This is a genomic window from Telluria sp. ZB2R32 (assembly GCF_059685715.1).
Window position 1 is genome coordinate 57672 of the sequence record NZ_JCASIG010000009.1, and the last position, 114277, is coordinate 171948.

Consider the following 114277-nt stretch of genomic DNA (forward strand, 5'->3'; position numbering starts at 1 on the left):
TCCGGCCCGCCCCGAACTGGTGCCGCCGCGCCTGGTCGGGCGCCGCTCGATGGCGACGCTGGAAGGCCGCGCCATGCTGGTGCACGCGCTGGCCCACATCGAATTCAATGCGATGAACCTGGCGCTCGATGCGCTGTGGCGCTTCCCCGGCATGCCCGCCGCCTATTACGCCGACTGGCTGCAGGTCTCGAACGAGGAGGCCTACCACTTCTCGCTGCTGGCCCGGCACCTGGCCACGCTCGGCTATGCCTACGGCGACTTCGCCGGCCACGACAGCCTGTGGGAGATGGTCGAGAAGACCAGGGGCGACGTGCTGGCGCGCATGGCCCTGGTGCCGCGCACGCTGGAAGCGCGCGGGCTGGACGCGATTCCACCCCTGCGCGCCAAGCTGGCCCAGGCCGGCGACGCGGCGGTGGCCGCCATCCTCGACATCATCCTGCGCGACGAGGTCGGGCACGTCGAGATCGGCAATCGCTGGTACGGTTTCCTGTGCACGGCGCGCGGCCTGCCGCTGCGCGCCACCTACGACGAGCTGGTCGTACGCTACAAGGCGCCGGTCCTGAAAGGCCCGTTCAACCTGGAAGCACGCCGGCGCGCCGGTTTTACGGAAGAGGAACTGGCCCGCTTCGCGTGATGCGGTGCTCGGCAGCTGCGCGATACGTGATAAGGTCACCACGAACCGACGATGGCGGCACTGCCATCGTTTCACCGACCAGACCGAAAGGAGTCCCCATGCGTTTTCTGATTGCCCTCATTCTTCCGTGGCTCACCTTCTTCACAATCGGCCGCCCGATGGCCGGCATCATCTGCCTCATCCTGCAGGTGACCCTGATCGGCTGGCTGCCCGCCGCCATCTGGGCCGTGTACGCGCTGAGCCAGTACAACACCGACAAGAAGATCAAGGAAGCCGGGCTGCACCGGGGTTGACGCGGCGCGTGCCCGTCCATTCGCTGATCCAGTACATCAATCCCGCCGCCGGGAAAGCCATCCCGGCCAGCAGCGCCGCCTTCCAGCCATGGTGCGCAAGCACCCAGCCGCCCAGCGCCGAACCGAGCGCGCCGCCGGCAAAGAAGAGGGCGAAGAAGATCCCGTTCAGGCGGCTGCGCACCTCCGCGCCAAGAGCAAAGATGGCGCGCTGGCCCAGCACCAGGTTCGCTGCCACGCCCATGTCGAGCACGATCGACGCGATCACCAGCAGGCCGAGCGCCACATTGCGCGACTCCGGGCTCACCAGCGGCAGCGCGAAGCCGGCCACGCCCAGCAGCAGGGCGGCGGCGGTGGCGACCAGCGTATGGCCGCGGTCGGCCAAGCGTCCGGCGATCGGCGAGGCCACCGCGCCGGCCATGCCGACCAGGGCAAAGATGGCGATGCCGGTCTGCGACAGCCCGAACAGCGGGCCGGCCAGCACCAGCGGCGTCACGGTCCAGAACAGGCTGAACGACGCGAACATGGCGGCGTGGTAGGCCGCGCGCCGGCGCAGCACCGGCGTGGTGGCGAGCAGCTGCCACATCGAGCCGATCAGGCGGGCGTAGGGCAGGGCCGAATCGGGCCGGCGCTGCGGCAGGCGCGCGCGCAGCACGAAGGCGAGGGCGGCGATTGCCAGCGCCGCACCGCCGTACACGGCATGCCAGCCCAGGTGGTCGGCCACCAGGCTCGCCGCCGGGCGCGCCAGCATGATCCCCAGCAGCAGCCCGCTGACGACCTTGCCGACGGTCTGGCCGCGGGTCGCTTCTTTCGACAGGTGCGCCGCGAACGGCACCAGCACCTGGGCCGCGACCGAGCCGAGTCCGATGCCGAGCGAGGTCGCCAGGAACAGCCAGGCGCTCGAACTGAACGCGGCGGCGGCCAGCATGGCGGACGTCGCCAGCAACAGGACGAACACCAGCTTGCGGTTTTCGAGCAGGTCGCCGAGCGGCACGATGAACAGCAGGCCGAGCGCGTAGCCGACCTGGGTCAGCGTGACGATCAGGCCGGCCGCATCGAGCGAGAGGCCGGTGCTGGCCGCGATCGGGCCGACCAGGGTTTGGGCATAGTACAGGCTGGCGACGATGAGGCCGGCGGCAAGGGCCAGCAGGCGGGTCATGCCGGGCGAGATATCGGTAGTGGGCGTCATGGCGATTCCTTGTTCGTATGCGGCCATTCTAGAGCAGGCGATTGGAAAGATAATTACTCCGAATCCTGCTATACAATTCACTTTTCATGAACAATCCAGGGCGCCGATGGACCGCATCAAAGCCATGCAGACCTTTGTCCGTATCGTCGAGGCCGGCAGTTTTACGCGCGCGGCCGAAACGCTCGACCTGCCGCGCGCCTCGCTGACGGCCACCATGCAGAACCTGGAAGCCTGGCTCGGCACCCAGCTGCTGCTGCGCACGACGCGTTCGATTTCGCTCACCACCGATGGCGCCGCGTATTACGCGCAGTGCGTGGAGATCCTGGCGGCGGTCGAGGCGGCCGAGGCGCCGTACCGCGGCAGCGCCGGCAGTCCCCAGGGACGTTTGCGCGTGGCGCTGCCGGGCGCCGTCGGCCGCCGGGTGGTGGTGCCGCGCATCGGCGAGTTTCACGCCCAGTACCCCGGCATCGAACTGGTGGTGTCCCTCAGCGACCGCGTCGCCGACCTGACGCGCGAAGGCATCGATTGCGCGCTGCGCGTGGGCGAACTCGACGATTCGGCCCTGATCGGGCGCCAGGTCGGCAGCATGTCGTTCGTGACCTGCGCGGCGCCGGCTTACCTCGCGCGCCACGGGACGCCTTCCAGTCTCGACGACCTCGAGCGGCATACCAGCGTTGTTCACTTCTCGGGACGTACCGGTCGCCCCTTCGACTGGGATTTCATCGTCGACGGCCAGCCGGTGCGGCGGCGCCTGGCGGGTGCGATCGCCGTCAACGACGCCGACGCCTATGTCAGCTGCGGCCTGCAGGGCCTGGGGCTGATCCAGGCCGCGGCATACATGGTGCAAGCGTACCTGGCGAGCGGCGCGCTGGTCGCGGTGCTGGCACACTTGCCGTCCGTGCCGATGCCGGTGTCGCTGGTCTACCCGCAAGGCCGCATCGCCAACCCGCGGTTGCGCGTGTTCGTGCAGTGGGTCGAGGCGCTGTTCGCGCTCGAACCGCACCTGGCCAGGCAACCCCCCTTTTTGGAGAATCCATGAACCCGCACATCCAGAGCGTCCCTTTAGAAAAAGCTTATCGACTACTGAACCATGGCCCGACGGTGCTGGTGTCGAGCCGTTTCGACGGCGTCGACAACGTCATGGCCGCCGCCTGGGCCTGCGCGCTCGACTTCGCGCCGCCCAAGCTGACCGTGGTGCTCGACAAGGCCGTCAAGACGCGGGAACTGGTCGAGGCCAGCGGCCGCTTCGTGGTGCAGGTGCCGACCGTGGCGCTGCTCGACTTGACCAACGAAGTGGGCAACCGCAGCCTGGCCGGGCATCCGGACAAGCTGGTCGAGGCCGGTGTCGAACTGCTGCGCCTTGCGGGCGATACGCTGCCGTTCGTGGCCGGCTGCGCGGCCTGGCTCGAATGCCGACTGGTACCGGAGCCGCACAATCAGTCCAGCTACGACCTGTTCATCGGCGAAGTCGTGGCCGCCTGGGCCGACGAGCGGGTGTTCCGCGACGGGCACTGGCATTTCGAAGACGCGGGTCCGGAGTGGCGCAGCATCCACCACGTGGCCGGCGGCCACTTCTATGCGATCGGCGAACCGATGCATGCCCGCAGGGCCGACGAATAAGCCGTTCGAAAATTTCGATGATAGGTCTGCAAACTACTCGCTTTTTGTTCGCCAGGCAGGCGCGCATAATGCAACACATGCACAACACGGCACGGCCAGATTGAACAGGAGCCCAGGTTCGAATCGTTCGAACAGCCGAGAACAAAAGGAGCGCATGATGTTGAAAGTACGTAAAAGCGAAGACCGCGGCGTCGCCAATTTCGGTTGGCTCGATTCGAAACACACCTTTTCGTTCGGCCACTACCAGGATCCGGCGCACATGGGCGTCGGGCCGCTGCGCGTCATCAACGAGGACCGCGTGTCCGCCGGCCGCGGCTTCGATTCGCACGGCCACCGCGACATGGAAATCATCTCGTACGTGCTCGACGGCGCGCTGGAACACAAGGACAGCATGGGCAACGGTTCCGTGCTGCGCTACGGCGACGTGCAGCGCATGAGTGCCGGTAAAGGCGTGGTGCACAGCGAATTCAATCATTCGAAAACCGAGCCGGTGCACTTCCTGCAGATCTGGATCCAGCCAGACGAGATCGGCGCCCCGGCCGGCTACGAAGAAAAGCACTTCGACGCCGCCTCGAAAACCGGCCGCCTGCGCGTGGTGGCATCCAAGGATGGACGCGAAGGTTCGGTCTCGATCCGCCAGGATGCCTCGATCTACGCGGCGATCCTGGACGGCGACGATGCGGTCAGCTTCCCGCTGCAACAGGGCCGTATCGGCTACGTCCACGTGGCGCGCGGTGCGTTGAACGTGAACGGCGTGGCCCTGAAGGCGGGCGATGCGGTGCGCATCGACGACGAGGCACGGGTCAGCCTCGATGGCGCGGCGGACGCGGAAGTGCTGTTGTTCGACCTGCCGCGCTAACAAGCTGGTGGGCGCAGCCCACCCTACGGACCATAGCTTTCTTGGGTCAACGATAACTGGCGCAAATCGTAGGGTGGACTCCGTCCACGCGGATGTACGGCCGCACGCCGCAACGCCTGTAAGCATGTTTCGATATGCGAACGCAGTACCGCGTGGGCGGAGCCCACCCTACGAGTGTGTGAAAAAATCGCCATGGCGGCGTTGCGCCGCCTTGCCCTGACAATCTTTTCACACACGCTACGGACAGTGGCATTTTTCGGCTAAGGACGGCATGGCCGTGGATGCGTCGGTTCGTTCGATGACCCACAGGGCCGCGTTATCGACATGGCCATTTCCGCTGTCCTTCCCGGGACTGCACACAACAATCTTCCCCTGGCCCGGCCATTTTTTTGCCCGCCTCGCCCGGCAGCGCCGATATCCGGCTAAAATCCCCGGTTTGAAATTGTTTGAAGGCAAGACGCAGCAGCCGGTTTTCGGCTGGCAGGCCGCGAGGATGCGTGCCGCGCCTGCCTGATACAGCCGACCTCTGCCACTACCCACATGCACAGTCACCGCACCCCGCCGCTGCGCCGCTGGACCCGGACCACCGTCGTCTCCTTACTGGCCGCGCTGGCCGTGCTGGCCGCGTTCGCGGCCGAAGCCGCGCGCTGGATGCGTGCGCCGGCGCCGCCGTCGCTGCTGTCGGCCGCCGCGGCCGATGCGCACGGGCAGGCGCGGCTGGTCGAACTGTCGAGTTCGCTGATTCCGATGCCGGCCAACACGCCGTCGGCGCACGCCAGTTCGCTCGCCACCGCCAACGGCGCCTTGCTCGCCTTCTGGTGGGCCGGCAGCCGCGAGAGCGGTCCGGATGTGAAGGTGTACGCCTCGCGCTCGCGCAACGGCAAGTGGAGCGCGCCCTGGGTCGTGGCCAGCCGCGAATCGCTGGGACGCGCACTCGGCTTCGGCGTGCGCCGCATCGGCAACCCGGTCGCCTGGACCGCGCCCGACGGCGCCGTCCACCTGTACGTCGTCGCCACCGGCCTGGGCGGATGGGCGGCGTCGCGCATCGCGCACATGGTGTCGGCGGACGATGGCGCCACCTTCGCCGTGCGCAGGCTGTTGCCGCTGTCGCCGCTGTTCAATACCAGCACGCTGGTGCGCACGGCGCCGGTCGCGGTCGCCGACGGCGGCTGGTGGCTGCCGGTGTATTTCGAACTCGGCATCAAGTACCCGATGGCGATGGCCTTCGATGCGCAGGGCGAACCGACCCGCGTCGTGCGCATCGGCGCGCGCATGTCGACGCTGCAGCCGACCATCGTGCCGGTGTCGCGCACCGAAGTGCGCGCCTGGATGCGCGACGCCAGCGACGAACAGCGGGTGCAGCACGCGCGCAGCGGCGACGGCGGCGCCAGCTGGGAAGACTTGCCGGCGCTCGACCTGCCCAACCACAGCACTTCGCTGGCGGCGCTGCGCCTGGCCAATGGCGACATCCTGATGCTGCATAATCACGTCGCCGTCAACGGCTCGGACCGCAGCATGCTGCGCCTGTCGATCTCGACCGACGGCCAGGTCTGGCGCACGGTCGCCGACGTCGCCAGCGGCAAGGCCGGCGACGAGTTCTCGTATCCGACCATGCACCAGGTCGGCGACAAGCTGCACATCACCTATACCCATCAGCGCGAAGCGATCGCGCACCACGCTTACCAGATCCAGATCGGGAAGGATACCTGATGACCCTGCCGGAATTCGCATTGCAAGCCGCCTATGGCCGGCTGGCCTGGGCGATCGTGCTCGCCGCCGCGCTGGCGGCGCTGTTGCCTCCGGCATGGCGCCGGCGGCGCGCGGCGATTGCCGCTGTGCTGGGCGGCGCCGGCCTGCTGCTGGCAGTCACGGGCGAGGGCAGCGTGGCTTATTGGCTCGGCCTGAGCTTCCAGTATCCGAGCGGCCTGCTGACCTTGCTGTGCCTGTTCAGCCTGCATGCGCGCTGGCGCGGGACGGCGCCCGGCGCCCTGGTGCCACGCGTGCTGGTGGCGCCGCTTGCGCTGGCCGGCGCCGTGCTCTATCTCGACGCCATGGGCGTACTCGCGCTCGGAATGTATTACGCCGGTTTCGGCCCGCTGGCGGCGCCGGTCCTGGCCCTGTGCGGCGCGGTTGCCTGTGCGCTGGCGCTCGTGCGCGGCCGCGGCGGGCGCCAGCACGCCGCGCTGCTGGGCGCGCTCGTGCTGTTCAGCCTGCTGCGCCTGCCGAGCGGCAACCTGTGGGATGCCGTGCTCGATCCGCTGCTGTGGGCCTGGGCAGTGGGCGCGGCGTTGCGCCAGGGCTTGCGCCGGCTGGCGCGCAGAAGGGCGCAGAATGCCGGTGCGCTACGCCCTGGCGGCGACCTGGCGAAAGAGGTGGCGGTAGCGCAGGTGGCGGCCCCGGCCGAATCGTTTTCATTAAGTAAGGAGTAATGCGTGACAAATAACAAATGGCAGACCCATCCGGTCATCCTGATGGCGATCGCCATCAATGTCTTTATCCTGGGCCTGGCCGTCGCCTGGTCCGGTCCCGACGCCAGGGCGCTGTGGCGCCTGCTCGGCGAAGACGGCATCGTCGAATGGATGCAGTTCCTGTGCTTCGCCGTGATCGCCGTGATGCTCGGCTTCGTGTTCGTCGAACGCCTGAAGCAGCCGGGAAGCTCGAAGTTCGAGCTGCTGGCCCTTGGCGGCCTGTCGGCCTTGGTGGCGCTGGCCGCGCTCGAGGAAGTCAGCTGGTTCCAGCGCGTGCTGGGGATCACCTCGCCCGAGTTCTTCGTCCAGAACAACCGCCAGGCCGAAACCAACCTGCACAACCTGGCGCTCGGCAGCGGGAGCCTGCACAAGACCGTGCTGCTCAAGCTGATCCTGATCGCGGGCCTGACCCACAACCTGGTGCTGCCCTTCCTGGCGCGCACCCGTCCCGGCCTCAAGCGCTGGATCGAATCGATGGGCCTGTACCTGCCGCCGCTGGGCGCGTCGGTCATCTACATCGTGCTGGTGGCGCTGTCGCACCTGCTGATCGAACATCCGCGCAAGGGCGAACTGGGCGAGATGTTCGGCGCCGTGCACTACCTGGCGACCGTGTTCTATGCCTATTACATCGGCCGCAACTACGAGAAGCCGGCCCTGTTTGCGGACGGTGAGACCAGCCGCCGCCTGTCGACCCTGTTCGCGGCGGCGATGGCTTTCCTGCTGCTGGTGTCCTGGCTGCTGGCTGCCGGCGTGGGTGCGACCGGCGCCTGAACGGTGCGAACCGACGCATAAAAAAAACCGGACTGCGCGAGCAGCCCGGTTTTTTTACGTCGGAACCGAATGAAGCTTAGAACTTGAAGGCGACGCCAGCGACGATCTTGGTGATCTCGGTGTCAGGCTTTTGCACTTCCAGGCGGCCGCTGACGACCGGCGAGAAGGCATAGCCCAGGCCGAGGCCGTACAGGGCGTTGTTGCTGTGGTCCTTGACCTTGTAGCCGAATTGCTTGTACTCGCCTTCGACGCGGTTGTAGCCGATGCGGCCGTACATGTCGAAGCCGCCGCTCAGCGGCACGGAGCCGACCAGCGAGATCGCGGTCTGGTCCAGGGTAACGTCGGCGCCGTCGATCTCGCTGTCGACCAGGCGGTTGAAGCCGGCTTCGACGGCGACGTTCGGATTGATCTTGTAGCCGATAAAGGCGCCGTAGCCGCCCTTGTCGTCGAAACCGGTGACCTTGGTCGAGGAGACGTCGACGCCGGCGTAGAACGGGGTTGGCTCGGCGGCGAAGGCGGCCGATGCGGCGGCGACGAGGGCGGTTGCGACTGCGATTTTCTTGAACATGGTAGTACCTTTTCTTGCGATAAATAAAGGCAGCCGAAACGCCATGTTTCGGCTGGGGCCATATTATCGCACGAACGTACTATTCCTTGCTTGGCAGCATGTCAATCGACGCTGCTAGGCTGCAGGCAGCGGCGCCTCGGGCGCGACCAGGCCCTCGGCTACCAGCTCCTGCCAGAACGCCGCCGGGATCGTCATCTCCATCAGCGTGGCATTGCGGCGCAGGTGCTGCGGGCTGCTGGCGCCGGGGATGGTCGCCGACACCACCGGGTGCGCCGCGCCGAACTGCAGTGCGGCGGCGGCCAGGTCGACGCCGTGGCGCGCCGCCACCTGGCGCAGGCGTTCGCGCTGCTGGTGCTTTTCCTGGCTGGCGGGCGCGTAGTCGTAATGGTCGCCGCCGGCCAGGAAGCCCGAGTTGAACGGCCCGCCCAGCACCACGCTGGCGCCGCGCCCGGCGCACAGGGGGAACAGTTCGGCCAGCGCCGTCGTCTCCATCAGCGTGTAGCGTCCGGCAAGCAGGAACACGTCGGGGTCGGAAGCCTCCAGTGCGCGCAGGCAGGGCTCGATGGTGTTGACGCCCATGCCCCAGCCCTTGATGACGCCTTGCTCGCGCAATTTGACCAGTCCCTCGAAGGCGCCGCCGGGGCCGGCGGCGATGCGCATGTAGCGCTCGTAATCGTCGCGGCCGAAGGCGTCGGGCGACAGGTCGTGCACGTAGACGATGTCGACGTGGCCGAGGGCGAGCCGCTGCAGGCTGTCCTCGACCGCACGGCGCGCGCCGTCGCTCGTGTAGTCGATCACGCGCCGGAACGGCAGCGCCGAGACGAAGGGCGCCGCGATTTCGCCGACCGGATCGGGCACCAGCAGGCGCCCGACCTTGGTCGAGAGCGTGTAGCTGTCGCGCGCGCGGCGGCGCAGCGCCTGCCCGAAGCGGTGTTCGGACAGGCCGGCGCCGTAGTGCGGCGCGGTGTCGAAGTAGCGGATGCCGGCATCCCAGGCGGCGTCGACCGTGGTGTGCGCCGCTTCGTCGCTGGTGGTCTTGTACATGTCGCCGAGGCCGGTGCCGCCAAGGCCCAGGCGCGTGATCGGTCGGTAACGCTGGTTCACGATGCGTCCTTTTTTGTCATGGAAGAGCGTCCATGATGCCCGCGGCAGTGGTGGGGCGGGCGCACGCTTGCTTTGACGAAAAAAAAGGCGCTGTCACCGTTCGCTATGGATGAGGATTGAACTGCTGAGCTGCCTGGCGGTCGAACCCGTATCGCCAACGATATGGATCTGCCATGAAAGCGCCAGGGTTCAAGAAGTGGTTTGCGGCATTGCCGACACTGAATCAGCCGCAGCGACTACGGGTACTCGATGCCTTGCGGCCGGCAGCCGGATTGCAGCAACTGCTCGCACTGATCGAACAATTGCGCGGACCCGGGCGCCGCTGCCCGCATTGCCGCTGTCCCGGCTGGCACCGCCATGGCCACGCGAACGGCCTGCAGCGCTATCGCTGCCGCGGGTGCCGGCGCACCTTCAACGACCTCACCGGCACGCCGCTGGCACGGCTGAGGTTGCGCGCCAAATGGCTCGATTACCTCGATGCGCTGCGCGCGTCGCGCCCGGTGCGCGCAGCGGCAGAGCAAACGGAGGTGCACCGCAATACCGCATTCAGATGGCGCCACCGGTTTCTCGACCGGGTCAAGGACGACCGGCCGGTGTGCCTGAACGGCATCGTCGAGGCCGACGAAATGTTTCTACGCGAGTCGCAGAAGGGATCGCGCAAGCTCGACCGGGCGCCGCGCAAGCGTGGCGGCGAGGCGGCAGAGCGCGGCATCTCGCGCGAACTCGACTGCATCCTGGTGGCGCGCGACCGCAGCGGCCAGACCATCGACGCCGTGACCGGGCGCGGCGCCTTGTGCAAGGCGCAACTCGAGCACCACTTGCTGCCCCACCTCGACCGGCAAGTGCTATTGGTTACCGACGCGCATGCGGCCTACCGCGCGTTTGCGCGTGCGCACGGCATTGCGCACCAGGCCGTCAACCTGCGCGCCGGCGAACGCGTCCGCCGCGAGGCCGCGGGCGCCATTCACGTGCAGAACGTGAATGCCTGGCATCGCCGCTTTCGCGAATGGCTGGCGCGGTTTCACGGGGTCGCGTCGCGTTATCTGCCGAATTACCTGGGCTGGCGCCGCGCGCTCGATGGTGGAAAGGTCACTTCCGCCGATCAATTGCTGCGTCTGACCATCGGCCCCATCAACAGCGAACGGTGACAGCGCCAAAAAAAACCGGGATGCGGCCGCATCCCGGTTCCGGTCTTGCCTCTGCGGCGCTTAGAAACGGAAGGCGACGCCGGCCAGCACGCGGGTCACGTCGCTCTCCGGCTTCTGCACTTCCACGCGGCCATGCACGACCGGCGTGAAGGTATAGCCCAGGCCGAGGCCGTACAGGGCATGCGAATCGTGTTCCTTGGCGCTGAAGCCGGCCACGCTGGCTTCGGCTTCCAGACGGTTGTAGCCGAGGCGGCCGTACACGTCGAAGCCATTCGACAGTGGCAGGCTGCCGATCAGCGACAGGTCGATCTGGTCGAGCGTCAGGTCGGTGCGCACGCCGGCGTAACGCACTTCGGTATCGGCCAGGCGGTGGTAGCCGCCTTCGATGGCAACGCCGGGAGTGAACTTGTAGCCGAAGAAGACGCCATAGCTGCCTTCGCGGTCTGCGCCCTTGATCTTGGTCGAGCCGGCGTCGATACCGGCGTAGAACGGCATCTGCTGCTGGGCGAGTGCGGCGGAGGAAGCGGCGAAGGCAGCGACTGCGACGGCCGCGGCGGCGATTTTCTTGAACATGACTGGGCTCTCTCTGTAGTGATACCGATGGTGGATGAGGGAGGCCGACAGCGGAAGCGTCGGCCGGCGCGGATTATCGCACGCTTTCCAGAACGACATCTTGACGCGGGGTTCGGGTGTGGCGCGGCGCCGACAGCGGCTTGAAAGAGTGGCCCGGAGGCGAAAAAAAGCCCGGCGCCGCGCATGCGCGCAAGGCCGGGCCGGTGCTTCAGGTCGACAGCTTAGTGTGCAGCGGCTTTCGCGGCGCGGCGGCGGCGGCCGTAGCCCATCGCCAGGGCGCCGACGCCCAGCAGCAGGGCGCTTGCCGGTTCCGGCACGTCGGTGCCTGGGCCCGGATCGACCGGCACTTCGACGTCGGGTTCGAAGGCGATGGTGATGGTGCCGAAGTTCCAGCGGCCATCCGGATCCACAGCGCCGTCGTCAAAGTCGTCATAGAACTCGACGCGCAGGATGCCGTCGGCGCCGACGTTGAACGACAGGCCTTCGTCGGCCAGGATCGTGCTCGCGTCGTACTGCGCCGTGCCTGCGAACGCATCTTCGAAGCCTGGGGTGAACAGCACGCCGTCAGTGACGCCCGAGTCGGTGATCGCAAACGCGATTTCCGACAGCCAGCTTGGGCTGAAGGCAGTCACGTTGACCGAATAGCTGACGTTGGTGATGGTGGCGTTCGCGCCGACGTTGTACTCGTACACGGTATTACGCGAGTCGCCGAATTCGCCGATGCTCTGGACGCCGGCGACATTGATGACGACTGGCGCAGCGAATACAGAGGTGCAGGCAAGGAACGACAGGCTGGCAAGCATTTTGGACATCGATTTCAGCGTCATGAAAATCTCCGGTTAGTGTGGACCCTACTATGAGCAACAAGCGTGCCAAGTTGTAAGTGTTATCCTACGTCATTGATTCCAATAAGAAAAATTGATATGCCTCAATACGAGTTGTAACTGTATGTAAGATTTATCGACAGAATCAGTCGGTATTCAAATGGAATACTTGGTATTGATTGCAGTACCTGAAACGAACAAAGGCGCCAGCGGCGCCTTTGCGATACGTGGTACGACGAGTGCGTCAGATGTGCAGTGCGTGTCCGAGCGCGCGCAGCGCCGCTTCCTGCACCGCTTCGCCCAGCGTCGGATGCGCGTGGATAGTGCCGCCGACGTCTTCCAGGCGCGCGCCCAGTTCGATCGAGTGGCTGAACGCCGTCGACAGTTCCGACACGCCGCGTCCGACCGCCTGCCAGCCGAGGATCAGGTGGTTGTCGCGCCGCGCCACCACGCGCACGAAACCGTCGGTCGACTCGATCGTCATTGCGCGCCCGTTCGCCGCGAACGGGAAGTTGGCGCTGATGGCGTCGATGCCGGCGGCGTCCGCCTCGCTCGGCACCATGCCGACCACGACCACTTCCGGATCGGTGAAGCAGACCGCCGGCATGGCGGCCGGCTGGAAGTGGCGCCGTTTGCCGGAGATAATCTCGGCCACCATCTCACCCTGGGCCATCGCCCGGTGCGCCAGCATCGGTTCGCCGGCCAGGTCGCCGATCGCCCAGACGTTGCGCATCGAGGTGCGGCACTGGTCGTCGATTTTCACTGCGCGCCCATTCATGTCGAGCTGCAGCGATTCGAGGCCCCAGCCGCCGGCGCGCGGACGGCGGCCGACCGCCACCAGCACGCGGTCGGCCGACAGGACGATCTCTTCGCCATTGGCTTCCTTGACGCGCACGCCGTCGCCGGCGGCGTTCAGGCCGAGCACCGAGGAACCGAGGCGCAGGTCGATGCCGAGGCGCTTCAACGCTGCGCCGACCGGCTTGGTCAGTTCGGCGTCATAGGCCGGCAGGATGCGATCCGCCGCTTCGATCACCGTGACTTCGGCGCCCAGCTTGCGGTAGGCCGTGCCCAGTTCCAGGCCGATGTAGCCGGCGCCGACCACCACCAGCTGCTTGGGGATGGTTTGCGGCGACAGCGCCTCGGTCGAGGACACCACCATGCCGCCGAAGGGCATGAAGGGCAGTTCCACCGCTTCCGAGCCGGCCGCGAGCAGCAGGTGTTCGCAGCGGATGCGCTGCAGCGCGCCGTCCGCGCCTTTGACTTCGACCGTCTTGCCGTCGAGGATGCGGGCGAAGCCGTTGATGACCTGGACGTCGTTCTTCTTCAGCAGCGCGCCGACGCCGCCGGTCAGCCGCTTGACGATGCCGTCCTTCCAGCCGACCGTGCGGGTGACGTCGATCGAGGGCGCGGCGGCCGAGATGCCGAGCGCCGAGCCGCTGGCGTAGTGGTTCGCCTTCTCGAATTCCTCGGCCGCGTGGATCAGGGCTTTGGAAGGGATGCAGCCGATGTTCAGGCAGGTGCCGCCCAGCTGGCCGGCCTCGACCAGGATGGTCGGGATGCCGAGCTGGCCGGCGCGGATGGCGGCGACATAGCCGCCGGGGCCGCCGCCGATGACGAGCAAAGTAGTTGTCAGTTGGTTCATCGGCTTACTCCACGAACAGGGTTGCCGGGCACTCGAGGTAGCCGCGGATGGTCTGGATGAATTCGGCCGCGACCATGCCGTCGATCACGCGATGGTCGAACGAGGACGACAGGTTCATGGTCTTGCGTGCCACCATGGCGCCATTCAGGATGACCGGCTTGTCGATGATGCGGTTGACGCCGACGATCGCCACTTCCGGCCGGTTGATGACCGGTGTGGTGACGATGCCGCCCAGCGCGCCCAGGCTGGTGATGGTGATGGTCGAGCCGCTGAGCTCTTCGCGCAGCGCCTTGCCGCTGCGCGCGGCTTCGGCCAGGCGCGCCACCTCGGCGGCGGCCGACCACGGATCGCGCGCTTCGGCATTCTTCACCACCGGCACCATCAGCCCGGCGTCGGTCTGGGCGGCGATGCCCAGGTGGACCGGGTTGTAGGTGGTGACGATGTTCGCCTCGTCGTCGAAACGGGCGTTCACCGACGGGTACTTGCGGATCGCCAGCACCACGGCGCGCATGATCAGCGGCAGCAGCGTCAGTTTCGGACGCTGGCCGGCGTAGCGGCTATTCAGCTGCACGCGCAGCGCTTCGAGTTCGGTGACGTCGATTTCCTCGACATAGGTGAAATGCGGGATGCGGCGCTTGGCTTCCGCCATTTTCTCGGCGATCTTGCGGCGCATGCCGATCAGCGGCATCGCCTGTTCGCCCTCCAGCACCGCATAGCGGCGGTCGCCCTCGGCGGCTTTCTGCTGGCCGCGCGAGACGTGGGCGTCGAGGTCGGCATGGCTGATGCGCCCGGCCGGGCCGGAGCCGGTCACGTATTGCAGCTCGATGCCCATGTCCCAGGCGCGCTGGCGCACGGCGGGCGCGGCCAGCGGCTTTTCGCCGGGCGCGCGGCCGTGGTGGGCCGGGGCCGCGGCATAGGCTTGCGCGGCGTGCGACGGTTGCGCCGGCGCGGCCTTGGCGGGCGCGGGCGCCGCTGCGGTCTGCGCGCTGGTCACGCTCGTGACCACCGTTTCCGGCTGCGCCACCGTGATCGGGATGAACTCGTCGACCGTGCCGCCGCCACCGGCGCGCGCTGCCGTGGTGCCGGCGCTTTCCGCTGCGGCCACGGCTTCGTTGCGTACTGCCTGCGCCGGCGTCTTGGCGTCGACCTTGAAGTTACCTGCGCCTTCGACTTCGAGGCGGATTAGTTCCGCGCCCACGGCCATCGCTTCGCCCAGCTTGCCGCCCAGCGAAGTGACGGTGCCGTTCACCGGCGAGGGAATCTCGACGGTGGCCTTGTCGGTCATGACGTCGGCCAGCACCTGGTCTTCCTTGACCGTGTCGCCCGGCTTGACGTGCCAGGCCACGACCTCGACTTCGGCGATGCCTTCGCCCAGGTCCGGCATCTTGATGACATGAATACCCATTTACTTCGCCTCCATCGCACGTTTGAACGCGGCGCCGACACGGTCGGGCCCCGGGAAATACGCCCATTCCTGCGCGTGCGGATACGGGGTGTCCCATCCGGCGACGCGCTCGATCGGCGCTTCCAGGTGATAGAAGCAATGTTCCTGCACGAGCGACGCGAGTTCCGCGCCGAAACCGCTGGTGCGCGTCGCTTCATGCACGACGACGCAGCGGCCGGTCTTTTTCACCGATTCGACGATGGTGTCGAGGTCGAGCGGCCACAGGGTGCGCAGGTCGATGATCTCGGCGTCGATGCCGGTTTCCAGCGCCGCCGCTTCCGAGACCCAGACCATGGTGCCGTAGGTGATCACGGTGAGGTCGGCGCCGGGGCGGAAGATCGCGGCCTTGTCCAGCGGGACCGTGTAATAGCCTTCCGGGACCTGGCCCATCGGGTGCTTGCCCCAGGACGTGACCGGACGGTCGTGGTGGCCGTCGAAGGGGCCGTTGTACAGGCGCTTCGGTTCCAGGAAGATCACCGGATCGTCGTTCTCGATCGAGGCGATGAGCAGACCTTTCGCGTCGTAGGGGTTCGACGGCATCACGGTGCGCAGGCCGCAGACGTGGGTGAACATCGCTTCCGGGCTCTGGCTGTGGGTCTGGCCGCCATAGATGCCGCCGCCGCAGGGCATGCGGATCGTCAGCGGGGCGGTGAAGTCGCCGGCCGAGCGGTAGCGCAGGCGCGCCGCTTCGGAGACGATCTGGTCGGACGCCGGATAGAAGTAATCGGCGAACTGGATCTCGATCACCGGACGCAGGCCATACGCGCCCATGCCGACCGCGGTACCGACGATGCCGCCTTCGGAAATCGGCGCGTCGAACACGCGGCTCTTGCCGTACTTCGTTTGCAGGCCGTCGGTGGCGCGGAACACGCCGCCGAAATAGCCGACGTCCTGGCCATAGACGACGACATTGTCGTCGCGGCCCAGCATGACGTCCATGGCCGAGCGCAGCGCCTGGATCATCGTCATCTGGGTCATTGTCGTACCCTCGGCCGGGTCTTTCCCCGCCGGGTTTGCATCGTTCTCGTCGCGCGCCATCTCACACTCCCAATTGTTGACGTTGGCGGCGCAGGTGCTCGGGCATGTCTTTATAGACATCCTCGAACATCGACGCCGCGCTCGGGACGCGGCCGTCGGCCAGCGTGCCGTATTGTTCCGCTTCGCGTTGCGCGGCCAGGACTTCGGCTTCCAGGTCGCCCTGGACGCGCGCATGCTCGTCGTCGGACCAGGCACCGATCTTGGTCAGGTGCTGGCGCAGGCGCGCGATCGGGTCGCCCAGCGGGAAGCGGGTCCAGTCGTCGGCCGGGCGGTAGCGCGACGGATCGTCGGAGGTGGAGTGCGGGCCGGCGCGGTAGGTCACCCATTCGATCAGCGTCGGTCCGAGGTTGCGCCGGGCGCGCTCGGCGGCCCAGCAGGAAGCGGCGTACACGGCCAGGAAGTCGTTGCCGTCCACGCGCAGGGATGCAATGCCTGACCCGACGCCGCGTGCGGCGAAGGTCACGCTCTCGCCGCCGGCAATCGCCTGGAAGGTCGAGATCGCCCACTGGTTGTTGACGACGTTGATGATGCAGGGCGCGCGGTACACGTGCGCGAAGGTGAGCGCGGTATGGAAATCGCTTTCCGCGGTGGCGCCGTCGCCGATCCAGGCCGAGGCGATTTTTGTGTCGCCCTTGATCGCCGAGGCCATGGCCCAGCCGACCGCCTGCGGCACTTGCGTGGCGAGGTTACCGGAGATGCTGAAAAAGCCTTTTTCCTTGACCGAGTACATGACCGGCAACTGGCGGCCCTTCATCGGGTCGCGCTCGTTCGAGAGCAGCTGGCAGATCATGTCGACCATCGGGTATTCGCGCGCCATCAGGAGGCTTTGCTGGCGATAGGTCGGGAAGCACATGTCGCCGTCCTTCAGCGCCAGCGCGTGCGCGGTGCCGATGGCTTCCTCGCCGAGCGAGGTCATGTAGAACGACATCTTCTTCTGGCGCTGGCCGATGACCATGCGCGCATCGAAGATGCGGGTCTTCATCATCGTGCGCAGGCCGAAGCGCAGCTTGTCGACGTCGATCTGCGGCGCCCACGGACCGACGGCATTGCCGTCGTCGTCGAGCACGCGGATCAGGCTGGAGACGAGGTCGGCGGTGTCGCCGAACTGGACGTCCACTTCAGGCCGCCGGACGGCGCCGGCGGGACTCATTTGTAGGTATGAAAAATCGGTCTTGCAACCCGGACGGCCGGTCGGCTCCGGAACATGCAGCGACAGAGGGGTACCCTGGCTCATAATGCGCGTTTCCTTTGTAAGGTGATGTGCGGCAGGATGAGATGATAAATCGTGCAAGAGCATGCACGGGCATTGCAGAGAAGTATTTTCGTGCTGCGGTGCGGCATTTTAGTGGGTGCCGGCGCGGGTGCGGATGGTCCGAAGTCGCGTAGCACGCGTGGACGGAGTCCACCCTACGGTGATGTAGGGTGGACTCTGCCCATGCGGTGATACCTGCCGCTCGCGGACCGTGCCGGGGCTGGCGCCCGCTGGCTGCGACGATGTGGGGAACGTCAGCGCCCGGCGCCCGCAGTCCACCCACCCCCCAGCGCCCGATACAAGCCAATCAGGTTTTCCATCTGTGTGCGCTGCAGCGTAATCAGGTTCAACTCCACCTGGTATAAATTGCGCTGGGCATCGAGTTGCTCGAGGTAGGAGGCATAGCCGGCCTGGTAACGGTCGGTCGCATAGCCGAGCGAGCGCGTCAGGATTTCGCGCCGCTGCACGGCGTGGCTCACCTGTTCGGCCAGCCGCGGCACCCCGGCCAGCGCATTCTCCACCTCGGAAAACGCCGTCAGCACCGTGCGCCGGTAGGCGAACGCCGCCTGGTCGCGCTGCGAGGCGGCCGCTTCGACCTGGGCAGTCAGGCGCCCGCCGGAAAACAGCGGCGCCAGCACGCTGCCGCCCAGGCTCCAGACCGTGACCGGATCGTAGTCGAGCGCATTCACGAACAGGCTGCCCAGCTGGGCGCTGAGCGAAACCTGCGGCAGGAAGGCCTGGCGGCGAATGGCGAGATTGACGTCGGCGGCGGCCAGCAGCAGTTCGCGCTGGAAGATGTCGGGACGGCGCGCCAGCAGTTGCGAGGGCAGCACGCCGGGCACCGGCGGCAGGCGCAGGGCATCGAAACCGGCGCCGTGCTTCGTCTTGTCCAATACGTCGCCGGGCAACTCGCCGGCCAGCAGGCGCAGCGCGTTTTCCTGGCGCCGCACCGCCAGTTCGAGTTCGGGAATCGCGCCCAGCACCGACTGGTATTCCGACTGCGCCTGGGTCAGCTGCAACTGCGAGATATAGCCGACCCGGGCCTGGTCCTGGGCCAGGCGCAGCGCTTCGGCGCGCGAGGCCACCGTTTCGCGCGTGATGAACAGTTGGGCGTCGAGGGCGAGCAGGACGACGTAGTTCTGGGCGGTGGAGGCGGCCACCGACAGCGCCGCCGCATCGCGCTCGGCCTGGGTCGCCTGGTATTGCAGGTTGGCGGCGCGGATCTGGTTGCGGATGCGGCCGAACAGGTCGAGTTCCCAGCTGGCCTGCAGGTTCGGCTGGATGACTTTGCTGTTGCTGATCCCGGTCGCTTCCAGCGCGCGCCCGGTTTGCAGGCCGAGCGCGCCGTTCACGGCCGGCAGGCGTGCGCTTTCCGCCAGTTCGGCCTGGGCGCGCGCTTCGTCGATGCGCGCCACGGCGATCAGGACGTCGCTGTTGCGCGCCAGCGCCGTTTCGACCAGGCTGGCCAGGGCCGGGTCGCCGAACGCGCGCCACCAGTGCGGGTCGATCGCGGCCGCGCCGGCCACCGGCTCGCGCCAGGCGGCGGGCGCCGCGACCTGCGCCGCCGCCGGTGCGGCGCGGTAGGCCGGCAGGCAGCCCGACAGTGTAGCAGCGCCGACGGCCGCAAGCGCGGCGTTGAACGGACGCCGCCTCACCGGGCAACCCCGCGGGCAACCCCACCCGCAGTGCCGTTGGCACTTGCGCCTTCACGCGCCGCCGCGCCCGTGTCGACTTCCGCCGTCACCGACATGCCGGGCCGCAGGCGCTTTGCCAGTTCCTGGTTGGCGTCGATGGCGATCCGGATCGGCAGGCGCTGCACGACCTTGGTGAAATTGCCGGAGGCGTTGTCGGGCCGCAGCACCGAGAATTCGGAACCGGTGGCCGGCGCGATCTGCTCGACGTGGCCGGTGAGGGTGGCGCCTTCGAAGGCGTCGACCGCCAGCGTGGCCGGCTGGCCGACGCGCATGCGCCAGGTCTGGCCTTCCTTGAAGTTGGCGACCACCCACAAGGTGTCCGGCACCAGGAACAGCAGCTGCGAGCCGGCCGTCACGTACTGGCCGGGGCGCACCGTCGATTCGCTCACCTGGCCGTCGCGCGGCGCCCGGATCACGGTGTTGGCCAGGTCGATCTTCGCCAGTGCCACCTGGGCCTCGGCCATGCGCACCTGCGCTTCCAGGCCGCCGCGCGAGACCGTCGTGCCTTTCACGCGCTGCTGCGAAATTTCGATCTCGGCCTGGGCTTTCAGGACGTTGGCCGCGGCCAGGCGCGCCGACGTGCGCACGCGGTCGCGTTCGCTCAGCGACACCGAGCCGCGTTCGGCCAGCTCGTCGACGCGCGCCTGCTCGGCGCGGGCGCGCGCCGCCTCGGCCTGCGCCGCGACCAGGTTGGCGCGCGCGGAACCGACGGTGGCCGTGTTCTGGGCCTGGGTCTGCTCGGCATTGTTCAGCTGGGCGGTGGCATTCGCGACCTGGCCCTCGGCCGCGCGTACCCGCTCGGCATAGATACGGTCGTCGATCCGCAGCAGTTCCTGGCCGGCTTTCACGTACTGGAAGTCCCTGACCAGCACCTCGGTCACGTAGCCGTTGACCTGGGGCGCGAGCACGGTGATCGCGCCGCGCACGTAGGCATTGTCGGTACTCACGCGCGTGCTGTTGAAGGGACCCAGGCGCCAGGCCCACAGGATGAGGGCGATGCCGACGGCGGCGACCACGACCATGATGCCGATCGAGGCCGGCGTGGCCTTGATCTTCTTCGGCGGCGGCGCAGGCTGGGCCGCGGCCGGCGCCGGCTGCGCCACCGGTGGCGTTGGCGAAGGATTCGTTGTTGCGGCCGGTGGCGCTGCGTCGTCCGCGTCGCCGGGCGCCGGCGGATTCGCTTCGAGGGCTGCGGTTTCTTCGGGGGTGGGTGGTCGTGGAGCATTCATACGGTTTCAAGCCTTCGGTTTAAAGCCTTGTTAGCTGCTGATGGCGAGGGCGGCGGCGCGCCGGTCGCGGATCGCGGCGCGCACCGCCACGAACAGGGACCAGAACAGGAACAGCAGGGCCAGCACCCCGGAAAGGGCAAAGACATCGTTAAAGGCGCGCACGTTCGCTTCGCGCCGCGTGATCTGGGCCAGCAAAGCCGCGCCCTGCGCCGCGCGCAGCGCCGGGTCGGCGATCGTGCCGCGGTAGATCCCTGCCTGCAGCTGCAGTCGCTGGGCGACGAGTGGATCGGCGGGATTGAGTTGCGAGACCAGGCTGGTGGAATACACCTGTTCGCGGTGCAGCTGGTAGGTGCCGAGCAGGGCCGAACCGGTCATCGCGCCCAGCGTCTGCGTCATCGACAGCACCACCGTGAATGTGATCACATAGTTGGCGCCGAATTTCAGGGCCTGGGTGATCCCCAGCAGCACCAGCGGGCCGAGGAACATGCCGCCGCCGACGGCGACCAGGAACTGGCTGAAGAAGAAATCCTGCGGCCGGTCCAGGCTGGTGCGGCCATAGTCGATGGCGGCGGCGGCGCCGAACAGGATGATGGCGACGATGATCTGCGGGATCAGCGTCTTCGGGCTGAAGGTAAGCGAGCTGGCGGCGATGCCGAAGACGGTGCCGGCCAGGATCACGGCGAACAGGGGCTGCATCTGGTCCGGGCCCATGCCGAGCGCGCGCAGGAAGCCGACCGCGCCGAAGGTCTGCTCGGAAGTGAGGAAGCGGATCAGGAAGGCGCCGACGATAAAGCGCAGCATGGTGGGCGTGGCCAGCCAGCGCGTCTGGATCAGCGGGTTCTCGCGGTGGTGTTCGAGGAAGAAGGCGGCGCCCAGCAGCACCAGGGCCCCGATCAGCAGCCAGGCCAGCCAGGGTTCGTCGAACCACCACTGCGAATAGCCCTGCGCCAGCACGGCCACCAGCATCGCGGCGCCCGGCGCCATCAGGGCGAACGTGATGAAGTCGCGCTTCTCGAACACCTTGATGTGCATGCCGGGCGGGAGTTTCAGCACCACCACGGCGGCGAGCGAACACAGCGCCAGGCCTGCCTCGAACAGGTACAGGTTGTGCCACTGGCCGTAGACCAGCAGCGTCGGCGAGAGCAGCCAGGCCAGCGGCGTGGCCAGCTGCGGGATGCCGACCCCGATCACCACCATCTTGCCGGTGTAGGCGCGCGGCGCCGCCTGCAGCATGTAGAGCATCGACAGCGTGGTGGCCGCCGCGCCGGCAAAGCCGCTCACCGCGCGCACGGCAACGGCCATGGTAAAGCCGCCGACCAGCAGGTGCAGCACGGTGACGGCGGCGTACAGCGCCAGCCCGATCTCGGTGAACAGGCGCATGCCGTACTGCTGGCGGAATTTGAACACCAGCAGGTTGACCGTGATGTTCACCATCACGTAGGCCGCCGGCAGCCAGGTCGCTTCCGATGGGGTCAGGCCGAGCTGGCCCTGGATGGTGGGCAGGTTGGCCGACACCAGCGCGTTACCGAGGCCGCCGGTGATACCGACCAGCAGGGCCACCAGCGCATACGCCAAGCGCACGCCCGGCGAGTGGTAGGGCATCGAGGGCGAGCCGGGCAGGCCGGGTTTTTCGTGTTCCTCCCAATCCGGTGTCGGTTTGAGCAGCTGGACCATTCAGCGTCCCCGCAGCGGCGCCGCTGCGCCGATGCCGTCCTGCAGGAGTTCGAGCGCGCGCCGCACCAGCGTGCGGCGCTGGGCCGGCGTGGCCCCGCGCAATGCGGCGCCGAGCATGCCGCAGACCAGCACCAGGTCGGCCGGGCGCAGGTCGGCGCGGCAGGTTTTACGGGTGAGCGCCGCGGCGAGCGGCGCGCGGAACAGCTTCGCCAGACGCTCGCGCGCCGTCTTCGCGGCCGGATGGCCGGGTTCGAGCGCGCGCCAGTAGTCGGCCAGCGCCGGCGCGCCGACCAGGTCCAGGCCGACCTGCTCGACCAGCGCGAACAGGTCCTGGCCCTTGGCCGCGCTTTCCAGGCCGGCGAGGGCGCGTTCGAACAAGGCCTCGACCAGGGCCGCGCGGTCGGGAAAATTGCGGTACAGCGTCGCGCGCCCGACGCCGGCGCGCGTCACCACCAGGTCGAGCGGGGCCGTGACGCCGCGTTCGGCGAAGACGGCATCGGCGGCATCGAGAATCTGGTCGCGCCGCAGCGCGGCGTCGGAGCGCAATAGGGTCATGGTTGTGGACACCGTTGTCCGGTTGGATTGAACCATGATACTGCGATGCGCCACGAGCGAGCGCACGGACGGGGAGGGGGAGCGATTGGTCAGCGTCTCCGGTGCAGGGAGACGTGCGTAACGCGTGGACTCAGGAGTCCACCCTACGAATTTCGTATGATCTTACCGCTAGCGCCACCCGTAGGATGGGCACTCGTGCCCTGCCCTGTCGGGCAGGGCGCTCCGCGGGCGGGCAGCATGCTGCCCGAATTCCCCGCTACGCCCCATGCGGATCAAACGAACCAATGGCGCCACACGCAACAGCGCCCCGAACGTCAGCGCCCCAAGCGCCGCTGCCGCAGAGCATACCCCACGCACAACACCAGCAGCCACACTGGAATCAGGTACACCGACACCCGCAGCCCCGGCGTCATGTACATCACCACCGTGATCCCCGCCAAAAAGGCGAGGCACAGCCAGTTCGACAGCGGATGGAACAGGCTCGGAAACTGCGTGCGCGTCCCGGCCCTGGCCTTGCGGAAGCGCAGGTGCACGATCGAGATCGTGGCCCAGTTGATGATCAGGCCCGACACCGCCAGCCCCATCATCATCCCGAAGGCTTCGCGCGGCAGGAAGTAGTTGACCGCGATGCAGGCCGCCGTCACCAGCGAGGACACGCCCAGCGCCGCCAGCGGCACGCCCTTGCGGGTGACGTGCATCAGGAAGCGCGGCGCGTTGCCCTGCGCGGCCAGGCCGTAGAGCATGCGCGTGTTGGCGTAGACGCCGCTGTTGTAGACCGACAGCGCGGCCGTCAGCACGACGATGTTGAGTACGGTGGCCACCGCCGGGCTGTCGAGCGCCGCGAAGATCAGTACGAACGGGCTGCCGCCGCTGGCCACTTTCTGCCACGGGAACAGCGAGAGCAGGACGAACAGGGCGCCGATGTAGAAGATCAGCACGCGCCACAGCGCCTGGTTGGTCGCGCGCGGGATCGAGCGCGCCGGGTCGTCGGCTTCGGCGGCGGTGATGCCGATCAGTTCCAGGCCGCCGAAGGAAAACATAATGACGGCCATCGCCATCACCATGCCGCCGACGCCGTTCGGGAAGAAACCGCCATGCTGCCACAGGTTGGCCACGCCCGCTTCCGGCCCGGCCGTGCCGGAGATGAGCAGATAACCGCCGAACAGGATCATGCCGATCACGGCGACCACCTTGATTACCGCGAACCAGAATTCGAGCTCGCCGAAGGCCTTGACGTTGAGCAGGCTGAAGGAGTTGATGATGACGAAGAAGACCAGCGCCGAGACCCAGGTCGGCACCTCGGGGAACCAGTACTGGACGTAGATCCCGGCGCCCGACAGCTCGGCCATCGTCACCAGGATGTACATCACCCAGTAATTCCAGCCGGCGATGTAGCCGGCCATGTGGCCGCCGTATTTGTCGGCGAAATAGCTGACCGAGCCGGCGACCGGCTCCTCGACCACCAGTTCGGCCAGCTGGCGCATGATCAAAAAGGCGACCACGCCGGCGATGCCGTAGCCGAGCAGCACCGACGGTCCGGCCATCTGGATGGTTTGCGCAATGCCGAGGAAAAGCCCGGTGCCGATGGCGCCGCCGAGGGCGATCAGCTGGATGTGCCGGCTCTTGAGGCCGCGATGGAGTTGTTGCGTCGGTTCTAACATGTGCCGCTGGCCCGGTGTGCAAAAGTCGATGATTCTAATGCATCCGGGCTGTAGGGTGGGCTGCGCTCATGCGGCACGACTGTCAAGACACGCGGCCGGAGCTTCATCGCCGCGCACGGTTTCGCGCAGCCCGACGCCAACCGGGCAGTTGTAGGGTGGGCTCCGCCCACGCGGTACGGCGTTTGCATGCCTGCGGCTCGTGGCTCATCGCTGCCGACGGTCGGGCGCAGACGGTATGCCAATGGATGCGTACGACCGCGTGGGCGGAGCCCACCCTACGTGTCGCGCGATGCATGCGGCGCGGCACGATGCCGGCCGGGCCGTACCCGGTCTGTGGCTCATCGCCGACAACGGTCGGGCGCAGCGCGGGCCGACCGGGCAGTTGTAGGGTGGGCTCCGCCCATGCGGTACGGCGCCGGGACGTACGCGGCCTGTGGTGCGGCCCGTCGACGCTCAGGCAGGCTTGTCCCGGCGCGCGCCCAGCCGCTCAAACAGGGAAAACGAGCCCATCCCGGCCACCATCGCCGCCACGAACAGCAGCGGTTCGACCAGTCCCGTGCCGAGCGAGGCCAGCGCCGGCCCCGGACAGAATCCGGCCAGGCCCCAGCCGGCGCCGAAGACCACGCTGCCCAGCACCAGGCGGCGGTCGATCGCGCCGCCGGCCGGCAGGCGCATCGGCGTTCCCAGCAGCGCCGTGCGGCGAGACCGGGCGAGGCGAAAACCAATCGCCGCGACCAGCGTGGCGCAACCCATCGTGCACAGCAGCGACGGGTCCCAGGCGCCGGCCAGGTCGAGAAAGGCAAGCACCTTGCCCGGATCGGTGAGCCCGGACAGGATCAGCCCGATCCCGAACAGCAGGCCGATGGCAAAGGCGGCGGCGAGAACCATGACCTGTCCTCAGCCGCCCGCATGGCGCAGCAGGTACACGGTGACGAAGCCGACCGCCACGAAGGTGCAGGTGGCCACGATCGAACGCGGCGACAGCCGCGCCATCCCGCACACGCCATGGCCGCTGGTGCAGCCGCTGCCGTAGCGGGTGCCGATGCCGACCAGCAGGCCCGCCGCGGCCAGCATGCCGTGGCCGGCCTCGATGTGGGGGATGGGCAGCGGCCGCACGGCTGCCCATAGGATCGGCGCCAGCACCAGGCCGAGCAGGAACAGCGCACGCCAGGCGGCGTCGCCGCGGGTGGGCGGCAGCAGCCCGCCGAGGATGCCGCTGATGCCGGCGATGCGGCCGTTGAAAAGGATCAGCAGCGCGGCGGCCAGGCCGATCAGCATGCCGCCGCCGAGCGATGTCCAGGGCGTGAAGTGGATCCAGTCGATGGTCATGGGAGCCTCCTCGCCCTTTGACCGCGCGCGCGAGTCCGAGGTGCCGCCCGAGGTGAAGCAACTTAGCGCGCGGCGCGCAGCCGCTCCACCTGCTCGTCCACGGCGGCACGCGAGAGTTCTCCCATGTGGCGTCCCGCCAGCATGCCGTGGCGGTCATAGAACAGCGTGGTCGGATAGCCGACGGCGTCCATCGCGCGCGCCGCCGCGCGCGTCCCGTCGAGCAGGACATTCTGCGGCGCCAGGCCGGCCTCGACCAGGTAGCGCCGCACGGTGGCGGCATCCTCGCCCGCATTGACGAAGACAAAGGCGACGTCGGAATTGGCCGCCTGCGCTGCCGCGAGGGCCGGCATCTCGCGCCGGCAGGGCGGGCACCAGGTCGCCCACAGGTTGACGACCACCGGGCGCCCCTTGAAGCGCTCGAGCGCTACGGCGCCGCCATCGAGCTGTTGCAGGGTGAGCGCGGGTAAAGAGACATTGTCCGGCTGGCTGGAATGGATGGCGACCGTGGCGCCGCCCCAGACCAGCAGGCCGGCCAACGCCGAGGTGACGAGGGAGCGCCGCAGCCCCGGGTGGCGCCGCAACTGTTCGAGGCCGACCGCGCATGCCGCCAGCAGGCCGGCCGTGGCGACGAAGCCGCCATCGCGGATGTCGAGCATGCCGAGCGGCGCCGCCGCATAGCTGTCCCAGTGCTTGACCACGAAGGCGGCGCGCGCCGCGAGGAAGCCCCACAACGTCATCTGCCACAGCGCGTTGGAGGCATCGACGCCGCGCCGCCGCTGCCACAGCCAGGCGACGCCGTTCGCGCCCAGCAGCGCGGCGAGCGGCGCCAGCACGCGCAGCGGCAGGACCAGCGGTCCGAGGTTGATGGCGTCCATACTCTCCCGTGTTTGGCCAACTGACTCTAAAGCAAGGAGATTAACTCAACAATATTAACGGGAGATTAAGAGTTGGAAAGTCGTTGTTCCTAACATACTACTGTCGTGAGGAAGTACAGCAATTCGCTGAGCTATGTCGAGATAGTGGCTCAGACAGCGCGACCTCCAGACAGAAGCCGTCAATGCAGTAAGAACCTAGCAACCTGCATGGGTATTTTTCTTGTCAAAAATTTGTCGCTAATCAAGAATGTAGCTACACTCGTTGAAAGAAAAAATTAACGCATGGGTAAGCGCCATCGTATTTCCGCTTGAGGTCGGCGCTCGGTTGCTGTTCAATCTATTTACTGGTCTTCGATGGCTCACCTTCAACTCAAAAATGTTTTGATTTACAACTTGGCAATCGGTCCGAAAAAGGTCTGCGCCTATACGCCCTCGTTGGCAGGGCCAAGCCTGACTTCAACCGCCAAGATTTATATGATTGTAGCCCCCGGGTTTGATGGCACGATTTACTATGTCGGCCAGACCTCCCAGTCAATTCCAGCAAGATTTGCAGATGGTTTTCGTGAGGGGAATTACCAATGGGCCCGGGAGGGAGAAAGTTATACCTTGTTTGTTTGGGATGTGCAGGAACATGCCGATGGTACACTCGACCTCCAGGCAATTGAAGCTGAGCTTGTATTTGCAGTTCGTATAGCTCAACGTGCTTGGCCGAAGCACCAGGCCGGTATCTATTTCCGCCATCTCGTCGATCAAAAGGGCCATCAGACGGCCCCTTATCTGGCGATTGCGATGATCGCACAGTATTATGATAATTTGCTGTATAGGCGCGATGCTGCTGGTCAGCCGGAACTTGGGATAGGGCGCGAGAAAGAATCGTTAATGGAGACACTGAGAACGTTGATCTTGCCTGGAACTTGAGCGATTCAGCAGTCCAGCTTGACGTCGTCCAGATACCGTGGGCAGACAAATCCGCGTAGTTTACTCAGTTGTCTGAAACGACATTCAAACTGCGCTGTCGCGTACGTCGTCTCCATCCGCCGGCTCCGGCGCCGGCGGCACGTAGGTCACCAGCAGCTGGTCGATGCGGTTGCCGTCCATGTCCATCACCTCGAAGCAGTAATCGCCGTACTGCGTGACTTCGGCGATCTTGGGAATGTAGCCGAGCTGGTAGAGCATGAAGCCGGCCAGCGTGTGGTAGGCGCCGGCTTCCTCGTTCGGGAAGCGCAGGGGGGTGCCCATCACGTCGCGGAAGCGCTCGAGCGCCACGCCGCCATCGAGCAGCCAGCTGCCGTCGTCGCGCTGCACGGCGTCGTTTTCGCCTTCTTCGCCGATCACCGAGACGTCGCCCACGAGCGCGCTCATCACGTCGGTAAGGGTGACCATGCCCTGGATGTCGCCGTATTCGTCGACGATCAGCGCGATCTCGGCCTTGTTTTTCTTGAATAGTTCGAGCAGGGCCATGGCGCTGACCGAATCGGGCACGTACAGGATTTCCTGCACGGCCGCTTCGATGTCGATGGCGTCGATCGTGCGTGCGCGCACCGCCTGGGCCAGCAGGTCGCGGCAGTGCACGAAGCCGATGATGCGCGAGCGGTCGCCGCGGCAGACCGGCATGCGGCTGTAGGGGCTGCAGGCGATGCGGGCCAGGTTGTCTTCGCGCGGGATGTCGAGGTCGACCAGCACCAGGTCGACGCGCGGCGTCATCAGCGCTTTGAGGTGCTGGTCGTCCAGGCGCAGCGCGCGCGAGACGATGTCGTATTCGGTCTTTTCGAACACGCCGGCGTCGGTGCTCTCCTTGATCATGCCGGTGATGTCTTCCTCGGTCGGCGCGGCTTCCTTGTGGCGGCCGATGCCGAGCAGGCGCACGATCGCCTCGGTGGCGAAGGCGAGGATCTTCACAAAAGGCGACATTACCGTCGAGAGCATGCGCAGCGGCGGCGCGATCAGGGTCGCCACCGCTTCCGGATACGCCATCGCGATACGCTTGGGGACCAGTTCGCCCAGGATGATCGAGGCAAAGGTGATGCAGACCACCACCAGGCCGAGCGCGGCCTGGTAGGCATACGGCGCCAGCACCGGGATTTCCTTGAACTGCGGCGTCAGGTGCGCCACCAGCGAGGCTTCGCCGAAGGCACCGTTGAAGATGCTGATCAGGGTGATGCCGACTTGGACCGTGGAGAGGAAGTTGCTCGGTTCGTCGGCCAGGCCAAGCGCGGCGCGCGCGCCGCGGCTGCCCTCGAGGGCGGATTTCTCCAGCCGCATCCGCTTGGCCGAGACCAGCGCCAATTCCGACATCGCGAATACGCCGTTGAGCAGGATCAGGAAGAGGATGATCAGGATGTCGGTCAGCATAAGGGAAAAACAGTTCTCCAGCGGCTAGCCGGGCCGGTGCCGGGGCGCCGGTGTGGGACCTGCGGCGCCTGGTTCGATGATGAAATTACATCATCGCACGAGCCTCGGAACGGGCCCCGCACTGGAGACTTGCGGGCGCGTTGGCACGCTCCACGCCGCGATGCGCTCGCCCAGCCACGCATGCGTGCGCGCCGGCACGATGGCCGCCAGCGGCGTCGGAAAATGGATGAAGCCGTGCGGCGCCTCGGGCAGCAGGTGCAGCTCGACCTCGGCGGCATTGGCCACCGCGCGCCAGCGCGCCGCCATCTGCAGCGTGTCGTCGCGCAGGGGATCGCGCGCGCCGGCAAGCATCAGCGCCGGCGGCATGCCGGAGAGGTCGTCGTACAGGGGCGAGCGCGGCGCCTGGCGCCGTTCGTCGTCATTGCAGTCGGGCGTGAGCATGCGCAGCGCGTCGACCATGCCGGGACCGTCCAGCACCAGGGTGCTTGGTCCGGCCTGGCGCACGCTCGGGCTGCCGCCGAGGTCGTAGACGCCGTAGTACAGCACCGCGCCGGCGATGCGCGCCAGCAGCGCCGGCTCCTGCTTCAGGCGCAGCAGCACCGTGGCCGCCAGGTGGGCGCCGGCCGACTCGCCCAGGATAAATGCCGGCAAGCCGTCGAATTCCGGCAGGCCGCCTCCAAGCAGCCAGCGCGCGGCGGCCAGGCAGTCGTCCATCGCATCCTGCAGGGTGCGGTGAGCGAGGTGCGGCCGCACCAGCCGGTAGTCGACCGACACGACCGCCACCCCGCAAGCCGCGACGATGGCCGCATTGTGCAGGTCGTTCATGCGCGCATTGCCGATCACCCAGCCGCCGCCGTGGATGTCGAGCACCACGGCGCCTACCGGGCCGGGGCCGGCCGGGCGCAATACCCGCAGCGGCACGCGCAGGCCGTCGGCGGCGGCAACCGGTGTATCGACCCGGATGCCGCGGCGCGCCAGCTTGCGGTCGGCGCCCAGCTGCGACAGGCGCAGCAGCGCCTGGCCGAGCACGGGCGTGGAGCGGTTGCGCATCTTGAAGCGCGGCAGGCGCGCCAGTTTGTTGTTGAAAAGGCGTACCTGCTGCAGGGCATGCTCGTCGATCGGAATGTCGGTCATGGATGAAAAGGCTGCGCAAGCGTGCGCGTGCTTGATATAGTTCAGACCATTTTAATGAGGGCCGCCGTTGACGAGCGCGCGGCCCAGGTCGGGAACTTCTTGCGGAGACGCCATGCATGCAATTGTGTCGCACCTGGCCGCGGCCACCATCCTGCTGGCCAGCGCCGCGGCGCACGCCCAGCCGGCGCCCGCGGTCGACTACCACCAGCACGTCTTCAGCGAGGAGATCATCGCGCTGCTCGGCCCCGATGCCGGCCTCAAGCCGCTGCCGGCCAGGGAGGTGATCGCGCTGCTCGACGCCGCCGGCATCCGCAAGGCGGTGCTGCTCTCGACCGCCTACATGTATGGCAGCCCGCAGCGCGAGGTGGACGACGAATACGCGCGCGTGCGCCGCGAAAACGACTGGACGGCGGCGCAGGCGGCGCAGTACCCGGGGCGCCTGATCGCCTTTTGCGGCGTCAATCCATTGAAGGAGTATGCGCTCGACGAGATCCGCCGCTGCGCCGGCCGGCCCGGCCTGAAGCATGGCATCAAGTTGCATTTCGGGAATTCGGACGTGCGGCTCGACCAGCCGGCGCACGTGGCGCGCCTGGCCGAGGTGTTCGCGGCGGCCGACCGCGCCGGCATGGCGATCCTGGTGCACATGCGCGCCAGCATCCGCAACAAGCGGCCCTACGGCGCCGCCGAGGCGCAGGCTTTCCTCGACAAGGTCTTGCCGGCCGCGCCGCACGTGACGGTGCAGGTGGCGCACCTGGCGGGCACCGGTCCCGGCTTCGAGGACCCGCCGTCGCGCGACGTGCTGGCAACCCTGGCCGCGGCGCTGGAACGGCGCCATCCGGCCACGCGTAACCTGTGGTTCGACGTCGCGTCGATCGCGCAGGAGGACACCACGCCGCAGGCGGCGGCGCTGCTGGTGCAGCGCCTGCGCCAGATCGGCCTCGACCGGGTGCTGTACGGGACCGACGCGGCGCAGGGAACGAACCTGCGGCCGAAGCAGGCCTGGGCGGCGTTTCGCAAGCTGCCGCTGAGCGTAGACGAATTTACCCGGATTGCCACGAATGTGGCCCCTACCTGACGGAAGACGCGGCGCGTTGATACCGGACAGCTGCAGGATCTCGCTTGCTGTCAGGCGAACGCATGAGGTAATCTGAAGCTACGGCGCCCCGGCAGCGTGTTCTCGCCCAGCCCTCTCGCAAAGCATGGACACTTTCGATGACATTGATACTTGCCTGTGCAGGCTTGGGTGCGCTGATCGATTTTTTGCTGGGCAGGGCAGGGCAGGCCAGGAGCGGGTTCGCGCCGCGCTCGAAGCGGTGTGGATCCATATAGCTTACATTGACTTCAAGACGTTTGCGGCCGCGGAAGCGCGAGCGGCCAGCCTGGTATTACGCAGGATGTTCGGCACCTGGTGGTCCCTCAAACGCGTTTTCGCGATTATCTGCGTCCTTGCGGCGAGTATCCTGTGGTGGTGCGGATATGGATTGTTCGGCTGGCGCGACGATACTTACCATGCGCCCTTCGATTGGCGCACGCTGCGCTCGCTGGCATACGCGATCGTCGCATTTTCCGTATCGCTCTCGGCGAATATCTGGCTTGCCGATACGATTGCACGGTTCACACCGCAGCAAGCGCGCAAGCGCGTGTTACTCTATACAGCGTTGTTCCTGTTGCAGCTGGCGCTTTTCTCGATTTCCTACGAACTGCAAATGGCAATGATTTTCACCTTGCTGCATGACCCGGTATATCGTGGGCCTCATGAATTCGTCGGTATTCCCTTCGTATCCCGGTATCTCACCAACCTGTTCAATCTGATCCATTTTATCTGGCCCAGCTCGTTGTCCGACCTGTACCGTGCCGACATTGGTGGAGGCGGGGGCATGGTCATGAAGGCGATCACCCTGTTTTTGTATGCGTCGGGGCTCGTCCGCGTACTGCTGCTCTTTGTATTCTCCGCGTCAGTATTGCTGCGTCCGCTCAGCAGGTGTGTGAATCTTGTGATTGCCCGCGTCGTGGAGAGCCAAAAACCCGTGCTTACCATGGCCTTTGGCGGCATGGCCGCTCTCATCGAAGGGTCGCAAAACATCGTCCACGAAATCGAGAAATTGCTGTGAACTGAAACTCAGCCGATGATCGTGACGACGACACTGCGACGGTGCGGGCTGGTGCGGTGCTCCCACAAGTAAATTCCCTGCCACGTGCCCAGCAACATGCGCCCGCCGCCGATGGGCACGGTAAGGCCGGTGTCGGTGAGTACGGTGCGCACATGCGCCGCCATGTCGTCCGCGCCTTCGTCGTCGTGCCGGTAAGCCGGATCGCCATCCGGCGCCAGGCGACCCATGATGGTATCGAGGTCGCGCCGCACGTCGGGGTCGGCGTTTTCGGTGATCGTCAGCGAGCAGCTGGTGTGCTGGACGAACACCTGCACCAGGCCGCAGGCGACGCCGGCGGCCGCGACCACGTCGGCCACCGCGCGCGTGATGTCTTGCGTGCCGCGCCCGCGCGTCTGGAAAGTCAGGATCGCCTGGTGTGCCATGCTTGCTCCTTACGGCGTCGCGCGGAAGTGCTTGCGGATGCCGGCCCAGCAATCCTGGTAGCCGTCTTGCAGTTGCGGCGAGGCCAGCGCATGCGCGGTCGGGCACAGCACGTGTTTGGTTTCGAACATGAAGGCCATCGTGTCCTTCACCTTGCCCGGCTGGCTGGTGTCGGCATTGCTGGCCTTGTCGAAGGTGGCGGCGTCGGGACCGTGGCCGCTCATGCAATTGTGCAGGCTGGCGCCGCCGGGCACGAAGCCCTCGGCCTTGGCGTCGTAGGCGCCGTGCACCAGGCCCATGAATTCGCTGGCGACGTTGCGGTGGAACCAGGGCGGGCGGAAGGTGTCTTCGCCGACCAGCCAGCGCGGCGGGAAGATGACGAAGTCGAGCGTGTCGACGCCGGGCGAGTCGGAGGGCGCCTGCAGCACCAGGAAGATCGACGGATCGGGGTGGTCGTAGCTGATCGAGCCGATGGTGTTGAAATGGCGCAGGTCGTATTTATAAGGGGCATAGTTGCCGTGCCAGGCAACCACGTCCAGCGGCGAGTGCTTGAGGCTCGCCGCCCACAGGTTGCCGCAAAACTTGGCGACCAGCTGGAAATCGCCTTCGCGCTCTTCATAGCGGGCGACGGGCGTGAGGAAGTCGCGCGGGTTGGCCAGGCCGTTCGAGCCGATCGGGCCCAGGTCGGGCAGGCGCAGCAGGGCGCCGAAGTTTTCGCAGACGTAGCCGCGCGCCTCGCCGTCCGGCAGGCGCACCTGGAAGCGGATGCCGCGCGGGATCACGGCGATTTCCTGCGGTTCCAGGTCGATCGTGCCCAGTTCGGTGGCAATTTCCAGGCGTCCCTGTTGCGGCACGATCAGCAATTCGCCGTCAGCCGAATAGAAGAAGCGCTCCGTCATCGAACGGTTGGCGGCGTACAGGTGGATCGCGCAGCCGCTCATGCTCTCGGCCGAACCGTTGCCCGCCATGGTGACCCAGCCGTCGATGAAATCAGTGGGTGCGTCGGGCAGCGGCAGCGGGCTCCAGCGCATCTGGTTCGGCGGCGGCGCCACCTGATCGAACCTGCCGACGATGCGGCCGCCGTCGATTCGTTCGAAGCTGCCGTGCATGGCTGCCGGCCGGATGCGGTACAGCCATGAACGGCGGTTGTGGCCGCGCGGGGCGGTGAACGCGGTGCCGGAAATCTGTTCGGCATACAGGCCGTAGGCCACGCGCTGTGGCGAATTGCGGTGCGCCGGCAGGGCGCCGGGCAGGGCTTCGGTGGCGAATTCGTTGCCGAAGCCGGACTGGTAGCGCAGGTCGGTAGCAATGTGCTGGGTCATGCGGGTCTCCTGGGGAAGCAAGCTTGTTGTTTATCCAGCACTGTAAGCCAAGCGCGGATGTTTTACGACATGAATAGATGAATTGGGACTATTCACGATGTAAATAGTGCTGAGTGCTTAATGACGGGCTAGTCGCTTCGAGCCTCCGGGAAGGGCAATTGTTGCGTAAACGCCATGGCGCGTTAGCGCAAGGGCAGTCGGCGGCAATGATTGCCAACGTTTGCATTGGCAAGCGTATGCTTGTCCTGTTGCTGCCGGCGCGCCTGGCAAGCCTGCCCGCGCGTCGAACCGGATGCTTCTGACAGGAGTTCAAAAATGCGACTACATCGATTTGCACGCGCGGCCGCCGCTGCCGCCATCGTGCTGGGCATGGCTGCCCTTGCAGCGCCCGCCATTGCCGACGAAACCTGTAATTCCCCCTACATGTCGAGCCTGATCAAGGGGCAGGAAGACTACCTGTACGTGTGGACGCTGGGCGTGCAGGGCATGGGCGACGGCTCCGACAAGCTCGTGACGCTCGACGCCAATCCGACATCGCCGAAGTTCGGCCAGGTCCTGACCCAGGTCTCGGTGGGCGGGCGCGGCGAGGCGCACCATGCGGGTTTCAGCGACGACCGGCGTTTCCTCTGGGCGGGCGGGCTGGACGACAGCAAGATCTATATCTTCGACATCCATACCGATCCCGCCAGGCCGCGCCTGGTCAATACCATTGCCGACTTCGAGAAGCGCACCGGCCTGGTCGGGCCGCACACCTTTTATGCGCTGCCGGGGCGGATGCTGATCGGGGCGCTGTCGAATGCCAAGGATGGCGGCGGCGTTACCGGCATGGCCTTGTACAACAACAAGGGCGAATTCATCCGCAAGTACGAGATGCCGGTTGCTTCCGCAATGAAAGGCGGCGACGGCTACGGCTACGACCTGGCCATCAATCCGGCCCGCAATGCGATGCTCAGTTCCAGCTTCACCGGCAAGAAGAACTACATGACGCCGCTGGGCAGCCTCATCAAGGACGGGGGCGCGATGAAGCAGTTCGGCAATACCATGGTGATGTGGAACCTGAAATCGATGCAGCCCGAGCAGTTGCTGAGCGTGCCGGGCGCGCCGCTGGAAATCCGCTGGTCGCTCGCCGGCGGCGACGACTGGGCGATCACCGCCACCGCGCTTACCTCGAAACTGTGGCTGGTGAAAAAGGACGCCAAGGGGCAATGGCAGGCGCGCGACGTTGCCACCATCGGCGATCCGGCCAAGACGCCGCTGCCGGTCGACATCTCGATGCGCGCCGACGGCACGGGACTCTGGGTGAATACCTTCATGGACGGCACCACCCGCTACTTCGACATCAGCAACCCGGAAGCGCCGCGCCAGACCTATGCCAAAAAGACCGGGTCCCAGGTCAACATGCTGTCGCAAAGCTGGGACGGCAAGCGTCTTTATGTGAGTTCGTCGCTGCTGGCCAATTGGGACAAGGCCGGCGCGGACAACGAGCAGTTCGTCAAGCTGTTCGCATGGAATGGCAAGGAGCTGAACGAACAATGGAACGTCGACTTCTACAAGCTCAAGCTGGGCCGGCCGCACCACATGAAGTTCGGGGCGCGCAGCGGGCAGCAGGCTGCTTACGGCACCGAGGCGGGACGACTGGCGCGGCGGTGAGGGTCGCGCCGGCGCTGCTTGGCGCCTTGCTGGCGCCTTGCTGGCGCCTTGCTGGCGCTGGCAACGTGCGCGGGCGGCGCCGCTGCTGCAGACGTCCCGGCGCCGGTCCCCGCGCTTGGTTTCGTGCCGCCCGCGCCGGGCAGCTACCGGCTCGAACGCATCATGCGTGCGCCCGACGGCATCGTGCTGGAAAGCGACGGCAGCGTGCGCCGCCTGGCGGAGTTCACGACCGGCAAGGTCACGCTGTTCTCGTTTATCTATACCTATTGCACCGATGCAAAGGGTTGTCCGCTGGCCTATGCCACCCTGCACAGCCTGAAGCGCACGATCGAGACCACGCCGGCCTTGCGCGGCAAGGTGCGCTTCGTCAGCATAAGCTTCGATCCCGAATACGACACGCCGGTGGCGATGCGCAGCTATGGCGGCGCCGAGGCCCGCGATCGGCGCGGCCTCGACTGGCATTTTTTGACCACCCGCGGCGGCCGTGAGCTGGCGCCGCTGCTCGACGGCTTCGGCCAGGACGTGTCAGTGGCCGCCATCAGGCCGCCGGGCCAGCGCGCACCGGTGCTGGGCCACATGCTGAAGGTGTACCTGCTCGACGCCTCCGGCACCGTGCGCGAAATCTACTCGACCTCCTTCCTGCACCCGGCGGTGCTGCTGAACGACATCCGCACGCTGCTGGCCGAGCCTGCCGGCAAGCGGGCGCGGTAGGGCAGGTCCTTCCCACCGCGGCCGGTTCTCGGGTATCCTCGCGGCGCGGCGCGGCGCGGAGGGAGGGCGAAGCGTGCCGATTCGACATCATGGCCTGAAACTCGGGCGCAACTGGCGTATCATTCCGCTCGTCGCACGGTTCCGCCGGGCGCCGCTCACGAGGCGCGTGCCGGCTGGAGGAGATCACTTGCATCGCAAGTAAAACAAAAGGAAGACAAGGAAAAACAAGATGGCTGACCTGTTTGAGAATCCAATGGGCCTGATGGGCTTCGAATTTGTCGAGTTCGCGTCGCCGACGCCGGGCCTGCTCGAGCCGATCTTCGAGAAACTGGGCTTTACCAAGGTCGCGGTGCACCGCTCGAAGGACGTCGTGCTGTATCGCCAGGGCGAGATCAATTTCATCGTCAACAACGAGCCGAAGAGCTACGCGGCCTATTTCGCCGCCGAGCACGGCCCCTCGGCCTGCGGCATGGCTTTCCGCGTCAAGGATTCGCACGCCGCCTACAAGCGCGCGCTGGAACTGGGCGCGCAGGCGGTCGAGATACCAACCGGCCCGATGGAACTGCGCCTGCCTGCAATCAAGGGCATCGGCGGCGCGCCGCTGTACCTGATCGACCGTTTCGAAGACGGCAAGTCGATCTATGACATCGATTTCGAATTCATCGAAGGCGTCGAGCGTCGTCCGGCCGGCCATGGTTTACGCATCATCGACCACCTGACCCACAACGTTTACCGCGGGCGCATGGCTTTCTGGGCCGGCTTCTACGAAAAATTGTTCAACTTCCGCGAAATCCGCTACTTCGACATCAAGGGCGAATACACCGGCCTCACCTCGAAGGCGATGACTGCGCCCGACGGCAAGATCCGCATTCCGCTGAACGAAGAGGGGAAAGCCGGCGGCGGCCAGATCGAGGAATTCCTGATGCAGTTCAACGGCGAAGGCATCCAGCACATCGCCTTGCTCACCGACGACCTGATCACCACCGTCGACGCCCTGCGCAGCGCCGGCGTACCGCTGATGAGCGCGCCGCCGGAAACCTATTACGAGATGCTCGACGGCCGCATCCCCGGCCACGGCGAGAGCGCCAGCGAATTGCAGGCGCGTGGCTTGCTGCTGGACGGGAACGTGGTCGACGGCAAGCCGCGCCTGCTGCTGCAGATCTTCGGCGAAGCGCAGCTGGGGCCGGTCTTCTTCGAATTCATCCAGCGCAAGGGCGACGATGGCTTCGGCGAGGGCAATTTCAAGGCGCTGTTCGAGTCGATCGAGCGCGATCAGGTCAAGCGCGGCGCGATCGGGCAGACGGCCGAAGTAGCGTAAGCAGTAGTAGCAAAAAACGCCGATGCACTGGAGAGCCAGCGCATCGGAGCGAAGTTCGTAGGGTGGGCTCTCGAGCCCACGCGGTGCAGCGCATGACGGTCGAAATATGTCCGACAGGTCATTGACGTTCCAGCTTCAGGCCGGTGCGGTGTCGCTTCTACCGACGTACCGCGTGGGCACAAGTGCCCACCCTACCTTCCTTCAGCTTCCGTGCGGCGTCGAATTCGCATTCGCCCAGGTGCCGGTATTTGCCGCCGGGCTGCCCGGCTTCTTGACCAGCTTGCCCAGCGCGAACAGGGCGCTGGCAACGCCCACCACCACCGCCGTCGTGCTGCCCGAGAAGCCCACTGCATGGCTCTTGGCCAGCTTGCCTGCTTTCGGCGCGATCAGTTCCATGCGGCGCTTGGTCATCTGCGAGCCGAGTTCGGCCAGGCGCGCCTTGCTCATCAGCGTTTCCGCCTGCGGCAGCAGCGTCGTTTCCTCGTCGGCCACGTGGTGGATCACGTCGCGCATGAGTTCCAGCAGAATCTTGTCGTGACGTGGATCGGAGGCGCTGGTGCGGCGCAGTTCGGCGATCAGGCGGCGCATGTCGTTGTGCTCGGGCTCGGCCTTGTGGACGAACGGTTCGCCCTTGTCGAGCTGGCGCATCACCGGATAAAAGACTTCTTCTTCCAGCGTGGCGTGGATCTCGAGCGCCGTACAGATGGTGTCGGCCAGTGCCTTCTTGACACTTGGCGACTTGTCCTTCGTGTACTGGTGGAACGTTACCATCACATGCGAGTGATCGAAGCGGATCATGTCGGTGATGGTTGGGCTCAATTGGTTCAGCGAAAACATGGTGGTGTCCCTCCGGGTTGACTAATAATTAAGATGCTAATTTGGCCAGTCTGCGCACGGCGTAGGACCGTAACGCAGCGTTTTGTCGGCCAAGTGCGCGTCGTCAGCCATACACGTTGCGCCCATATAGTGTGCAACAGGCGGGCAGGGCGGGGCGCTCCTCTGGTCCGCGCCACGTTCGTCCCCGCGAATCATTTCGTAACCGACAGTAGTGTTTCCTGATGGCGACGCAAACAGCTAATTCCTATGAGAATTTTTGATAGTTTGTCACCCTTGTCCTACATGCACACGGCCAGAGTACTGATTACTTGATAACCCTTGGCTGCGATGATGAGTCCACGTTCGACTGACGGCGAGAAGCCGTACAGCCGTTTTGAGATGGCGTTGCACGCTGTCGCGTGAACGCTTAGTTTTCATCTATCGGAGGAGTCGGAATGTTTGCACATAACAAACGCCTGCAATACACGGTCCGCGTCGCGGGACCGAACCCCGGCCTGGCCAACCTGATGCTCGAGCAGTTCGGCGGGCCACAGGGCGAGCTGGCTGCGGCCATGCGTTACTTTACCCAGGCTGTCGCTGAAGACGATCCAGGCCGCAAGGACATGCTGTACGACATCTCCACCGAGGAACTCAGCCACCTCGAGGTGATCGGCCACATCGTCGCCATGCTGAACAAGGGCGCCAAAGGCCAGCTGGCCGAAGCGGTCGATACCGAAGCCGAGATGTATCGCAAGATCACCGGCGCTGGCAACGACTCCCATATCACCCAGGTGCTGTACGGCGCCGGCGCACCGCTGACCAACTCGGCCGGCGTGCCCTGGACGGCGGCCTACATCGACTCGATCACCGAGCCGACGGCCGACCTGCGTTCGAACATCGCCGCCGAAGCGCGCGCCAAGATCGTCTACGAGCGCCTGATCGCGCTGACCGACGACCCCGGCGTGAAAGAGGCGCTGGGCTTCCTGATGACGCGTGAAGTGGCGCACCAGAAGTCGTTCGAAAAAGCGCTGTATTCGATGGAGTCGAACTTCCCACCGGGCAAAATGCCGGTCGACCCACGCTTCTCCAGCGTCTACTTCAACATGTCGCAGGGTCCGGGCGAAATGCGCGGTCCATGGAACCAGGGCGAGAAGTGGGACTTCGTCACCGACCGCGAGAAGCAGATGGCAGTCGATGGCGGTTCCGGCGAAGCCGAAGTCAAGCTGCCGGCCGACGACATCGACGTGCTCAAGCAGATGCAGGTGCGCACGATGTCCGATCCGACCAAGGACCCGCAGACCGGCGCCGAGCTCGGCCTCGATCCGTCGACGCCAAAAGGCGCGTCGGCAGTGAGCAAGCCGTAATGCAAGCGCGGCGCGCGCGCGGAATGGGCTGCATCGTATACAGTCCCGCCACGCGCGCCGTCGCCATCGCCATCGCTGTTTTTGCTACCCTGCTAAGTAATACACTTGCGGGGTAGTTCCGTTTCGGCGGACAGAAGGGATCGTGGATGGAATCCAGAATACAGAAATTGCGCTGGACCGGCGCGCTCATGCGCGCGCTGACCGTGCGCCGCGTCATCGGCTTGCTGATCTGTTCGGCGGGCTGTCTGTTATTGCTCGGCAGCCTGGTCGAGCAGCTCATCAATGCAAATCCGAAAATGCATTACGCCTTGCTGGGCGGCGCCACGGCGGCCGCGGCGACGGCGCTGGGGACCCTGCCGGTCCTGTTTTCACAGAATTTTTCGAAACGCACCTACGACGGCTTCCTCGGCTTCGGCGCCGGCGTGATGCTGGGCGCGACCGCATTCTCGCTGGTGATTCCGGCGCTGGCCGCCGCGCGCTCCTCGGGCGCCGGGCCATGGGAAGCGAGCCTGCTGGCCGGGGCCGGCATCATGGCCGGCGCCGGCGCCATCCTGCTGCTGAGCCGTGCAACGGCGCCGGCCCAGGTACTCGCCAGCGACGTGCACGGCAACTCGCTGCGCCGCGCCTGGCTGTTCGTCACCGCGGTGGCGCTGCACAATCTCCCCGAGGGCATGGCGATCGGCGTCGCCTACGCCGGCATCGACATCGAAAAAGCCCACTCGCTCGCCACCGGGGTCTCGATCCAGGACGTGCCCGAAGGCCTGGTGGTGGCGCTTGCCTTGCGCACGGTCGGCTACAGCCGCCTGACCGCGGTCGGGCTGGGCGTCTTGTCCGGCGTGATCGAGCCGATCGCCGCCGCATTCGGCGTGGCGCTGATCGGCATTTCCGGCGGCATGCTGCCCTTCGCCCTGGCCGCTGCCGGCGGCGCGATGCTGTTCGTGATCGTCAACGACGTCATTCCCGAGATGCGCGAGAACGGCAACGGGACCTCGGCGACGATCGCGCTGATCTTCGGCTTCATCCTGATGACGGTGCTGGATACGGCCTTGGCGTAAACCGAAGCGGGTATGCAGGGTGGGCACTTGTGCCCACGCGGTTGTGCCGCGGCGGCACGTACCCTCATTGGAGACCCTATCGGAAGGCATATCGCACGCGGTCGATCAGCGTATTTCGACTTCGGGGATTGTGCGGCACGCATGGGCGCGACCGCGTGGGCACGAGTGCCCACCCTACAATACCTCGACGGTCCTGGTTGCCGCCCAAGCTTCGAGCTTTTAAAGTTCCAAATGCCGCACGAACCAGTCTGACGCCATCTCCGCCACCTGTTCCAGCGCCCCCGGCTCCTCGAACAGGTGCGTCGCTCCCGGCACCACTTCCAGCGCCTTGTCGCAACGTAGCACCGCCAGCGCCTGGCGGTTGAGTTCGAGCACCTCGGTATCCGCTCCACCGACGATCAGCAGCGTCGGCGCCTGCACTTGCGCCAGCGCCGTGCCGGCCAGGTCGGGGCGGCCGCCGCGCGACACCACGGCGGCGATGCCGCTGCCGCTGTTCGCAGCCACGCGCAGTGCCGCGGCGGCGCCGGTGCTGGCGCCGAACAGGCCCAGGGGCAGGGGTGCGCTCAGGGGTTCGGTGCCGAGCCAGCGCGCGGCCGTGTGCAGGCGCGCGGCCAGCACGTCGATGTCGAAGCGGTTGCGGTAGCGCGCATCCTCGGCCGGCGTGAGCAGGTCGAGGAGGAGGGTAGCGACGCCGGCCTCGCGCAGCGCGGCGGCCACGGCCTGGTTGCGCGGGCTGTGGCGGCTGCTGCCGCTGCCGTGCGCGAACAGGACGACGCCGATCGGGTCGGGCGGCAGTGCAAGGGCGCCGGCCAGCGCAACGCCAGACGCTACGCCATCCGCGCCAATCTCCACGGGGTATTCGCGCACCATATTGGCCCTCCTGTACGGCCTCCAAATCAGCTTGGACCGCCGCCACAAAAGAAAAATCCGGCCAGGCACGGGGCCTGGCCGGATCTTGGAAAACAAGCCGCGCCGCCGCAAAGGCGGCGCAGTCAGGTCATCATCAGTCGCGAATCTCCAGCTTGCGGTTCAGACTCAGCGCCGCCAGCGAGCCGACCGCGCCCGACAGCAGGTAGAGGCTGACGTAGCCGAGGCCGAAGTTGGCCGACAGGCCGAGCGCGACCAGCGGGGCAAAGGCGGCGCCGACCAGCCAGGCCAGGTCGCTCGTCAGGGCCGCGCCGGTGTAGCGGAAGCGCGATTCGAAGTTCGAGGTCACGGCGCCGGCGGCCTGGCCGTAGGACAGGCCGAGCAGGGCGAAGCCGATCAGGATGAAGGTGTTCTGGCCGGCTTCGCCGCCGTCGATCAGCATCGGGACGAAGGCCGAGAAGATCGCGATCAGGGCGGCCAGGGTGCCGAGCGTCGTGCGGCGGCCGACTTTATCCGCCACCAGGCCGGAAATCAGGATGCAGACGGCGGCCAGGGCGGCGCCCCACATCTGGATGTGCAGGAAGCCGCTGATCGGGCGGGTGTCGTACAGCTGCATCCACGACAGCGGGAACACGGTCACCAGGTGGAACAGGGCGTAGCTGGCCAGGGCGGCGAGGGCGCCGATGACGATGTTGCTGCCTTGCTTGCGCGCCAGTTCGCCGACGGGTGCCGGGTCGAGTTCATGGGCGTCGAGCAGGCGCGAATATTCGGTGGTCGAGACCAGGCGCAGGCGCGCGAACAGGGCGACGACGTTGATCGCGAAAGCGACGAAGAATGGGAAGCGCCAGCCCCAGGTCAGGAAATCGTCGGTCTGCACGTTGTCCAGCAGGTAGGCAAACAAGCCGGCGGCGATCAGGAATCCTAACGGAGCGCTCAATTGTCCGAGCATCGCATACCATCCGCGCTTGTGTTCGGGGGCGTTCAGCGCCAGCAGCGACGGCAGGCCGTCCCAGGAACCGCCTTGCGCCACGCCCTGGGCGATGCGCATCAGGGCCAGCAGGACGATCGCGGTGCTGCCGATCCTGTCGTAGGTGGGCAGGAAGGAAATCACCACGGTGGCGGTGCCGAGCACGAACAGGGCGATGGTCAGCTTGACTTCCCGGGAGAAGCGTTCCTGGATCTTCATGAAGACGATCGTGCCGATCGGGCGCGCGATGAATGCGAACGAAAAGATGACAAACGAGTAGAGTGTGCCTTCCAGCCGGTCCGCCCACGGGAAAAAGATCGCGGGGAAGACCAGCACGGAGGCGATTGCGTAGACAAAGAAGTCGAAATATTCCGAGGCGCGGCCAATGACAACGCCAACGGCAATTTCGCTCGGGGAGATGTGGTCGTCCCGGGCATTGATGTTGCGGGCTCCGCTATGCGGGGCGGTTACTGGGGCGGCTCCTGCGCCGCCGTAATGAGTCGTGCTTTGCATGTTCTTCGTCTCCAGGTAGGTGCGCGGCCTTCAAGAGAGTCCCCTGGCCTGGGCAAGGGTGGGACAAAACGTCCAATGTGCAACGAAGGCCGATGGCATTACAGTAGCATGTTCTCATTCCCATGTAACGTTAGATACCTAGCATGATTCCTAAAATTGTCCGACCCGGACTGTCGTTACTCCTGCTTGCGGTGCTGTCCGGCTGCAACACGGTGGTAATGAACCCCTCCGGTGATATCGCCAAGCAGCAGGCCGACCTGGTTACGGTCTCGGTCCTGTTAATGTTAATCATCATTGTGCCGGTCATGCTCTTGACCGTGTTCTTCGCCTGGAAGTACCGCAAGGGCGCCAACGCCCGGTACGAGCCGGACTGGGATCACTCGACCAAGCTCGAACTGGTCATCTGGGGCGCGCCCCTGCTGATCATCATCGCGCTGGGCCTGATCACCTGGATCAGCACCCACAAGCTCGACCCGTACCGTCCACTGGAACGCATCGACCAGCACCGTCCGATCCCGGCCGGCACCAAGGTCCTCGAAGTTCAGGTGGTTTCGCTGGACTGGAAGTGGCTGTTCATCTATCCGGAGCAGGGCATCGCGACGGTCAATGAACTGGTCACCCCGATCGACACCCCGATTCGCTTCAAGCTGACTTCGTCGACCGTGATGAACGCGTTCTACATCCCGACCCTGGCCGGCATGATCTACACGATGCCGGGCATGGAGACGACCCTGAACGCGGTGCTGAACAAGCCGGGCGAGTTCAAGGGCCAGTCGTCGAACTTCAGCGGCGACGGTTTCTCGCACATGAAGTTCGCCTACCGCGGTACCAGCCAGGCCGACTTCGACGCCTGGGTCGGCAAGGTCAAGGCCAGCGGCAACACGCTCGGCCGCAACGACTACCTGGCCCTGGAAAAGCCGTCGGAAAAAGAGCCGGTGCGCCATTACGGCACCGTCCAGCCGAACCTGTTCATGACGGTCGTGAACCGCTGCGTGGCCGAAGGCGCCGTCTGCATGAACCACCAGATGGCCATGGACACCCAGCGCGTACGTAACGACATCGCCCTCAAGCAATTGCCGCAAGACGGCAAGCGCCAGGTCGCCGATGCCACGACTGAAGTATGCGAAACCCCTACTAATTCTGTGAAGAAGTAACCATGCAAGACTCATTTGACTTGACGAAGCTTATCTTCGGACGGCTCAGCTGGGACGCGATTCCGTTCCACGAGCCGATCCTGCTCGCTACCTTCGCAGGCGTGCTTGTCGGCGGTGCGGCCCTCCTGGGCCTGATCTCCTACTTCCGCCTGTGGGGCACCCTGTGGCGCGACTGGATTACCAGTATCGACCACAAGAAAATCGGCATCATGTACATGATCCTGGGCCTCGTGATGTTCCTGCGCGGCTTCGCCGACGCGCTCATGATGCGCGCCCAGCAGGCGATCTCGTTCGGCGAGAACGCCGGCTTCCTGCCGCCGCACCACTACGACCAGGTCTTCACCGCCCACGGCGTGATCATGATCTTCTTCGTGGCGATGCCGTTCGTGACGGGCCTGATGAACTACGTCGTGCCGCTGCAGATCGGCGCCCGCGACGTGGCCTTCCCGTTCCTGAACAACTTCTCGTTCTGGATGACGACCATGGGCGCCGTGCTGGTCATGGCCTCGCTGTTCGTCGGTGAATTCGCGCGTACCGGCTGGCTGGCCTTCCCGCCGCTGTCGGGTATCCTGGCAAGTCCGGGTGTCGGCGTCGACTACTACATATGGTCACTCCAGATTGCGGGCGTGGGTACATTGCTCTCAGGGGTCAACCTGATCGTCACCATCGTCAAGATGCGCGCACCGGGCATGGACCTGATGAAGATGCCAGTGTTCACCTGGACCTCGCTCTGCACCAACATCCTGATCGTCATGTCGTTCCCGATCCTGACCGCCACCCTGGCGATGCTGGGCATGGACCGCCTGTTCGACACCAACTTCTTCACGAACGACAAGGGCGGCAACGCCATGCTGTACGTGAACCTGATCTGGATCTGGGGCCACCCCGAGGTGTACATCCTGATCCTGCCGGCCTTCGGTATCTTCTCGGAAGTCGTCTCGACCTTCTGCAACAAGCGCCTGTTCGGCTACACCTCGATGGTGTATGCGACCGTCGTCATCATGGTGTTGTCGTACCTGGTCTGGCTGCACCACTTCTTCACCATGGGTTCGGGTGCGAGCGTCAACGCGTTCTTCGGTATCACCACGATGATCATCTCGATCCCGACCGGCGCGAAGATCTTCAACTGGCTGTTCACGATGTACCGCGGCCGTATCCGTTTCGAACTGCCGATGATGTGGACCGTGTCGTTCATGCTGACCTTCACCATCGGCGGCATGACCGGCGTGATGCTGGCGATTCCGGCGGCCGACTTCGTGCTGCACAACTCGCTGTTCCTGATCGCCCACTTCCACAACGTCATCATCGGCGGCGTGCTGTTCGGTCTGTTCGCGGGCTTCAACTACTGGTTCCCGAAGATGTTCGGCTTCAAGCTCAACAAGTTCTGGGGCGTGATCTCGTTCTGGCTGTGGTCGATCGGTTTCTGGGTCGCCTTCCTGCCGGGCTATATCCTGGGCTTCATGGGCGTGACCCGTCGTTCGAGCCACTTCGAAGACCCTGAAATGCAGTGGCTGTTCGTGATCTCGTTCATCGGCACCCTGATGATCGCCGGCGGTATCGCGGCCCTCCTGATGCAGATCTTCGTCTCCTGGCGCGACCGCAAGAAGAACGTCGACGTCACCGGCGACCCATGGGATGGCCGTACGCTGGAGTGGGCGACCTCGTCGCCACCGCCTGACTACAACTTCGCGTTCACGCCGGTCGTGTACGACAACGACACCTTCGCCGACATGAAGAAGAATGGCTGGACCCGTCCGCTGAAGGATTACGTCGCGATCCACATGCCGAAGAACACCTGGGCTGGTTTCGTGATCTCGGCGCTGTCGATGGTGCTCGGTTTCGCGATCATCTGGCACATGTGGTTGCTGACCGGCCTGTCGTTCATCGCCATGATGATTGCCGTCATTGTCCATACGTTCAACTACAAGCGTGACTATTACATCCCGGCGGAAGAAGTGACCCGCACCGAGAACGCACGCACTAAATTGCTGGAAGCCCATGTCTGAAATTAACGCAACCCTGAACGCTCACCCCGGTGCCCCCGGGGCCGACGCCGGCTCGCGCTACCACGTGCGCGAGCATCATCCGGAACACGGCACCATGCTGGGTTTCTGGATTTACCTGATGAGCGACTGCCTGATCTTCGCCAGCCTGTTCGCGACCTGGGCTGTCCTCGGCCGCAACTACGCCGGCGGTCCGTCCGGCGCCGAACTGTTCGACCTCAAGCTGGTGGCCATCAACACGGCTTTCCTGCTGGTGTCGTCGATCACCTTCGGCTTCGCGATGATCTCGGCGCAGGCGAAGAACCTGGGCAAGGCCCAGCTCTGGCTCGGTATCACCGGTGTGCTCGGCGCCTGCTTCCTGGCGCTGGAAATCTACGAGTTCTACCACCTGATCCACGAGGGCGCCGGCCCGTCGCGCAGCGCCTTCCTGACCGCGTTCTTCTCGCTGGTCGGCACCCACGGCCTGCACGTGCTGTTCGGTATCGTCTGGCTGGTCACGCTGATGTTCCAGCTGGCCAAGCACGGCCTGTCGGTCGAGAACCTGCGCCGCATGGCTTGCCTGTCGATGTTCTGGCACTTCCTGGACGTGGTCTGGGTCTTCGTCTTCACCTTTGTTTACCTGATGGGAGTGCTGCCATGAGCAACGGCCACCACAACCACGGCCACGACGCGCACAATGCCCACGATGCGCTCCACGGCCACAGCCATGGCGACGAGCCGGGCGTGCATTACAGCCTGAAGGACTACACGATCGGCTTCGTGCTGGCCGTGATCCTGACGGTGATCCCGTTCTGGCTGGTCATGGGCAATGTGATCGAGCCGGAAATGACGCGCTTCGTCATCATGGGCTTCGCCGGCGTGCAGGTTGTCGTCCACATGATTTACTTCCTGCACATGAACTCGAAGTCCGAGGGCGGCTGGAACATGATGGCGCTGATCCTGACCATCGTCCTGCTGGGTATCATCCTGGCCGGCTCGATCTGGGTCATGTACCACATGAACGCCAACATGATGCCTGGCATGGGCGACGCAGCCGGCATGACCGGCCACGGCAACCACGACATGCAATGATGGACCGGCACGATCCGGCGCATGCGGCTGAACCCGGGATGAAGCGGCCACGCAGCGCGGTGCGCATCGTCCTGGCGCTCATCGGCCTGTGCCTGATCGTGCTGTTCGCGGGGCTGGGGACCTGGCAGGTGCAACGCCTGCAATGGAAACTGGCCCTGATCGAACGTGTCGAATCGCGCGTCGGCGCACAACCGGTAGCGCCGCCTCCCGCGGCGCGCTGGTCGCAAGTTTCAAAAGAATCCGACGAATACCGGCACGTACGCCTGGCCGGACACTTCCTCTACGAATTTTCCACACCGGTGCAAGCCGTGTCCGAACTGGGCGCCGGCTTCTGGTTGGTCACGCCGCTGTGCACGGCGGACGGCAGCATCGTCCTGGTCAACCGCGGCTTCATTCCCGCCGCCGATGCGCGCGGGCGCTATCCGGCGCGGCGCGCTGAAGGCAATCCCTGCGTCGGCGTGGCCGGCGCCCCCCACAGGTTCACCGCCTTGTTGCGCATTACTGAACCGGGCGGCGGCTTCCTGCGCGACAACGACCCGGCCGGCAACCGCTGGTTCTCGCGCGACGTTGCCGCCATCGCCGCCGCGCGCGGGCTTTCCAACGTTGCACCATTTTTCGTCGATGCGCGGCGCGGGCAGGACCCGGCAAGCGCACCGGAACACCCGGTCGGCGGCCTGACTGTCATTTCCTTTCAAAACAATCACCTCGTGTATGCGATCACTTGGTATGCTCTTGCTTTGATGGTGCTCGGCGCGTGGTGGTTTGTCGCGCGCACGGGTTCGAACAGGGAAACCGGCAGGAACGATGGCAGTAAAGCTTGATCTACTCACAAAAATAACACCGTCGATGGCCTCGGCGCTCGAGGCCACCGTCGAATACGCGGCCGGCCACAAGAACATGCTGCAGCTGATCGAGCTGCGCTGGATCGCCGTCATCGGCCAGGTCACCACGATTGCCGCGGCGATCCTGATCTTCGATATCAACCTGCCGCTGGTGCACATGCTGCAGGTGCTGGCCTGCCTGATCGCCTTCAACATCGCCAGCCACCTGCGCTGGCACGAACGGCGCCCGGTCGCCAACAGCGAACTGTTCATGGCCTTACTGGTCGACGTGGCCACGCTCACGGTGCAGCTCTACCTGTCCGGCGGCACCACCAACCCGTTCGCCTTCCTGTACCTGCTGCAAATCATCATCTCGGCCGTGCTCCTCGAAGCCTGGTCGACCTGGACCATCGTCGCCATCACCCTGGTGTGCCTGGCCTTGCTCGCCGTGTTCGCCCAGCCGCTGGCGCTGCCTTTCGACCATGCGCGCGGTATCGCCAGCCTGTACGTGCAGGGCATGCTGCTGTGCTTTGCGATCAATGCGGCGCTCCTGGTGATCTTCATTACCCGCATCAGCGGCACCTTGCGCGCCAAGGCGGCGCAGCTGGCCGACCTGCGCCAGCGCGCCGCCGAGGAAGACCATATCGTGCGCATGGGCCTGCTCGCCTCGGGCGCCGCCCACGAGCTGGGCACGCCGCTGGCGACCCTGTCCGTCATCCTGGGCGACTGGAAGCGCATGCCGGCCTTTCGCGACAGTCCCGACCTGCTGGAAGAAATCACCGAGATGCAGACCCAGCTGAAACGCTGCAAGTCGATCGTCAGCGGCATCCTGCTCTCGGCCGGCAGCGCGCGCGGCGAGTCGGCGGTGCGCACGACCATCCACACCTTCCTCGACGGCCTCGCCGAAGAGTGGGAAGACAGCCGCAAGGTGGGGGTGTTCGACTACGACAACCGCATCGCCGACGACATCCCGGTCGCCTTCGACTCGGCCCTGAAGCAAACCATCGACAACCTGCTCGACAATGCGCTGGAAGCCTCGCCGGATTGGGTCGGCCTGGAAGCGAGCGTCGAGGATTGCAAACTGCGCCTGGAAGTCACGGACCGCGGCCCCGGCTTCGCCCCCGGCATGCTGGCCCAGTTCGGCAAGCCCTACCAGTCGACCAAGAGCCGGCCCGGCGCCGGCGTCGGCCTGTTCCTGGTCGTGAACGTGGCGCGCACGCTCGGCGGCAGCGTTACGGCGCGCAACCGCGAAGAGGGCGGGGCGGCGGTGACGCTGACCATTCCGCTGGCGGCGATTGCACTGGGCGCGGAGGGCGAACATGGCTGATCTGTTACAGGAAGATGCGCCGGTACTCCTCATCGTCGAAGACGACGAAGCCTTTGCCCGCACCCTGGGCCGCTCCTTCGAACGGCGCGGCTACCGCGTGCTGCATGCGCCCGGCTACGAAGAAGCGGCCAGGGTGCTCGAAGACAGCGATCCCGGCTACGCCGTGGTCGACCTGAAACTCAAGGGCAATTCCTCCGGCCTGAACTGCGTGCAGCTGCTGCACGCGCACGACCCCGAAATGCTGATCGTGGTGCTGACGGGCTTCGCCAGCATCGGCACCGCAGTCGAAGCGATCAAGCTCGGCGCCTGCCAGTACCTGGCCAAGCCGTCGAACACGGACGACATCGAGGCCGCCTTCGGACACGTGGCCGGCAATGCCGACATCGAAGTCACCAACCGCTCGACCTCGATCAAGACGCTGGAGTGGGAGCATATTCACGCGGTGCTGGCCGAGACGGATTTCAATATTTCGGAAGCGGCAAGGCGGCTGGGGATGCACCGGAGGACGCTGGCGCGGAAGCTGGAGAAGCAGCGGGTGAAGTGAGGCGGACACGCCTGCTTCAGGTCGGTCACTCCAACTGCTGTTTGTTGTTTGTTGGCCGAAGCGCACCGTAGGGTGGGCTCTCGAGCCCACGCGTTTCTTTCGTGCCCTGACTAACCGGGTTTGCCTCCGGAGCGACCATGTGCATGCTCGCGGATCATCTGCTGCACGGCCGCGTGGGCACAAGTGCCCACCCTACGGTACGCATCGGCCCAAGGCTTTCCAACACGAACTGCCGCTTCTTCAGCGTGACGGGCGGCAAGCGGAATCAATTTCCGCCATCGCTCGCACTCACTTCGGACGATACAGCGCGCACAATTTGTTGCCGTCCGGATCGCGCACATAGGCCAGGTGCAGCGCGCCCATGGCGCCCTCGCGCAGGCCCGGCGGATTTTCGATCGAGGTGCCGCCGTGGGCGACGGCGGTGTCGTGGAATTGCTGCACCTGTTCTGGCGAGCTGCACTTGAAGCCGATGGTGCCGCCGTTGGCAGGGGTTGCCGCCTCGTCGTTGATCGGTTCGCTCACACAAAAGCTGTTGCCGTCGTGGCGGTAGAACAGGCGGGTGTGGCCGCTGTCCGACTTGTTGCGCACCGGCTCGCCCGCGCCCAGTGTGCCGAGCACGGCGTCGTAGAAGCGCTTCGAACGTTCGATGTCGTTGCTGCCGACCATGATGTGGTTGAACATGTGGTGTCTCCTCTCGTTGTGAACTTTTCAGGCCGTGATGCGCTGGAACACTTCGCGTGCCGCCAGCCCGCCGCCGCCGATCAGCAGCGCAAAATAGACGATGGTCGCGACGTTGCTGATATGGCCCAGCAGTACGCAGACGCCGTCGCGCTGCAGCAGGCCGATGGCGAAGAACAGCAGCGCCACGGCCGGGAAGGTATTGCTGAAGGGAATCAGGCCGAACGGCATCATCAGCAGCACCGCGCCCAGGATCAGCGACAGGTTGTTCATGTGCGTTGCCGGGCCGTCGGCCACCAGCCAGCCGATGCGGTCGGGACGGCTCACGCGTTCGATCTTTTGCAGCCAGGGCAGGGCCTTGCGCAGCAGCGGGCGCAGCTTCTTGGTGGCGATGACGCGGTGCTCGATTTTGGCCGGAATCCACAGATCGCGCCGGAACAGGCGCGCCAGCCCGATCAGCAGGATCGCCGCGCCGAAGACGGTCGACACGCCCGGGATCGACACCGGAATCAGGAACACCAGCGTGAGCAGGGCGGTCAGCAGCAGCAGGCCGTCGTCGCCGACGCGATGCACCAGTTCGGCGAGCGTGATGCCGGTGCGCGGCAGGGAGCGGACCAGCGAACGCAGGCGCTGGGAGATGGTGTCACTGTGCATCGTATCCTTGGGAAGATTGAGTTGACCGGTGCGCGCAGGCCATGGCCCCTTGCGCCGCCCGCTAGTATAACGGCCGGGCAAGCCTTGTTGAATGCGCTTTGGTAAAACGTGTGGCCGGCGCGACGCTTTACAGCCCGGCCAGCAGCTTGCGCACTGCCTGGTGTGCTTCCAGCCAGCCGCTTTCGATGAGCCGCGGCCGGCATTCGGCGCATTCCTCGAACGGATTGCAGGCGTGCGCCAGTTCGACGTATTTCGAGCCGATCACCGGCTTGGCGCCATGGGCGTCGCGCGATGAAGATGCCTTGGCAGCCAGTCCGTCGAGTTTCTCGGCGCCGCCGGCGGCGATCCAGCGCGCGAACGGTTCCATGTCCTTGCCGTCCGGCACGTACCAGCATTTGCGGGTCGGGTTCCAGCGCGCGCCCAGCGCCTTGGCTTCGTCTTTTTCCGCGTACGGCACCTTCAATATGATCATTGCTTTCCCTGCAGTTCGAGTACGGTGCGTATTGTAACGCCTGCGCGCCGCCGCCTCGGCCGCCACGGGCGCCACGGGCACAACGACAGCCAGCCCACGCGTCTGAGCCTGCGGCGCATGAAGGCACCGAACCCGAAGACTCCAGGCATGACCGCCGGATAGCTGCAGCGCCAGTGCGGCTCCGGCATGACTTCGAAGTTCATGCCGTACCGACTGAACACCATGAGAGCGTGAAAAAAGCGCCGTGTTTACGTCGCGTTTACATGCCGAGCAGCATTTTTTAGAAAATCTTTATGCCTCGCTTGCTACGCTTCTTTCCGTCACTTACGTAGCACAGGAGAGGCACCATGAACCCATTCGTACCACTCGCGCCATTCGTCACCGGATTCGCTGCGCGTTCGTCCCGCACGCCGCATGCCGTGTCATGCCCGGTGCAGACCCGCACCCTGCAGATGACCATCGACGCGGCATCGATCACGACGCTGCGCCAGCTGGCGATGCGCCTGTGCGGGGACGCGTTCGAATTCATGCGCATCGCCATCTGCGCCGGCGGCGCCCGCATCCAGGTGTGGCTGTGCGTGCAGCAGCCCTTCGCCGACCTGCTCGGCGCCACCATCGTGCAGCGGTTTCCCGGCGCACGAATGGGCGCGCATGCCGAGGGAGGAGCACAGGCATGATCGTCGCCCTTGCCGGCACCGGGAGCGGCTTGTTCCGGACGCTGTTATCGGTGAACCTGGCGGTCCTGCGCGCGCGCAGCGGCCGCAAGATCTGCCTGATCGACACCGACCCGCGCGAAAGCGCCTATACCTGGAGCTGCGAGCGGCGCGCGGCCCGCCAATGGCCCTCGATTCCGGGCCGCGCCCCGTCGAGCCGCGTGCTGGAGCACGAGATCAGGGAACTGGCGCCCGAATACGCCGACCTGCTGATCAACACCGGCGGGCGCGACAGCCAGGCCAGCCTGCCGGCGCTGATCGCCGCCCGCATCGTGGTGGTGCCGGTCACCGTCGACATCGACGTCGACCGCGACTACCCGCTGATCGCGCGCCTGAACTCGGCGCGCATGTTCAACCCGGCCCTGAAGGTGCTGTTCGTCGTCGTCACCGACGGCGCCACGCCAGCGGCCGAACGGCTGGCCGCCGTCAGGCGCTACACCGCCCACGTGATGTCCGCCTCGCTTGCCGCGACGGTGCTGCACGTGCATGGCGGACGCGATTACGGCCGCGGGCGCTGTGTCTGCGATGCCGCGACCTGCGACCCGGAGGCGGCCGCCGAACTGCATTCGCTGTACCGCGAAATCTACGTCCACTAGCGGACGCCCGTTTTTTTAACAAGCACGACTGAAAGACCGACATGAAATCTGCAATCCTCGCCGCCGCCCTGATGAGCATCTTCAGCGGCATCGCCAGCGCCGCCGACGGCGCCGCCACGTTCGCGACCAGCTTCAACGTCGCCGTCACCAGCGACTACCGCTACCGCGCCATCTCGCAGACCCGCCTGAAACCGGCGCTGCAGGGCGGCGCCGACGTCGTCCACAGCGCGTCGGGCCTGTACGCCGGCATGTGGGCGTCCACCATCAAATGGACGAAGGACGCGGGCGGCGACGGCGACGTCGAGATCGACCTGTACGCGGGCAAGCGCGGCGAACTCGGGGCGGGCTTCGGCTACGACCTGGGCGTGCTGCGCTACGCCTACCCATCGAACGAGCTGGCCGCCGTGCCGGGCTTCGTCAACGCCAATACCACCGAAGTCTACGGGCAGCTGTCGTTCGGTCCGGCGTTGCTGAAGTATTCGCACGCGGTCACCAACCTGTTCGGTTTCGTCGACAGCAAGGACAGCGGCTACCTCGACCTCTCCGCCAACCTGGAAGCCGGGCAGGGGCTGGTGGTCAACCTGCACGCCGGGCGCCAGCGCATCGAGAACAACGACGCGGCCAGCTACACGGACTGGAAGGTCGGCGTCACCAGGGACTTCGGCGTGGTCAGCGGCGCGCTCGCCTGGATCGGGACGAATGCCCGCGAGAGCGCGTATGCCTCGGCGGCCGACGGCAAGTTCCTCGGCAAGTCGGCGCTGGTGCTCACCGTCAGCAAGACGTTCTGAGACCAAGCGACCCATGACAGGGCGTCCCGCTACAGGACGTCCGTTACACGGCGTCCGATTTTTACGGCTTGTTTACGCCAGGCCCGTCAGTCTTTATAAAATTTTTACGGAGCAGGCGCTACGCTTGCCCTACCAAAAACAGCAGTTCAAGAGGGATCACATGGACATCATCTACATCGGCGCATTGGCCCTGTTCTTCGCACTCTGCCAGGCCTTTGCGGCCGGCTGCGACAGCCTGGGAGGCAAATAATGGAAACCTGGCTCATCGGTGCGCTCGTTGCGCTCGGCCTGCTGGCCTACCTGGTCCGCGCGCTCGTGAAAGCGGAGGAATTGTGATGACCTTGCAATCACTGGCGCTGCTGGGCGCCTTCCTCGCCGTCCTGTTCGCGCTCGCCTGGCCGCTCGGGCTGGTGCTGGCGCGCGTCGGCGGCGGCGGTCCCGTGCCCGGCCTGGCCTGGATGGGCGGCATCGAGCGCCTGCTGTACAAGGCCGGCGGCGTGGCGCCCGAAACCGGCATGGGCTGGAAGTCGTACGCGCTCTCCCTGCTGGTCTTCAACACCATCGGCGCGCTGTTCGTCTACGCCCTGCAGCGCCTGCAATCCTGGCTGCCGCTCAATCCGCAGGCGCTCCCCGGCGTCAGCCCGGATTCGGCCTTCAACACCGCGGTCAGTTTTGTCGCCAACACGAACTGGCAGGGTTACAGCGGCGAACAGACCATGAGCTACCTGACGCAAATGCTGGCTCTGACGGGACAGAACTTCTTCTCCGCCGCCACCGGCATCGCCGTCGTGTTCGCGCTGATCCGCGGCTTCAGCGCGCGCTCGGCGCAGACCATCGGCAACTTCTGGGTCGACCTGACGCGTTCCACGCTGTACGTGCTGCTGCCGCTGTCGCTGCTGGTGTCGGCCATATTGATGGGGCAGGGCGTGATCCAGAACTTCTCGGCCTACCAGGAAGTCCAGCTGATCGAGCCGGTGACCTACCCGGTGCCGAAGACCGGCGGCGACGGCCAGCCAGTGACGGACGCGGCGGGCGAGGCCGTCATGGAAAGCGTGACGGCCACCACCCAGACCATCGCCATGGGGCCGGTCGCCTCGCAGGAAGCGATCAAGATGATCGGCACCAACGGCGGCGGCTTCTTCAATGCCAACTCGGCCCACCCGTACGAGAATCCGACGCCGCTGTCGAACTTCGTCGAGATGCTGGCCATCTTCATCATCCCGGCCGGCCTGTGCTTCGCCTTCGGCCGCATGGTCGGCGACCGCCGCCAGGGCCTGGCGGTGCTGGGCGCGATGACCGTGCTGTTCGTCGCCGCCACCCTGGCCGTGATGAGCGCCGAGCAGTCGGTGCACCCGCAGCTGGCGGCGCTCGGCGTGGACCAGTCGGCCGGCGCCCTGCAGGCCGGGGGCAACATGGAAGGCAAGGAGACGCGCTTCGGCATCGCCGCTTCCAGCCTGTTCGCCGCGGTGACCACCGCGGCCTCCTGCGGCGCCGTGAACGCCATGCACGATTCGTTCACGCCGCTCGGCGGTGCGGTACCGATGCTGTTGATGCAGCTCGGCGAAGTGGTCTTCGGCGGCGTTGGTTCGGGCCTGTACGGCATGCTGGTGTTCGCCATCCTGGCCGTGTTCATCGCCGGCCTGATGATCGGACGCACGCCGGAATACCTGGGCAAGAAGATCCAGGCCTACGAGATGAAGATGAGCTCGATCGTCATCCTGGTCACGCCGCTGCTGGTGCTGGGCGGCACGGCGATCGCGGTCATGCTCGATGCCGGCCGCGCCGGCGTGGCCAATCCGGGTGCGCATGGCTTCTCCGAAATCCTGTACGCATTCAGTTCGGCCGCCAACAACAACGGCAGCGCCTTCGCCGGCCTCTCCGCCAACACGCCGTTCTACAACACCATGCTGGCCATTGCCATGTGGTTCGGGCGCTTCGCCGTGATCGTGCCGGTGCTGGCGATCGCCGGGGCGCTGGCCGCCAAGCCGCGGCTCGAGGCCAATCCCGGCACCATGCCCACCCACGGCCCGCTGTTCGTCGGTTTGCTGGTCGGGGTGGTGCTGCTGGTCGGGGTACTGAACTACGTTCCTTCCCTCGCCCTCGGCCCGGTCGTCGAACACCTGCAACTCCATTCGAAGTAAAGCGCATGACCTCAAGTAAAGCGCGAATCATGGCTACGGAGCCCACGATGTCACAAGAATTGTCGGAATCAGTAATACCCAAAGCAGCGCCCAAAGCAGCGCCCGAAGCAACGCCCGGAACAACGGCGCAGCCCCCGGCGGCAACGCCGCGCAAGGCGCCGACCCTGTTCGATGCCAGCCTGGTCTGGCCCGCGATCGTCGATGCCTTCAGGAAGCTCGACCCACGCACGCAAGTGCGCAGCCCGGTCATGTTCGTGGTGTATGTCGGCAGTATCCTGACGACCTACCTGTATATCCAGTCGCTCGGCAATGCGCCGGAGGACGGCAGTTCCGGGTTCGTCCTGGCGATCGCCGCCTGGCTGTGGTTCACGGTGCTGTTCGCGAACTTCGCCGAGGCGCTGGCCGAGGGCCGCAGCAAGGCCCAGGCGGCCTCGCTGCGCGGCCTGAAGGGCACCGTGATGGCCAAGAAGCTGGCCACGCCCAGGCATGGCACGCCCTGGCTGGCGCTGCCCGGCACCGATCTGCGCAAGGGCAATATCATCCTGGTCGAGGCCGGCGACGTGATCCCGATCGACGGCGAAGTGGTCGAAGGCGTCGCCTCGGTCGACGAGAGCGCCATCACGGGCGAATCGGCGCCGGTGATCCGCGAATCGGGCGGCGATTTCTCCGCCGTGACGGGCGGCACCCGGGTGTTGTCGGACTGGCTGGTGGTACGTGTGTCGGTCAACCCGGGCGAGACCTTCCTCGACCGCATGATCTCGATGGTCGAGGGCGCCAGGCGCCAGAAGACGCCGAACGAGATTGCGCTGACCATCCTGCTGGTCGCCTTGACCATCGTGTTCCTGGTCGTGACCGTGACCCTGCTGCCGTTCTCGCTGTTCAGCGTCGCGGCCGCCGGCAGCGGCAGCCCCGTGAGCGCCACCGTGCTGGTCGCGCTGCTGGTATGCCTGATCCCGACCACCATCGGCGCGCTGCTGTCCTCGATCGGCGTGGCCGGCATGAGCCGCATGATGGGGGCGAACGTGATCGCCACCTCGGGCCGGGCGGTGGAGGCGGCCGGCGACGTCGATGTCCTGCTGCTCGATAAAACCGGCACCATCACGCTCGGCAACCGCCAGGCGGCAGGCTTCTTCCCGGCGCCCGGCGTCACCGAGATGCAGCTGGCCGACGTTGCGCAGCTGGCCTCGCTGGCCGACGAAACGCCGGAAGGCCGCTCGATCGTGGTGCTCGCCAAGCAGAAGTTCGGCATCCGCGAACGCGACATGTCCGCCCTGCAGGCCGTGTTCATTCCGTTCAGCGCCAACACCCGCATGAGCGGCATCGATCTCGGCGCGCGCCAGGTGCGCAAGGGCGCCGCCGAATCCGTGCGCAAGCACGTCGAGACGCTGGGCGAAGCCTGGCCGGCCGCGATGGCGCGCATCGTCGACGAGGTGTCGCGCCGCGGCAGCACGCCGCTGGTGGTGGTCGACGGCGCCCGCGTGATGGGTGTGGTCGAACTCAAGGACATCGTCAAGGGCGGCATCCGCGAACGCTTCGCCGAGCTGCGCCGGATGGGCATCAAGACCGTCATGATCACCGGCGACAACAAGCTGACCGCGGCGGCCATCGCGGCCGAGGCCGGCGTCGACGACTTCCTGGCCGAGGCCACACCCGAGGACAAGCTGAAACTGATCCGCGATTATCAATCGCAGGGCCGGCTGGTGGCCATGACCGGCGACGGCACCAACGACGCCCCGGCGCTGGCCCAGGCCGACGTCGCGGTGGCCATGAACTCGGGCACGCAAGCGGCCAAGGAGGCGGGCAACATGGTCGACCTCGATTCGAACCCGACCAAGCTGCTCGAAATCGTCGAGATCGGCAAGCAGATGCTGATGACGCGCGGCTCGCTGACCACCTTTTCGATCGCCAACGACATCGCCAAGTACTTCGCGATCATTCCGGCGGCCTTTGTCGGCACCTATCCCCAGCTGGAAGCATTGAACGTGATGCGCCTGGCCAGTCCCGACTCGGCCATCATGTCGGCGGTGATCTTCAATGCGCTGATCATCATCGTGCTGATCCCGCTGGCGCTGCGCGGCGTGCGCTATCGCGCGATCGGGGCGCAGGCACTGCTGCGCCGGAATATCCTGATCTATGGCGTGGGCGGTATCATCCTGCCTTTCGTCGGCATCAAGCTGATCGACATGGTGGTGTCGGTCCTGAACCTGGTTTAAGAACCTGTACATAAAGCGAACATCATGAAAAATACCTTGCGTCCCGCATTCGTCCTGTTCGGCGCGCTCACGCTGGTCGTCGGCGTCTTCTACCCGGCACTGGTGACCGGCATGGGCAAGGCCGCCTTCGCCGACGCGGCCGCCGGCAGCCTGATCCTGCATGAGGGGAAAACGGTGGGCTCGCGCCTGATCGGCCAGTCCTTCTCCGCGCCCGGCTACTTCTGGGGCCGGCCGTCGGCCACGGCGCCGGTGGCCAACAACGGCGGCGGCAGTTCCGGCTCCAACCAGGGGCCGCTCAACCCGGCGCTGATCGAGGCGGTGGAGGGCCGCATCGCCGCCCTGCGCGCGGCCGACCCGGGCAATACGGCGCCGGTGCCGGTCGACCTGGTGACGGCGTCCGCGAGCGGGCTCGATCCCGAGATCAGCCTGGCGGCCGCGCGCTACCAGGCGGGCCGCGTGGCGGCGGCGCGCAAACTGCCGCGCGCGGACGTCGCCGCCCTGATCGACCGCCATACTGTCGGGCGCACGCTGGGCTTCCTGGGCGAGCCGCGCGTGAACGTGCTGGCCCTGAACCTGGCCCTGAATTCGGCCCCGAATCCGGCGCCGGCCGGCCGCTGACGCCGCGCGAAAGGATCCGATGTCACCGAACGAAAGCGGGCGCCCCGACCCCGACGCGCTGCTGGCGCAAGTACAGAGCCAGGAGCGCAAGGCTGCGCGCGGGCGGCTGCGCATCTATTTCGGTGCGTCGGCCGGCGTCGGCAAGACCTGGGCCATGCTCGCGGCCGCGCGCAAGCTGCAGGCCGAGGGCGGGGCGCCGCTGGTGGGCGTGGTGGAAACCCATGGGCGCCTGGACACCGCCGCCATGCTCGAAGGGCTCGAGGTGCTGCCGCGCAGGATGCTCGCGCACCGCGGCAATGCCCTGGCCGAATTCGACCTCGACGCCGCGCTGGCGCGCCGTCCGGCGCTGGTGCTGGTGGACGAACTGGCGCATTCGAACGCGCCCGGTTCGCGCCACCCGAAACGCTGGCAGGATGTGGAAGAACTGCTCGACGCCGGCATCGACGTCTTCAGCACCGTCAACGTCCAGCACCTGGAAAGCCTGAACGACGTGGTCGGCGGGATCACCGGGATCCGCGTCGCGGAAACGGTGCCGGACTCGGTGTTCGACGCCGCCGACGAAGTCGTGCTGGTCGACCTGCCCGCCGACGAACTGCTGGCGCGCCTGAAAAGCGGGAAGGTGTACGGGGCGCCCCAGGCCGAACGCGCGGCCAGGAATTTCTTCCGCAAGGGTAACCTGATCGCGCTGCGCGAACTGGCCCTGCGCCGCACCGCCGACCGCATCGAGGACGACGTGCGCGCCTACCGCATCGAACAGTCGATCGACACGGTCTGGAAAACCGGCGGCGCCCTGCTGGCCTGCGTGGGCCCGCGCCCGGGCGCCGAACATGTGGTGCGCAGCACCGCGCGGCTGGCGGGCCAGCTTGGCGTCGACTGGCACGCGGTGTACGTCGAGACCCCGGCACTGGCGCGCCAGACGGCGGCGCGGCGCGAGCAGACCTTGCTGGCCTTGAGGCTGGCGGCCGAGCTGGGCGCGGCGACGGCGGTGCTGGCCGGCGCCGACATCGGCGCCGCGATCGTCGATTACGCGCGCGAGCACAACCTGTCGAAGATCGTCCTGGCGCGCGCCCACAAGACCTGGCCCTGGCGCACCCCGCATGCGCGCCGCATCGCCGCGCTGGCGCCCGACGTCGATCTGATCGAGGTCGGCGCCGCGGCCCACGCTGCGCCTGTCGCGGCTGCGCCGGCGCAGGAAATCGCCAAAGCGCGCAACAGCTGGCTGTCGTACGCCATCGCCGCGGCCAGCAGCCTCGCCGCTGCGCTGCTGGCCACGCCGCTGCTGCCTTACCTCGACCTGGCCAACATCGCCATGCTGTTCCTGCTGGTGGTGGTGCTGGTCGCCGTGCGCCTGGGCCGGCGCGCCTCGGTCGTCGCCACCTGCGTCGGCGTCGCCTGTTTCGACTTTTTCTTCGTCGCGCCGCGCTTTTCGCTGGCCGTCTCCGACCTGCAGTACCTGATCACCTTCGGCGTCATGCTGGCGGTGGGGCTGGTCATCGGCGGGCTGACCGCGGGCCTGCGTTTCCAGGCGCGCGTGGCGGCGCACCGCGAACGGCGTTCGCGCGCCCTCTACGAGTTCGCGCGCGAACTGTCCGGCGCGCTGCAGGCCGAACAGATCTTCGACACCACCCGCGATTTCCTGGGTCGTACCTTCCGCGCCCGGGCGCTGCTGCTCCTGCCCGATGCCGACGGCCGCCTGGTCGCGCCGGAGCAGGACGGCGCCAGCCAGCCGGACCTCGGCATTGCCCAGTGGGCCTTCGACCATGCGGAGGCGGCCGGCCTCGGCACCGGTACCCTGCCGGCCGGTTCCTTCTTCTACCTGCCCCTGGTCGCGCCGATGCGCACGCGCGGCGTGCTCGCGCTCGAACCCGAGCGGCAGCACTGGATCCTGGTCCCGGAACAGCGCACCCAGCTCGATACCTTCGCCGCGCTGGCCGCGATCGCGCTCGAGCGTGTGCACTACATCGAGGTCGCGCAGGGCGCACTGGTCAACATGGAGACCGAACGCCTGCGCAATTCGCTGCTGGCGGCGCTCTCGCACGACCTGCGCACGCCGCTGACCCTGCTGGTGGGCCTGTCCGAATCGCTGGCGCGCTCGAAGCCCGCCCTGGCGCCGGCCCAGATGGAGATGGCGCGCGGCCTGCACGCCGAGTCGCTGCGCATGAGCGCCCTGGTCGCGAACCTGCTCGACATGGCGCGCCTGCAGAGCGGGCAGGTTAAACTGGCGCTCGAGTGGCAGGCGCTGGAGGAGGCCGTGGGCACCGCCTTGCGCCTGATGGCGCCGCAGCTGGCCGGCCACGTCGTCACGACCAGCATCCCGGCCGCCTTCCCGCTGCTGCGCTTCGACGCGGTGCTGCTCGAGCGCGTGCTGTGCAACCTGCTGGAGAACGCCGCGAAGTACACGCCGCAGGGGTCCCGGATCGAAATTCGCGCGGCCCTGCGCGGCGCCATGGCGACCCTGACGGTGGCCGACGACGGGCCCGGCGTGGCCCCGGGGCGTGAGGAGGAAATGTTCGAAAAATTCACGCGCGGCGAGCGCGAGGCGGCGCGCAGCGGGGTTGGCCTTGGCCTGGCGATTTGCCGCGCCATCGTCGACGCGCACGGCGGCAGCATCGCCTGCGCCAGGTCGACGCTGGGCGGCGCCGCCTTCGTCATCAGCCTTCCGCTGGGGCAGCCGCCGGCGCCCTGCGAGCCTGACATGGAAACGAGGACCAACGAATGAACGACATCGCGCCATTGGCCTTGCTGGTGGAAGACGAACCGCAGATCCGCCGCTTCGTGCGCGCCGCGCTGGAGGAAGAGGGCTGGCACGTGCACGAGTCGGCGAGTGTCCAGCGCGGCCTGATCGATGCCGGCACGCGCACGCCGGACCTGGTCATCCTCGACCTGGGCTTGCCGGACGGCGACGGTATCGATTTCATCCACGAAGTGCGTACCTGGTCGGGCGTGCCGGTGATCGTGCTGTCCGCGCGCACCGCCGAGGGCGACAAGATCGCCGCGCTCGACGCCGGCGCCGACGACTATCTCACCAAGCCGTTCGGTGTCGGGGAACTGCAGGCCCGGGTGCGGGCCACGCTGCGGCGGCGGCGCCAGCCTGACCTGGCCGATGCGGGTGTCGTGCGCTTTGGCGACGTCACGGTCGACCTGAAGGACCGGCGCGTGACGAAAGGCGGCGCCGGCGTGCACCTGACGCCGACCGAATTCAGGCTGCTGGCGGTGCTGGTGGCGGGCGCCGGCCGCATGCTCACCAACCCGCAACTGCTGCGCGCCGTGTGGGGGCCGTCGCACCTCGAGGACGGACACTACCTGCGCATCTACATGGGGCACCTGCGCCACAAGCTGGAAGACGATCCGGCGCAGCCGCGGTTTTTATTGACGGAGACGGGAGTGGGCTACCGGCTCGTGACCGCGGCGGGTTGAATGGCGGCCGGGCCTGGATGCATGCATTCCGAGGACGTAGAGTGGACTCCGTCCACGCGTGAACCCCGAGCAGCCAACTGCTGCTCCAGAGCCGGCGCCGCAGGCCCTTCGGATGTTACGCGTGGACGGAGTCCACCCTACGATTTGCGCCATGCTGGCAGCCCGTGATGTCCCATATTAGTGATGGGCTATCAATAATCATACGCCGATTCGTGATGTCACGTCATGAATCCGCCACCGCATCAAGGAATCTTGATCCGGATCGGCATCGGCACCGGCGCGCTGCGGTCCGGCATCGGCGCGCGGTCGGGCGGCGTGAGGCCGGTCACCAGGTCGGCGATGCGTACGGTCTGGCCGGTGGCGAAGCACTTGTTGGCGGCGATGCCGACCAGGGCCGACCAGGCGCCGGCCCGTTCGTCGGAGACGCGCTTGTACTTGTCGGGCGGCGCCTCGCCGAAGATTTCGGTGAGCATGACGTCGTCGCCGCCGCCGTGGCTGCCCTTGCCGCTCCAGGGCGTGATGTCGCGCGCCTGGCCGCGGATCGGGATCACGCGGATCGAGACGTTCTCGTTGCCGCTCTGGACCTTGGCCGCGCCCGCCGCGCCGCCGGATTCGACGATGCGGTGCTCGATGCGGCCCTTGGTGCCGTTGAAGGCGATGTGGTAGCCCTCCCAGGCGTCGTAGGCCGACAGCGCGTAGTTCAGGTGGGCGCCGTTGTCGTAGCGGACCATGACGTTCATCGTGTCTTCGATGTCGATGTCCGGACGCCACACGCAGCGGTCGCGGTAATAGCCGTCGAACCGCTCGTTGTCGAGGTAGAGCGATTTCAGGCCCGGGTCGGCGGCGAGGTCGAAGTAGAAGCTGCACTTCTGCTTTTCCGGGCACGTCAGGCAACGCTCGTGCGGGCCGGACAGGCCCATGCGGCGCGCCGTTTCCGGCGTGTAGAACTGGCGCGAGCCGAAGGCATGAACGCTTTCCGGCTGGGCGCCGAGCCACCAGTTGACCAGGTCGAAGTGGTGGGTCGACTTGTGCACCATCAGGCCGCCCGAATTGGCCTTGTTGGCGTGCCAGCGGCGGAAGTAGTCGGCGCCGTGCACGGTATTCAGCAACCAGGTGAAGTCGACCGAGATCACGTCGCCGATCTCGCCCGACATCAGCAGATCCTTGATCTGGGTGCGCGGCGGCGAGTAGCGGTAGTTGAAGGTGACGCGGATGTGGCGCCCGCTGCGCTTGACGGCGTCGAGGATGCGCTGCGCCTTTTCGGCGGTGGTCGTCATCGGCTTTTCGGTGATCACGTCGCAGCCGGCGTCGAGCGCGCGCACGATGTAGTCGTCGTGGCTGGCGTCGGTGGTGGTGACGATCACGTACTGCGGCTTCGTTTCCTTGATCATGCGCTCGAAATCGGTAGCCGCAAAGGCGAGCGGCGCGCTCTTGCCGGTGGCGGTGATGGTCTTCACCGCGAGCGCGGCGCGCCCGGCGTTGCGGTCGCAGATGCCGACGATCTCGTTGTTGTCGCTGAACTTGTCGGTGATGGCGCGCGTGAACATGCGCGCGCGCGAGCCGACGCCGACGACCGCATAGCGCTTGCGCGACGACGATGTCGCCGACCATGCCGGTGCGCCCGCCAGCAGCAGGCCAGCCGCGCCGGCCGCCTTCAATGCCGCGCGCCGGTCGAAGGTGCGCCCATTCTCTCCATTCATTTCGGTCTCCTGTCGTTGTCATGGGGCAGTGCGAATGCGCCTTGCGCCTTGAACTGCTCAGGCCGATAGTAGCGCTGGAGGTCAAAAGTGGCAAGACCACTTTATTATTTGGTTGGACAGGAAGGCTGAAGGTGAACTGACCGGATCATCGGATGCGATGTCAATTTCGACAAATAAAGCAGATATGGTGGACAGGAATGCAACGCAAGGCATGCAGGCCCGCCTTGATTCCAGGAAATCGGTAAAATTACGGCAGTTCGCTGTCCCGCATTCCGATTCATGACGATGGCATGCATCGGGTCGGCGGGACTTCCGCGACATCTACAGAGACAGGCGCAATGCGTTGCCGGCAGCCGGCACCCAACAGCCTGGCATTCCTGACAAGCACGAAAGATCGTTACATGTTGTGGTTTCAATTCGGGCCTGCCGCAGCAGGCATGCTCGGCGGGTTCGGCCTTGGGGTGTTGACCTGCATCCTCCTGGCGAGGCGCCGGGCTGGCGCCGTGGCGCCAGGGTTGCGCGTCGACGAACGCCGCGAAGACCTCGCGACCCGGCTGGAAGCCTTCAAGGACATCATCGACGCCGCGGGAATCGGCACGTTTTTCTGGGACCTGAAAAGCGACACCGTGCGCTGGTCGGGTCATCATTACACCATCTTCGACTGGCCGGTCGCCGCGCCCGACGCCCCCGTCTCGCATGCGATGTTCCGGGACCGCCTGCATCCGGACGACGTCGCGGCGGTCGATGCCGCGATCGGGGATGCGCTGCGGGACGGCACCGGTTACCAGCTTCGATTCCGGCTATGCCTGCCCAATGCCAGGATCCGGCATGTGCATGGCAGCGGGCGCGTCATCTTCCACAAGGACGGCACGCCCGCCGGCATCAATGGCGCCGTGATCGACGTCAGCCAGGCTGCCGAGGCGCAGCATGCCACGCGCCAGCGCGAGCTCGATTTTGCCGCGTTCGCCGCCAACCTGCCCGACGTCGTCGGCCGCTTCGACCGCGAGCGGCGCTGCCTGTCGATGTCGCCGCGCATCGAGGCACTGACCGGTTACGCCCCCGGGTACTTCGTCGGTAAACGTTTCGACGAACCGGGCATGGAGCCGCTTCTTGCACGGCGCTGGGACGCCGTGCTGGAAGATGTCGTGCGCAACAAGCGCGCGCGCGAGTTCGACTACGGCTACACCGACCAGTACGGCAAGGAGCGCTTTTTCATCACGCGCGTGTTCCCGTCGATCGACCAGGACGGAAACGTCGATACTGTCATGACGGTGTCGACCGATCACACCGAGCGCGAACGCGATGCGCGGCGCGTGCGTGCCGACGGGGTGCAGTTGCAGGAAGCCGACGTCCGCAAGAACGAGTATCTGGCGACCCTGGCGCACGAGCTGCGCGGGCCGCTGGCCCCGATCTCGTCGGCGGCGCAGCTGATCAAATTCTCCAGGGACCGCGACGTGCGCAGCCGCGCACGCGAAGTCATCGAGCGCCAGGTAAAGCAACTGGCGCACCTGGTCGACGACTTGATGGAAGTCGGGCGCATCAGTTCGGGGAAACTGGAAATCGACCATGAACCCGTGGTGCTCCAGCACGTCCTCACGCAGGCAATCGAAAGCGTCCAGCCTGCGTTCAGGCAGAAAGAGCAGCCGCTGAGCTGGACCGCGCCGGAGGAACCGGTATGGATCAAGGGCGATGCGCTGCGCCTGATCCAGGTATTCGGCAACCTGCTGACGAATGCGTCGAAATATTCGCCGGCGCAGGCGCCGGTATCGATCCGCTGCCATATCGACGGACAGACGGCCACCATCGATGTATGCGACCAGGGCATCGGTCTTGCCGCCGCGTCGATCGACGACGTCTTCGGCCTGTTCACGCAGGTGCACGCCACCGGCATCCATGCGCAGGGTGGCCTCGGCATCGGCCTGAACCTGGTGAAGCAGCTGGTCGGACTGCACGGCGGGGCGGTGTCCGCGGCGAGCGAGGGATTGGACAAGGGGAGCTGCTTTACGGTGGTACTGCCACGCATGGATGCGCCGGCAGATGCCGCCCCGGCGGCCGCCGAGGACACGTCGACGGCCGGGGCGCTGCACGTCCTGGTCGTCGACGACAACGTCGATGGCGCGACCACGCTGGCGCTGCTGCTCGAGGCGCTCGGCCATACGTCGGTCCTGGCGTTCAACGGGCTCGATGGCGTGGCGCTGGCGGCATCCGAGCCGATCGACATGGCCTTCCTCGACCTCGGGCTGCCGGACATCAGCGGTATCCAGGTGGCGCTCAGGATCCGGGGAAGTGCGCAGGGGCGTCGATTGCCATTGATCGCGCTTACCGGCCTGGGCCGCGACGAGGACCGCGGCATGACCTCGGCCGCGCGCTTCGACGAGCACCTGACCAAACCGCTGGACATTGCCGACCTGCTGCGCATCACGCGCGACGTGGCCAACCGGCGCGACGCGGCGACGGGCGCCGACACGCCGGCCGCGTGAGGCGGTCCGCTTACGCCCCCATCTTGCTGAGTGCGAACGCCGCCAGGAAACCCATCACCGTGATCAGGCCGGCGAAATCGTGGGCTTCGTCGAAGGCTTCGGGGATCATGGTGTCGGCCAGCATCGCCAGGATGGCCCCGGCCGCCACCGCCGTGGTGGCCGCGACGGTGGCCGCCGAGACGCCTTCGAACAGCGTGTAACCGGCCAGTGCCGACAGGCCCGAGGCGAGCGCGATCGCGCCCCAGATGCCGAAGATGTAGCCGGCGCTGCGTCCGGCCTTTTTCATGCCGGCCGCGCTCGACAAGCCTTCGGGCACGTTCGACAGGAAGATCGCCGCCACCGCCACCAGGCTGACCTTGCCGCCGCCCAGCATCGACAGGCCGATCACGATCGATTCCGGGATGCCGTCGAGCAGGGCGCCCACCGCGATCGCGCTGCCGCTGCCGCCATGTTCCGCCTCGCTCGGCTGGCCGCCGGAGCGCTTGCGGTGGCGCGCGCCGCCATGGGCCAGCCACCAGTTGGCCAGCGTGTAGACCGTGGCGCCGGCCAGGAAGCCGAGCGCGGTCGCGCGAAAGCCGCCGGTCTTGAAGGCCTCGTCCATCAGCTCGAACGACAGCGCGGAAATCAGCACGCCGCTGCCGAAGGCCATGATCCCCGCCACCAGGCGCGGCGGCACCGCCACCCGGTAGCCGACAAAGGCGCCGATCAACAAGGCGGCGCCGGCCACCAATCCCCACCATCCCGCTTGCAGCCACATCGGTATCTGTTCCATCGCCTCTCCTGTTATTTTGTCAAAATGTTACGCGCAAGCGGAAAACGGCCGCGTTCGCCTCGACTTCGCGCTGTCATATGGCTGTGATACATTCGCAACTTTTGCACGGAGATGCCCATGAGCCGGATTTTTACCCTGCCGATGGCGGCATTATCGTCAGCACTGCTGTTGGCGGGCTGCGCCGGCCTGGTGACCGACCCCGGTCCGGACGACGTCGCCTTTGTCGTGATCGGCGAAGACGGCGCGGCGACGGCGCGCCTGATCACGACCGCGTCCGCCTGCCCGCCGCTGGTGGTCGACAACCGCGCCATGCCGATGCGGGTGCGCGTGCCCAGGTCGAGCATTCCGGCGCGACCCGGCCAGCCGCACACGCCGCCGTCCAGTGCGATGCTGACGTGCGAGGCGCCGGTCGCACTCGGTGCCGCGACTGCCAGCGTGGCCGGCCTCGATTTGCCGGTGCCGCGCGCCGAACCGCGCCGGATCGTCGTCATCGGCGACACCGGTTGCCGCCTGAAGGGTAAAGAGGCCCAGGACTGCAACGACCCCGCGCGCTTTCCGTTCGCGCAGGTCGCGGCGCGTGCTGCCCAATTCAAGCCCGACCTGGTGATCCACGTCGGCGACTACCATTACCGCGAAGACCCATGCCCGGCGGGCCAGGCCGGTTGCGCCGGCAGTCCCTACGGCTACGGCTACGATGCCTGGGCGGCCGACTTCTTCACGCCGGCGCGCAAGCTGTTTACCGCCGCACCCTGGGTGCTGGCGCGCGGCAACCATGAAAACTGCAGCCGCGCCGGCCAGGGCTGGTGGCGCTGGCTCGACCCGCGCCCGTTCGAGTCCGGGCGCGATTGCGACCGGCCCGCCGACGACGCACGCGGCGAACACAGCGATCCGTACGCGGTGCCGCTCGGCGGTGGGGCGCAGCTGATCGTGTTCGACACCGCCAACACCAACTACAAGGGGCTGCCGCAAACCGATCCGCGCCGCGCCGCGTATGCCGACAGCTACCGCAAGATCGCCGCGCTGGCGCGGAACGCGCGCTACAACATCGGCGTCGACCACCATCCGCTGTTCGCCTTCGGCGCCAACCGCGACGCCAAGACCGGCGAGATCACCCTGTTCGGCGGCGACCGCGGCCTGCTCGACGCGTTTGGCGACGTCGATCCCGGCTTCCTGCCGCCTTCGATCTCGATGCTGCTGTCGGGCCACGTGCACCTGTGGCAGCAGACGAGCTTCGCGAGCGCGCATCCGACCCAGTTCGTGGCCGGCTTTTCCGGCACGTCCGAGGATACCGTACCGCTGCCGGCCGCGCCGCCGCCGGGCGTGAGTCCGGCACCCGGCGCCATCGTCGAACACATGAGTTCCTGGATCGACGGCTTCGGCTTCATGACGCTGGAGCGTACCGGGCCAGACGCCTGGCTGGCGAAGGTGTGGGATCTCGACGGACGCGAGCGCAACAGCTGTAGGGTGGAGGGGAAGAAATCACGTTGCGCGGTGGCGCAGGTACGCTAGAGCAAGTCCGGCGTGCATACGTTCGCACAAATATAGTTGCTAATAGAATATATCTCAGGCAATATAGCCTTGTTTCGAGCACCATCCTTCGGATGGGCGCCCGATCAGCAGCGAGACGTTCACGCGACTCTTTTGAGCCCCCGGGCCTTCCGGGGGCTGTTTTTTGCGGAGAGCGCGCCGCCCTGGCGCCAATGTATTTCTCCCGCCCATCGAGGAGGATATCCATGCCCGAATCTCTGCCCAACTACGCCGATCTCGGCCTGCAACTTGCCTGGCCGCTGGCCATCGCCCTGGCCTGGATGGCAGGCGAACTGATCTTCCGCTGGACCGCGCTGCCGCGCATCGCCGTCTACGGCCTCGGCGGCTTCGTGTTCGGCAACCTGGCCGCCGGCTACCTGCCGCCGTCCGAATCGAAGAACTTCATGCTGTTGGCGAACCTGGGCTTCGGCCTGATCCTGTTCGAACTCGGCTACCGCATCAACCTGCGCTGGCTGCGCAGCAATCCCTGGATCGTCGCCACCTCGGTGCTGGAAGCGGCGCTGACCTTCGCCGCCGTCTACGTGGTCGCCGGCCTGTTCGGCATGGAGCGCCTGCCGGCCGCGCTGACCGCCTCGCTGGCGATGTCGAGTTCGCCGGCCGGCCTGCTGCGCGTGTTGAACGAGCAGGGCGCGGCCGGCCAGGTGACCGAGCGCGCCATGCACCTGACCGCGCTGAACTGCGTGATGGCCGTGTTCACCTTCAACGTGGTGGTCGGCATCGGCGTGTTCCAGACTTCCGGCGACCTGGCCCATGCGGCCGGCAGCAGCCTGCTGGTGCTGGGCGCATCGAGCGTGCTGGGCGCCCTGTTCGGTGCGCTGGTGCCGCTGTGGCTGCGGAGGATGGCCGTCATGCGCGACGCTGCCCGCGACGCCACGCTCGCCTTTGCGCTGGCCGTGGTGCTGCTGGTGGCGGCGACCACCGTGCTGCAGTTCTCGCCGGTGCTGGCGGCATTGACCTTCGGTCTGGTGGCGCGCCACCGCCGCATCGCCCTGTCGCCGGCGCAGCGCAATTTCGGCGTGCTGGGCGACCTGCTGGCCGTGCTGATGTTCTTCTTTGTCGCCACCAAGGTCGAGGTCGAGCACCTGGGCGGTGGCATCGCCCTCGGCCTGCTGCTGGTGGTCGTGCGCGGCGTGGTCAAAGTCGGCGTGTGCACGGCCTTTGCCCGCGCGTCCGGCATCTCGTCGAAAAAGGGCGCGCTGTCGGGACTGGCGCTCACGCCAATGGCGGTGTTCGCCATCCTGCTGATGGAGCAGACGCGCTGGATCGGCGTCAATCTGTTCGACAGCCTGGCGCCGCTGGCGGCGGTGATGCTGCTGCTCGACGTGCTCGGGCCGATCCTGACCCAGCGCGCCGTCGTCTGGGCCAACGAAACCCGCAACACCAAGGAGGCGTAAATCATGGCACTGCCACCATTCGCACAATCGCATTCGCTGACCATGGGCGTCGAACTCGAACTGCAGCTGGTCAGCCTGTCCGACTTCGACCTCGTCGCGGCCTCGCCCGACATGCTCGAACTGCTGGAACGGGCGCCGTTTCCCGGCAACGTCACGCCCGAGATCACCGAGAGCATGCTCGAGATTAATTCGAGCGTGCACACCCACCATGGCGAGCTGCTCAAGGAGTTGCGCGAGATCCGCGACACGCTGCTGCGCGCCGGCGACCGCCTGAACGTCGGCATCTGCGGCGGCGGCACGCATCCGTTCCAGCAGTGGTCGCAACGTAAAATCTTTTCCAAGCCGCGCTTTCGCGAAGTGTCGGCGCTGTACGGCTACCTCGCCAAGCAGTTCACGGTGTTCGGCCAGCACGTGCACATCGGCTGCGCCTCGGGCGACCAGGCCCTGTACCTGCTGCACGCGCTGAACCGCTACATCCCGCATTTCATCGCGCTGTCGAGTTCCTCGCCCTTCCTGCAGGGCAGCGATACCCAGTTCAACTCGGCGCGCCTGAATAGCGTGTTCGCCTTTCCGCTGTCCGGGCGGGCGCCCTTCATCCTCAGCTGGGAAGCCTTCGAGCGCGATTATTTCCGGCGCATGGAGAACACGGGCATCGTGCGCAGCATGAAGGACTTTTATTGGGACCTGCGCCCCAAGCCGGAATACGGCACCATCGAACTGCGCGTCTGCGACACGCCGCTGACGGTCGAGCGCGCGGCCGCGCTGGCCTGCTACCTGCAGGCGCTGTGCCGCTATCTGCTGGAAGGGAACGAGCCGCCGCCGCTGGAAGACGACTACCTGGTCTACAACTACAACCGCTTCCAGGCTTGCCGCTTCGGCCTCGACGGCACCCTGGTGCACCCGCAAAGCCACGAAACGATCTCGCTGCGCGAAGACATCCTCACCACCCTGCGCCGCCTGGAACCGCATGCGAAAGCGCTCGACAGCGAAGCGGCGCTGGACCACCTCTACCGCGAGACGCATACCGGCAGCGATGCCCAGACGCTGCGCAACGCGTATGCGGAGGCGGGCAGTACCGAGGGGATTGTCGATGCGGCGTTGCGGCGGTTCAGGGCGGACGCCGACTAGCCTGCGCAGGATGCGGCGCCATCCGGCCGTCGCGAACGCGCACGTCGTGCCATCGCCTCGAGCGCCGGTGCAGCCAGCGGTCGGCTGAAGTAGTATCCCTGGCCCAACTGGCAGCCGCGTTCGCGCAGGTAGTGCCAGGCCGCCTCGGTCTCGATCCCTTCCGCCACCAGTTCCAGGGACAGGCTCTTGCCCAGTGCGATCACCGCATCGATGACGGCGCGGCTGGTGTGGTCGCTGTCGATCCTGCGCACGAACGACTGGTCGATCTTGAGCTTGTCGATGGGGAGGCTGGAGAGGGTCGCGAGACTTGAATAGCCGGTGCCGAAATCGTCGAGGGCGATGCGCACGCCCAGGGCTTTCAGTTCGTGCAGGATGGCGACCGCTTCTCCCAGGTTTTCCATCACCGCCGTTTCCGTCAGCTCGATCGTCACGTCGTTCGGATCGACCCCGGATGTGCAGACCAGTGCGTGTACGCGGGCAGCGAAGTGCGGGCGTGCGAACTGGAGGGGCGAGACGTTAATGGAGATGCTCAGGGGCAGGCCGGCCTCCCTCCATGCCACCTGTTGCCGGCATGCCTCGCGCGCAACCCAGTCCCCGAGCGGGGCGATCAGGCCGCAAGCCTCGGCGACCGGAACGAAGGCGGCGGGCCCGAGGGCGGGACTGATGCCGTCTTCAAGTCGTACCAGTGCCTCGATTCCGACCATGACGCCGCTGTCGAGTTCGACGATTGGCTGGTAGTGCAGGGCAAGCCCCCCCTGGTCGATTGCGGCCTGCAGGCGGCGCTCGACATTCAGGACGAACCGAGCCCGGTCGTCCATCTCCGGTGCGTAGTGGGCGAAGCCGCGGCCACCTTGCCGCTTCATTTGCAGCATGGCCATGTCGGCCGCGTGCACCAGGGCGCCGGGTACCTTGCCGTGTTCGGGGAATCGGCTGATCCCGATACAAGCTGACAGGTTGACCTCGATCTTGCCGACCCGGATCGGGCCCTCGATCGACCGGATGATGGCGCGCGCCATGTCGTCGGCCTGGTGTGGGCTCGTTCCGCGGTTGACCAGTATGGCGATGAATTCGTCGCCGCCGAAACGCGCCAGCAAGTCGTGCGCACGCAGGCAGGACTTGACCCGGAACGCCACTTCTTGCAGGACACGATCACCTGCTTCATGCCCGTGCAGGTCGTTGACCGGCTTGAAGCGGTCGAGGTCGATGCACAGGAGCGCGCCGCCGGCTGCGCCGGCACGCACCTGTTCGAGGTGTCGCTGCAAAAATTCCAGGGCATGGCTGCGGTTGGCCAGTGCTGTCAGCGCATCGTGGGTGGCTGCCCAGCGTACGGCCTGCTCGGCCTTGCGACGCTCGGCAATGTCGCGCGCGGCCGCGTGCATCAGCCATTCGCCGCGGTGCTGCAATACGGTCGCGCTGATTTCGACCGGAAAGGTCGACCCGTCCTTGCAGGTCAAGACGCGTTCGAAAGGAGGGGGTGGCGCCACGCGGCACTGTGCAAATACCGCCTGCAGGCTCTCGACGCTGGTTGCTGGGTCGATCCGGAACAGCGTCATATCCATCAGCTCATCGTCCGTATAGCCCAGGCGCGCACGCGCCATCCGGTTGGCGTAGCGGAGCCTGCCCTGGTGATCCACCAGCAGCAGCATCTGGTTGGCATGCTCGCTGAAAAACTTGAACTGTTCCAGCTCCTCTTGCTGTAATCGCAACGCGGCCTCGCGTTCCTCCAGAAGCGTCGCTGCGCGCTCGATCGCCGCGCCGACTTCGGCGCTCTCGCTCAGGTGAACCGTCGCCATTGCCAAGGGCTTGCCGGCGCCGAGCGCTGTCGCCGGTGCGATCAACGCATGGAAAGAGTTTGCGATGTGCCGGCTCACGCGTCGCGCCAGCAGCATCCCCGCGGCGAACAGGAGCCCGACAGTGGCGCCAAGCACAGCAAGTTTCCAGCGCAGGGGAGCGATCAGGTCCGCGCGCGGCACGCCGACGATGGTCGTGTAGCCGGTCTGCGGCGAACGCCAGAAAGCCGTAAGGTTCGGGACACCGTCGCGCGTGACCGTGTCGAGCGTACCGGCGGCGTGCCGCGCAATCGCAGCGCGCAGGTTGTCTGAAGCGCGCTGGCCCAACAGGGCCTGGTTGCGGCTGCGCGCCGCGATCAGGCCGCGCGGATCGATCAGGCTGGCGAGCCATCCCGGGCGCAGGTCTCGGGCGACCAGCATCGCATTGAGCCGGCTGGAGGGAATGTCGATCCCCAGCGAATACACGATGCGGCCTTCGCGCATCACCGGAACGTGAGCGACGATGAAGCTGGCGCCTGCTGCACTGTCGTGATGGAAGTCGGAGATAACAGGCTTTCCATAGCGGAATACCTGGGACGCCGCCGCGGCGCCGGCGGCGCTTGGGAGCGCGGCGCGTCCTTGCTGCGAAATGCCGAGCAAGCGGCTGCCATCCTTTGTGTACAGCGCGACGTTGCTGCCCAGGCCCGCAGCGGAAATGGCTTGGGCGGAACGGGCTGCAAATGCGCCGATATCGTTCGATGACAGGCCTTTGGCGCGGCTGAGTGCAAGGGCCAGGGCTTGTGTACGCAGGATATGGGTATCGATCTCCTTGCCAAGCGAGCGTGCGATATCCGACGTCTCCTGACGCAGGCGCGCGCGCTCTTCGCGATACTCGACAAGCAAAAAGATCGCGCTGCCGACAATGCCCGGGAGAAGGCAGGCGAGCACAAGGCGGTTCAGCAAGGTGCGAACCGGGCGAAGCGGTCTGGTCAGGTGCTGGCGTGGCATGAATGCGGCTTGCATTAAAATTACTTAAGAGCAATTATCATCATAGCGTTAAACGCGGCGGCCGCCTATTTATCTCACCGTAACTGTTTACTTGGCGCCACGGTTGCTCCACGCTCGCCTGGTAGTCGGTATGGGCCATGGCGCCGGTCTCGTGGAAGCGAAAAAAAACCCGCCGCAGCGGGTTTTTGTGTCTGCGGCTGGTCCAGGCCGCACCGGCAATGATCAGGCGCGGCGGCGGCGGACGACAAAGCCGACCAGGCCCAGGCCCAGCAGGGCCAGCGATGCCGGCTCGGGGACGGCGTTCACGCTGACGTTGTCCAGCACGCCGTCGATCGATACGGTCTGGTTGGTCGCCAGGTCGGAGAAGCGCAGCGTGGTGCTGGTGCCGTTGGCGGCGAAGTCCAGGCTGAAGCTGCCGAGGGCGCCGTTCGAAGCGCCGTAAACGGTCGTCGAGGCCAGGACGGTGCTGCCGTCGGCGCCGAGGATCGAAGCCAGCAGCGACTGGCCGCAGCTGATGACGCAGCTGGTCGCGCCAAAGTCGAAGTTTACCGTGTATTGCGCGGCGGTTGTGGTGGCGAAGCGCTGCCAGATGCTACCGGTCGGGGCGCTGTCGCCGCCGTTGAACGCGACGGCGAAATTGCCGTTCTCTGCGGGGTTGCCCGCGCCGAAGTAAGAACCGCCGCCGGTGTAGGCGGTATCGACGTTGCCGTTGGTGCTCCAGTTGGCTAGGCCGGCTTCGAAACTGCCGTTGACAATAGGGGCAGCGCCAGCGCCCATGGTGGCGGACAGGGCGAGGGCGGTGAACAAGGTTTTAACGAACATTACTAAACTCCAAGTTGGGAAATAATGTTTGATATAAAGCAATGTTCATGCCAAATGGAAAATATTCTGGCTATTCAAGCAGTTAAGTTGTTATCCTGATTAATATTGTTTCCTACTGTAAAAGTTTTCGACAAAAATAGCCGTAACAGACCGGGTTCGAGCCAATCAAAGGTGCGCCAGCGGCACCTGTGCACCGGCTTCGTCCGCGGCCAGCAGCGTGATCAGGCGCGCCAGGTCCGCTTCCATCCGCCGCAGGGTCGCCTCGTCCAGGCTCGACAACGCGTCCGGCAGCACCCCGGCAAACGGCAGCGGCGCGCGCTGCAGCAATTCGTCGGCGGCGGGCAGCGCGCGCAGTGCGACGCCGCGGCGGTCGGCGCCTTCGCGCGCGGCCGAGATCAGGCCGCGCCCGGTGAGGGTGCGCACCAGGTTGCTGGCGGTGGACTGGTGGATATCCAGTGCGCGCGCCAGGTCGGTCACGCCGATGCCCGGCGTTTGCGCGATCACCGACAGCGCCCACAGTTGCGCGCCGCCGAGGCCGGCCTCGCGCTCGACCTGGCGGAAATGGGTTTTCACGGAGTTGAAGACGATCCGGAACTGGCGCAGGACACGCGTGGCTGGATCGGGATCGGGCAGTTCGGTGGAGGGAGACGCTAATGACATGCCGCCATCATAGCGGAAAGGGCAGGGCGCCGCGCGGAGCGTGCTGTCCTGTGCGGCGGCGCGGTCGGCTATACTTGGCGGATAAAGGATCAACCCAGCAAGGAAACCAGTGGACCAGGACGAGAAGACCGAGAGTGGCATTCGGCAGCAGGCAAGGGATTTGTTCGGCAGCGCAGGCGGAAGAGCGCGCAGGGGCGTACGCCGGGCACACGGTTTCATCGAGGGACGCCCGCGCCACCAGCAGGCGCTGATCGTCGGCGGCCTGTCGCTGGCGGCGCTGGCCGCGGCCCTGGTCGTCTACCTGATCGTCCTGATCCCGCTCACGCCCGGCATCGACGACCTCAAGCAGGTCAGCAGCGCGCGCCCGAGCCGCATCCTGTCCGCCGACGGCAAGGAACTCGGCACTTTCGAGCAAGGCTTGCAGGAGCGCGTCAAGCTGTCGCAGGTGTCGCCGCACGTGGTGAAAGCCCTGATCTCGACCGAGGACCACCGCTTCTACGAACACCACGGGGTCGACTTCACGCGCATCGCCGGCGCCCTGCTGGCCAGCCTGAAGGGCGACGCCCAGGGCGGCTCGACCATCACCCAGCAGCTGGCGCGCAACATGTTCCCGGACGAGATCGGGCGCGCGCGCAGCATCAACCGCAAGCTCAAGGAACTGATCACCGCGATCAAGATCGAGAACACCTACAGCAAGACCGAGATCCTGGAAGCATACCTGAACACGGTGCCCTTCCTGTACAACGCGCGCGGCATCGAGATGGCCGCGCGCACCTATTTCGGCAAACCGGCCTTGAGGCTCGACGTGCTGGAAGCGGCCACGCTGGTGGGCATGCTGAAGGGGACCTATTACTACAACCCGGTGACCAACCCGGAGCGCTCGCTGGCGCGCCGCAACGTGGTGCTGGGGCAGATGGCCAAGCATGGCGCCTTCAATGAAACGCGCCTTGCCGCCTTGAAGAAGCGCCCGCTGCGCCTGGACTTCGAGCGCCTGGCCGAACGCAGCGGCCGCGACAACCATTTCACGGCGCACGTGCGCAAGTGGCTGCTCGAATGGGCCGACGAAAACGACTACGACCTGGCGCTCGACGGCCTGGTGGTGCAGACCACGCTCGACGCCGGCCTGCAGGAAGCGGCCCTGCGCGCCGTCGAGAAGCAGGCGGGCGCGCTGCAGGCCGTGGCCGACGTCGAGTGGGCCAATCCGGGCTTGCCGGGTTCGAGCTCGATCGGCACCTACACGGCGATGCGTTCCAGCGTCAAGGCATTCGACTATTACTGGCATACCCACGGCGCCCAGCTCGATGCCTTCGTGCGCGAGAGCGCGGCCTACCGCAAGGCGGTCGACGGCGGCGAGGCGCCGGCCGCGGCCTTGAAACGCATCAAGGGCGACCGCGACTTCATGCGCAAGCTGCGCGAATCGAAGGCGCGCCTGGAAGCCGGCTTCGTCGCCATCGATCCGGCGACCGGCGAAGTCAAAGCCTGGGTCGGCAGCCGCGACTTCGCGCGCGACCAGTACGACCACGTGGCCCAGGCCGCGCGCCAGCCTGGTTCGACCTTCAAGCCCTTCGTGTATGGCGCTGCGCTGGAAAACGGCATCCCGCCCGAGCAGCCCTACGTCGACGCGGTGATGGACATCCGCGCCGCTGACGGCACCGTCTGGCGCCCGACCGACATGTCGGGAACGACCGGGCGCCAGATGACGATGCGCGACGGCCTGGTGTTCTCGAAGAACACGATCACGGCCCAGGTGATGCGCGACGTCGGCTTGCCGCCGGTGGTGAAACTGGCGCAGAACCTGGGCGTACGCCAGAGCAAACTGCAGCAGGTGCCGTCGCTGGCGCTGGGCACCAGCCCGGTGACCCTGCTGGAGATGGTCAGCAGCTACGCCACCATCGCCGCCCAGGGCGAGTACCGCAAACCGGTGTTCGTGCGCCGCATCCTTGATCGCGACGGCAACGTGATCGCCGACTTCGCCAACGTGCGCCCCGAGCGCGCGATGTCGCAGGCGTCGAGCCTGACCCTGATCGACATGCTGCGCGGCGTCGTCAACCGCGGCACCGGCACCGGCGTGCGCTACCGCTTCGGCATCAACGGCGACGTCGCCGGCAAGACCGGCACCACCCAGAACAATGCCGACGGCTGGTTCATCCTGATGCATCCGAACCTGGTGGCCGGGGCCTGGGTCGGCTTCAACGACAACCGCGTGACCATGCGCAGCAGCTACTGGGGGCAGGGCGGCCACAACGCCATCCTGCTGGTCGGCGACTTCTTCAAGAGCGCCCTCGATGGCGGCAAGATCGACCGCGACGCCCTGTTCCCGGGCGGCCGCCCACCGGCGCCGCCGCGTCCGCGTGAAGAGGAACCGGAAGAAGAGTTCATCGAGCCGGGCGACCTGATCGAAGGCATGCCGGCCCAGCCCGACTTACAGCCGCAGGAAGAAGAAGCCGTCGAAGACGAAGCCGTCGAAGTCATCGACGCGCCGATGGAAGGCGTGCCGCCGCCACCGCCGCAGCCGGTGCCGACGCCGATGTTTTAACGTAGGGTGGACTCCCGAGTCCACGCGTTCGTGCCGGTGCGGACCGCACCATTTTTATCGTCCGCATCGGGAGCGCACCGTGTCATCATGATTCGACCGTGCGCGGGCACAGAACACGTTGCGGCATGCATGGGTACGACCGCGTGGGCACCGAGTGCCCACCCTACGCGGATGTGACTTTTACAAAATCGGTGTTCCGCCCGTCACCGCAATGCGCGCGCCGGAGATGTAGCTTGCCTGGTCGGACGCCAGCAGCACGTACACCGGCGCCACTTCGGCCGGCTGGCCGGGACGCTTCATCGGCACTTGCTGGCCGAAGCTCTCGACTTCTTCCGGCGGCATGGTCGACGGGATCAGCGGCGTCCAGATCGGGCCGGGCGCCACCGAGTTCACGCGGATGCCTTTTTCGGCCAGCAACTGGGCCAGGCCGGCCGTGAAGTTCGCGATCGCGCCCTTGGTCGCGGCATAGGCCAGCAGCGTCGGCTTGGGATTGTCGGAATTGATCGAAGTGGTGTTGATGATGGCCGAGCCGGGCGCCATGTGCTTCACTGCGGCTTTGCAGATGTGGAACATCGCCGTGATGTTGACCTGGAAGGTGTAATCCCATTCCTCGTCCGGGATCTCCTCCAACGACTTGCGCGTCATCTGGAAGGCGGCGTTATTCACCAGCACGTCAATGCGTCCGAATTCCTGCACGGCGCGCTCGACGATGGCGCGGCAGTGGCCTGGCGCGGCCAGGTCGCCCGGCACCAGCACGGCGCGGCGGCCGGCTTCCTCGACCAGGCGCGCGGTTTCCTGCGCATCGTCATGCTCGTCCAGGTAGGCGATCAGCACGTCTGCGCCTTCGCGCGCAAAGGCGATCGCCACGGCGCGGCCGATGCCGCTGTCGCCGCCGGTGATCACGGCCGCCTTGTCGGCCAGCTTGCCGGAGCCCCGGTAGCTGGTTTCGCCGTGGTCGGCTTTCGGGGTGAGTTCGGACTCGTGGCCGGGCGGCTGCTGTTGTTGCTTGGGCTGGTTCATCGCAATTCCTCATTCAAGTGGTGGTGACGCGCAGCCCTTGGCTTGTCAGGCCCCTTTCGGCAGGCTGCGCAGGGTGGCCGGGTGACGCACGCGCTCGTGCGGCACCTCGGGCGCTCCGGGTTCGACCGCTTCCTGCAGCAGCAGTTGCTGCGCACGCGGGGCGGTCGAGATGCCGAGTTCGGCAAACATCTGCATCGAGGCCAGGATCACGGCCTGCTGGGTATCCATGTAGAGGCCGTAATCAGCATCGAGGATCGTGTAGATGATTTCCCACTCGATGTAGTCCTGGGTGTATTTCGACAGGTGGGCGCGGTCGAAGCGCACCTTGTCCTGGCGGCCGATGAATTCCGCGATCGCGGCCGGCACCCTGGCAGCCAGCTCGGGCGGGGTATCCGGATGGGCGCGCAGGTTGTAGACGATGCGGCGCGTGACCATGCGCTTGAAGTTGGACAGCGTGTCCTTCAGCAGTTCGGCGTTCGAGACGATGATCTGTTCGCCGCTCGAGGCGCGCAGGCGGGTCGTCTTCAGGCCGACCTTTTCGACCGTGCCGGAGGTCTTCGAGGTCGAGATGAAGTCGCCCACTTCGAAGGGCTTGTCGATGGCGATCGACAGCGAGGCGAACAGGTCGCCCAGCACGTTCTGCACGGCCAGCGCGATGGCGATACCGCCGATGCCGAGGCTGGCCACAAAAGTGGTGATGTTGATGCCGAGGTTGGCCAGCAGGGCGAGCGCGAAGATCACCCAGACGCTGGTCTGCAGCACCCAGATGATGAGGGTATGGGCGATGGTGACCTGGCTGTCGGCCGCGGCCTGGTCGTGGGTCTGGAAGTAGCGGCGCGCGGTAACCTTGATCGCGCTGTGCAGGTAGATGGCCAGCTGCAGGCCGAGGGTCAGGAACCACAGGTGGCTGACGCGCGCATTCCAGGGCGCGGGCAGGTCGAGGGCCGACAGGCCGATCAGGACCGAGGTGGCGAAGACGACGATGTTGCTGGTACGGGCCAGGGTCTTGCGCAGCACTTCGGCGACCGGGCGGTGCGCGCGTTCCTCGTCGCCGAGCTGGTTCAGGCGGCGCCGGCCCAGGGCGAGCGCGCCGTGGATGGCAAGGAAGGCGCACACGGCAAGGGCCACGGCGAAGAGGGCATTCGGGAGCGTGATGTCGAGGGACGCAATAAAGGCGCGGATATCCACTATGGGCTCCTTTTTTTTATGGAATAGGGGGCGCAAGGGCGCGCTAGGGCATGCAAATCGCTGGCGGCGTTGCGTCAGCGCAGATGCGATGCCGGTTCAGCGTGGCGAACCGACTACAGGCTGGCCGCAAGCCGGCCGCGGCCCTGCAGCCGCGGCGCAGGGTGGACGCACGGGGCGTCCGGTACGACGATGACGGTGATTACTTCTTGCCCTTCAGGTGTTCACGCACGGCATTCGCCGACACGCCGACCTCGGCCACCGCTTTTTCCAGCTCTTCGCGGGTCACGCCCAGGGCCTCGGTCCAGTGGCGCACTTCATACTCTTCGTGCACGTTGATGCGGCTGCGGTCCTGTTGACCGGCTTTTTGCAGATTATCGGACATGATGGCCTCCTCTTGAAAAACTTCAGTTTAATGTCGAGTTTGAGTTCAATATGCCAGCCGGAATGGCCATTGTCCGTTAAGCATTTCACGTATGGCGCATGTTGCTCTGTAGCAGCTCAGCCGCTGAAAAGTTCCTGCTCCTCAGTGGCGTAATTTGAGCGAAGTCATCCGGAGGCGCTTTCGCGACCGGGGAATTGCAGTGCCGACTCAACAGTCAGCATTTCGTCAGGCGCGAAATCGACACTGGCGAGGTCAGCCATGCACCATCTCGGTGCATTTTGGCAACTCTCCCGGAGGCTACAATGAAGACGCAACAGCACTCCCAGCGCACCCGTCCCCTCAATCGTACCGTCCTTGCCGCTGCGGCAACCGCAGTCCTGCTGTCCGCCTGCCAGTGGCCGGGCGGCGGCGTCGACCAGCTCAACAGCCTGCGCGGCCCCACGCGCGACGTCACCGTCGAACTGCGCGAAGGCACCAACATGGCGGCCGCGCCGTCGCCCGACGGCAGCCGCATCGTGTTCTCGGCCCAGGGCGCGCTGTGGGTCATGCGCGCCAGCGGCGGCGCCGCCAGGCGCATCACCGACTACCGCCTGGAGCCGACGGCGCCGGTGTGGTCGCCCGACGGCAAGCGCATCGCCTTCCAGAACTACGCACCCGAGGGGAATTTCCATATCTGGACCATCGACCCGGACGGACGCAACCCGCGCGAGCTGACCGATGGCCCCTACGACGACCGCGAACCGGCCTGGCTGCCCGACGGCAGCGGCCTGGTGTTCTCGTCGGACCGCAGCCGCGACGGCCAGTATAAAATCTGGCGCGTCGATGCGGGCGGCGGCGCACCCAGCCAGGTCACGACCGGCCCCGGCGCCGAGAGCAATCCGGTCGTATCCCCGGACGGCACGCGCCTGGCCTACGTCGACGGCGCCAACATCGTCACCCGCTCGCTGGCCGGCGGCGCGTCGACAATCGTCGCTCCTGGCGCCGCGCCGGCCTGGACGCCCGACGGGACCGACCTCGTCTACCAGAACGCCGCGCGCCAGCTGGTGCTCGGCGGTATCCAGGTGACCCAGGACGAAGACATCTTCCCGTTCCCGGTGCGCTTCCTGCCCAATGGACTGCTGCTCTACACGTCCGACGGCCGCATCCGCACGCGCGCTTTCGATGGCAGCGGGCGCACCGACATCGCCTTCACGGCGCAGCTGAAACTGCGGCGGCCCGCGTTTTCCAAACCGAAGGACCGCCACTTCGACGACCTCAAGCGCCGGCCGGTGCGCGGCATCAGCGCGCCGGTGCTCTCGCCGGACGGACGCAGCATCGCCTTTGTCGCCCTCAACGACGTCTGGACCATGCGTATCGGCGAAGCCCCGGTGCGCCTGACCGACGACGTCGACCGCGACGCCAACCCGCAGTGGACGGCCGACGGCAGCGCCATCTATTTCTCGTCCGAGCGCAGCAACGCCGGCCAGCTGGCGGTCGACCGCATCGACCTGGCCAGCCGCACCCGCACGCGCCTGGCCGCCATTCCCGGGCGCTCGCTGGTCACGCCCAAGCTGTCGCCCGACGGCGCGCGCCTGGCCTACACGACACTGTCGGGCCAACTCGAGATCCGGACCCTCGCGACCGGGACCTCGGAAGTCATCCTGCCATCGCTGAGCACCCAGGTCAGCACGCCGCAATGGACGCCGGACGGGCAGTGCATCCTGCTGGTCGACAACGAGCGCATCAACAACCGCTTCCGCGAGGGCTACAACAAGCTGCGCGTGATCGACCTGGCCACGCGCCAGGGTACCTTCTACGCCGTCGCGCCGGAGCCGCGCCAGATCGCCGAACGCGACGAGGGCGCGGCCGCGCTGGCGCCCGACGGCAGCAAGGTCGCCTTCATCATGGATTCGCGCCTGCACGTGATGCCGCTCGGCCCGAACGGTGCGCCGACGGGGCCGGCGCGCCAGGTAAGCGACGACATGGCCGACCTGCCGACCTGGGGCGGCGATTCGCAGACCATCCTCTACAAATCGGCCGAACGGGTGCGCACGGTGCGCGCCGACGGCAGCAACCGGCGCGACGTCGAGGTCAAACTGAGCTGGCGCCAGGCCGCGCCCGTGGGCCGCACGGTCATCCATGCCGGCGCGCTGTGGGATGGCGTCGGTGCGGCGCTGCGGCGCGACGTCGATATCGTGGTCGAGGGCAACCGCATCGTCTCGGTGGAACCGCACAGCGCCCGTGACGCAGACGTGCGCATGGTCGATGCCAGCGGCCTGACCGTGATGCCGGGCCTGATCGAAACCCACCTGCATCCGCTGACCCTGTACCAGGGCGGCCAGTTCGGCCAGATCGCGCAGCTGATGCTGTCGTACGGGATCACGAGTGCGCAATCGGTGGCCGGCCCGCTACACCAGAGCATCGAGATGCGCGAGGCGCTGGAAGCGGGCAACCTGATCGGGCCGCGCCTGTTCGTCTCGCCGCCGCTGTGGGAGGGCAACCGCCTGTTCTACAGCTTCGCGCGCACGCTGCGCACCCCGGGCATCGCCGACGTCGAGATCGCCAAGGCCAAGCGCATGGATGCCGATTTCCTGAAGAGCTATGTGCGCGCGCCGATCCCGGTCATGGAACGGATTGCGCAAGGAGCGCTCGACCTCGGTGTGCCGAGCGGGACCCACATGGTGCAGCCGGGCGCCGCCACCGGCCTGGGCGGCACCACGCACCTGTCGGCGACCCAGCGCATGGGCTATGGCTGGTCGAAGTCGCTGGCGCGCTCGATCACTTACCAGGACGCCGCCGACATCTACGGCAAGGCCGACTTCCGCCTGATCGACACGCTGTTCTCCAGCAGCGCCCTGGCCGGGCTCGATCCGGGCATCGTGACCGATCCGCGCTTCATCCTGGTGCCGCCGAACTTCGTGCCCGGCCTGCAGAGCGCGCTGCCGCCGACGCCGGCCCAGCTGGCGACGATCGCCAACGACGCCACCCAGCAAGCCAAGGTGCGCGCGGCCGGGGCGCTGGTGGCCAACGGCACCGACTCGCCGCTGGTGGTGCCGGGCATCTCGCTGCACCTGAACATGCGCGGCGCTGCGCTGGTGCAGGACAACCTGACGGTGCTGCAGTCGGTGACGCGCGACGCCGCCCGCATCGCCCTGATCGACAAGGACCTGGGCACGGTGGAAGAGGGCAAGCTGGCCGACCTGGTGGTGGTGGGCGGCAACCCGCTGGCGGATTTGCGCGCGGCGGCCGACGTGCGTCTGGTGGTCAAGAACGGGCGCGCGTACACCCTGGATGAGATCCTGGCGCCGGCGCGCACGCCCGCGCAGCTGGCGGCGCGCAAGCTGGCGTTGCAGGCGCAGGAGAAGTTGTGCCGGGAAGAGCCGCGGCATTGCGAGGCGGAGGAGGGTGGACACGCGCATTGAGGAGGGTGGCCGAGGCGGGCCGTGGCTCGTTGCGGCCGTTGCGGACGCGTGGGCTCGGAGAGCCCACCCTACGGTGCACCACCGGCACCTGAACAAAACTTGCGGCCGCGGTGTACCGTAGAGGATGGGAAAAAAACGTCAGGGCAAGGGATACGGCCGCCCGGCGCCGAGTCGAAGACAGTACGAGTGTACGGCGAGACGAGGCAACGCAGCCATGGCGATTTTTTCACATCCCCGTAGGGTGGGCTCCCGAGCCCACGGGTTTACGTACCCATGATGGTCCGACCGCACCACACACCACCACCCCACGAACACCGATGACAATATCGTTCCGTTAATGCAATAAATTGTTGGCTCCTCGATGGCGTTTCAGGTACGCTTGTCTTATCGGCACTATTGAGGAGCAACCAATGTCTTACGAAACCTCCCAACCCGAACGCAGCGCGGTCGACGCGCTGCCGGGCCTCGTCGCACTCGACTTCGGCACCAACTGGTGCGGCTATTGCCGCGCCGGCGAGCCGGTCATTGCCGGCGCGTTGAAAGACTACCCGGATGCGCGCCACATCCAGGTCGAGGACGGCCCGGGCCGCCCGCTCGGCCGTTCGTTCAAGATCAAATTGTGGCCGACCGTCGTGGTCCTGAAAGACGGCGTCGAGATCGCCCGCGTGACCCGTCCCGACAGCGTCGAGGAAGTGCGCGAAGCACTGGCGAAGGCGGTGAGCGCATGAGCCAAGCCAAGGCGCCCGCCAACAAGGCCCGTACCGTCCTCTTCGCCAGCCTGATCGGCACGACGATCGAATTCTTCGACTTCTATATCTACGCCACCGCCGCGGTGCTGGTGTTCCCGAAACTGTTCTTCCCTGCGGCCGACCCCGCCGCCGCCGTGCTGCAATCCTTCGCCACCTTCGCCATCGCCTTTTTCGCGCGGCCGGTCGGCTCGGCCCTGTTCGGGCACTTCGGCGACCGCATCGGCAGGAAAGCCACGCTGGTCGCGGCCCTGCTGACGATGGGCGTCTCGACCATCGTGATCGGCATGCTGCCGACGTATGCTTCCATCGGCACGCTGGCGCCGCTGCTGCTGGCGCTGTGCCGCTTCGGCCAGGGTCTCGGCCTGGGTGGCGAGTGGGGCGGAGCGGTGCTGCTGGCCACCGAAAACGCGCCGCCGGGCAAGCGCGCCTGGTACGGCATGTTCCCGCAGCTGGGCGCGCCGATCGGCTTCTTCCTGTCGGGCAGCGTATTCCTGCTGCTGACGCAAGCACTGACCGAAGAGCAGTTCTTCGCCTGGGGCTGGCGCGTGCCCTTCCTGTCGAGCGCGATCCTGGTCGCGGTCGGCTTGTATGTGCGCCTGAAAATCCACGAGACGCCGGACTTCCAGGCCGTGCTGGACAAGAACGAACGGGTCAAAGTGCCGGTCGTGACCGTGTTCAAGGAACACGGCCGCGCCCTGGTGCTCGGCACCCTGATGGCGACCTCGACCTTCGTGCTGTTCTACCTGTTGACCGTGTTCGCGCTGTCCTGGGGTACGACCGGCCTGGGCTATTCGCGCACGCAGTTCCTGGTGCTGCAGCTGGGCGCGGTGATCTTCTTCGGCTTGCTGATCCCGCCGTCGGCGCTGATCGCCGACCGGTTTGGACGCCGCGCCGCGATGATCGGGGTGACCGCCGCGATCATGGTGTTCGGGCTGTTCTTCGGTTCGCTCTTCATCGCCAACAACCTGTTCATGGCTGGCCTGTTCCTGGTGATCGGCCTGTCGCTGATGGGCCTGACCTACGGACCGCTGGGCACGCTGCTGGCCGAGCTGTTCCCGCCCGAGGTGCGCTACACCGGATCGTCGCTCACCTTCAATCTCGCCGGCATCCTGGGCGCGTCGCTGGCGCCGTACGTGGCGACTTCGCTGGCGACCAAGCATGGGATCGCGTACGTGGGGTATTACCTGACCGGCGCGGCGCTGCTGAGCCTGGTGGCGCTGATGCTGGTGCGTAGCGAAGGCCGCCGCGCGGGCGTGGCGCGGGCTTGATGTTGAGATCTGCCAGCGTCGTGGGGCTGTTGCCTGTGACGCCGGCGGTGGGTTGAATTCACGCGTGGACGGAGTCCACCCTACGGATCACGCCTGCGTCCTCATGACCGTCGAGGCCGCAGGCCGAACCGTCGACGCGTGCCGTAGGGTGGACCGGGCGGCGAACCGCTCCGTCCACGCGGATCGAAGGTAGCGCTAGCGCGCCAGGCATCAGCCCCACGTACGGGAATACCCCTCATACCGACGGCAGCAGGCTGTCGTCTTCCTTCTTGTCCGACCTCACCCCCGCCAGCCGGTCCACCCGGATCAAGCCCTCCGCCGCCGCGTGCGAGGCGGCGAAGACGCTGTCCGGCGCCAGGATCAGCTGGGCGCCGGTGCTGCTGACTTCCTCGATCAGGCGGTCGAGCGCCTCGATGCGCGCCGGGTCGGGATTCACGTTGCGGATATAGATCATGCGCACCGAATGCGGGTGGCGGCGCACGATGTCGGCATAGATTTCCGGGTCCTTCTCGCCGCTGTCGCCGATCAGCACGAACTGCATGTCCGGGTAGAAGCGCAGGATGAGTTCGATCTTCTCGAGTTTGTGGCTGCCGTGGCTAGTGGGTTTGAAGACATCCCGCAGGCCCAGTTCGCGCAGCAGCAGCGGGCCGACCGGAATGCCCTGCAGGCGCAGGAAGTCGACCAGGAAGCCGAACAGATGCCAGGGACTGCTCGACACGTAAAACATCGGGTTGTTTTCGTTGCCGCCGGCGCCGTCGCGCAGCGCGCGGTAAAAGGCGGCCACGCCCTTGAAGGGTTTGCGCGTGTGGGCGTTGGTGCGCGCCAGCATCAGCACCATGTTCAGCTTGTTGGTGACGTTGGTCCACAGGACCGTGTCGTCGATGTCGCTGATGATGCCGAAGCGCGCCGTGGCGGCCGGCACGAAGGCTTCGGCCGAAGCGCGGATCGGCGCGCCGTCGGCGCCGCGCCAGTCGGGCAGTTCGAGCTCGACCCGGTGCGAACCGCCGGCCAGTGCGTCGGCGCTGTCGATCTCGAAGGCGAAATAGCCGCCGCCGTCGGTGACGGTTTCCCAGCGCTGCCCGCCGAACTGCGCCGCCACGCGGGCGCCGGCCACTTCATCGGCTTCGAGGCGGTGGTAGAGCGCGACCAGGTTGCTCCAGCTGCTGTCCTGGCCGGTCTGCTCGCGGAAACTGGCCTCGTCGAGCACGCGGCCCCTGATCCACAGCTTGTGCGCATTGCCGAAGCCGAGATAGGGCAGCACCAGCAGCGGCCGGTCGCTGCCCACGCTGCGCAGGCGCCGCAGGGCGCCGCTGGCAAAGCGGCCGGCGCGCCAGGCCAGGCGTTCGTGCAGGGCGGGCTTGTCGGGCACGGCTTCCGCCGGCACCGGTTCGGATACCGGGGCAAGTGACGAAGCAGGGGCGGGCAGCTTGTGCGGATGTTCGATCCAGAGCCGCCCGGCCGGTAGCCCGGCGGCGCGCAGCATCTGCTCGAACTGGCCGGAAGCTTCGGGCGGCAGTGCCTGCGGCAGCACGGCGACACGCGCGCCGGCCGCCTCGAGCTGTGCGATGTCGGCGGCGGCGGCAACGCCGGGGTTCAGGTAGAACGACGCGCCGGCGGGCAGGATGCGCGCGCCGATGTCGGCGAAGCCGGCGCGGGTCAGGATCAGGAATGCGGTCTCAGGGCTGGATGGGCTCATCGGTATGCGTTGGCGCGGCAAAGGTCTGGACCCCAAGTATCGCGTATCTGGTCGGTTTGCCAACGCACGGCTGGCGCTGAGCCGGCAGCTACTGTCGAGCGCTGCACTGTGCACGCTAGCGCACAGTCCGAATCAGGCGAACCGGGCATACTATGCGTGTTGCTTACTTGTCATTGGCCTAACTTCACTTTTATCGCTTTGGGATTCGTTCACCATGTCTTTTGTCGTCATCGCAACGCTGGTCGTGCTGATCGTGATTGCAACGCTGATGCCGCTGTCGCGGCATACCGAATGGTGGGTCCGCGACCTCGACTTCCCCCGGCTGCAGATCGCCATCGTCGCGCTCGGCGTGCTGGTCGCCGAAGCCTTCTTCCTCGACCTGGGCGAGCGCGAATCGCCGATCCTGATGATCGTCACCGGCGCCTGCCTGGCTTACCAGGCCTGGTGGATCATTCCCTACACGCGGCCCTTCCCGAACGAGGTCAAGCTGGCGCTGGACACGGCGCCGGGCGACCGCATCCGCATTCTCACCGCCAACGTCCTGACCCCGAACCGCAACGTCGACCGCCTGATCGCCCTGATCCGCGAGCACAAGCCGCACGTGTTCGTGACCCTCGAGAGCGACCAGTGGTGGCAGGACCGGCTCGACGTGCTCGAACCCGAGTATCCGTATTCGCTCAAATGCCCGCTCGACAACCTGTACGGCATGCACGTGTATTCGCAGCTGCCGCTGGAAGACACGGCGATCCAGTTCCTGGTCGAAGACGACATTCCGTCGATGCACGCGATGGTGGTGCTGCCCTCGCAGCGCAAGGTGCGCATGCACTTCCTGCATCCGGCCCCGCCCAGCCCGACCGAACACGACGAATCGACCGAGCGCGACGCCGAGCTGCTGGTGGTGGCGAAAAGCGTGGCCGGACTGGAGACACCGGTGATCGTCGCGGGCGACCTGAACGACGTCGCGTGGTCGACCACGACGCGGCTGTTCCGCAAGATCAGCGGCCTGCTCGATCCACGGGTAGGGCGGGGCATGTTCAATACCTTCCACGCCGACCATTGGTTCCTGCGCTGGCCGCTCGACCACCTGTTCCACAGCCGCCATTTCACCCTCGGCTTCATCCGCCGCCTGCCGTATTTCGGCTCCGACCATTTCCCGGTACTGGTCGAACTGCACTACGACGAAGTGCGCGGCGCGCAGCAGGAAGGGCTGGAAGCCGACGCCAATGACCATGCCCTGGCCGAAGAGAAGATCGCGGCCGAGCCGGTGACGGTGGACGACGTGCACGAGCCGCAGGCGTAAGTCCTGTCTGGCGCCACGATGACCCGAACGCGGGTCATCTGTCTTCCATAAAAAATGTAACTAACCAACAAACACAAACTAGAAAAAACAAACCCAGCCACCAACGCAACGGGGCGCACATTGACGCTTGCAAGGTGCACATTAAAAAGGAATGGCAGGCGCCGGCGCACCGTAGGGTGGGCTCCGCCCACGCGTCTGCGCCGTCGGCACTGACTAAACGCATCCTTGTAAGGAGATGCGCGCAGTCCGGTGCGGGCATGATCGTCCGGTGTGCCGTGTACCCGCGTGGGCAGAGCCCACCTACGCGAGCCAGCGGGTGTCAAGCCTCGCGCCGGAACTCCGGCGCCGGCAACGGATGCCGGCGCTCGTCGGGCCGGGTCAACACCCGGCGCGCCACTTCGAAGGGCACGCCCATCCTGGCCATTGCATGTGCCGGTGAGCCGCCCTGCGCAACCGGCGTCTTGATTGCCGCGTCGATCAGCAAGGCGGTCTTGTAGTCGGTTCGTCGATCCATGCGTGGATTGTCGCATGGGAGGCAGGCAGGGCAGAGCGCGTATCCGGACTCAGAACGAATACACCAGCGTCAGCGACGTCTGCGTATCCGTGTTCTTCTTGTCCTCGGGGACGTTGCTGTCGTTACGGGCCGAGAAGGCCGCCTTCATCTGCATGGTGTCGTTGATCTTGGTCGAGAGCGCCGATTCGGCGATCGAGTGCACGTTCGAGGTGCCGCGTTCGACGCTGACGGTCTGGACAAAAGCGGCCGACGGACTGACTTGCCAGCGGAAGCGGGCCGCGCCGCGCACGGTCATGCCGCTCTCGGTCTCGCCGGTCTCGCGCTGGCCGTTGAAATAGCCCGGACCGATTTCGACGTCGAGCGCCTTGTCGGCGGTGTTGTACAACTGCGAGCCGTGGCCGATCGCGAACGAGGAGTAGCGCGTGTAGGCGCCGAACTTGTCGTTCACGTGCGAGCCGAGCACAAAGGCGCGCGAGCCTTCCTTCATCAGCTTGTAGGCCGCTTTCGCCGAGGCCGCCCAGCGCTCGGCCGAGCGGGTGCGGTAGCGTTCGCCGTCGTCGTCGGTGATCTCGTCTTCCTTGAAGAAGCCGCTGAGGATGTATTCGTTGCTCCAGTCGGCGGTCTCGTGGCGCGCGTCGATCTTGCCGCTGATCGAGGTGCCGGTGGTGTTGCCGGAAGTGTTGATCGCGCCCAGTTCGGCCGAGGTAAACCAGCTGCCGTTGGGGATGGTGTCGGGGCGGGCAACGCTCAAGCTGTCGTGGATGCTGCCGATCTGCGGCAGGTCGTCGGCGGCGCCGTCATAGGCAAAGGCAGTGCTGTGCGCAAGGCCGAGGAGGGCCAGTGCATATAAACGGAGTGATGTCATAAGCTGTGCTTCGGCTAAGGCTCCGGCTGCGGCGCCAGCGAAGCGCTGGACCGGCAGCCGGCCGGTCGTTCGGGGAAAGAGCGCACCGATTGTATCCCAGAAGAAGTGAAAATGTGTCGTATTGACGAACTGAATCGGGCTGTGCAGCCGATTGAGATGAATAGACGCTTTGCTCAATTGCTGGCGGTGATGACGCGTGGGCACAGGTGCCCACCCTACGGTACACAGCTGCCAACGCAAAGAATCGTTAGCAGTGGTGTACCGTAGGCGTCACCGCGCTTTCCGAGCCCCCGCGGTTCAATCGCCGCGCAGCCGCGCCGCCTCAGGTCCCGATATATACGATCTTGAAAATGAACAGCGCCGCAATCACCCACACCACCGGCTTGACGTCGCGCGCGCGCCCGGTCATGAGCTTCAGGGCCGCGTAGGTGATGAAGCCGAAGGCGATGCCTTCCGCGATCGAATAGGTGAACGGGATCACCAGCGCGGTGATCGCCGCCGGGATCGATTCGGTGGTGTCGCCCCATTCGATGTCGCCCAGGTCGCGCAGCATCAGGCAGGCGACGAACAGCAGCGCCGGCGCGGTGGCGTAGGCCGGCACCACGCCGGCCAGCGGCGCGATGAACAGGCAGGCCAGGAACAGCAGTGCGACCGCGAGGGCGGTCAGCCCGGTGCGTCCGCCGGCCTGCACGCCGGCCGCGCTCTCGATGTAGGCGGTGGTGCTCGAGGTGCCGAGCACGGAGCCGGCGACGATCGCGCCGCTGTCGGCCAGCAAGGCCTTGTTCAGGCGTTCCATCTTGCCTTCGACCAGCAGGCCGGCGCGGCTGGCCACGCCCATCAGGGTGCCGGTGGCGTCGAACAGTTCGACAAGGAAGAATACCAGCACGACGTTCAGGATCCCGGCTGATAACGCACCGGGAATGTCGAGCTTGAACAGGGTCGGGTCGATCGAGGGCGGCGCCGAAAACACGCCCTTGAAGGTGTTCCCGCCGAAGAAGAAGCTGAGAATGGTAACGACGATGATGCCGATCAGGATCGCGCCGCGCACCTTCAGGCGATCGAGCGTGACGATCAGCAGGAAGCCGACGATGGCCATGACCGCCGCCGGCTGGTGCAGGTCGCCGGCCTTGACCAGGGTCGGCTCGCTGCCGACGACGATGCCGGCGTTCTTCAGCGCGATCAGGGCCAGGAACATGCCGAGGCCGACGGTGATGGCCACCCGCAGCGAGTGCGGGATGCCGTTGACGATCATGCCGCGCAGGCCGAGCACCGAGACCAGGATGAACAGGCAGCCCGAGAGGAACACGGCGCCCAGCGCGGCCTGCCAGGCCACACCCATGCCGAGCACCACCGCGTAGGCGAAATAGGCGTTCAGGCCCATGCCGGGCGCCATGCCGATCGGGTAGTTGGCGTACAGGCCCATGATCGCGCTGCCGAGCGCGGCCACCAGGCAGGTGGCCACGAACACGGCTTCCTTCGGCATGCCGGCGTCGCCCAGGATCGAGGGGTTGACGAAAATGATGTAGGCCATCGTCAGGAAAGTCGTCAGGCCGGCGAGCAGCTCGGTGCGCACGTCGGTGCCGCTTTCCTTGAGTTTGAAATAATTGTCGAGCATCGTGGAGGGTGTCGGATGGATGCGCACGGGCGCGGTTGGGATGGCCGAAGCATAACACTGTGCCGCCGCGTGGCGCGCGTCCGGTAGCTTTTCACTAATCTGTTGCTTTACATTGCGAGATAGGTATCATCGAATTGCTGGCTGTCATCTCGATGGCCGTCTACCTGTGAGCTCGCGATGCAAATCCGTGCCTACCTGTACCTGATGGCTGCGGCAATCCTGGTCCCCGTGATCCTCTTCGCGGGCTTCGCGCTGCGCCTGCTCGAGCGCGCCGAATGCGACCTCGCACGCAGCGACGTGGCGCGCGCAGCCGAACGCGTCGCCCTGCTGGTCGATGCCCAGCACACGCATACCATCGGCGCCCTCGGCGTGCTGGCCGTCTCGCCGACGCTGGCGCGCGGCGACATGGGAGCGTTCCGGCGCGAAGCCGAAGCGGCCGCCGACGAGCACGACGCCTGGTTCGTGCTGATGGACGAGCGCGGGCGCATGCTGTTCAGCACGCTGGGTCCGGCGGTTCCCGGGGCCGACCAGGACACGCCGCCGCCCGCCTATTTTGCTCCGATGTTCGCCCACAACCGCGCCGTCGTCAGCGACGTCTTCGCCGGACGCGCCAGCGGGCGCCTGGTCACCGTGGTCGCCACGCCCCAGGCCGTGAACCCGCAGCCGGCCGGCGCGCGCCGCAACGTGCTCGCCGTCGGCTTCGGCGCCGACCATTTCCGGCGCCTGCTGGCGGGCGCGAACCTGCCGCGCGACTGGCAGGTCGATATCGTCGATCGCCGCGGCAAGCTGGTCGCATCGAACCAGGGGCCGGCCGAGCTGGTCGGCCAGGACGCGGCGCCGGACCTGGTCGCGGCCGGCGCGCTCAAGCGTACGGGCATGGTCGACACGTCGCTGCGCAACGGCGGCGCCGGCACCGTCGCCTTTTACCATACGCCGTACGCCGGCTGGGTGGTCGCGGTCGGCGTGCCGCCGGCAGCCGTGGCGGCCGCGCCGGGCGGCATGCGGCGCGGCGCGGCATTGGCGCTGATCGCCGCGCTGGCGGTGGCGATCGTGGTGTCGGCCTGGTTCGGGCGCAGCCATGCGCGTTCGATCCGGAGTGCGGTCGAGGCGGCCAGCAGCCTCGGGCGCGGCGAATTGCCGCCGCAGCACCGCTCGCGCATCGTCGAGATCGACCGCCTGCTGGCGGCGCTGCGCAAGGCCGGCAAGGAACTGCGCCGGCTCCAGGACAAGCGCGAGTCGGCCGGCAGCGAGCGCCAGTCGCAGCTCGAGCGGGCGCAGGAAGGGCGCCAGGTGGCGGAAGAGGAAAACCGCGCCAAGGACCAGTTCCTCGCCATGCTCGGGCACGAGCTGCGCAATCCGCTGGCGCCGATCGGCACCGCTGCCCAGCTCTTGAAACTGCCCGACCTCGACACCCACCGCGCGCGCTACGCCGGCGACGTGATCGGGCGCCAGGTCGAGCACATCAACCGGCTGCTGTCGGACATGCTCGACGTCTCGCGCGTCACGCGTGGGCTGGTCACGCTGAACCTCGACGACATCGACCTGCGCAACGTCGTCGAACGCGCCGTCGAGCAGATCCGCCCGCTGATGGAGGAGCGCCAGCACCGGCTCGACCTGCGCCTGCCGGCCCAGCCGGTCATGGTGCGCGGCGACCGCACGCGCCTGACCCAGGTGGTGGCGAACCTGCTCACCAATTCGGCCAAGTACACGCCGGCGCACGGCGCCATCCAGCTGACCCTCAACGGGTCCGGCGACGAAACGGTACTGACCGTGGCCGACGACGGCGAGGGCATCACGGCCGACCTGCTGCCGCGCGTGTTCGACCTGTTTTCGCAGGGCGAGCGCAAACCCGACCGCGCCCAGGGCGGGCTGGGCCTGGGCCTGGCGCTGGTGCGCAGCCTGGTGCAGCTGCATGGCGGCAGCGTCGACGCGAGCAGCCCGGGCCGCGGCGGCGGCAGCGTCTTCACGGTGCGCCTGCCGCTCAAGGCCGAGCTGGCGGCGCTGGCCACGCCGGCGCCGAACCTGCGCCGTACGCGCGAGCCGGCCCGCGCCACTGGCCCGGGCGCGCCCGCCAGCGCCCTGCGCGTGATGCTGGTGGACGACAACATCGACGCCGCCGTCAGCCTGTCGCTGCTGCTCGAAGCGGCCGTCGACCACCTGGTGTCGACCTATTACGACGCCGCCAGCGCCCTCGAATGGGCGGCGTTCGAGCGGCCCGACGTGTTCATCCTCGACATCGGCCTGCCCGACATGAACGGCTACGAACTGGCGCGCCGCCTGCGCGCGATGCCGCAATTCGCGAACACGCTCCTGATCGCGCTGACCGGCTATGGCCAGCTGGCCGACAAGGTGCGCGCGCGCGAGGCCGGCTTCGACCTGCACATCGCCAAGCCGGCCGAGCCGGAGGAGATCCTGGCGGCCCTGGCGCTGGCGAACGTGGCGCCGGAGGCCGAGCGCGCCGGATAGAGGAAAGTAAATGCGCCGCGATGCGCTACCATGGCGTTTTCAACACTGAATACGCCTACCATGCCGAAAAATAAGAAGCCAGTGCCGCGCAAGGCGGCTGCCGCTGCCGAACCCGATACCGACGCGCTGGCCCAGGCCCTGGCCGACCTCGCGCTCGACGTGGCCGAGGGCGAGGACCTCGACCCGGAATTGTCCGCCGCGCGCGAGGAGGAGCTGCTGGTCGCCATCCGCAAGGCATTGCGCAGGAAGCGCGACGAAGTCCTGTACGGCGCCATCGAACTGGCGCGCTTCACCGACCCCGAAGCCTGCCGCCTGCTGCGCAGCCACGTCGGCGAGCAATCGGCCACGCTGCGTATCCGCCGCGAGGGGGAGGAGGAACTGGAAATCGACGCCTTCCTGATCCCGCTGTTCGTGCGCAGCACGGGCGGCCTGGTCGCCGACGAAACCTTCCTCGACGAAGCCTACGAGGAACTGGCGGCCAGCTTCGTCGCGCTCGAACTGGAAAGTCCGAAAGCCAAAGTGGCCCTGGTGCGCCATGCCTACGACCTGGCCGAGATCGACCACATCGGCTACTCGACGCTGCAGGAATTGCTGCGCGAAGCGGCCGCGACCCTCACCAGCAAGAAACCCGTTCCCGCGCCGCTGCTCGAAGCGAGCATCCGCGGCTGGACCGGCGAGCGCTTCGCGCCCGACGAGACGGCGATGGAGCTGCGCTTCCTGTTCGGCTTCGCGCTCAAGCGGGCCGACGACCCGTTCTACGCCGTGCCGAAGAACGAGATTGATGCCGACGTGTACTTCGCCGACCGCATGCGCCGCTACCGCGCCTGGACCGAGCGTGTGGCGCCGCTGGTGCGGCGCTGCCTGGCGCGCAATCCCGAGCGCGTCAGTGTCGACTTCCTGTACCAGGACCTGTTCCACGGCGCCAAGGAGCAGGGCGTGTCCGAACTGGCCATGCTCGGCACCCTGGCCGAGATCAACGCCTTGCTGGCGGCCAAGGAGCTGGCGGCCGACCGCGTGCGCGCCGTGGTGGCGCCGGTCGACGCCGGCGAACACATCGAACTGCGCGTGAACCTGTACGCGCTCGACGGCGGGCCGCCCTGGGGCGGGACGGCGAAGCCGGTCGACCTGGCGGCCGACCTGGGCGCCGAAGTCGACGAACTGTGCGACGCGCTCGGTTCGATCGGCATCGACGACGTCTCGACGGCCGACAGTTTCGATGCCGACGGCCATCCCGAGGGCGCGCAGCCGTATCCGCCGGCCTGAGCTGAACTGCGCTGTACTGCACTGCAACAACGGGGATGCGCCGCCCCCCGTTTTCTTCATCGACACCCGCGCCAGGGGCTTCCCGCCGCCCTGATCCGCCGTTCGCGGCGCCCGAACCGGTGCCGCAAACGGCAGAGTATGCCTACACGCTCTAAAGCAAATCGGCGCCGCTGCCAAACCATCCAAAACCGCTCGGCCAGCCCTTTTCGGGAGCCGCGCACGGTTGCGCATGCTTCCCGTATGGATGAGTTTTCGTAGTGGATTTCCTTGTATGAGAGTAGGACGGCACCTACAAAGATGCCCACAGGACACCGGACTCTCCTATGAGGAAATGCTGAACATTTCCTTTAGTTCCTTTCTAAGGACTAATGTTGCGCTGCATAAATGAAAATAATATCAGATTTGCATGTTACGATGCGCTTCTCCGGCATCAATGGCAGGGTGTGAAGCGGCTTCACCAGCCCAGGCTCCACCAGCCCATTGGATCGCTCCGGAACCAAGATCAACTAAAGCGCCGCAAAGGCGAAAGGAAATCAACATGCCGACCCTGATCGTGTTTTGCCACCTCCGCTGGGACTTCGTCTTTCAACGCCCCCAGCATCTCATGACGCGCCTGGCGGAACACTACAATATCCTGTTCGTCGAGGAACCGGTGCATAGCGAGGGCCAGGCACACCTGCAAAAGACGGCCGTCGCGCCGAACATCACGGTGTGCCGCCCGCATACCCCGATCCAGAATACCTGGGGCTTCCACGACGACCAGCTGCCGACCATGCAGCGCCTGCTGGCCGACCTGGTGCCGGAAGGCGAGCGTCCAGTCGTGTGGTTCTACACCCCGATGGCCTTGCCGCTGCTGCAGAACTTCAATCCTTCCCTGGTCGTCTACGACTGCATGGACGAACTGGCCGCTTTCAAGAACCCGCCGAAGCAGCTGCTGCAGCGCGAATCGGCCCTGCTCAACATCGCCGACCTGGTCTTCACCGGCGGCCCGAGCCTGTACGAAGCCAAGAAGGACCGCCACGCCAACGCCCACTGCTTCTCGAGCAGCGTCGACGCCAGGCACTTCCGCCAGGCCCTGGACGCCGCCATCTCGCATCCGGAGCAGGCCAACATTCCTGGCCCACGCCTGGGCTTCTACGGCGTCATCGACGAACGCTTCGACACCGAGCTGGTGCGCCAGATGGCCGCCGCCCATCCTGAATGGCAGATCGTGCTGGTCGGCCCGGTCGTGAAGATCGACCCGGCCGAACTGCCGCGCGCCGCCAACGTTCACTACATGGGCCAGCGCAACTACGACGAACTGCCGAAATTCCTGGCCGGCTGGGACGTCTGCCTGCTGCCGTTCGCCATGAACGATTCGACCAAGTTCATCAGCCCGACCAAGGTGTTGGAGTACATGGCTGCCGAAAAGCTGAGCGTGTCGACCCCGATCACCGACGTCAAGGTGCCGTACGGCGACGTCGTCGCCATCGCCTCGACGCCGGAAGAGTACATCGCCGCCTGCGAGCAGATGCTGGCCAAGTCGCCCGAGGAAACCGCGGCCCTGGTCGAGCGCATGCGCGAGATCGTCGCCAACACTTCGTGGGACAAGACCGCCGGCCGCATGCACGAGCTGATCAGCACCACCGCCCCGGGCGCAGCCCGCACGGCCGCCGCCGCCGTGCTCGAAGGCGGCACCGCAGCGCGCGTCAATCCGCTGCCGGAAGCGCAGAAGTCCGCGGCCTGATTTTTAATCGACTGCACAACCCGCCCGGCCGCAAGGCCCGGCGGGTTTTTTTACGTTCGTTCTGATGCTGCAATCGGCGCGGCGGTGCGTGCGCTGGTTGAACGCGTCAGCGCGATGCATCCCGACGCCGGCGCAGCCTAATGCCGGAACACCCCGGCCGCGCCATGCACCGCCTGCGGCTGCGGCAGCGCATCGCCATCGGCCATGCGCACGATCGACATCGGATGCGCGAAGCGGATCCGTTCGCGCTCGAAACGGCGGTAGATCTCGAGCAGGATCGCCTGCTGGGTGTCCATGTGGCCGATGTAGTCGGGGCTCTGGAAGTGGTACACGACTTCGAAGTTGAGCGACCATTCGCCGTAGTTGAAGAAGTGCGCGCGTTCGAAGGCGGCCATCGGCTCCGCCTCCACCACCTCGCGGATCAGCTGCGGCACGCGCGTCAGCTGGGCGTCGCTGGCGCCGTAGGCCACGCGCAGGACAAAGGCGACGCGCCGCGTCTCCATGCGCTTGTGGTTGTGGATGCGGCTTTTGAGCAGGTCGCCGTTGGCGAAGATGACCTGCTCGCCGCCGAGTCCGCGCAGGCGTGTGGTTTTCAGGCCGATATGCTCGACCGAGCCGAGCACGTCGCCGACGATGATGAAGTCGCCGATCTCGAACGGCTTGTCGAGCATGATCGAGAGCGAGGCGAACAGGTCGCCGAGGATGTTCTGCACGGCCAGCGCCACTGCGATGCCGCCGATACCGAGGCTGGCCACCAGCGTCGTGATGTTGAAGCCGAAATTGTCGAGCACCATCAGGAAGGCGACCACCCACAGCGTCAGGCGCAGCAGGAAGCAGACGATGGTGCGCGACGCCTTGCGGCCGTCGCCGGCCACGGAATGGTCGCGCCAGGCGCGCAGCAGGGTGTCGCCCCAGATCGCCAGTTGCAGGATCAGGGCGGCGATCGCGACGCGCGAAATGACCAGGTGCTGGCGCGCGCTCAGGTCCAGCGCCAGGCTGCCCAGGTAGGCCGAGAGGATGAGGATGATCAGCAGGTAAGTCTTGCACAGCATCGTCGCCACCAGGTCGTCGGCCATGGTCGAACTGCGCTGCGCCAGCGCCTGCACCTTGTGCAGGGCCAGGCGGCGCAGCGCATGCATGCCGAGCGTGGCGCCGGCCAGCACGGCAAGGGCGATCGCCCAGCTTTCCAGGGTATTGTTCAGGTAAGTGAAATCCATTCGGGCTCCAACGGTTCGGCGATCGGGCGGGTTCGCCTTCATTGAAGGCAGTGTGCGGGGCGCGCGCCGGGAGGCGCGCACAATTGACAATCGGAAGCGCCGGGCCTACATTGTTTTCTTTGCAATTACCGCATATGTTGACGCGTAGCCGGCGTACCCGGCGCGCCCGGCTGACTGATTTTCGCTGACTTATTCCCGATGAACGGCTCCGTCCAACCCCGCATTCTTCTCGTGGACGATCAGCCTGCCCATTTCGCGGTGCTAGAAGCCCTGCTGGCCGGACTGGACGCCGCGCTCGTCCGCGCTGATTCCGGCGAGGCGGCGCTGCGCGCGCTGCTGGAGGGTCAGTTTGCCCTCGTTCTGCTCGACGTCGATATGCCGGCCCTCGACGGCTTCCGGATCGCCGAATTGATCCGCCAGCACCCGCGCGCGCAGTCGGTCCCGATCGTCTTCCTGAGTGCCGACGACCCCGGCGTCTTTCCGTTCGACCGCGCCTGCGCACTGGGCGGCGTCGACTACCTGACCAAGCCACTCAACGCGCACGTGCTGCGCGCCCGCGTCGTCCAGTATCTGGCGTCCTGGCATAAGGAGGCCGAACTGGCACGCCTGCGCGCCCAGCTGCCGGCGGCGCCGGCCGGCCAGGCCAGCCGCCTGCGCCTGATCCTCGACAACCTGCACGATTACGCCTTTATCGGCACCGACACCGAGCGCCGCATCACCGAGTGGGAAGCCGGCGCCGAAGCCGTCACCGGCTGGAGCGCCGACGAAGCCTGCGGGCAGTCATCGGATATCATCTTCACCGCCGAGGACCGCGCCGCAGGCTGCCCCGAGGACGAGGCAGCGCGCGCCCGCGCCACCGGCCGTTCGGAAGACAAGCGTTGGCACCTGCGCAAGGATGGCGGCCGCTTTTTCGCCGACGGCATGATGATCGCGCTGCGCAAGGAGGGAGAACTTGGCGGCGAACTGCTCGGCTACGCCAAGATCATGCGCGACGCCACCGCCGAACACGAGGCGGTCGAACACCTGGCCGCCAGCGAGCGCGCCCTGCACGACAGCAGCCTGGAACGCGAGCGCCTGGTGGCCCAGCTGCGCACCGCCAACGAGCGCATGCGCGACATCTTTTACCAGGCGCCCGCCTTCATGGCCGTGCTGCGCAAACCCGACATGGTGTTCGAGATGGCCAACGAACGCTTCGCCGCGCTGGTGGGGCGGCGCCCGCTGCTGGGCCGGTCGGTGCGCGCCGCCTTGCCCGAGCTCGAAGGGCAGGGATGGTTCGAACTGCTCGACGGCGTCTACCGCAGCGGCGTCGCCCACGAGGGCAGCAACGTGCGCCTGCAGTTGCAGACCGAGCACGGCGAACTCGACACCTATTACGTCGATTTCATCTACATGGCGCTGCGCGAGCCGGATGGCAGGGTGTCGGGCATCCTGATCCACGGGATCGACGTCACCGAACGCACCCGCGCCACCCTGCTGGCGGTCGGCCAGCGCGGCGCGCTCGAGCTGGCGGTGTCGGACGCGCCGCTGGGCGACGTGCTCGACCTGCTGGTGCGCACTGCCGAGGACTACGCGGGCGGCGCCGCGCTGGCCGGGATCCAGCTCGCCGGTCCGGGCAACGCGCTGACCCATGCGGCCGCCCCGAGCCTGCCGGACGACCTGCGCGCCGCGCTCGATGGCCTCGGCGTCGCGCCGCTGGGTGCGGGCGGCGGCACCGCCGCCTGGCGCGCCGAACCGGTCGACTGCGACGACATCGCGGCCGACCCGCTGTGGGAGCGCTGCCGCGCCCCGGCGCTCGCCGCCGGCCTGGCCGCATGCCGCGCGTTGCCGGTCATCGCGCCCTCGGGCGCCGTGCTGGGCGCCTTCACCTGGTATTACCGCGCCGGCGCCGCGCGTGCCGTGCGCGACGCGGAGGCACTCGACCTGCTCGCCAATACCGCCTCGCTGGTGATCGGCCAGCGCGCCGAGGCGCGGGCGCGCCAGGCCGCCGAGGAACGCTCGCACGCGATTTTGGAAAGCATGAACGACGGCTTCCTGGCGCTCGATGCGTCCTGGCGCATCGGCTACGCCAATGGCGCGGCCGAGCGCATCACGGGCATGGAGCGCGCGCAGCTGTTCGGCGACGTGTTCTGGGACCTGTTCCCGGACTGGCACGGCACCCCGCAGGGGCTGGCCTGCCGCCGCTGCGCCGCCGAACGCAGTGCGACGAGGACCGAAGTGCACATCGCCGCCTGGGGCGGCTGGTACGAGATCAACTGTTTCCCGACGCCCGACGGCGGCATCGCCCTCTACCTGCGCGACGAGCGCGAACGGCGCCTGGCCGAGGAGGGCGTGCGCCGCCTGGCGGCGGTGGCCGAGCAGTCGTCCGACTTCATCGGCATCTTCGCGCCCGACGGGGCCGGCCTCTACCTCAACCGCGCCGGGCGCGCGATGGCCGGGCTGCAGGCGGACGCCGAGATCCGCGGCGTGCGCCTGCTCGACCTGTTCTCCGACGATTGCCGCGCCTTTGTGCGCAACGACGTGGTGCCGGCATTGACCGGCGCGGCGCAGAAATGGGAGGGCGAGCTGCGCTTCGCCGCCAAGGAGGAACATGGCGCGGGCGCGGGCGTCCCGGTCTATTTCAAGGGCTTCGCCGTGCATGGCGCCGATGGCGCCCACCTCGGCCTGGCGACGATCACGCGCGACATCACCGAGCAAAAGCGCGCCGAGGACGAATTGCGCCGCATCGCGGCCGACCTGTCCGAGGCCGATCACCGCAAGAGCGAATTCCTTGCCACTCTGGCGCACGAACTGCGAAATCCTCTGGCGCCGATCCGCACCGGCCTCGACCTGCTGCGCATGGCGCCGGGTAATGTCTCCACCGCCGAACGCGTGCACGAGATGATGGACCGCCAGCTCGGCCAGCTGATCCACCTGGTCGACGACCTGCTCGACATCGCCCGCATCACGCGCGGACGCATCGAACTGAAAAAGGAGGAGGTCGACCTGCGCACGGTGGTAGCAATGGCGGTCGAATCGAGCACGGCGCTGATCCAGGCCGGCAATCACCAGTTGCAGGTCGGCGTGCCGGACGAGCCGCTGCCGCTCGACGCCGACCCGACGCGCCTGGTGCAGGTGCTGTCGAACCTGCTGAACAACGCGGCCAAATACACGCCGGGCGGCGGGCGCATCGCGCTGGCCGCCTGGCGCGAGGATGGGCAGGCGGTGGTGTCGGTCACCGACAGCGGCATCGGCATCGCGCCGGAAGCGATCGGCTCGGTGTTCGAGATGTTCACCCAGGTACGCAGCAGCCTGGACCGGGCCCAGGGCGGGCTCGGGATCGGGCTGTCGCTGGTGCGCCGGCTGGTCGAGCTGCACGGCGGGCGCGTGCACGCATTCAGCGCCGGGCGCGGACGCGGCAGCACTTTTACGGTACGCCTGCCGCTGCGGCGCCGTCCAGGTGGAAGCGGCGCCACGCAGGACGCGGACGCGGCGACGCCGGCGCAGCCGCCCGCACGGCGCCTGCGCGTGCTGGTGGTCGACGACAACGTCGACGCCGCCGACAGCCTGGCCGCGCTGCTCGGTGCGCTCGGCCACGACACGCGCATGGCGCACGACGGCCCGTCCGGGCTGGCCGCGGCGCGCGCCTTCGTGCCCGACCTCGCGTTGCTGGACATCGGCCTGCCCGGCATGAACGGGCACGAGCTGGCACGGGCAGTGCGGTCCAGCAGCGAACTGCGCGGCACCGTGCTGGTCGCACTGACCGGCTGGGGCGCGGCGAGCGACATGACGCTCTCGCACGAGGCCGGATTCGACCAGCACTTGACCAAACCGGTCAGCCGCGAAGCCCTGGAGCAGTCGCTGGCGCTGGCCACAGAAGTACACATGAGAAAGCACACATGACGAAGCACACGGTTTCCTGCGGCACCCTGGTGCTCGATACGGACGGCCGGCTGCTGCTGTGCCACGTGACGCACACGGCGGCCTGGGACATCCCAAAGGGCATGCGCGACCCCGGCGAGACCAGCCTGGAAGCGGCGATGCGTGAACTGCGCGAGGAAGCCGGCGTGGTCTTCGACGCCGCGCGCTTCCGGGACCTGGGTGAATTCGACTACCGGCGCGACAAGCGCCTGCACCTGTTCCGGGTCGACGCCGGCGACGAACTGGGCGACCTGGCAGGTCTGCACTGCAGCAGCTACTTCCCGCATGCGAAGACCGGCAAGCCGACGCCGGAGATGGATGGGTTCAGGTGGGCGCGGCGCGAGGAGATCAGCCAGCTGTGCTGGCCGCGCATGGGGGCGCTGTTGTTGACCCTGGATTGGTGACGATACCGAAGCACGGCGTTGTAGGGTGGGCGGGGAACCCACCCACCCTACGGGTCTGAGCGTGCGCACCAGTAAAGTGTTTCGCAGTACCATGACCCTGCCAAGAAACGAGGAGGATTCTCTAATGAACACCCAAGCCGACCCGGACACCTACGACGTCGCCACCATCATGGGCGGCCTGTATGGCGACGGCATCATTGCCTGCAAGGGGGCGTTCGAACGGGCCTGGGTCGAACGGCTCGGGCAAGACATCGCCACCCTGTTCGAGGAAGCCCGGCGCCAGCCCGGCGGTGCGCTCGCGCGCGGGCCGAACCGCTATTACGTGGAAGTGCACCCCGAGCGCATTTCCGGCTTTGCCGACATCATCGGGCATCCGTGGGTGGTGGCGGTCTGCCGCGCCGTCCTCGGTCCCGACTACCGCATCGTCGAGGCCGGCTTCGACGTGCCCGGACCGGGCGCGCTGCACCAGCCCTGGCACCGCGATTTCCGCTCGCCCGAAGCGACGCTGGTCGGGCGCCGCCTGAATTCGCTCGCCTTCAACATCACCACGGTCGACGTGACCGAGGACATGGGACCGTTCGAGATCGCGCCCGGCACCCAGTGGGACGACCTGAAGGATGGCGACCCGATGTTCCCGCCCAAGGAATTGTGGCCGCGCTACGAGGCGCGCGCCCAGCGCAAGCTGCCGAAGATGGGCGACATCTCGGCGCGTTCGGCGCTGACCATCCACCGCGGCACCGCCAACGAGTCGGATCGTTCGCGCCCGGTGTTCGTGCTCGGCGTCGATGCGCCCGACGCGCGCAACGCCGACAAGCACGACCTGCAGCTGACCCACGCCTATTACGACAGCCTGCCACCGGAACTGCGCCGCCACATCACCTGCCGCCTGGTCGAGCGATTGGAACCGGTCGTGCAGGCGCACACGATCGAGGGGCTGAAGATGGGCGTGAAGGTATAAGGGGATCAACGAAAACAGGCGCCGCGGCGCCCGTTTTTTTACGGCCCAGGATCCTTATGGCGTGCCCTTGTTCTCGTCCTCGGGCTCGGTCTGCACCGTGTCCGGCATCGACTCGGTCACGCTGCCGGGCAGCTGGCCGACGCGGCGGGTGTCGTCGCCCTGGATGTCGAGGCTGACTTCCTCGGCGACTTCGAAGCGGCCGTCTTCGGCGCCTTCGTCGCCAGGCAGCAGGTTTTCGGAGCGGTTGTGTTCGTCGGTACCCGGTTGCGGCTGCTGCGGGGATTGCGGCTGGTTGCGCTGATCGATCGTTGTCATGCTGTTCTCCATATCAAAATGTTCACATGACTGCATTATCCCCGACCCCGTAGCGCGCGGGCGCACGCTACTTTCTGTCCCGCTGCGGCAGGTTCTTTTCCAGGATCGCCCACAGGATCAGCCCGTAGGCCAGCAGGCGGATCAGGTAGTGCAGCGGCGAGTCTTCGGCGCCGGCGTCGTGCAGCGCCGAATACAGGCGGTGCAGGCCTTCGATGAAGAACGAGGCGCCGAAATAGAGGAAGAAGCGGTCCTTCGAGGCGCGCCAGAAGCGCAGGAAGAACAGCGCGATGACGAGCGAGCCCATGCAGATCGCGCCGGTGATCAGGTCGGTCATGCTCACTCCTTCTCGTAGATCAGGCCGTACAGCAGCAGGGACACCGCGACCAGAGCGCTGATCAGGCGCGCCGGCAGGAAGTCGATGTTGGGGAACACGATTTTGTCGAGCAGCAGGAACAGGTTATTCAGGGTCATCACCGCGAAACACGAACCGCTCCAGAACAGCAGGCGGAAGCGCGTGCGCCGGTAACTGGCGAACAGCAGCCAGCTGCAGGCAAGCGAGGTCAGGATGCACAGGATGTAGATCGTTTCCGCCACTGGCTAGTCCTTTCGCAGTTTGAAGGCGTCCGCAAATTGCTGGGCCTTGCGGTCGAGGGATGAATGAATCAGGTGGGTCACTTCGACCAGGTGGCGCGCGTACAGGTCGGCCAGGGCGTCGATGCGCGCGCGCAGTTCGGGCGACGCCGGCCCGTATTGGTAGCATTCCTGCTGCCGATCGGGGCAGGGCACGATCATGTTCGCGCGGCACAGGTCTTCCAGCAAGCCTTGGGCGGTGCGTTCGCGCACGTAAAGACGCCGCGCGAGGGTGTCAGCGTGCCATTGCTGCGCCGGATTGGCGCGCAGCAGCAGCAGGGCTTCGAGGAAGGGCACCGACGGAATACTCGTGAGCACGAATCGCCGCAAGTCTTCCGGGAATGGGACTTTTTCCATTGACGGGGCTGTTTCCGGTATGGAATGTTATCGAAAGAGCCGCAATTCTAGAGCATTCCTGCTAACAATGCATTCGGCATTCCTACCGTGCGCCGGTATTGACGGGCAGAAAAGTGGGCGACAGCGGACCCTCGCTGAATGTGTGTCGGCTACAATGCGCTCTTGTCACATAATGTCCTTTTATCCATGTTCCAGAAATTTATCGTTGGCGCCGCCTTCGTGGCGTCGCTGTTCGCACCCGCGCTGGCAGCCGCGTCGAGCTGTCCCGATCATTACGCCGAAGGCCGCGCGCCCGAGATCCGCAACCCGAAGCTGGCCGCGGCCACGCGCGAACTGTGCTACGGCGTGTTCGGCATCATGCACTCGGGCGTCACGCGCACGCCCCTGTGGTCGGCGGAAAACCTGCGCGCCGAAAACATCGAAGCGGCCGAGGGCCTCAAGCGCGACAACAGTTTCCACGCCGAGCCGCGCCTGCCGCGCAACCAGCGCGCCGAACTCGACGACTATGCGCGCAGCGGCTACGACCGTGGCCACATGGCGCCGAACGGCGACATGCCCGACCGCCGCAGCCAGCGCGAGAGCTTCACGCTGGCCAACATGGTGCCCCAGGATGGCGACCACAACCGCCACATCTGGGCGCCGATCGAAGGCGCGGTGCGCAAGATGGCAAAGAAGGAAGGGCAACTGTACGTGATCACCGGGCCGGCCTATCTCGGCACCAACCTGCGCAAGATCGGCAACGTGCTGGTGCCGACCCACCTGTACAAGGTGGTCTACAGCCCGCGCCAGAAGGCGGCCGCGGCCTGGTTCACCGAAAACCGTGCGAATGCGCAGATCCAGGTGGTCCCGGTGGCCGAACTGGAGCGCATCGTCGGCATCGAATTCCTGCCTTCTCTGTCGCGCCAGCAAAAGGAGCGCATGCTGGCGCTGCCGAAGATCCGCCAGCCGAAGCCGAAGAACCGCTTCTCCTGACCGCGCATTGTTTAGTTAACGACCGGAGCCACCCATGACCGCGAAAAAGAAGACCTTTGTCCCGTATGCGAACGAAGCCGACGTCCTGCAGGTCGACAACCTGATGATCGAGAACCGGCTTGACCGCATCACGATCTCGGGCGACGTCGACCTCACCGCCGACAAGGCCGGCCTGGCCCATGCGCGGCGCCTGAAGGAAGTGCTCGACGCCGTGCTCGCCAAGCTCGAAGCCCAGGATTTACCCGACCACCTGCCGCCACCGGACGTGCAGAACGTGGCCAATCCGTTCAACTAGTTTTCCTGCTACCAAGGTCTCGTTCGAGGCCTTTTTTTTTGCCCATGCAAGCTTACGCCTCGCCCGGCGCGGGCATGCCTCATGGATTGTCTGTGCGCGGCCTCGCCTAGATCCCAGCCATTTCTTGGCTTTTTATCTTTTTTTATTCTTAACATTTACGGTTGTCAATAGTGTGCGGTGTCCCGTCTGTTTGGGGTACGCTGATTGTGTCTTGTGCAAGCAACCACACGGAGTCGAAACAATGGCAGTTAATCAGAATGACGAGCGAATGGAGGGCGTTTTGCGCGTTCCCGTCGTCGCGGAAGAACTGGCTGTTGGCACCCGGACGGTCGACACGGGACGCGGCGTTCGCGTACACAAGACCGTCGTCGAACAGCCGGTCACCATCGACGAGCGCCTCGGGCGCGACGAGGTGGAAGTCAGGCATGTCGCGGTCGACCGTATCGTCGCAGCCGACGAAGCGCCCGCCAACCGCTACGAGGGCGACACGCTGATCGTGCCCGTCCTCGAGGAAGTCCTGGTTGTCGAGCGCCGTGTGCGCATCAAGGAAGAGCTTCACATCACCCGGATCCGTCGCGAGGAACACCACCAGGAACAAGTGGTCCTGAAGGCCGAACAGGTCAGTGTCGAACGTTTCGACGAATCCGGCACCCTGCCAACGAAGTAAATCAATACTATCTGGAGGACTCATCATGCAACATACCCTGATCGCCGTCTTTGACAACCATAACGATGCCGTCAGCGCCAAGAACGAACTGCTGTCCTCGGGCTTCCCGAGCAGCGACGTGCGCCTCTCGCATGGCGACGAAACCCTGCCGGGCGGCTCGATGTCCAGCACCTCCGGCGCCGCACCTTCCTCTACCTCCGCTTCCACCTCGGTCACTGGCGACAACGAGCCAGGCATCGGCGCAAGCATCAAGAACTTCTTCAGCGATATCTTCGGCGCCGACAACGACGAACATTCGGCCAAGTATTCGACCGCCATCGAACGCGGCAACCACGTGCTGCGCGTGAACACCGACAGCGAGCCGGAAGTCGAGCGCGCCGCCGACATCGTCGAGCGCTTCGGCCCGATCGACATCGACGAGCAGTCGGAAAAATGGGGCATGACCGAAGGTTCGGGCTCGATGAGCACGGGCGCCATGATGGGCAGCGCCGGCAGCATGAGCGGCGGTTCGTCGATGTCGCTGCAATCGGACGCCGACCGCCTGCCGCTGAACCAGCAGTCGCTCAACGACCCGAACCCGATGGGCACCACCTACCAGGAACCGCTCGGTTCGCGCGACGAACTGTCGGTCGGCAGCTACGGCGCCGGCACCGGCAGCAGCCTGCAGCAGAACCAGTCGACGGGCTCCTCGCTGACCGGCTCTTCGCTCGAAGGCTCGGCCGCTTCGACCTCTTCGGCCTCGAACCTGCAGGGCTCCTCGCTGGGCGGCTCGACCCTGACCGGTTCGCAGCAGCGCGACACCAACACCGCCGCCATTCCCGTGGTGCAGGAACAGCTGAAAGTCGGCAAGCGTGAAGTCCAGCGCGGCGGCGTGCGCGTGTTCTCGCGCATCGTCGAAACCCCGGTCAACGAAAGCATCGGCCTGCGCGAAGAGCACGTGAACGTCGAGCGCCGTGCGGTCAACGAGCCGATCAGCGCCCTGGACGCCACCGCCTTCAAGGAGCAGTCGATCGAAATGCGCGAAACGGCCGAGGAAGCCGTGGTCGAGAAATCGGCGCGCGTGGTCGAGGAAGTCATGATCAACAAGGAAGTGACGCAGCGCGAGCAGCAGATCAACGACACCGTGCGCCATACCGAAGTCGAAGTCGAGCAGCTCGGCGCCGGTTCGGCCCGTTCCAGCCTGATGAGCGACGACGACTACTACCGCAACCATTTCACCAGCACCTACGGCAGCACCGGCGGTTCGTACGACGACTACGCCCCGGCCTACAGCTACGGCTCGGAAATGGCGCGCAACCAGAAGTACAGCGGCCGCCAGTGGAACGACGTCGAAAACGACCTGCGCACCGACTGGTCCTCGCGCAGCGGCAGCAGCGCCGGTTCGACCTGGGAAAAGATGAAGGATGCCGTCAAGTCGGGTTGGGACAAGATGACCTCGGACGACGACGACAGCTACTACCGCAACCACTACAACGCGACCTACAGCAGCACCGGCACGTCGGACTACGACAAGTACAAGCCGGCCTACAGCTATGGCTCGGAAATGCGCCAGAGCGACCTGTACCGTAACCGTCCATGGGACGACGTCGAACCGGACCTGCGCACCAACTGGGAATCGCGCAACGGCGGCTCGACCGGCTCGACCTGGGAAAACATGAAGGATGCCGTGCGCCATGGCTGGAACAAGATGACGCGCTAAGGCAGGGAGCATGAAGCGGCGGCGGGTTCAAACCGTTGCCGACGTAACGAAGAAGGGCGCCCGCGGGCGCCCTTTTGTTTCTTACTGCGCGAAGGCCTGTGCCGCCGGCGTGATCTTCACGCTCTCCGGCTTGATGCCGAGCTTCATGGCGCCGATGACCTTGTCCTCGTCCAGCACCGCCTGTGGCTTGGCCGCGTCATAGGTGATCGGCGAAAAGGCGTCGCTCACCAGCGCGTTCTTCAGGCCGGCCGCATCCTTGGTGATCACGACGACCGACAGGTCGCGCGCCGACAGATGCTTCCTGATCGCCGCGTTCACGTCCGCCACAGTGAGTTTGGCCAGGCCGTCGCGCATCATCTGAGTGAATTCTGCCGTGCCGTACCACTGCGAATCGAGCGCGTAGCCGAGGCGCTGGTCCTGGGTCGCGGTCATGACGAAGACGTTCTTCATCAGGTAGTCGCGCGTGGTCTCGAAGTCCGCCTGCGTCAGGCCGCCGTCGACCAGCTTGCCCAGTTCCGACAGCGCCAGGCGCAGCGCGAAATGGGCATTCTGCGGCGCCACCGGGCGGATCCAGACCTCGAACAGCTGCGCCTTGCGGCCCAGGTTCGGGTTAGGGAAGAACTGGAACATCCCGCGCGGGAAGGCTTCGATGTAGGCGTAGTCGCCGTAGTTCATGCCGCGCAGTTCGCGGATCTGCTGGTACAGGTGCGAACTCGAGGCGCGGTGTTCGCCGAGCCAGGTTTTCGCCAGCCACAGCGCCGGGAAGTCCGGATGCGAACGCGTCACGGCAAGCGGCAGGCCGAACGAGATTGCGGTGGCGCGGGTGTTCTTCTCGATGATTTCCACTTCCAGGCCGTTCGGCTTGCGGCCCTGCGGCACGCTTGTCGCGGGCAGGCCGGCGCCGGCAGGCAGGCGCGCCAGCGCAGCTTTCAGCGACGCGGTCATGGCTTCGCTGACGTTGCCCGAGATGCCGACCCGCACCGCGCCGCTGGTGTAGGCCTGGCGATGAAACGCCTTGACGTCGTCCAGCGTGATCGACTCGATCCCCTTGACGGTACCGAGCACCGGATGCCCGTAGGGCGTGCCGGAGAAGACGTTGGCCTGCAGGCGTTCCTTGCCGAATTCCTCTTCGTTGTTGTCCTTCAGGTCGAGCAGCAGCGCGTTCTTCTGCGCGTCCTTCAGGCGGCGGAAGTCTTCTTCACGAAAGCCCGGTTCCAGCAACAGCGGCAGTGCGATGCCCAGGTATTCGTCCCAGTTGTCCTTGTGGATCGAGCCGCTGAAGGTCGTCATCTCCTTGTCGACCTGTTCGCTGAAGCTGCCGGCAAGCGGGAACAGGGCCTTGGTGACTTCATCGATCTTGCGCGTGGAAGAGCCGGCCGAGGCGACCATCGCGGCGGTGAGCGCCGCCAGGCCTTCCTTGCCTTGCGGGTCGTGCGCGGAACCGGCCGCGAACAGCAGCTTGAAGCGCACCTGCGGCAGCGCCGACTTTTGCACCAGCACGTCGAATTTCGCGTCTGCGGCTTTCGGCGCCATGGCTGCGAGCTTCGGCAGTGCGTCGATCCCGCCTGGGAGCGCGTCGTGCGCCAGGGTGGTGACGACCATGCTGTCGTCGACCAGGTATTTGCGCGCGGCCGCCTGCAGGTCGGCCGGCGTCAAGCTGTCGACCAGGCGATAGTAACGGTTCAGGGTGCCGTACGAGCGTTTGAAGTGCACGTAAGAAGCGAGCGTGGCGGCGATCTGCTCGGTATTGTCGAGGGTGCGCACCAGGCCGTACTTTTGCGCCGATTTCGCGTCCTGGAGTTCCTTTGTCGTGACTTGCGTATCGCGCAGGCGCGCCACGGTTTGCAGGATGGCGTCGCGCACGTACAGCGCGTCGGCCGGCTTCTTGACGCGCGCGCCGATCGTGGCCAGGGTCGGGTCGACCCGGTTCGGCGTGAAATCGAACAGCTGGTCGACCTTTTGCTCGTCCTGCACCAGGCGCTTGTACAGCGGCGAGGTGCGCCCGAACGAGAGCGACAGCAGCATCGACAATGCGGCGCCGTCCTTTTCGGTGTCGGAAAAGGCCGGGGCGCGGAAGGCGACCGTCACCAGCGGCAGGGTCGGCGTCGGCCACGGCACGTGGCGGTACTGGGCGCCGCGTGCGGCGGGCTCGGCCGGGACCGGCACGCTGTAGCTGCCTTTCTTCCAGCCGCCCCAATATTTCTCGACCATGGCGACCGCCTCCTTCGGGTCGACGTCGCCGGCGACGATGATGGTGGTCTTCTCGGGCCGGTACCAGCGGTCGAAGAACACCTTCGAATAGTCGTACTGGTTGGGCATGTCCTCGATGTCCTTCAGGAAGCCCATCGTGGTGTGTTTATAGGTATGGGTATTGAAGGCGGCGTCGCGCTGGACTTCGAACAGCTTTTGCATCGGGTTGGCGCTGTTCTTGTTGTATTCGCCGAGCACGGCGCGCGATTCGGTCTTGAACGCCTCGATCGGATAATCGAGGTGCTGGAAGCGGTCGGCCTCGACCTTCAGCACCGTTTCCAGGTCTTCCTTGGCGAAGGTCGTGTAATAGTTGGTGAGGTCGTCGCTGGTGTAGGCGTTCTGGCGCGCGCCGGCGCGGGTGATGACTTCCTGGTATTTCTCGGGCGGGTACGCCTTGGTCCCGCGGAACATCATGTGCTCGAAAAAGTGGGCGAAGCCGGATTTGCCCGGCTCGACTTCGTTGCGCGACCCGGTCTGCACCGGAATCGTCACCGACACCAGGTTCGGCAGGCCGGTCGGCACGACGATGATCTTCAGCCCGTTGGGCAGGGTTTTCTCGACTGCCTTGAACGGCAGGACATCGCCGGCGGCGGCTTTGGTCGGTGCGGACGGGGCGGCAAAGCCCGGAACGGCTGCAAGCAGCATCGGCGCGGAAAGCGCCAGGGCCGTCGAACATAGTTTGGACACGCTATCTCCTCAGGAAAATATCTGGCGCGAAGCATAAGATATTCCCGAAGGAATGAACAGCGCGATCAGGTATGCATGTCTTCGTCAGCCTTCGGCCAGCGGCAGGCTGATCCGGTTGCGGCCGAGGTGCTTGGCGCGGTAGAGGGCGGCGTCGGCGGTCGCCACCAGCTCGCTGGCGCGGGTCTCCAGTCCCGCGATCGCGGTGGCCGCACCGATCGACACCGTCACCCGGCGCAGCGGCGCGCCGCCGTTGGGCAGTTCCAGCTTCTCGACCCGGCGGCGGATGCGCTCGGCCACGATGGCCGCGCCCTTGAGCGACTGGTTCGGCAAGATCACGGCGAATTCCTCGCCGCCGTAGCGCGCCACCAGGTCGTTGGCGCGCATCTCGCTGGCGACGGCGGTGGCGATGCGTTTCAGGCATTCGTCGCCGCCGAGGTGACCGTTGGCGTCGTTGTAGGCTTTGAAATTGTCGACGTCGACCATCAGCAGCGACAGCGGCTGGCGCAGACGCAGCGCCCGTTCCCATTCGGCGGCCAGGGTATCGTCGAAGCAGCGCCGGTTGGCCAGGCCCGTGAGTCCGTCGCGGGTGGCGAGCTTTTCCAGCGCGATCTGCGCCATTTTTTCGTCGGTCAGGTCACGCAGGGTCTCGACGACGGCTTTCAGGCGCCCGTTGTCGTCGAAGATCGGGCTGGCGTCGGCCGCCAGGTAGCGGCGCCTGCCGACGCGCGGCATGTCGCACCAGGTTTCCACCGACAGCGGCGAGGCGTTGGCACCGGGCTTGCCGTGGCGCGGGTAGATGTGGCGGATTTCCTCGACCCGGTTCTGGATCACCAGGTCGGCCAGCGTCGGACGCGGCTCGTCGTAGAAGCTGCGCCAGTGGTTGTCGGTGCCGACGATCTCGTTGGCCGGCACCCCGGTCAGGCGCTCGCAGGCGCGGTTCCAGATCAGCACCTGGCCCTGGCCGTCGAGCACGAAGGCGGGGACGGCCAGCATGTCCATCAGCTGGTAAGCGAAACCGAGATCGGCGGCGAGAGGAAGACCGGGGTTACCGACAGGGTTGCAGGCAGCGCCACCGGGAGCGTCCGTTGCGGGAGGCGATGCTGCGTCCGCAAGCGTTTCGTTCGTCTGGGCGGTTACGCGCTGCATCGCTGTACTGGTCATCACTCGGCCTTTCCGATTCCGTTGAGCAATCTATTGATTGCTGACAAGAACCGATTCTGCGACCGCGCCATTCCTGGCTATTGATGTGCAGCAATATCGCCCGGCTTGACTTTCAGGCGGGTGCGAGCCCCCGGGCCTGGGGCAGGGTCAGGGCCAGGGCCATGCTGCCATCCGATTTCGCGGTGATACGCAGGGCGCCTCCGCATGCCTCGACCCGTTCGCGCATGCCGGCCAGGCCGCAGGCGCAGGGAGCCGCGGGGCGCCGGCTGCCATGGCCGTTGTCGTCGATGCGCAACGTCAAGCCATTGTTGCCGCGTTGCAAGCCGACACGCACTTCGGTGGCGCCGGCCTGGTGGGCGAGGTCGGCCAGCGCCTGTTGCAGCACACGGTAGAGCAAGGCGTCGCCCTCGAAGGCGGCCATTTCCCGCTCGCCCAGCGGGCCAGGGCTGATTTCCAGCCGGTGCGCAATGCCGCTCAGGCGGGTGAACTCCTCGAGCTGGCGTTCGATCGCCTCGCGCAAGCCTTCGCCCAGGGCCAGCGGGCGTAAATCGCTGACCACGGCGCGCAGCGACCGCAGCGCGCCGTCGAGCGTGCCGATCATGGCGCCGGTCTTCTGGTGCAGCGCCGGATGGAGTCCGTTCGCGGCCAATTGCTGCAGCGACAGGTCGGCGCGCAGCGTGAGCAGGGTCTGGCCGAGTTCGTCGTGGATCGCGCGCGCCATGCGGGCGCGCTCGCCGTCGCGTACGCTTTCCTGCTGGCGCACTACTTTCGACAGCACGGTCTGGGTATCGGCCAGGATGTCTTCGACGCTGCGCCGTGCCGCCTGTTCGCGCGCCAGCCGCAGGCCCAGGTCGCGGGTGCGGTCGTCGGCGTCGATGGCCCGGCGCAGCATCAGGCACAGGGCCCCGCCGGCCCCCAGCAACCACAGGACAGTGGTCACTGTCGACAGGCCCGGATGCCGGGCGGGCAGGGCGGCGCCGACGAAGCAAGCGAGCAGGACCATCGCCACCAGAAGATACCCAGGAAAATGCGCCGGAAGATGAGCGGCTGTCCTGGCAAGCATGTTCTTCATGACGCTCCTTCCGACGGGTTATAAGAAATTTCCTCTAGTCAAGTTACCGTTTCTTGCCGAGCATTGTCTTGTCGATAGTCAATACCCATGCTGTGCGGCAAGCACAACACGGAAGCGGTTGGTGCCGGCCGGGACTCGGCAAGCGCCATGAGGGGCGGGTATAATGGACGGTTGA

At 66.3% G+C, this 114277-nt stretch carries 99 protein-coding genes (1 of these 99 running past the window's edge); 52 read left to right on the forward strand and 47 right to left on the reverse strand.

The window, feature by feature from the left end; all coding sequences use genetic code 11:
* On the forward strand, positions 1 to 634 hold the 3' portion of the coding sequence (locus AC56LG_RS22185) for a ferritin-like domain-containing protein (RefSeq protein WP_497168192.1). 167 nt of this gene lie to the left of the window's left edge; only the last 634 of its 801 coding nucleotides appear in the window; the start codon falls outside the window, past its left edge; the stop codon is at positions 632 to 634.
* A 98-nt stretch (positions 635 to 732) separates the two neighbouring features.
* Entirely contained in the window at positions 733 to 927 is a 195-nt protein-coding gene (locus AC56LG_RS22190) for a YqaE/Pmp3 family membrane protein (protein WP_497168193.1), read from the forward strand.
* Here AC56LG_RS22190 and AC56LG_RS22195 read toward each other — a convergent pair.
* Positions 899 to 2113 (reverse strand): MFS transporter, encoded by a 1215-nt coding sequence (locus AC56LG_RS22195; RefSeq protein WP_497168194.1) that lies wholly within the window; start codon positions 2111 to 2113, stop codon positions 899 to 901. The genes AC56LG_RS22190 and AC56LG_RS22195 overlap by 29 nt on opposite strands.
* A 106-nt stretch (positions 2114 to 2219) precedes the next feature.
* Here AC56LG_RS22195 and AC56LG_RS22200 point away from each other — a divergent pair, with 106 nt between their 5' ends.
* The 6 genes from AC56LG_RS22200 (at position 2220) to AC56LG_RS22225 (ending at position 7831) form a co-directional block, all read left to right on the forward strand.
* Entirely contained in the window at positions 2220 to 3152 is a 933-nt protein-coding gene (locus tag AC56LG_RS22200) for a LysR family transcriptional regulator (RefSeq protein WP_497168195.1), read from the forward strand.
* Positions 3149 to 3733, forward strand: coding sequence for a flavin reductase family protein (locus AC56LG_RS22205; RefSeq protein ID WP_497168196.1), 585 nt, complete (start codon positions 3149 to 3151; stop codon positions 3731 to 3733). Before AC56LG_RS22200 ends, AC56LG_RS22205 begins: the two co-directional genes overlap by 4 nt.
* Before the next feature lie 157 nt (positions 3734 to 3890).
* Positions 3891 to 4592 carry a pirin family protein gene (locus tag AC56LG_RS22210; protein ID WP_497168333.1) on the forward strand — a complete coding sequence of 234 codons (702 nt, stop codon included), beginning with the start codon at positions 3891 to 3893 and terminating at the stop codon, positions 4590 to 4592.
* A gap of 540 nt (positions 4593 to 5132) precedes the next feature.
* Positions 5133 to 6302, forward strand: a complete 1170-nt coding sequence (locus tag AC56LG_RS22215) for a sialidase family protein (RefSeq protein WP_497168197.1) — start codon at positions 5133 to 5135, stop codon at positions 6300 to 6302.
* Entirely contained in the window at positions 6302 to 7021 is a 720-nt protein-coding gene (locus tag AC56LG_RS22220; protein ID WP_497168198.1) for a hypothetical protein, read from the forward strand. Before AC56LG_RS22215 ends, AC56LG_RS22220 begins: the two co-directional genes overlap by 1 nt.
* Before the next feature lie 3 nt (positions 7022 to 7024).
* Entirely contained in the window at positions 7025 to 7831 is an 807-nt protein-coding gene (locus AC56LG_RS22225) for a hypothetical protein (protein ID WP_497168199.1), read from the forward strand.
* Positions 7832 to 7907: 76 nt separating this feature from the next.
* Here AC56LG_RS22225 and AC56LG_RS22230 read toward each other — a convergent pair whose 3' ends face one another.
* Together AC56LG_RS22230 and AC56LG_RS22235 are read right to left on the reverse strand one after the other, a co-directional pair.
* The gene (locus AC56LG_RS22230) at positions 7908 to 8399 is read right to left on the reverse strand and encodes a porin family protein (protein WP_497168200.1); all 492 of its coding nucleotides are present in this window, start codon (positions 8397 to 8399) and stop codon (positions 7908 to 7910) included.
* 114 nt (positions 8400 to 8513) lie between these two features.
* Positions 8514 to 9506 (reverse strand): aldo/keto reductase, encoded by a 993-nt coding sequence (locus AC56LG_RS22235; protein ID WP_497168334.1) that lies wholly within the window; start codon positions 9504 to 9506, stop codon positions 8514 to 8516.
* Between the two features lie 170 nt (positions 9507 to 9676).
* On the opposite strand from AC56LG_RS22235, the gene AC56LG_RS22240 reads away from it, so the two are divergent.
* On the forward strand, positions 9677 to 10651 hold the full coding sequence (locus AC56LG_RS22240; protein WP_497168201.1) for an IS1595 family transposase: 975 nt from the start codon (positions 9677 to 9679) through the stop codon (positions 10649 to 10651).
* A 60-nt stretch (positions 10652 to 10711) separates the two neighbouring features.
* Here the strand turns inward: AC56LG_RS22240 and AC56LG_RS22245 are convergent, their stop codons facing one another.
* From AC56LG_RS22245 to AC56LG_RS22310, 14 genes are all read right to left on the reverse strand, one after another.
* Positions 10712 to 11224, reverse strand: a complete 513-nt coding sequence (locus tag AC56LG_RS22245; protein WP_497168202.1) for a porin family protein — start codon at positions 11222 to 11224, stop codon at positions 10712 to 10714.
* Between the two features lie 221 nt (positions 11225 to 11445).
* Positions 11446 to 12051, reverse strand: coding sequence for a PEP-CTERM sorting domain-containing protein (locus AC56LG_RS22250; RefSeq protein ID WP_497168203.1), 606 nt, complete (start codon positions 12049 to 12051; stop codon positions 11446 to 11448).
* A gap of 241 nt (positions 12052 to 12292) precedes the next feature.
* Positions 12293 to 13690 (reverse strand): dihydrolipoyl dehydrogenase, encoded by a 1398-nt coding sequence (gene lpdA / locus AC56LG_RS22255; RefSeq protein ID WP_497168204.1) that lies wholly within the window; start codon positions 13688 to 13690, stop codon positions 12293 to 12295.
* 4 nt (positions 13691 to 13694) lie between these two features.
* Positions 13695 to 15095, reverse strand: coding sequence for a dihydrolipoamide acetyltransferase family protein (locus tag AC56LG_RS22260; protein WP_497168205.1), 1401 nt, complete (start codon positions 15093 to 15095; stop codon positions 13695 to 13697).
* Complete coding sequence (locus tag AC56LG_RS22265; protein ID WP_497168335.1) at positions 15096 to 16103, reverse strand: alpha-ketoacid dehydrogenase subunit beta; 1008 nt, start codon at positions 16101 to 16103, stop codon at positions 15096 to 15098.
* A gap of 70 nt (positions 16104 to 16173) precedes the next feature.
* On the reverse strand, positions 16174 to 17406 hold the full coding sequence (locus tag AC56LG_RS22270; protein ID WP_497168206.1) for a 3-methyl-2-oxobutanoate dehydrogenase (2-methylpropanoyl-transferring) subunit alpha: 1233 nt from the start codon (positions 17404 to 17406) through the stop codon (positions 16174 to 16176).
* A gap of 272 nt (positions 17407 to 17678) precedes the next feature.
* Complete coding sequence (locus tag AC56LG_RS22275; RefSeq protein WP_497168207.1) at positions 17679 to 19079, reverse strand: efflux transporter outer membrane subunit; 1401 nt, start codon at positions 19077 to 19079, stop codon at positions 17679 to 17681.
* On the reverse strand, positions 19076 to 20347 hold the full coding sequence (locus AC56LG_RS22280; protein ID WP_497168208.1) for an HlyD family secretion protein: 1272 nt from the start codon (positions 20345 to 20347) through the stop codon (positions 19076 to 19078). The genes AC56LG_RS22275 and AC56LG_RS22280 overlap by 4 nt, the downstream gene beginning before the upstream one ends.
* 30 nt (positions 20348 to 20377) lie before the next feature.
* Positions 20378 to 22021, reverse strand: coding sequence for an MFS transporter (locus AC56LG_RS22285; protein WP_497168209.1), 1644 nt, complete (start codon positions 22019 to 22021; stop codon positions 20378 to 20380).
* A complete protein-coding gene (locus AC56LG_RS22290; protein WP_497168210.1) occupies positions 22022 to 22576 on the reverse strand; it encodes a TetR/AcrR family transcriptional regulator in 555 nt (184 codons plus the stop codon).
* Positions 22577 to 22890: 314 nt separating this feature from the next.
* Positions 22891 to 24237 carry an amino acid permease gene (locus AC56LG_RS22295; protein ID WP_497168211.1) on the reverse strand — a complete coding sequence of 449 codons (1347 nt, stop codon included), beginning with the start codon at positions 24235 to 24237 and terminating at the stop codon, positions 22891 to 22893.
* Between the two features lie 453 nt (positions 24238 to 24690).
* A complete protein-coding gene (locus AC56LG_RS22300; RefSeq protein WP_497168212.1) occupies positions 24691 to 25125 on the reverse strand; it encodes a DUF6691 family protein in 435 nt (144 codons plus the stop codon).
* A gap of 9 nt (positions 25126 to 25134) precedes the next feature.
* Positions 25135 to 25566: a YeeE/YedE family protein gene (locus AC56LG_RS22305; RefSeq protein ID WP_497168213.1), complete on the reverse strand. Its 432-nt coding sequence runs from the start codon at positions 25564 to 25566 to the stop codon at positions 25135 to 25137.
* Positions 25567 to 25628: 62 nt separating this feature from the next.
* Positions 25629 to 26441: a TlpA family protein disulfide reductase gene (locus tag AC56LG_RS22310; RefSeq protein WP_497168214.1), complete on the reverse strand. Its 813-nt coding sequence runs from the start codon at positions 26439 to 26441 to the stop codon at positions 25629 to 25631.
* Between the two features lie 354 nt (positions 26442 to 26795).
* Between AC56LG_RS22310 and AC56LG_RS22315 the strand changes: the two genes are divergently transcribed.
* Positions 26796 to 27359, forward strand: a complete 564-nt coding sequence (locus AC56LG_RS22315) for a hypothetical protein (RefSeq protein WP_497168215.1) — start codon at positions 26796 to 26798, stop codon at positions 27357 to 27359.
* Between the two features lie 84 nt (positions 27360 to 27443).
* Here AC56LG_RS22315 and AC56LG_RS22320 read toward each other — a convergent pair whose 3' ends face one another.
* A complete protein-coding gene (locus AC56LG_RS22320; RefSeq protein ID WP_497168216.1) occupies positions 27444 to 28793 on the reverse strand; it encodes a hemolysin family protein in 1350 nt (449 codons plus the stop codon).
* A gap of 90 nt (positions 28794 to 28883) precedes the next feature.
* Positions 28884 to 29927 carry an alpha/beta hydrolase gene (locus AC56LG_RS22325; RefSeq protein WP_497168217.1) on the reverse strand — a complete coding sequence of 348 codons (1044 nt, stop codon included), beginning with the start codon at positions 29925 to 29927 and terminating at the stop codon, positions 28884 to 28886.
* Positions 29928 to 30039: 112 nt separating this feature from the next.
* Between AC56LG_RS22325 and AC56LG_RS22330 the strand changes: the two genes are divergently transcribed.
* Positions 30040 to 31002 carry an amidohydrolase family protein gene (locus AC56LG_RS22330; RefSeq protein ID WP_497168218.1) on the forward strand — a complete coding sequence of 321 codons (963 nt, stop codon included), beginning with the start codon at positions 30040 to 30042 and terminating at the stop codon, positions 31000 to 31002.
* A 124-nt stretch (positions 31003 to 31126) separates the two neighbouring features.
* Entirely contained in the window at positions 31127 to 32038 is a 912-nt protein-coding gene (locus tag AC56LG_RS22335) for a hypothetical protein (RefSeq protein ID WP_497168219.1), read from the forward strand.
* An 8-nt stretch (positions 32039 to 32046) separates the two neighbouring features.
* Here the strand turns inward: AC56LG_RS22335 and AC56LG_RS22340 are convergent, their stop codons facing one another.
* The gene (locus AC56LG_RS22340) at positions 32047 to 32460 is read right to left on the reverse strand and encodes a secondary thiamine-phosphate synthase enzyme YjbQ (RefSeq protein ID WP_497168220.1); all 414 of its coding nucleotides are present in this window, start codon (positions 32458 to 32460) and stop codon (positions 32047 to 32049) included.
* Positions 32461 to 32469: 9 nt separating this feature from the next.
* On the reverse strand, positions 32470 to 33780 hold the full coding sequence (gene hmgA / locus AC56LG_RS22345) for a homogentisate 1,2-dioxygenase (RefSeq protein WP_497168221.1): 1311 nt from the start codon (positions 33778 to 33780) through the stop codon (positions 32470 to 32472).
* Between the two features lie 315 nt (positions 33781 to 34095).
* Between hmgA and mtoX the strand changes: the two genes are divergently transcribed.
* From mtoX to hppD, 3 genes are all read left to right on the forward strand, one after another.
* Complete coding sequence (gene mtoX / locus AC56LG_RS22350) at positions 34096 to 35430, forward strand: methanethiol oxidase (protein ID WP_497168222.1); 1335 nt, start codon at positions 34096 to 34098, stop codon at positions 35428 to 35430.
* Positions 35431 to 35448: 18 nt separating this feature from the next.
* Entirely contained in the window at positions 35449 to 36141 is a 693-nt protein-coding gene (locus AC56LG_RS22355) for an SCO family protein (protein ID WP_497168223.1), read from the forward strand.
* Positions 36142 to 36370: 229 nt separating this feature from the next.
* Positions 36371 to 37459, forward strand: a complete 1089-nt coding sequence (gene hppD / locus AC56LG_RS22360) for a 4-hydroxyphenylpyruvate dioxygenase (protein ID WP_497168224.1) — start codon at positions 36371 to 36373, stop codon at positions 37457 to 37459.
* Positions 37460 to 37660: 201 nt separating this feature from the next.
* On the opposite strand, the gene AC56LG_RS22365 is transcribed toward hppD, so the two are convergent.
* On the reverse strand, positions 37661 to 38296 hold the full coding sequence (locus tag AC56LG_RS22365) for a hemerythrin domain-containing protein (RefSeq protein ID WP_497168225.1): 636 nt from the start codon (positions 38294 to 38296) through the stop codon (positions 37661 to 37663).
* A gap of 434 nt (positions 38297 to 38730) precedes the next feature.
* Here AC56LG_RS22365 and AC56LG_RS22370 point away from each other — a divergent pair, with 434 nt between their 5' ends.
* Together AC56LG_RS22370 and AC56LG_RS22375 are read left to right on the forward strand one after the other, a co-directional pair.
* Positions 38731 to 39639 (forward strand): manganese catalase family protein, encoded by a 909-nt coding sequence (locus AC56LG_RS22370; RefSeq protein ID WP_497168226.1) that lies wholly within the window; start codon positions 38731 to 38733, stop codon positions 39637 to 39639.
* Positions 39640 to 39785: 146 nt separating this feature from the next.
* Positions 39786 to 40694, forward strand: coding sequence for a ZIP family metal transporter (locus tag AC56LG_RS22375; protein WP_497168227.1), 909 nt, complete (start codon positions 39786 to 39788; stop codon positions 40692 to 40694).
* Between the two features lie 219 nt (positions 40695 to 40913).
* Here AC56LG_RS22375 and AC56LG_RS22380 read toward each other — a convergent pair whose 3' ends face one another.
* Together AC56LG_RS22380 and AC56LG_RS22385 are read right to left on the reverse strand one after the other, a co-directional pair.
* The gene (locus tag AC56LG_RS22380; protein WP_497168228.1) at positions 40914 to 41564 is read right to left on the reverse strand and encodes a dienelactone hydrolase family protein; all 651 of its coding nucleotides are present in this window, start codon (positions 41562 to 41564) and stop codon (positions 40914 to 40916) included.
* A 133-nt stretch (positions 41565 to 41697) separates the two neighbouring features.
* Complete coding sequence (locus AC56LG_RS22385; RefSeq protein ID WP_497168229.1) at positions 41698 to 43041, reverse strand: MFS transporter; 1344 nt, start codon at positions 43039 to 43041, stop codon at positions 41698 to 41700.
* Positions 43042 to 43184: 143 nt separating this feature from the next.
* Between AC56LG_RS22385 and cyoA the strand changes: the two genes are divergently transcribed.
* The 7 genes from cyoA to AC56LG_RS22420 are packed head-to-tail and all read left to right on the forward strand — an operon-like array spanning position 43185 to position 49961.
* Entirely contained in the window at positions 43185 to 44195 is a 1011-nt protein-coding gene (gene cyoA / locus AC56LG_RS22390; protein ID WP_497168230.1) for a ubiquinol oxidase subunit II, read from the forward strand.
* Between the two features lie 2 nt (positions 44196 to 44197).
* Positions 44198 to 46201, forward strand: coding sequence for a cytochrome o ubiquinol oxidase subunit I (gene cyoB, locus AC56LG_RS22395; protein ID WP_497168231.1), 2004 nt, complete (start codon positions 44198 to 44200; stop codon positions 46199 to 46201).
* Complete coding sequence (gene cyoC, locus AC56LG_RS22400) at positions 46194 to 46838, forward strand: cytochrome o ubiquinol oxidase subunit III (protein WP_497168232.1); 645 nt, start codon at positions 46194 to 46196, stop codon at positions 46836 to 46838. The genes cyoB and cyoC overlap by 8 nt, the downstream gene beginning before the upstream one ends.
* Positions 46835 to 47269 (forward strand): cytochrome o ubiquinol oxidase subunit IV, encoded by a 435-nt coding sequence (gene cyoD / locus AC56LG_RS22405; protein ID WP_497168233.1) that lies wholly within the window; start codon positions 46835 to 46837, stop codon positions 47267 to 47269. The genes cyoC and cyoD overlap by 4 nt, the downstream gene beginning before the upstream one ends.
* Before the next feature lie 38 nt (positions 47270 to 47307).
* Positions 47308 to 48090, forward strand: coding sequence for an SURF1 family protein (locus tag AC56LG_RS22410; protein WP_497168234.1), 783 nt, complete (start codon positions 47308 to 47310; stop codon positions 48088 to 48090).
* Between the two features lie 25 nt (positions 48091 to 48115).
* The gene (locus tag AC56LG_RS22415) at positions 48116 to 49417 is read left to right on the forward strand and encodes an ATP-binding protein (protein WP_497168235.1); all 1302 of its coding nucleotides are present in this window, start codon (positions 48116 to 48118) and stop codon (positions 49415 to 49417) included.
* Positions 49410 to 49961, forward strand: a complete 552-nt coding sequence (locus tag AC56LG_RS22420; protein WP_497168236.1) for a response regulator transcription factor — start codon at positions 49410 to 49412, stop codon at positions 49959 to 49961. The genes AC56LG_RS22415 and AC56LG_RS22420 overlap by 8 nt, the downstream gene beginning before the upstream one ends.
* Positions 49962 to 50249: 288 nt before the next feature.
* Here the strand turns inward: AC56LG_RS22420 and AC56LG_RS22425 are convergent, their stop codons facing one another.
* The 3 genes from AC56LG_RS22425 to AC56LG_RS22435 form a co-directional block, all read right to left on the reverse strand.
* Positions 50250 to 50642, reverse strand: coding sequence for a VOC family protein (locus AC56LG_RS22425; RefSeq protein WP_497168237.1), 393 nt, complete (start codon positions 50640 to 50642; stop codon positions 50250 to 50252).
* A 27-nt stretch (positions 50643 to 50669) separates the two neighbouring features.
* Positions 50670 to 51293 (reverse strand): exopolysaccharide biosynthesis protein, encoded by a 624-nt coding sequence (locus AC56LG_RS22430; protein ID WP_497168238.1) that lies wholly within the window; start codon positions 51291 to 51293, stop codon positions 50670 to 50672.
* Between the two features lie 127 nt (positions 51294 to 51420).
* Positions 51421 to 51765: a DUF5710 domain-containing protein gene (locus tag AC56LG_RS22435; protein WP_497168239.1), complete on the reverse strand. Its 345-nt coding sequence runs from the start codon at positions 51763 to 51765 to the stop codon at positions 51421 to 51423.
* A 347-nt stretch (positions 51766 to 52112) separates the two neighbouring features.
* Here AC56LG_RS22435 and AC56LG_RS22440 point away from each other — a divergent pair, with 347 nt between their 5' ends.
* From AC56LG_RS22440 to kdpE, 9 genes are all read left to right on the forward strand, one after another.
* Positions 52113 to 52442 carry a hypothetical protein gene (locus AC56LG_RS22440; protein WP_497168240.1) on the forward strand — a complete coding sequence of 110 codons (330 nt, stop codon included), beginning with the start codon at positions 52113 to 52115 and terminating at the stop codon, positions 52440 to 52442.
* On the forward strand, positions 52439 to 53074 hold the full coding sequence (locus AC56LG_RS22445) for a ParA family protein (RefSeq protein WP_497168241.1): 636 nt from the start codon (positions 52439 to 52441) through the stop codon (positions 53072 to 53074). Before AC56LG_RS22440 ends, AC56LG_RS22445 begins: the two co-directional genes overlap by 4 nt.
* A gap of 41 nt (positions 53075 to 53115) precedes the next feature.
* Entirely contained in the window at positions 53116 to 53862 is a 747-nt protein-coding gene (locus tag AC56LG_RS22450) for a TorF family putative porin (protein ID WP_497168242.1), read from the forward strand.
* A gap of 160 nt (positions 53863 to 54022) precedes the next feature.
* A complete protein-coding gene (locus AC56LG_RS22455) occupies positions 54023 to 54112 on the forward strand; it encodes a potassium ABC transporter ATPase (RefSeq protein WP_497168243.1) in 90 nt (29 codons plus the stop codon).
* An 85-nt stretch (positions 54113 to 54197) separates the two neighbouring features.
* The gene (gene kdpA / locus AC56LG_RS22460; protein ID WP_497168244.1) at positions 54198 to 56003 is read left to right on the forward strand and encodes a potassium-transporting ATPase subunit KdpA; all 1806 of its coding nucleotides are present in this window, start codon (positions 54198 to 54200) and stop codon (positions 56001 to 56003) included.
* 47 nt (positions 56004 to 56050) lie between these two features.
* The gene (gene kdpB / locus AC56LG_RS22465) at positions 56051 to 58216 is read left to right on the forward strand and encodes a potassium-transporting ATPase subunit KdpB (protein ID WP_497168245.1); all 2166 of its coding nucleotides are present in this window, start codon (positions 56051 to 56053) and stop codon (positions 58214 to 58216) included.
* 24 nt (positions 58217 to 58240) lie between these two features.
* Entirely contained in the window at positions 58241 to 58834 is a 594-nt protein-coding gene (gene kdpC, locus AC56LG_RS22470) for a potassium-transporting ATPase subunit KdpC (RefSeq protein WP_497168246.1), read from the forward strand.
* Positions 58835 to 58853: 19 nt separating this feature from the next.
* Positions 58854 to 61553, forward strand: a complete 2700-nt coding sequence (gene kdpD / locus AC56LG_RS22475) for a two-component system sensor histidine kinase KdpD (RefSeq protein WP_497168247.1) — start codon at positions 58854 to 58856, stop codon at positions 61551 to 61553.
* Positions 61550 to 62251, forward strand: a complete 702-nt coding sequence (kdpE, locus tag AC56LG_RS22480) for a two-component system response regulator KdpE (protein ID WP_497168248.1) — start codon at positions 61550 to 61552, stop codon at positions 62249 to 62251. Before kdpD ends, kdpE begins: the two co-directional genes overlap by 4 nt.
* Before the next feature lie 242 nt (positions 62252 to 62493).
* Here the strand turns inward: kdpE and AC56LG_RS22485 are convergent, their stop codons facing one another.
* Positions 62494 to 63951 carry a Gfo/Idh/MocA family protein gene (locus AC56LG_RS22485; protein ID WP_497168249.1) on the reverse strand — a complete coding sequence of 486 codons (1458 nt, stop codon included), beginning with the start codon at positions 63949 to 63951 and terminating at the stop codon, positions 62494 to 62496.
* 401 nt (positions 63952 to 64352) lie between these two features.
* Between AC56LG_RS22485 and AC56LG_RS22490 the strand changes: the two genes are divergently transcribed.
* Positions 64353 to 66431: a hybrid sensor histidine kinase/response regulator gene (locus tag AC56LG_RS22490; RefSeq protein WP_497168250.1), complete on the forward strand. Its 2079-nt coding sequence runs from the start codon at positions 64353 to 64355 to the stop codon at positions 66429 to 66431.
* Between the two features lie 10 nt (positions 66432 to 66441).
* Here the strand turns inward: AC56LG_RS22490 and AC56LG_RS22495 are convergent, their stop codons facing one another.
* Positions 66442 to 67203, reverse strand: a complete 762-nt coding sequence (locus tag AC56LG_RS22495; RefSeq protein ID WP_497168251.1) for a ZIP family metal transporter — start codon at positions 67201 to 67203, stop codon at positions 66442 to 66444.
* Positions 67204 to 67320: 117 nt separating this feature from the next.
* On the opposite strand from AC56LG_RS22495, the gene AC56LG_RS22500 reads away from it, so the two are divergent.
* From AC56LG_RS22500 to AC56LG_RS22510, 3 genes are all read left to right on the forward strand, one after another.
* Entirely contained in the window at positions 67321 to 68712 is a 1392-nt protein-coding gene (locus AC56LG_RS22500) for a metallophosphoesterase family protein (RefSeq protein ID WP_497168252.1), read from the forward strand.
* Positions 68713 to 68936: 224 nt separating this feature from the next.
* Positions 68937 to 70145: a cation:proton antiporter gene (locus tag AC56LG_RS22505; protein ID WP_497168253.1), complete on the forward strand. Its 1209-nt coding sequence runs from the start codon at positions 68937 to 68939 to the stop codon at positions 70143 to 70145.
* A gap of 3 nt (positions 70146 to 70148) precedes the next feature.
* A complete protein-coding gene (locus tag AC56LG_RS22510) occupies positions 70149 to 71273 on the forward strand; it encodes a YbdK family carboxylate-amine ligase (RefSeq protein ID WP_497168254.1) in 1125 nt (374 codons plus the stop codon).
* Here AC56LG_RS22510 and AC56LG_RS22515 read toward each other — a convergent pair.
* The 3 genes from AC56LG_RS22515 to AC56LG_RS22525 all read right to left on the reverse strand — a co-directional run bounded on the left by AC56LG_RS22515 (position 71270) and on the right by AC56LG_RS22525 (position 75532).
* Positions 71270 to 74065, reverse strand: a complete 2796-nt coding sequence (locus AC56LG_RS22515; RefSeq protein ID WP_497168255.1) for a bifunctional diguanylate cyclase/phosphodiesterase — start codon at positions 74063 to 74065, stop codon at positions 71270 to 71272. The genes AC56LG_RS22510 and AC56LG_RS22515 overlap by 4 nt on opposite strands.
* A gap of 207 nt (positions 74066 to 74272) precedes the next feature.
* Complete coding sequence (locus tag AC56LG_RS22520) at positions 74273 to 74872, reverse strand: PEP-CTERM sorting domain-containing protein (protein WP_497168256.1); 600 nt, start codon at positions 74870 to 74872, stop codon at positions 74273 to 74275.
* A 165-nt stretch (positions 74873 to 75037) separates the two neighbouring features.
* On the reverse strand, positions 75038 to 75532 hold the full coding sequence (locus AC56LG_RS22525) for a MarR family winged helix-turn-helix transcriptional regulator (protein WP_497168257.1): 495 nt from the start codon (positions 75530 to 75532) through the stop codon (positions 75038 to 75040).
* Between the two features lie 160 nt (positions 75533 to 75692).
* On the opposite strand from AC56LG_RS22525, the gene AC56LG_RS22530 reads away from it, so the two are divergent.
* A complete protein-coding gene (locus tag AC56LG_RS22530; protein WP_497168258.1) occupies positions 75693 to 78068 on the forward strand; it encodes a penicillin-binding protein 1A in 2376 nt (791 codons plus the stop codon).
* 180 nt (positions 78069 to 78248) lie between these two features.
* Here AC56LG_RS22530 and AC56LG_RS22535 read toward each other — a convergent pair whose 3' ends face one another.
* From AC56LG_RS22535 to AC56LG_RS22545, 3 genes are all read right to left on the reverse strand, one after another.
* Positions 78249 to 79088: a glucose 1-dehydrogenase gene (locus AC56LG_RS22535; RefSeq protein WP_497168259.1), complete on the reverse strand. Its 840-nt coding sequence runs from the start codon at positions 79086 to 79088 to the stop codon at positions 78249 to 78251.
* A 45-nt stretch (positions 79089 to 79133) separates the two neighbouring features.
* Positions 79134 to 80276, reverse strand: a complete 1143-nt coding sequence (locus AC56LG_RS22540) for a mechanosensitive ion channel family protein (RefSeq protein WP_497168260.1) — start codon at positions 80274 to 80276, stop codon at positions 79134 to 79136.
* Between the two features lie 199 nt (positions 80277 to 80475).
* A complete protein-coding gene (locus tag AC56LG_RS22545; RefSeq protein WP_192048347.1) occupies positions 80476 to 80658 on the reverse strand; it encodes a DUF3606 domain-containing protein in 183 nt (60 codons plus the stop codon).
* A gap of 302 nt (positions 80659 to 80960) precedes the next feature.
* Here AC56LG_RS22545 and AC56LG_RS22550 point away from each other — a divergent pair, with 302 nt between their 5' ends.
* The 3 genes from AC56LG_RS22550 (at position 80961) to AC56LG_RS22560 (ending at position 86076) form a co-directional block, all read left to right on the forward strand.
* Positions 80961 to 84059: an amidohydrolase family protein gene (locus tag AC56LG_RS22550; protein WP_497168261.1), complete on the forward strand. Its 3099-nt coding sequence runs from the start codon at positions 80961 to 80963 to the stop codon at positions 84057 to 84059.
* Between the two features lie 410 nt (positions 84060 to 84469).
* Positions 84470 to 84787: a thioredoxin family protein gene (locus AC56LG_RS22555; protein ID WP_497168262.1), complete on the forward strand. Its 318-nt coding sequence runs from the start codon at positions 84470 to 84472 to the stop codon at positions 84785 to 84787.
* Positions 84784 to 86076: an MFS transporter gene (locus AC56LG_RS22560; RefSeq protein WP_497168263.1), complete on the forward strand. Its 1293-nt coding sequence runs from the start codon at positions 84784 to 84786 to the stop codon at positions 86074 to 86076. Before AC56LG_RS22555 ends, AC56LG_RS22560 begins: the two co-directional genes overlap by 4 nt.
* A gap of 235 nt (positions 86077 to 86311) precedes the next feature.
* On the opposite strand, the gene AC56LG_RS22565 is transcribed toward AC56LG_RS22560, so the two are convergent.
* Entirely contained in the window at positions 86312 to 87772 is a 1461-nt protein-coding gene (locus AC56LG_RS22565; protein WP_497168264.1) for an App1 family protein phosphatidate phosphatase, read from the reverse strand.
* A gap of 214 nt (positions 87773 to 87986) precedes the next feature.
* Between AC56LG_RS22565 and AC56LG_RS22570 the strand changes: the two genes are divergently transcribed.
* Positions 87987 to 89072, forward strand: a complete 1086-nt coding sequence (locus AC56LG_RS22570) for an endonuclease/exonuclease/phosphatase family protein (protein WP_497168265.1) — start codon at positions 87987 to 87989, stop codon at positions 89070 to 89072.
* A gap of 319 nt (positions 89073 to 89391) precedes the next feature.
* Here AC56LG_RS22570 and AC56LG_RS22575 read toward each other — a convergent pair whose 3' ends face one another.
* From AC56LG_RS22575 to AC56LG_RS22585, 3 genes are all read right to left on the reverse strand, one after another.
* Positions 89392 to 89586, reverse strand: coding sequence for a hypothetical protein (locus tag AC56LG_RS22575; RefSeq protein ID WP_497168266.1), 195 nt, complete (start codon positions 89584 to 89586; stop codon positions 89392 to 89394).
* 49 nt (positions 89587 to 89635) lie between these two features.
* A complete protein-coding gene (locus AC56LG_RS22580) occupies positions 89636 to 90451 on the reverse strand; it encodes a DUF481 domain-containing protein (RefSeq protein ID WP_497168267.1) in 816 nt (271 codons plus the stop codon).
* Positions 90452 to 90773: 322 nt separating this feature from the next.
* A complete protein-coding gene (locus AC56LG_RS22585) occupies positions 90774 to 92066 on the reverse strand; it encodes an NCS2 family permease (RefSeq protein WP_497168268.1) in 1293 nt (430 codons plus the stop codon).
* Between the two features lie 177 nt (positions 92067 to 92243).
* Between AC56LG_RS22585 and AC56LG_RS22590 the strand changes: the two genes are divergently transcribed.
* The 3 genes from AC56LG_RS22590 (at position 92244) to AC56LG_RS22600 (ending at position 97521) form a co-directional block, all read left to right on the forward strand.
* Complete coding sequence (locus AC56LG_RS22590) at positions 92244 to 94532, forward strand: hybrid sensor histidine kinase/response regulator (RefSeq protein WP_497168269.1); 2289 nt, start codon at positions 92244 to 92246, stop codon at positions 94530 to 94532.
* A gap of 60 nt (positions 94533 to 94592) precedes the next feature.
* Positions 94593 to 95795 carry a hypothetical protein gene (locus AC56LG_RS22595; protein WP_497168270.1) on the forward strand — a complete coding sequence of 401 codons (1203 nt, stop codon included), beginning with the start codon at positions 94593 to 94595 and terminating at the stop codon, positions 95793 to 95795.
* Between the two features lie 538 nt (positions 95796 to 96333).
* On the forward strand, positions 96334 to 97521 hold the full coding sequence (locus AC56LG_RS22600) for a glycosyltransferase family 1 protein (protein ID WP_497168271.1): 1188 nt from the start codon (positions 96334 to 96336) through the stop codon (positions 97519 to 97521).
* A 137-nt stretch (positions 97522 to 97658) separates the two neighbouring features.
* Here the strand turns inward: AC56LG_RS22600 and AC56LG_RS22605 are convergent, their stop codons facing one another.
* A complete protein-coding gene (locus tag AC56LG_RS22605) occupies positions 97659 to 98738 on the reverse strand; it encodes a mechanosensitive ion channel family protein (protein WP_497168272.1) in 1080 nt (359 codons plus the stop codon).
* 231 nt (positions 98739 to 98969) lie between these two features.
* Between AC56LG_RS22605 and AC56LG_RS22610 the strand changes: the two genes are divergently transcribed.
* The 3 genes from AC56LG_RS22610 to AC56LG_RS22620 all read left to right on the forward strand — a co-directional run bounded on the left by AC56LG_RS22610 (position 98970) and on the right by AC56LG_RS22620 (position 103997).
* Positions 98970 to 102617, forward strand: coding sequence for a response regulator (locus AC56LG_RS22610; protein ID WP_497168273.1), 3648 nt, complete (start codon positions 98970 to 98972; stop codon positions 102615 to 102617).
* On the forward strand, positions 102614 to 103039 hold the full coding sequence (locus AC56LG_RS22615; RefSeq protein WP_497168274.1) for an NUDIX hydrolase: 426 nt from the start codon (positions 102614 to 102616) through the stop codon (positions 103037 to 103039). The genes AC56LG_RS22610 and AC56LG_RS22615 overlap by 4 nt, the downstream gene beginning before the upstream one ends.
* 124 nt (positions 103040 to 103163) lie before the next feature.
* Entirely contained in the window at positions 103164 to 103997 is an 834-nt protein-coding gene (locus tag AC56LG_RS22620; protein WP_497168275.1) for a phytanoyl-CoA dioxygenase family protein, read from the forward strand.
* Between the two features lie 54 nt (positions 103998 to 104051).
* On the opposite strand, the gene AC56LG_RS22625 is transcribed toward AC56LG_RS22620, so the two are convergent.
* The 4 genes from AC56LG_RS22625 to AC56LG_RS22640 all read right to left on the reverse strand — a co-directional run bounded on the left by AC56LG_RS22625 (position 104052) and on the right by AC56LG_RS22640 (position 105299).
* Complete coding sequence (locus AC56LG_RS22625; RefSeq protein ID WP_497168276.1) at positions 104052 to 104312, reverse strand: hypothetical protein; 261 nt, start codon at positions 104310 to 104312, stop codon at positions 104052 to 104054.
* A gap of 67 nt (positions 104313 to 104379) precedes the next feature.
* Positions 104380 to 104646 (reverse strand): DUF5985 family protein, encoded by a 267-nt coding sequence (locus tag AC56LG_RS22630; protein ID WP_497168277.1) that lies wholly within the window; start codon positions 104644 to 104646, stop codon positions 104380 to 104382.
* A gap of 2 nt (positions 104647 to 104648) precedes the next feature.
* On the reverse strand, positions 104649 to 104906 hold the full coding sequence (locus AC56LG_RS22635; RefSeq protein ID WP_192048381.1) for a DUF5985 family protein: 258 nt from the start codon (positions 104904 to 104906) through the stop codon (positions 104649 to 104651).
* Between the two features lie 3 nt (positions 104907 to 104909).
* Complete coding sequence (locus tag AC56LG_RS22640) at positions 104910 to 105299, reverse strand: hypothetical protein (RefSeq protein ID WP_497168278.1); 390 nt, start codon at positions 105297 to 105299, stop codon at positions 104910 to 104912.
* Between the two features lie 186 nt (positions 105300 to 105485).
* On the opposite strand from AC56LG_RS22640, the gene AC56LG_RS22645 reads away from it, so the two are divergent.
* The 4 genes from AC56LG_RS22645 (at position 105486) to AC56LG_RS22660 (ending at position 108932) form a co-directional block, all read left to right on the forward strand.
* Positions 105486 to 106271 carry a DNA/RNA non-specific endonuclease gene (locus AC56LG_RS22645; RefSeq protein WP_497168279.1) on the forward strand — a complete coding sequence of 262 codons (786 nt, stop codon included), beginning with the start codon at positions 105486 to 105488 and terminating at the stop codon, positions 106269 to 106271.
* Between the two features lie 34 nt (positions 106272 to 106305).
* Positions 106306 to 106566, forward strand: coding sequence for a hypothetical protein (locus AC56LG_RS22650; protein ID WP_497168280.1), 261 nt, complete (start codon positions 106306 to 106308; stop codon positions 106564 to 106566).
* A 241-nt stretch (positions 106567 to 106807) separates the two neighbouring features.
* On the forward strand, positions 106808 to 107233 hold the full coding sequence (locus AC56LG_RS22655) for a DUF2382 domain-containing protein (RefSeq protein WP_497168281.1): 426 nt from the start codon (positions 106808 to 106810) through the stop codon (positions 107231 to 107233).
* 25 nt (positions 107234 to 107258) lie between these two features.
* Positions 107259 to 108932, forward strand: a complete 1674-nt coding sequence (locus AC56LG_RS22660) for a YsnF/AvaK domain-containing protein (RefSeq protein ID WP_497168282.1) — start codon at positions 107259 to 107261, stop codon at positions 108930 to 108932.
* 81 nt (positions 108933 to 109013) lie between these two features.
* Here the strand turns inward: AC56LG_RS22660 and AC56LG_RS22665 are convergent, their stop codons facing one another.
* The 3 genes from AC56LG_RS22665 to AC56LG_RS22675 all read right to left on the reverse strand — a co-directional run bounded on the left by AC56LG_RS22665 (position 109014) and on the right by AC56LG_RS22675 (position 114102).
* On the reverse strand, positions 109014 to 111869 hold the full coding sequence (locus AC56LG_RS22665) for a M16 family metallopeptidase (protein WP_497168283.1): 2856 nt from the start codon (positions 111867 to 111869) through the stop codon (positions 109014 to 109016).
* Between the two features lie 84 nt (positions 111870 to 111953).
* A complete protein-coding gene (locus AC56LG_RS22670) occupies positions 111954 to 112868 on the reverse strand; it encodes a GGDEF domain-containing protein (RefSeq protein WP_497168336.1) in 915 nt (304 codons plus the stop codon).
* Positions 112869 to 113142: 274 nt separating this feature from the next.
* Entirely contained in the window at positions 113143 to 114102 is a 960-nt protein-coding gene (locus AC56LG_RS22675; RefSeq protein WP_497168284.1) for a sensor histidine kinase, read from the reverse strand.
* Positions 114103 to 114277: the final 175 nt, after the last annotated feature.

Coding starts and splice junctions, on each gene's coding strand:
- AC56LG_RS22215 (WP_497168197.1), top strand. CDS start 5,133: ATGCACAGTCACCGCACCCCGCCGCTGCGCCGCTGGACCCGGACCACC.
- mtoX (WP_497168222.1), top strand. CDS start 34,096: ATGCGACTACATCGATTTGCACGCGCGGCCGCCGCTGCCGCCATCGTG.
- AC56LG_RS22190 (WP_497168193.1), top strand. CDS start 733: ATGCGTTTTCTGATTGCCCTCATTCTTCCGTGGCTCACCTTCTTCACA.
- AC56LG_RS22580 (WP_497168267.1), bottom strand. CDS start 90,451: ATGACATCACTCCGTTTATATGCACTGGCCCTCCTCGGCCTTGCGCAC.
- AC56LG_RS22310 (WP_497168214.1), bottom strand. CDS start 26,441: ATGGACGCCATCAACCTCGGACCGCTGGTCCTGCCGCTGCGCGTGCTG.
- AC56LG_RS22625 (WP_497168276.1), bottom strand. CDS start 104,312: ATGACAACGATCGATCAGCGCAACCAGCCGCAATCCCCGCAGCAGCCG.
- AC56LG_RS22555 (WP_497168262.1), top strand. CDS start 84,470: ATGTCTTACGAAACCTCCCAACCCGAACGCAGCGCGGTCGACGCGCTG.
- AC56LG_RS22605 (WP_497168272.1), bottom strand. CDS start 98,738: ATGGATTTCACTTACCTGAACAATACCCTGGAAAGCTGGGCGATCGCC.
- hppD (WP_497168224.1), top strand. CDS start 36,371: ATGGCTGACCTGTTTGAGAATCCAATGGGCCTGATGGGCTTCGAATTT.
- AC56LG_RS22290 (WP_497168210.1), bottom strand. CDS start 22,576: ATGACCCTATTGCGCTCCGACGCCGCGCTGCGGCGCGACCAGATTCTC.
- AC56LG_RS22515 (WP_497168255.1), bottom strand. CDS start 74,065: ATGCAAGCCGCATTCATGCCACGCCAGCACCTGACCAGACCGCTTCGC.
- AC56LG_RS22365 (WP_497168225.1), bottom strand. CDS start 38,296: ATGTTTTCGCTGAACCAATTGAGCCCAACCATCACCGACATGATCCGC.
- AC56LG_RS22415 (WP_497168235.1), top strand. CDS start 48,116: ATGGCCTCGGCGCTCGAGGCCACCGTCGAATACGCGGCCGGCCACAAG.
- AC56LG_RS22270 (WP_497168206.1), bottom strand. CDS start 17,406: ATGAGCCAGGGTACCCCTCTGTCGCTGCATGTTCCGGAGCCGACCGGC.
- AC56LG_RS22245 (WP_497168202.1), bottom strand. CDS start 11,224: ATGTTCAAGAAAATCGCCGCCGCGGCCGTCGCAGTCGCTGCCTTCGCC.
- AC56LG_RS22205 (WP_497168196.1), top strand. CDS start 3,149: ATGAACCCGCACATCCAGAGCGTCCCTTTAGAAAAAGCTTATCGACTA.
- AC56LG_RS22435 (WP_497168239.1), bottom strand. CDS start 51,765: ATGATCATATTGAAGGTGCCGTACGCGGAAAAAGACGAAGCCAAGGCG.
- AC56LG_RS22230 (WP_497168200.1), bottom strand. CDS start 8,399: ATGTTCAAGAAAATCGCAGTCGCAACCGCCCTCGTCGCCGCCGCATCG.
- AC56LG_RS22420 (WP_497168236.1), top strand. CDS start 49,410: ATGGCTGATCTGTTACAGGAAGATGCGCCGGTACTCCTCATCGTCGAA.
- AC56LG_RS22485 (WP_497168249.1), bottom strand. CDS start 63,951: ATGAATGGAGAGAATGGGCGCACCTTCGACCGGCGCGCGGCATTGAAG.
- AC56LG_RS22250 (WP_497168203.1), bottom strand. CDS start 12,051: ATGACGCTGAAATCGATGTCCAAAATGCTTGCCAGCCTGTCGTTCCTT.
- AC56LG_RS22450 (WP_497168242.1), top strand. CDS start 53,116: ATGAAATCTGCAATCCTCGCCGCCGCCCTGATGAGCATCTTCAGCGGC.
- AC56LG_RS22410 (WP_497168234.1), top strand. CDS start 47,308: ATGAAGCGGCCACGCAGCGCGGTGCGCATCGTCCTGGCGCTCATCGGC.
- AC56LG_RS22380 (WP_497168228.1), bottom strand. CDS start 41,564: ATGGTGCGCGAATACCCCGTGGAGATTGGCGCGGATGGCGTAGCGTCT.
- AC56LG_RS22620 (WP_497168275.1), top strand. CDS start 103,164: ATGAACACCCAAGCCGACCCGGACACCTACGACGTCGCCACCATCATG.
- AC56LG_RS22670 (WP_497168336.1), bottom strand. CDS start 112,868: ATGGACATGCTGGCCGTCCCCGCCTTCGTGCTCGACGGCCAGGGCCAG.
- AC56LG_RS22585 (WP_497168268.1), bottom strand. CDS start 92,066: ATGCTCGACAATTATTTCAAACTCAAGGAAAGCGGCACCGACGTGCGC.
- AC56LG_RS22430 (WP_497168238.1), bottom strand. CDS start 51,293: ATGCACAGTGACACCATCTCCCAGCGCCTGCGTTCGCTGGTCCGCTCC.
- AC56LG_RS22500 (WP_497168252.1), top strand. CDS start 67,321: ATGAGCCGGATTTTTACCCTGCCGATGGCGGCATTATCGTCAGCACTG.
- AC56LG_RS22600 (WP_497168271.1), top strand. CDS start 96,334: ATGCCGACCCTGATCGTGTTTTGCCACCTCCGCTGGGACTTCGTCTTT.
- cyoC (WP_497168232.1), top strand. CDS start 46,194: ATGTCTGAAATTAACGCAACCCTGAACGCTCACCCCGGTGCCCCCGGG.
- AC56LG_RS22385 (WP_497168229.1), bottom strand. CDS start 43,041: ATGCAAAGCACGACTCATTACGGCGGCGCAGGAGCCGCCCCAGTAACC.
- AC56LG_RS22240 (WP_497168201.1), top strand. CDS start 9,677: ATGAAAGCGCCAGGGTTCAAGAAGTGGTTTGCGGCATTGCCGACACTG.
- AC56LG_RS22340 (WP_497168220.1), bottom strand. CDS start 32,460: ATGGCACACCAGGCGATCCTGACTTTCCAGACGCGCGGGCGCGGCACG.
- kdpE (WP_497168248.1), top strand. CDS start 61,550: ATGAACGACATCGCGCCATTGGCCTTGCTGGTGGAAGACGAACCGCAG.
- cyoA (WP_497168230.1), top strand. CDS start 43,185: ATGATTCCTAAAATTGTCCGACCCGGACTGTCGTTACTCCTGCTTGCG.
- kdpB (WP_497168245.1), top strand. CDS start 56,051: ATGTCACAAGAATTGTCGGAATCAGTAATACCCAAAGCAGCGCCCAAA.
- AC56LG_RS22195 (WP_497168194.1), bottom strand. CDS start 2,113: ATGACGCCCACTACCGATATCTCGCCCGGCATGACCCGCCTGCTGGCC.
- AC56LG_RS22505 (WP_497168253.1), top strand. CDS start 68,937: ATGCCCGAATCTCTGCCCAACTACGCCGATCTCGGCCTGCAACTTGCC.
- AC56LG_RS22655 (WP_497168281.1), top strand. CDS start 106,808: ATGGCAGTTAATCAGAATGACGAGCGAATGGAGGGCGTTTTGCGCGTT.
- AC56LG_RS22300 (WP_497168212.1), bottom strand. CDS start 25,125: ATGGTTCTCGCCGCCGCCTTTGCCATCGGCCTGCTGTTCGGGATCGGG.
- AC56LG_RS22535 (WP_497168259.1), bottom strand. CDS start 79,088: ATGAACCAGCCCAAGCAACAACAGCAGCCGCCCGGCCACGAGTCCGAA.
- kdpD (WP_497168247.1), top strand. CDS start 58,854: ATGTCACCGAACGAAAGCGGGCGCCCCGACCCCGACGCGCTGCTGGCG.
- AC56LG_RS22265 (WP_497168335.1), bottom strand. CDS start 16,103: ATGACGATGATCCAGGCGCTGCGCTCGGCCATGGACGTCATGCTGGGC.
- AC56LG_RS22660 (WP_497168282.1), top strand. CDS start 107,259: ATGCAACATACCCTGATCGCCGTCTTTGACAACCATAACGATGCCGTC.
- AC56LG_RS22370 (WP_497168226.1), top strand. CDS start 38,731: ATGTTTGCACATAACAAACGCCTGCAATACACGGTCCGCGTCGCGGGA.
- AC56LG_RS22335 (WP_497168219.1), top strand. CDS start 31,127: ATGGACACTTTCGATGACATTGATACTTGCCTGTGCAGGCTTGGGTGC.
- AC56LG_RS22575 (WP_497168266.1), bottom strand. CDS start 89,586: ATGGATCGACGAACCGACTACAAGACCGCCTTGCTGATCGACGCGGCA.
- AC56LG_RS22285 (WP_497168209.1), bottom strand. CDS start 22,021: ATGGTCCAGCTGCTCAAACCGACACCGGATTGGGAGGAACACGAAAAA.
- AC56LG_RS22615 (WP_497168274.1), top strand. CDS start 102,614: ATGACGAAGCACACGGTTTCCTGCGGCACCCTGGTGCTCGATACGGAC.
- AC56LG_RS22200 (WP_497168195.1), top strand. CDS start 2,220: ATGGACCGCATCAAAGCCATGCAGACCTTTGTCCGTATCGTCGAGGCC.
- AC56LG_RS22520 (WP_497168256.1), bottom strand. CDS start 74,872: ATGTTCGTTAAAACCTTGTTCACCGCCCTCGCCCTGTCCGCCACCATG.
- AC56LG_RS22325 (WP_497168217.1), bottom strand. CDS start 29,927: ATGACCGACATTCCGATCGACGAGCATGCCCTGCAGCAGGTACGCCTT.
- AC56LG_RS22565 (WP_497168264.1), bottom strand. CDS start 87,772: ATGAGCCCATCCAGCCCTGAGACCGCATTCCTGATCCTGACCCGCGCC.
- AC56LG_RS22590 (WP_497168269.1), top strand. CDS start 92,244: ATGCAAATCCGTGCCTACCTGTACCTGATGGCTGCGGCAATCCTGGTC.
- AC56LG_RS22260 (WP_497168205.1), bottom strand. CDS start 15,095: ATGGGTATTCATGTCATCAAGATGCCGGACCTGGGCGAAGGCATCGCC.
- AC56LG_RS22545 (WP_192048347.1), bottom strand. CDS start 80,658: ATGTCCGATAATCTGCAAAAAGCCGGTCAACAGGACCGCAGCCGCATC.
- AC56LG_RS22595 (WP_497168270.1), top strand. CDS start 94,593: ATGCCGAAAAATAAGAAGCCAGTGCCGCGCAAGGCGGCTGCCGCTGCC.
- AC56LG_RS22495 (WP_497168251.1), bottom strand. CDS start 67,203: ATGGAACAGATACCGATGTGGCTGCAAGCGGGATGGTGGGGATTGGTG.
- AC56LG_RS22295 (WP_497168211.1), bottom strand. CDS start 24,237: ATGTTAGAACCGACGCAACAACTCCATCGCGGCCTCAAGAGCCGGCAC.
- AC56LG_RS22675 (WP_497168284.1), bottom strand. CDS start 114,102: ATGAAGAACATGCTTGCCAGGACAGCCGCTCATCTTCCGGCGCATTTT.
- AC56LG_RS22455 (WP_497168243.1), top strand. CDS start 54,023: ATGGACATCATCTACATCGGCGCATTGGCCCTGTTCTTCGCACTCTGC.
- kdpA (WP_497168244.1), top strand. CDS start 54,198: ATGACCTTGCAATCACTGGCGCTGCTGGGCGCCTTCCTCGCCGTCCTG.
- AC56LG_RS22550 (WP_497168261.1), top strand. CDS start 80,961: ATGAAGACGCAACAGCACTCCCAGCGCACCCGTCCCCTCAATCGTACC.
- AC56LG_RS22645 (WP_497168279.1), top strand. CDS start 105,486: ATGTTCCAGAAATTTATCGTTGGCGCCGCCTTCGTGGCGTCGCTGTTC.
- kdpC (WP_497168246.1), top strand. CDS start 58,241: ATGAAAAATACCTTGCGTCCCGCATTCGTCCTGTTCGGCGCGCTCACG.
- AC56LG_RS22445 (WP_497168241.1), top strand. CDS start 52,439: ATGATCGTCGCCCTTGCCGGCACCGGGAGCGGCTTGTTCCGGACGCTG.
- AC56LG_RS22320 (WP_497168216.1), bottom strand. CDS start 28,793: ATGCTGACCGACATCCTGATCATCCTCTTCCTGATCCTGCTCAACGGC.
- AC56LG_RS22650 (WP_497168280.1), top strand. CDS start 106,306: ATGACCGCGAAAAAGAAGACCTTTGTCCCGTATGCGAACGAAGCCGAC.
- AC56LG_RS22425 (WP_497168237.1), bottom strand. CDS start 50,642: ATGTTCAACCACATCATGGTCGGCAGCAACGACATCGAACGTTCGAAG.
- AC56LG_RS22305 (WP_497168213.1), bottom strand. CDS start 25,566: ATGACCATCGACTGGATCCACTTCACGCCCTGGACATCGCTCGGCGGC.
- AC56LG_RS22560 (WP_497168263.1), top strand. CDS start 84,784: ATGAGCCAAGCCAAGGCGCCCGCCAACAAGGCCCGTACCGTCCTCTTC.
- AC56LG_RS22315 (WP_497168215.1), top strand. CDS start 26,796: ATGGCTCACCTTCAACTCAAAAATGTTTTGATTTACAACTTGGCAATC.
- cyoD (WP_497168233.1), top strand. CDS start 46,835: ATGAGCAACGGCCACCACAACCACGGCCACGACGCGCACAATGCCCAC.
- cyoB (WP_497168231.1), top strand. CDS start 44,198: ATGCAAGACTCATTTGACTTGACGAAGCTTATCTTCGGACGGCTCAGC.
- AC56LG_RS22510 (WP_497168254.1), top strand. CDS start 70,149: ATGGCACTGCCACCATTCGCACAATCGCATTCGCTGACCATGGGCGTC.
- AC56LG_RS22525 (WP_497168257.1), bottom strand. CDS start 75,532: ATGTCATTAGCGTCTCCCTCCACCGAACTGCCCGATCCCGATCCAGCC.
- AC56LG_RS22640 (WP_497168278.1), bottom strand. CDS start 105,299: ATGGAAAAAGTCCCATTCCCGGAAGACTTGCGGCGATTCGTGCTCACG.
- AC56LG_RS22440 (WP_497168240.1), top strand. CDS start 52,113: ATGAACCCATTCGTACCACTCGCGCCATTCGTCACCGGATTCGCTGCG.
- AC56LG_RS22630 (WP_497168277.1), bottom strand. CDS start 104,646: ATGACCGACCTGATCACCGGCGCGATCTGCATGGGCTCGCTCGTCATC.
- AC56LG_RS22375 (WP_497168227.1), top strand. CDS start 39,786: ATGGAATCCAGAATACAGAAATTGCGCTGGACCGGCGCGCTCATGCGC.
- AC56LG_RS22570 (WP_497168265.1), top strand. CDS start 87,987: ATGTCTTTTGTCGTCATCGCAACGCTGGTCGTGCTGATCGTGATTGCA.
- AC56LG_RS22280 (WP_497168208.1), bottom strand. CDS start 20,347: ATGAATGCTCCACGACCACCCACCCCCGAAGAAACCGCAGCCCTCGAA.
- AC56LG_RS22220 (WP_497168198.1), top strand. CDS start 6,302: ATGACCCTGCCGGAATTCGCATTGCAAGCCGCCTATGGCCGGCTGGCC.
- hmgA (WP_497168221.1), bottom strand. CDS start 33,780: ATGACCCAGCACATTGCTACCGACCTGCGCTACCAGTCCGGCTTCGGC.
- AC56LG_RS22330 (WP_497168218.1), top strand. CDS start 30,040: ATGCATGCAATTGTGTCGCACCTGGCCGCGGCCACCATCCTGCTGGCC.
- lpdA (WP_497168204.1), bottom strand. CDS start 13,690: ATGAACCAACTGACAACTACTTTGCTCGTCATCGGCGGCGGCCCCGGC.
- AC56LG_RS22490 (WP_497168250.1), top strand. CDS start 64,353: ATGTTGTGGTTTCAATTCGGGCCTGCCGCAGCAGGCATGCTCGGCGGG.
- AC56LG_RS22210 (WP_497168333.1), top strand. CDS start 3,891: ATGTTGAAAGTACGTAAAAGCGAAGACCGCGGCGTCGCCAATTTCGGT.